The sequence below is a fragment of the Lysobacter sp. Root690 genome (assembly GCF_001427785.1).
Classification (GTDB): domain Bacteria; phylum Pseudomonadota; class Gammaproteobacteria; order Xanthomonadales; family Xanthomonadaceae; genus Lysobacter.
The window spans coordinates 543,144-658,486 of record NZ_LMHM01000012.1 but is presented as its reverse complement, the minus strand read 5'-3'; the positions used below and the strand labels follow the sequence as shown (position 1 = coordinate 658,486).

At 60.2% G+C, this 115,343-nt stretch carries 87 protein-coding genes and 3 pseudogenes (2 of these 90 cut by a window edge); 50 read left to right on the top strand and 40 right to left on the bottom strand.

The genetic code is table 11. The annotated features are described in order from the left end of the window. The 8 genes from ASD86_RS10710 to ASD86_RS10675 all read left to right on the top strand — a co-directional run. Positions 1 to 722 carry the 3' portion of a major capsid protein gene (locus ASD86_RS10710; protein ID WP_235567715.1) on the top strand. The gene continues 286 nt to the left of window position 1, outside the view, so only the last 722 of its 1,008 coding nucleotides appear in the window; the start codon falls outside the window, past its left edge; its stop codon occupies positions 720 to 722. Then, complete coding sequence (locus tag ASD86_RS26645; protein ID WP_157476470.1) at positions 719 to 1,009, top strand: hypothetical protein; 291 nt, start codon at positions 719 to 721, stop codon at positions 1,007 to 1,009. The genes ASD86_RS10710 and ASD86_RS26645 overlap by 4 nt, the downstream gene beginning before the upstream one ends. Further along, positions 1,002 to 1,430, top strand: a complete 429-nt coding sequence (locus tag ASD86_RS10700; RefSeq protein WP_056110188.1) for a hypothetical protein — start codon at positions 1,002 to 1,004, stop codon at positions 1,428 to 1,430. Before ASD86_RS26645 ends, ASD86_RS10700 begins: the two co-directional genes overlap by 8 nt. Next, on the top strand, positions 1,430 to 1,972 hold the full coding sequence (locus tag ASD86_RS10695) for a hypothetical protein (protein ID WP_056110186.1): 543 nt from the start codon (positions 1,430 to 1,432) through the stop codon (positions 1,970 to 1,972). The genes ASD86_RS10700 and ASD86_RS10695 overlap by 1 nt, the downstream gene beginning before the upstream one ends. Positions 1,973 to 2,022: 50 nt before the next feature. Continuing rightward, the gene (locus tag ASD86_RS10690) at positions 2,023 to 2,781 is read left to right on the top strand and encodes a hypothetical protein (protein ID WP_056110184.1); all 759 of its coding nucleotides are present in this window, start codon (positions 2,023 to 2,025) and stop codon (positions 2,779 to 2,781) included. Next, positions 2,781 to 3,215 (top strand): DUF6631 family protein, encoded by a 435-nt coding sequence (locus ASD86_RS10685; protein ID WP_056110183.1) that lies wholly within the window; start codon positions 2,781 to 2,783, stop codon positions 3,213 to 3,215. The genes ASD86_RS10690 and ASD86_RS10685 overlap by 1 nt, the downstream gene beginning before the upstream one ends. Positions 3,216 to 3,396: 181 nt before the next feature. Next, the gene (locus ASD86_RS10680) at positions 3,397 to 3,618 is read left to right on the top strand and encodes a hypothetical protein (RefSeq protein ID WP_056110180.1); all 222 of its coding nucleotides are present in this window, start codon (positions 3,397 to 3,399) and stop codon (positions 3,616 to 3,618) included. Then, entirely contained in the window at positions 3,599 to 4,075 is a 477-nt protein-coding gene (locus tag ASD86_RS10675; RefSeq protein WP_056110178.1) for a glycoside hydrolase family 104 protein, read from the top strand. Before ASD86_RS10680 ends, ASD86_RS10675 begins: the two co-directional genes overlap by 20 nt. 404 nt (positions 4,076 to 4,479) lie before the next feature. On the opposite strand, the gene ASD86_RS10665 is transcribed toward ASD86_RS10675, so the two are convergent. Further along, a complete protein-coding gene (locus ASD86_RS10665) occupies positions 4,480 to 4,956 on the bottom strand; it encodes an Hsp20/alpha crystallin family protein (RefSeq protein WP_056110704.1) in 477 nt (158 codons plus the stop codon). Positions 4,957 to 5,143: 187 nt separating this feature from the next. Between ASD86_RS10665 and ASD86_RS10660 the strand changes: the two genes are divergently transcribed. The 9 genes from ASD86_RS10660 (at position 5,144) to ASD86_RS26640 (ending at position 16,698) form a co-directional block, all read left to right on the top strand. After that, positions 5,144 to 8,413 carry a tape measure protein gene (locus tag ASD86_RS10660; protein ID WP_056110176.1) on the top strand — a complete coding sequence of 1,090 codons (3,270 nt, stop codon included), beginning with the start codon at positions 5,144 to 5,146 and terminating at the stop codon, positions 8,411 to 8,413. A 129-nt stretch (positions 8,414 to 8,542) separates the two neighbouring features. Beyond that, the gene (locus tag ASD86_RS10655; RefSeq protein WP_157476468.1) at positions 8,543 to 10,120 is read left to right on the top strand and encodes a hypothetical protein; all 1,578 of its coding nucleotides are present in this window, start codon (positions 8,543 to 8,545) and stop codon (positions 10,118 to 10,120) included. After that, positions 10,120 to 11,055, top strand: coding sequence for a hypothetical protein (locus tag ASD86_RS10650; RefSeq protein ID WP_056110174.1), 936 nt, complete (start codon positions 10,120 to 10,122; stop codon positions 11,053 to 11,055). Before ASD86_RS10655 ends, ASD86_RS10650 begins: the two co-directional genes overlap by 1 nt. Positions 11,056 to 11,069: 14 nt before the next feature. Beyond that, positions 11,070 to 12,770, top strand: a complete 1,701-nt coding sequence (locus ASD86_RS10645) for a hypothetical protein (protein ID WP_056110173.1) — start codon at positions 11,070 to 11,072, stop codon at positions 12,768 to 12,770. Next, a complete protein-coding gene (locus ASD86_RS10640; RefSeq protein WP_056110172.1) occupies positions 12,767 to 13,582 on the top strand; it encodes a phage BR0599 family protein in 816 nt (271 codons plus the stop codon). Before ASD86_RS10645 ends, ASD86_RS10640 begins: the two co-directional genes overlap by 4 nt. Positions 13,583 to 13,597: 15 nt before the next feature. After that, on the top strand, positions 13,598 to 13,834 hold the full coding sequence (locus tag ASD86_RS10635) for a hypothetical protein (RefSeq protein WP_056110170.1): 237 nt from the start codon (positions 13,598 to 13,600) through the stop codon (positions 13,832 to 13,834). 2 nt (positions 13,835 to 13,836) lie between these two features. Beyond that, a complete protein-coding gene (locus ASD86_RS10630) occupies positions 13,837 to 14,052 on the top strand; it encodes a hypothetical protein (protein WP_343123605.1) in 216 nt (71 codons plus the stop codon). Then, a complete protein-coding gene (locus ASD86_RS10625) occupies positions 14,039 to 16,252 on the top strand; it encodes a phage tail protein (protein WP_157476466.1) in 2,214 nt (737 codons plus the stop codon). The genes ASD86_RS10630 and ASD86_RS10625 overlap by 14 nt, the downstream gene beginning before the upstream one ends. A gap of 2 nt (positions 16,253 to 16,254) precedes the next feature. Further along, positions 16,255 to 16,698 carry a hypothetical protein gene (locus ASD86_RS26640; protein ID WP_157476464.1) on the top strand — a complete coding sequence of 148 codons (444 nt, stop codon included), beginning with the start codon at positions 16,255 to 16,257 and terminating at the stop codon, positions 16,696 to 16,698. A gap of 132 nt (positions 16,699 to 16,830) precedes the next feature. Here ASD86_RS26640 and ASD86_RS26635 read toward each other — a convergent pair whose 3' ends face one another. The 4 genes from ASD86_RS26635 to ASD86_RS10610 form a co-directional block, all read right to left on the bottom strand. Next, the gene (locus ASD86_RS26635; protein ID WP_157476463.1) at positions 16,831 to 17,322 is read right to left on the bottom strand and encodes a hypothetical protein; all 492 of its coding nucleotides are present in this window, start codon (positions 17,320 to 17,322) and stop codon (positions 16,831 to 16,833) included. Beyond that, the gene (locus ASD86_RS10620) at positions 17,319 to 21,890 is read right to left on the bottom strand and encodes an RHS repeat-associated core domain-containing protein (RefSeq protein ID WP_082578251.1); all 4,572 of its coding nucleotides are present in this window, start codon (positions 21,888 to 21,890) and stop codon (positions 17,319 to 17,321) included. The genes ASD86_RS26635 and ASD86_RS10620 overlap by 4 nt, the downstream gene beginning before the upstream one ends. 809 nt (positions 21,891 to 22,699) lie before the next feature. Further along, positions 22,700 to 23,218: a hypothetical protein gene (locus ASD86_RS26630; RefSeq protein ID WP_157476461.1), complete on the bottom strand. Its 519-nt coding sequence runs from the start codon at positions 23,216 to 23,218 to the stop codon at positions 22,700 to 22,702. Beyond that, positions 23,197 to 27,888 (bottom strand): T6SS effector amidase Tae4 family protein, encoded by a 4,692-nt coding sequence (locus ASD86_RS10610; RefSeq protein ID WP_157476460.1) that lies wholly within the window; start codon positions 27,886 to 27,888, stop codon positions 23,197 to 23,199. Before ASD86_RS10610 ends, ASD86_RS26630 begins: the two co-directional genes overlap by 22 nt. 886 nt (positions 27,889 to 28,774) lie before the next feature. Between ASD86_RS10610 and ASD86_RS10600 the strand changes: the two genes are divergently transcribed. Beyond that, positions 28,775 to 29,398 (top strand): response regulator transcription factor, encoded by a 624-nt coding sequence (locus ASD86_RS10600; RefSeq protein WP_162253651.1) that lies wholly within the window; start codon positions 28,775 to 28,777, stop codon positions 29,396 to 29,398. 966 nt (positions 29,399 to 30,364) lie between these two features. Here the strand turns inward: ASD86_RS10600 and ASD86_RS10590 are convergent. Next, positions 30,365 to 30,844, bottom strand: a complete 480-nt coding sequence (locus tag ASD86_RS10590; RefSeq protein ID WP_056110154.1) for an SRPBCC family protein — start codon at positions 30,842 to 30,844, stop codon at positions 30,365 to 30,367. A gap of 442 nt (positions 30,845 to 31,286) precedes the next feature. Here ASD86_RS10590 and ASD86_RS26625 point away from each other — a divergent pair, with 442 nt between their 5' ends. Both ASD86_RS26625 and ASD86_RS10585 read left to right on the top strand, forming a co-directional pair. Next, positions 31,287 to 31,691, top strand: a complete 405-nt coding sequence (locus tag ASD86_RS26625; RefSeq protein WP_157476459.1) for a hypothetical protein — start codon at positions 31,287 to 31,289, stop codon at positions 31,689 to 31,691. A 105-nt stretch (positions 31,692 to 31,796) separates the two neighbouring features. Beyond that, the gene (locus ASD86_RS10585) at positions 31,797 to 32,396 is read left to right on the top strand and encodes a putative glycoside hydrolase (protein WP_056110153.1); all 600 of its coding nucleotides are present in this window, start codon (positions 31,797 to 31,799) and stop codon (positions 32,394 to 32,396) included. Positions 32,397 to 32,806: 410 nt separating this feature from the next. On the opposite strand, the gene ASD86_RS10580 is transcribed toward ASD86_RS10585, so the two are convergent. From ASD86_RS10580 to ASD86_RS10550, 7 genes are all read right to left on the bottom strand, one after another. Beyond that, positions 32,807 to 33,700, bottom strand: coding sequence for an NAD(P)/FAD-dependent oxidoreductase (locus ASD86_RS10580; protein ID WP_056110700.1), 894 nt, complete (start codon positions 33,698 to 33,700; stop codon positions 32,807 to 32,809). 281 nt (positions 33,701 to 33,981) lie between these two features. After that, a complete protein-coding gene (locus ASD86_RS10575; RefSeq protein WP_056110151.1) occupies positions 33,982 to 37,050 on the bottom strand; it encodes an efflux RND transporter permease subunit in 3,069 nt (1,022 codons plus the stop codon). Beyond that, positions 37,047 to 38,156 (bottom strand): efflux RND transporter periplasmic adaptor subunit, encoded by a 1,110-nt coding sequence (locus ASD86_RS10570; protein WP_056110149.1) that lies wholly within the window; start codon positions 38,154 to 38,156, stop codon positions 37,047 to 37,049. The genes ASD86_RS10575 and ASD86_RS10570 overlap by 4 nt, the downstream gene beginning before the upstream one ends. An 80-nt stretch (positions 38,157 to 38,236) precedes the next feature. Further along, positions 38,237 to 38,854 carry a TetR/AcrR family transcriptional regulator gene (locus ASD86_RS10565; RefSeq protein ID WP_056110148.1) on the bottom strand — a complete coding sequence of 206 codons (618 nt, stop codon included), beginning with the start codon at positions 38,852 to 38,854 and terminating at the stop codon, positions 38,237 to 38,239. Positions 38,855 to 39,143: 289 nt separating this feature from the next. Beyond that, positions 39,144 to 39,842 carry a M23 family metallopeptidase gene (locus ASD86_RS10560; RefSeq protein WP_056110145.1) on the bottom strand — a complete coding sequence of 233 codons (699 nt, stop codon included), beginning with the start codon at positions 39,840 to 39,842 and terminating at the stop codon, positions 39,144 to 39,146. 3 nt (positions 39,843 to 39,845) lie between these two features. After that, positions 39,846 to 40,808: a L,D-transpeptidase family protein gene (locus ASD86_RS10555; protein ID WP_056110143.1), complete on the bottom strand. Its 963-nt coding sequence runs from the start codon at positions 40,806 to 40,808 to the stop codon at positions 39,846 to 39,848. Between the two features lie 425 nt (positions 40,809 to 41,233). Then, entirely contained in the window at positions 41,234 to 42,127 is an 894-nt protein-coding gene (locus ASD86_RS10550; protein ID WP_056110141.1) for a LysR family transcriptional regulator, read from the bottom strand. Positions 42,128 to 42,226: 99 nt separating this feature from the next. On the opposite strand from ASD86_RS10550, the gene ASD86_RS10545 reads away from it, so the two are divergent. Beyond that, a complete protein-coding gene (locus ASD86_RS10545) occupies positions 42,227 to 43,096 on the top strand; it encodes an NmrA/HSCARG family protein (RefSeq protein WP_056110140.1) in 870 nt (289 codons plus the stop codon). Between the two features lie 89 nt (positions 43,097 to 43,185). Here ASD86_RS10545 and ASD86_RS10540 read toward each other — a convergent pair whose 3' ends face one another. The 3 genes from ASD86_RS10540 to ASD86_RS10535 are packed head-to-tail and all read right to left on the bottom strand — an operon-like array spanning position 43,186 to position 46,177. Next, positions 43,186 to 43,908 (bottom strand): SOS response-associated peptidase, encoded by a 723-nt coding sequence (locus ASD86_RS10540; RefSeq protein ID WP_082578249.1) that lies wholly within the window; start codon positions 43,906 to 43,908, stop codon positions 43,186 to 43,188. Positions 43,909 to 43,942: 34 nt separating this feature from the next. Next, a complete protein-coding gene (locus tag ASD86_RS25910; RefSeq protein WP_082578248.1) occupies positions 43,943 to 44,368 on the bottom strand; it encodes a GFA family protein in 426 nt (141 codons plus the stop codon). 30 nt (positions 44,369 to 44,398) lie between these two features. Beyond that, positions 44,399 to 46,177 carry a YbhB/YbcL family Raf kinase inhibitor-like protein gene (locus ASD86_RS10535; protein WP_056110135.1) on the bottom strand — a complete coding sequence of 593 codons (1,779 nt, stop codon included), beginning with the start codon at positions 46,175 to 46,177 and terminating at the stop codon, positions 44,399 to 44,401. Positions 46,178 to 46,471: 294 nt separating this feature from the next. Between ASD86_RS10535 and ASD86_RS10530 the strand changes: the two genes are divergently transcribed. Beyond that, positions 46,472 to 48,151, top strand: coding sequence for an AarF/UbiB family protein (locus tag ASD86_RS10530; protein WP_056110133.1), 1,680 nt, complete (start codon positions 46,472 to 46,474; stop codon positions 48,149 to 48,151). Positions 48,152 to 48,217: 66 nt separating this feature from the next. Further along, positions 48,218 to 48,481, top strand: coding sequence for a hypothetical protein (locus ASD86_RS10525; protein ID WP_056110131.1), 264 nt, complete (start codon positions 48,218 to 48,220; stop codon positions 48,479 to 48,481). A 1,689-nt stretch (positions 48,482 to 50,170) separates the two neighbouring features. On the opposite strand, the gene ASD86_RS25905 is transcribed toward ASD86_RS10525, so the two are convergent. The 9 genes from ASD86_RS25905 to ASD86_RS10480 all read right to left on the bottom strand — a co-directional run bounded on the left by ASD86_RS25905 (position 50,171) and on the right by ASD86_RS10480 (position 67,591). Further along, the gene (locus tag ASD86_RS25905) at positions 50,171 to 50,737 is read right to left on the bottom strand and encodes an isochorismatase family cysteine hydrolase (protein WP_082578247.1); all 567 of its coding nucleotides are present in this window, start codon (positions 50,735 to 50,737) and stop codon (positions 50,171 to 50,173) included. Between the two features lie 662 nt (positions 50,738 to 51,399). Continuing rightward, positions 51,400 to 51,747 carry a hypothetical protein gene (locus tag ASD86_RS25900; protein ID WP_082578297.1) on the bottom strand — a complete coding sequence of 116 codons (348 nt, stop codon included), beginning with the start codon at positions 51,745 to 51,747 and terminating at the stop codon, positions 51,400 to 51,402. A 5-nt stretch (positions 51,748 to 51,752) separates the two neighbouring features. Then, entirely contained in the window at positions 51,753 to 53,207 is a 1,455-nt protein-coding gene (locus ASD86_RS10515) for a cation:proton antiporter (protein WP_056110127.1), read from the bottom strand. Between the two features lie 137 nt (positions 53,208 to 53,344). Next, positions 53,345 to 55,543 (bottom strand): aldehyde oxidoreductase molybdenum-binding subunit PaoC, encoded by a 2,199-nt coding sequence (paoC, locus tag ASD86_RS10510; protein ID WP_056110125.1) that lies wholly within the window; start codon positions 55,541 to 55,543, stop codon positions 53,345 to 53,347. A 4-nt stretch (positions 55,544 to 55,547) separates the two neighbouring features. Beyond that, on the bottom strand, positions 55,548 to 56,498 hold the full coding sequence (locus ASD86_RS10505) for a xanthine dehydrogenase family protein subunit M (RefSeq protein WP_056110123.1): 951 nt from the start codon (positions 56,496 to 56,498) through the stop codon (positions 55,548 to 55,550). Next, the gene (gene paoA / locus ASD86_RS10500) at positions 56,495 to 57,127 is read right to left on the bottom strand and encodes an aldehyde dehydrogenase iron-sulfur subunit PaoA (protein ID WP_200957242.1); all 633 of its coding nucleotides are present in this window, start codon (positions 57,125 to 57,127) and stop codon (positions 56,495 to 56,497) included. Before paoA ends, ASD86_RS10505 begins: the two co-directional genes overlap by 4 nt. 519 nt (positions 57,128 to 57,646) lie before the next feature. Continuing rightward, positions 57,647 to 60,565, bottom strand: coding sequence for a winged helix-turn-helix domain-containing protein (locus tag ASD86_RS10490; RefSeq protein WP_056110117.1), 2,919 nt, complete (start codon positions 60,563 to 60,565; stop codon positions 57,647 to 57,649). A 280-nt stretch (positions 60,566 to 60,845) separates the two neighbouring features. After that, complete coding sequence (locus ASD86_RS10485) at positions 60,846 to 61,292, bottom strand: transposase (RefSeq protein ID WP_082578246.1); 447 nt, start codon at positions 61,290 to 61,292, stop codon at positions 60,846 to 60,848. A gap of 92 nt (positions 61,293 to 61,384) precedes the next feature. Continuing rightward, the gene (locus ASD86_RS10480; RefSeq protein WP_082578245.1) at positions 61,385 to 67,591 is read right to left on the bottom strand and encodes an ESPR-type extended signal peptide-containing protein; all 6,207 of its coding nucleotides are present in this window, start codon (positions 67,589 to 67,591) and stop codon (positions 61,385 to 61,387) included. A gap of 649 nt (positions 67,592 to 68,240) precedes the next feature. Here ASD86_RS10480 and ASD86_RS10475 point away from each other — a divergent pair. Further along, a complete protein-coding gene (locus tag ASD86_RS10475) occupies positions 68,241 to 68,627 on the top strand; it encodes a hypothetical protein (protein WP_157476455.1) in 387 nt (128 codons plus the stop codon). Between the two features lie 152 nt (positions 68,628 to 68,779). Here the strand turns inward: ASD86_RS10475 and ASD86_RS10470 are convergent, their stop codons facing one another. Further along, the gene (locus ASD86_RS10470; RefSeq protein ID WP_056110110.1) at positions 68,780 to 69,049 is read right to left on the bottom strand and encodes a hypothetical protein; all 270 of its coding nucleotides are present in this window, start codon (positions 69,047 to 69,049) and stop codon (positions 68,780 to 68,782) included. A 768-nt stretch (positions 69,050 to 69,817) separates the two neighbouring features. Here ASD86_RS10470 and ASD86_RS10465 point away from each other — a divergent pair. From ASD86_RS10465 to ASD86_RS10440, 7 genes are all read left to right on the top strand, one after another. Further along, positions 69,818 to 71,146 carry a HAMP domain-containing sensor histidine kinase gene (locus ASD86_RS10465; protein WP_056110108.1) on the top strand — a complete coding sequence of 443 codons (1,329 nt, stop codon included), beginning with the start codon at positions 69,818 to 69,820 and terminating at the stop codon, positions 71,144 to 71,146. A gap of 778 nt (positions 71,147 to 71,924) precedes the next feature. Then, positions 71,925 to 74,027, top strand: a complete 2,103-nt coding sequence (locus tag ASD86_RS10460; RefSeq protein ID WP_082578244.1) for a S8 family serine peptidase — start codon at positions 71,925 to 71,927, stop codon at positions 74,025 to 74,027. 1,359 nt (positions 74,028 to 75,386) lie between these two features. Further along, entirely contained in the window at positions 75,387 to 76,301 is a 915-nt protein-coding gene (locus ASD86_RS26620) for a hypothetical protein (RefSeq protein WP_157476453.1), read from the top strand. Positions 76,302 to 76,388: 87 nt separating this feature from the next. Beyond that, a complete protein-coding gene (locus tag ASD86_RS10450) occupies positions 76,389 to 76,721 on the top strand; it encodes a hypothetical protein (RefSeq protein WP_056110105.1) in 333 nt (110 codons plus the stop codon). A gap of 90 nt (positions 76,722 to 76,811) precedes the next feature. Further along, positions 76,812 to 77,402, top strand: a complete 591-nt coding sequence (locus ASD86_RS26615) for a hypothetical protein (protein WP_157476452.1) — start codon at positions 76,812 to 76,814, stop codon at positions 77,400 to 77,402. A 344-nt stretch (positions 77,403 to 77,746) separates the two neighbouring features. Next, a complete protein-coding gene (locus ASD86_RS10445; RefSeq protein WP_056110102.1) occupies positions 77,747 to 79,048 on the top strand; it encodes an HNH endonuclease in 1,302 nt (433 codons plus the stop codon). Positions 79,049 to 79,131: 83 nt separating this feature from the next. Beyond that, positions 79,132 to 79,629 carry a hypothetical protein gene (locus ASD86_RS10440; protein WP_056110100.1) on the top strand — a complete coding sequence of 166 codons (498 nt, stop codon included), beginning with the start codon at positions 79,132 to 79,134 and terminating at the stop codon, positions 79,627 to 79,629. 336 nt (positions 79,630 to 79,965) lie between these two features. Here ASD86_RS10440 and ASD86_RS26610 read toward each other — a convergent pair whose 3' ends face one another. The 5 genes from ASD86_RS26610 to ASD86_RS27230 all read right to left on the bottom strand — a co-directional run bounded on the left by ASD86_RS26610 (position 79,966) and on the right by ASD86_RS27230 (position 86,308). Then, on the bottom strand, positions 79,966 to 80,508 hold the full coding sequence (locus ASD86_RS26610) for a hypothetical protein (protein WP_157476451.1): 543 nt from the start codon (positions 80,506 to 80,508) through the stop codon (positions 79,966 to 79,968). A gap of 590 nt (positions 80,509 to 81,098) precedes the next feature. Next, positions 81,099 to 82,508 (bottom strand): UdgX family uracil-DNA binding protein, encoded by a 1,410-nt coding sequence (locus ASD86_RS10435; protein ID WP_056110098.1) that lies wholly within the window; start codon positions 82,506 to 82,508, stop codon positions 81,099 to 81,101. An 11-nt stretch (positions 82,509 to 82,519) separates the two neighbouring features. Next, complete coding sequence (locus ASD86_RS10430; protein WP_056110096.1) at positions 82,520 to 83,764, bottom strand: putative DNA modification/repair radical SAM protein; 1,245 nt, start codon at positions 83,762 to 83,764, stop codon at positions 82,520 to 82,522. A gap of 291 nt (positions 83,765 to 84,055) precedes the next feature. Further along, on the bottom strand, positions 84,056 to 85,117 hold the full coding sequence (locus ASD86_RS10425; protein ID WP_235567714.1) for an HNH endonuclease: 1,062 nt from the start codon (positions 85,115 to 85,117) through the stop codon (positions 84,056 to 84,058). 894 nt (positions 85,118 to 86,011) lie between these two features. Next, on the bottom strand, positions 86,012 to 86,308 hold the full coding sequence (locus ASD86_RS27230; protein WP_162253649.1) for a transcriptional regulator: 297 nt from the start codon (positions 86,306 to 86,308) through the stop codon (positions 86,012 to 86,014). An 84-nt stretch (positions 86,309 to 86,392) separates the two neighbouring features. On the opposite strand from ASD86_RS27230, the gene ASD86_RS10415 reads away from it, so the two are divergent. After that, positions 86,393 to 87,391: an ATP-binding protein gene (locus tag ASD86_RS10415; protein ID WP_056110091.1), complete on the top strand. Its 999-nt coding sequence runs from the start codon at positions 86,393 to 86,395 to the stop codon at positions 87,389 to 87,391. A 33-nt stretch (positions 87,392 to 87,424) separates the two neighbouring features. Then, positions 87,425 to 89,941 (top strand): S8 family peptidase, encoded by a 2,517-nt coding sequence (locus ASD86_RS10410; RefSeq protein ID WP_056110090.1) that lies wholly within the window; start codon positions 87,425 to 87,427, stop codon positions 89,939 to 89,941. A 102-nt stretch (positions 89,942 to 90,043) separates the two neighbouring features. On the opposite strand, the pseudogene ASD86_RS27765 reads toward ASD86_RS10410, so the two are convergent. Next, positions 90,044 to 90,157 (bottom strand): annotated as a pseudogene (locus tag ASD86_RS27765) (IS3 family transposase); the annotation flags it as partial. 86 nt (positions 90,158 to 90,243) lie between these two features. Between ASD86_RS27765 and ASD86_RS26605 the strand changes: the two are divergent. The 12 genes from ASD86_RS26605 (at position 90,244) to ASD86_RS10345 (ending at position 104,433) form a co-directional block, all read left to right on the top strand. Beyond that, the gene (locus ASD86_RS26605) at positions 90,244 to 91,011 is read left to right on the top strand and encodes a hypothetical protein (protein WP_157476450.1); all 768 of its coding nucleotides are present in this window, start codon (positions 90,244 to 90,246) and stop codon (positions 91,009 to 91,011) included. Between the two features lie 1,301 nt (positions 91,012 to 92,312). Further along, a complete protein-coding gene (locus tag ASD86_RS10400; RefSeq protein WP_056110085.1) occupies positions 92,313 to 92,564 on the top strand; it encodes a hypothetical protein in 252 nt (83 codons plus the stop codon). A gap of 793 nt (positions 92,565 to 93,357) precedes the next feature. Continuing rightward, entirely contained in the window at positions 93,358 to 94,386 is a 1,029-nt protein-coding gene (locus ASD86_RS10395) for a hypothetical protein (protein WP_157476446.1), read from the top strand. Between the two features lie 101 nt (positions 94,387 to 94,487). After that, positions 94,488 to 94,706 carry a hypothetical protein gene (locus ASD86_RS10390; RefSeq protein ID WP_056110081.1) on the top strand — a complete coding sequence of 73 codons (219 nt, stop codon included), beginning with the start codon at positions 94,488 to 94,490 and terminating at the stop codon, positions 94,704 to 94,706. A gap of 716 nt (positions 94,707 to 95,422) precedes the next feature. After that, positions 95,423 to 96,634, top strand: coding sequence for an ABC-three component system protein (locus ASD86_RS10385; protein ID WP_200957230.1), 1,212 nt, complete (start codon positions 95,423 to 95,425; stop codon positions 96,632 to 96,634). Continuing rightward, complete coding sequence (locus ASD86_RS25895; protein ID WP_082578242.1) at positions 96,631 to 97,116, top strand: three component ABC system middle component; 486 nt, start codon at positions 96,631 to 96,633, stop codon at positions 97,114 to 97,116. The genes ASD86_RS10385 and ASD86_RS25895 overlap by 4 nt, the downstream gene beginning before the upstream one ends. Continuing rightward, positions 97,113 to 99,068 (top strand): DUF3732 domain-containing protein, encoded by a 1,956-nt coding sequence (locus tag ASD86_RS10380; protein WP_056110079.1) that lies wholly within the window; start codon positions 97,113 to 97,115, stop codon positions 99,066 to 99,068. The genes ASD86_RS25895 and ASD86_RS10380 overlap by 4 nt, the downstream gene beginning before the upstream one ends. A 70-nt stretch (positions 99,069 to 99,138) precedes the next feature. Further along, on the top strand, positions 99,139 to 100,068 hold the full coding sequence (locus ASD86_RS10375) for a hypothetical protein (protein ID WP_056110078.1): 930 nt from the start codon (positions 99,139 to 99,141) through the stop codon (positions 100,066 to 100,068). 65 nt (positions 100,069 to 100,133) lie between these two features. Next, positions 100,134 to 101,009 (top strand): TIR domain-containing protein, encoded by an 876-nt coding sequence (locus ASD86_RS25890; protein WP_157476444.1) that lies wholly within the window; start codon positions 100,134 to 100,136, stop codon positions 101,007 to 101,009. Between the two features lie 807 nt (positions 101,010 to 101,816). Then, positions 101,817 to 102,887: a serine hydrolase domain-containing protein gene (locus ASD86_RS10360; RefSeq protein ID WP_235567713.1), complete on the top strand. Its 1,071-nt coding sequence runs from the start codon at positions 101,817 to 101,819 to the stop codon at positions 102,885 to 102,887. A gap of 96 nt (positions 102,888 to 102,983) precedes the next feature. Further along, positions 102,984 to 103,280, top strand: a complete 297-nt coding sequence (locus tag ASD86_RS10355; RefSeq protein WP_056110072.1) for a hypothetical protein — start codon at positions 102,984 to 102,986, stop codon at positions 103,278 to 103,280. Positions 103,281 to 103,761: 481 nt separating this feature from the next. Beyond that, a complete protein-coding gene (locus ASD86_RS10345) occupies positions 103,762 to 104,433 on the top strand; it encodes a hypothetical protein (RefSeq protein WP_157476442.1) in 672 nt (223 codons plus the stop codon). On the opposite strand, the gene ASD86_RS10340 is transcribed toward ASD86_RS10345, so the two are convergent. Then, complete coding sequence (locus ASD86_RS10340; RefSeq protein WP_056110066.1) at positions 104,430 to 105,962, bottom strand: hypothetical protein; 1,533 nt, start codon at positions 105,960 to 105,962, stop codon at positions 104,430 to 104,432. The two genes, ASD86_RS10345 and ASD86_RS10340, sit on opposite strands and share 4 nt — an antisense overlap. 305 nt (positions 105,963 to 106,267) lie before the next feature. On the opposite strand from ASD86_RS10340, the gene ASD86_RS10335 reads away from it, so the two are divergent. Next, entirely contained in the window at positions 106,268 to 106,582 is a 315-nt protein-coding gene (locus tag ASD86_RS10335; protein WP_056110064.1) for a hypothetical protein, read from the top strand. A gap of 98 nt (positions 106,583 to 106,680) precedes the next feature. Here the strand turns inward: ASD86_RS10335 and ASD86_RS27760 are convergent. From ASD86_RS27760 to ASD86_RS25880, 3 genes and pseudogenes are all read right to left on the bottom strand, one after another. Continuing rightward, positions 106,681 to 106,845: pseudogene (locus ASD86_RS27760) on the bottom strand (H-NS histone family protein); the annotation flags it as partial. Positions 106,846 to 107,137: 292 nt separating this feature from the next. Next, positions 107,138 to 107,842, bottom strand: coding sequence for a hypothetical protein (locus ASD86_RS10330; RefSeq protein ID WP_157476440.1), 705 nt, complete (start codon positions 107,840 to 107,842; stop codon positions 107,138 to 107,140). A gap of 358 nt (positions 107,843 to 108,200) precedes the next feature. After that, positions 108,201 to 108,476: pseudogene (locus ASD86_RS25880) on the bottom strand (arsenical-resistance protein); the annotation flags it as partial. A gap of 468 nt (positions 108,477 to 108,944) precedes the next feature. On the opposite strand from ASD86_RS25880, the gene ASD86_RS10325 reads away from it, so the two are divergent. After that, entirely contained in the window at positions 108,945 to 109,409 is a 465-nt protein-coding gene (locus ASD86_RS10325) for a hypothetical protein (RefSeq protein WP_157476438.1), read from the top strand. Between the two features lie 550 nt (positions 109,410 to 109,959). On the opposite strand, the gene ASD86_RS10315 is transcribed toward ASD86_RS10325, so the two are convergent. Further along, complete coding sequence (locus ASD86_RS10315) at positions 109,960 to 110,643, bottom strand: hypothetical protein (RefSeq protein ID WP_157476436.1); 684 nt, start codon at positions 110,641 to 110,643, stop codon at positions 109,960 to 109,962. Positions 110,644 to 110,679: 36 nt separating this feature from the next. On the opposite strand from ASD86_RS10315, the gene ASD86_RS25875 reads away from it, so the two are divergent. Further along, complete coding sequence (locus ASD86_RS25875; protein ID WP_162253648.1) at positions 110,680 to 111,639, top strand: DUF2306 domain-containing protein; 960 nt, start codon at positions 110,680 to 110,682, stop codon at positions 111,637 to 111,639. On the opposite strand, the gene ASD86_RS10305 is transcribed toward ASD86_RS25875, so the two are convergent. Further along, on the bottom strand, positions 111,625 to 112,845 hold the full coding sequence (locus ASD86_RS10305) for an AraC family transcriptional regulator (protein ID WP_056110053.1): 1,221 nt from the start codon (positions 112,843 to 112,845) through the stop codon (positions 111,625 to 111,627). The two genes, ASD86_RS25875 and ASD86_RS10305, sit on opposite strands and share 15 nt — an antisense overlap. A gap of 197 nt (positions 112,846 to 113,042) precedes the next feature. Here ASD86_RS10305 and ASD86_RS10300 point away from each other — a divergent pair, with 197 nt between their 5' ends. Both ASD86_RS10300 and ASD86_RS10295 read left to right on the top strand, forming a co-directional pair. Continuing rightward, positions 113,043 to 113,342 carry a hypothetical protein gene (locus ASD86_RS10300; RefSeq protein ID WP_056110051.1) on the top strand — a complete coding sequence of 100 codons (300 nt, stop codon included), beginning with the start codon at positions 113,043 to 113,045 and terminating at the stop codon, positions 113,340 to 113,342. Positions 113,343 to 113,420: 78 nt separating this feature from the next. Next, positions 113,421 to 113,828 carry a hypothetical protein gene (locus ASD86_RS10295; protein ID WP_056110049.1) on the top strand — a complete coding sequence of 136 codons (408 nt, stop codon included), beginning with the start codon at positions 113,421 to 113,423 and terminating at the stop codon, positions 113,826 to 113,828. A gap of 194 nt (positions 113,829 to 114,022) precedes the next feature. Here the strand turns inward: ASD86_RS10295 and ASD86_RS10290 are convergent, their stop codons facing one another. Continuing rightward, on the bottom strand, positions 114,023 to 114,799 hold the full coding sequence (locus ASD86_RS10290) for an alpha/beta hydrolase (RefSeq protein ID WP_056110692.1): 777 nt from the start codon (positions 114,797 to 114,799) through the stop codon (positions 114,023 to 114,025). 97 nt (positions 114,800 to 114,896) lie between these two features. After that, on the bottom strand, positions 114,897 to 115,343 hold the 3' portion of the coding sequence (locus ASD86_RS10285; RefSeq protein ID WP_056110690.1) for an SDR family oxidoreductase. The gene runs 357 nt beyond the window's last position; the window shows 447 of its 804 coding nt (coding positions 358–804); its start codon lies beyond the right edge, outside the window — the gene reads right to left on this strand; its stop codon occupies positions 114,897 to 114,899.

The window sequence follows — 115,343 nt, the reverse complement described above, 5'->3', positions numbered from 1 at the left end:
AGGTGATCGGCGTGCGCGCGTTCGGCTCCGAAAGCGAATTGCAGACCGTCGCGGGCGTCATGGCCGATCACCTTCAAACGATGCGCAACAAGCATGCGATCACCCTAGAGCACCTGCGCATTGGTGCTCTGAAGGGCGTCATCCTCGATGCCGATGGTAGCGAGCTTGCGAACCTGTTCGATATTTTCAACATCGCGCCTAAGACGTTCGACTTTCAGCTTTCCAATCCCAATACGGACGTCAAGAAGAAATGTCTGGATTTGAAACGCTATATGAGCAAGGTATTGCTCGGCGAGCGAATGACAGGCATCCACGTTCTGGTCTCTCCGGAGTTCTTCGATGCATTCACAGGGCACGACGCTGTAAAAGACGCCTATCGCTTGTGGCAGGACGGGCTCGTTCTTCGAGAGGACATGCGATCGGACTTCCGATTTGCTGGAATCCGGTTTGAGGAATACATCGGCGAGGTTAGCGACAGCGAAGGAAGGACCAGGCGATTCATCGAGGACGGCGAAGCCCACGCATTTCCCTTGGGCACGATGGATACGTTCGCGACTTATGTGGCACCGGCTGACTTCAATGAGAGCGTTAATACCTTGGGCCAACTGCTTTACAGCAAGCAGGAGCCCCGCAAATTCGATCGCGGTACGGACTTGCACACGCAGTCCAATCCGCTACCGATGTGTCACCGCCCCGCCCTGCTGCCGAAGCTGAAGATGTGATTCCTTTCGAGCAGATGGATGACGTAGTCTTCGCGACGCTCGGCGTCGTCGTGCCTGTAAGGCGCCCGAACGTCTCATCGGTCCGCATCCCTCTTGTAGTGCGCGATGGCGTCGAGCGTCTTGGGGAATTCCAGCAGGTCATTGGCCGCGCGCGGCACGTATCTGCTCGTAACCGTGAGTGGACGTTCCGGCGTGGCGATGAAGTCACGCTCGATGGACGGGTCCAGACGGTGGAAGCGCTGGTCACGGACGATGGCCTCGTCAACGAGGCGGTGTTGCATGGCTGAAACAGCGCCGACGTGGCTGTTGCTCCAACGCATCGCGGATCGACTGACCGAGATTCGCTCAGATCGTGGCTACAGGACCGACATTGGCACGTCGGTCGCGCTGGAGCCGGCGCAACATCCCGACGAAGTGGCCATCGGCCTGACGCTCGCCTCGCTGGGTATTCAACGCGATGCCAACAAACCACACGGCCGGCATCGTCTGCTGCAAGGGCTGGCCGAGGCCACGCTGCCGGCGTCACTGGCCGATGCCCATGCGCAATGCCACGCCATCGCGGCCGACATCGAGGATGCCCTCGATGACTGGATTCCGCTGCCCAACGCGTTGCCGGTGCAAGTCGAGGACATCGTGTTCTTGGATCGTCCGGAAGGGCTGCCCGTGGTCGCCGTCCAGGTCGCACTGACGGTTCGCTATCGCCGCTGATGGACATCTTTATTGACGCCAATGCCGTGCTGGATGCGGCCAAGCGTGTGAGCGAGATCCCGGCGAAGGTTGCAGTCGCCCAGCGGCGTGCGCTTGGCACGTTGCGCCGCCGCTGGCCGGTCATCGCCCGGCGCGACATTCAAACCGAGTACGCCTTGTCGGCCCAGCGCGTCCGGGGCGGCATTAGCGTGCGGACCACCCGCGAGGGCGTCGAGTTGGTCGGTGTCGCGCGCGGCGTCGGCCTGCGCAATTTCGGTACCCGCAAGACGGCCGATGGCCTGAGCTACACCGCGCTGCGCGGTAAGCGCGGCTTTCGACGCAAAGGCTTCGAGAACCGCTACCGCGGTACGCCGATCGCCTTTGAGCGCACCCCGATCTCCGGAGACAAGCGCGTTCCACGCACTCCGATCCGTCGCCTATATGGCCCGTCGCTGGCGCAGATGTTGCGCAAAGACAACCGGCCCGAGCGCATGGCCCAAGCGGGCCTGGACGTGATCACCGCCGAGATCGACCGGCTGCTGCTGCGCTCGCTGCGCCGCTGATTTCGCTGCCCGAGTGCAGCCACACCATTTATATAGGAGCAACGCGACCGATGGCCGCGCAGGACCTGTTTTCCTTTCAGGGCAAGGTGTATCTCGCCCAGCGCCAACCCAATGGCAAGCCCGGTCCGCTGCGATGGGTCGGCAATGCGCCCCAACTCCAGCTGCAACTGGAGGTCCAGAACTCGGACAAGACCGAGTCGTTCAGCGGCAACCGCATGCTCTATGGCCGTCTGGTCCAGAGCAAGACCGCCAACATTAATCTGACGCTCGATGAGGCCACCCCGGAGAACATCGCCGAGGGTCTGTACTCGATCCCGGCCGCGGTGCCGGCCGGCGCGGTCAGCAATGAACTTCTGCCACCGGGTCTGAAGGCCGGTGACTTGGTCCGATTGGATCGGGGTTGGGTCAGCGAACTGGCGCTGGTCGACAGCGCGAATCCACCCGTGACGGTTCCGGCCGCTAATTGGTGGACCGAGTCGGCGTCGGCCGGAGTGATCGGGCTGCGCAAGGTCGAGGGTTCGACTCAACCGTTCAAGGCGACCTACCAGCACGGCGCGACGATCAACATCGCCTTGTTCAACACGCCGCCGCCGGAGCGGATGCTGTTCCTCGACGGCATCAACACGGTCAACGGCCGCCGGGTCAACATCTCCCTCTATCGCGTCGCGTTTAACCCGATTGAGCAGTTGGACCTGATCTCGGAGGAGTGGGGCAGCTTGCAGCTGTCGGGCGCCGCCCTGTTCGATGAGACCCGCGCCTTGGATGCGGCGCTGGGCGGCTTCGGCCGGATTGAGATGGTGGGCGGCTGATGGCGCGCAAGATCAAACCTCCTGCGTCGCCACTGGTCGATGAGTTGGCCGTGTTGCAGTCCAGTCGCGCTCTGCCGCTGGGCGAGCGCACCGTAACCGTACGCGAACTGGGCTTCTTTGAAAGCCTGCGGCTGCACGAACCGGTGGCCGCACTCGTTGGTGGCCTGGTCACGCTGACCGACGATGGCAACGTCGATCTTGGCAAGTTGCATCGGGTCTGTGCGCTGCACCCCGATGCGACGTTGGCGTTACTGGCGCAGGCCAGCGATCAATCCCTGGAGTGGGTCCATTCGTTGAATGCCGCACATGGCGATTTGCTGCTCATGACGTTCTGGGCGGTAAACGCTGATTTTTTTCTGCAGCGCGTCCTCAGCGCGCTGGAACTTCAGTGTCAGAACCGGCAGACGAATGGACCGGAGTCCTCGCCACCCTGATCGCGCACGGCCACGGCTGGCCGTGGATTAAGCGCGCAACAGCGCGGCAGCTATCTCTCTTCTACCGCGCGGCCGTTCGACGCGAGCGCAGTTTGCGCGCTGATCGCGTCGAAGACGTCAACGCCGGCTTCGCCGGGGGCCGTGATGTCACCGCATTCATTCAACAGCTTCGGAACTCCCCATGAAACTGATCGACAACTGGCGCTGTGCCTGGCGCTTCGCGAGCGTGCGCGCCATGAGCGCGGCGCTTGCCATTCAAGCGACGTGGCTGTCGCTGCCCGATGACCTGTGCGAGCGCATTCCCCTGCGGATCACCGCCAGCGTCACCGGCTTTCTTCTTATCGCCGGTCTGCTCGGCCGGCTCATCCAACAAAAGGGTCCCGATGGCGCGCCTCTCAGCTGAAGAAATCGGCGATCAGAACGTATCGGCCTTCCTCGATATGATCGCCCACGCCGAAGGCGTCGAACGATTCAGCAAACAAAGCGGCTACGACGTATTGGTGGGTGGTGGCACGTTTACCGGTTATCGGGACCATCCGCGCAAACTGGTATGGCTGCCGAAGTACCGCATCCATTCCACCGCCGCGGGCCGCTATCAGTTCCTATGGCGGACGTGGAACAGTCTACGCAATCGGCTCAAGCTGCCGGACTTCGGACCAGCGTCCCAAGACCAGGCCGCGATCGAACTGCTACGAGAGAATGGCGCGCTGCCTGACATCCAGAAAGGCTGGATCAGCTCGGCAATTCGCAAATCCCGCAAGACGTGGGCCTCATTGCCCGAGGCGGGCTACGGGCAGCGCGAGCTGCCTCTGGAGACCTTGCTGGCGGTCTACCAGAAAGCCGGCGGCCAGATCTCCTGATCGCGCCGACGTCTGCGAGGTCACCAGAAACGCAGACCTTGGCGGCGGATAGGGCGCAGGCGCTCGTTCGTCGGATTAGATGGGTTTGTTGGTAGAGCTATCCACGGCAGCGTCAACCAATTGCGCAGTCCATTCTTCTGCGAAATTCTCGCACCGCTCTCGCACCAGATCACTGTGGCGGCTGGTACTCGGCAGGGCGGATTTACAGTCGATCGAGTCGGCCAAGACACGTCGCCACTCTTGCAGTAAGACGGCTGGCTCTGGATGTGTCTTGATCATAGTAAGCAGCACCAAGTGCTGAACAGCCACCTGCGCTTGCAGTGACGAAATAACCTCTTCAGTAATGCGGTCCATAGTCAGCCCGCTGTTAAAAGTGCGGCCCGCAAACGCGGGCCGCACATAATTTACGAATTGTGGACCAGGCCCACCGGAATGCGCCGTGGCGTCGTTTCCGGACGCTTGGGAATGACGATCTCCAGCACACCGTTGCTGCCCGATGCCGAAATCCCGTCGGGGTCCGCGCTGTCGGGAAGAGCAAAGCGGCGGTGGAAGGTACCGTGCTGCCGCTCGGTACGCGCGAAGGTCTGGGACTGGCGACTATCAAGACGGCGCTCGCCGCGAATCGTCAGGATGCCCTTCTCCATTTGGACATCGATTTGCTTGGGATCGACGCCGGGAAGGTCGGCAAAGATCACGAACTTGTCGTTCTCTTCCTGGATGTCAACGAGCGGAACCCACTGACTCGTGACGACAGACGACTCGTCTGTCGTGGTGCTACGCAAGAACACGTCGTTGAGGAATTGGTCCATGAAGTGGCGGACCGGATCTTGCTTCGACGTGTTCAGCGTCGGCCATTGGGGATTACGAACCATAGCGTTCATGGCAAGGGTCTCCATTGGTCAAAGAGGGCGGTCTGTCCGCCCGTGACTCCAACTAGGGCTCGACGAGGGGCTTTCAAGACCTATTTTTTCGCCATTAGGCGTCGTTCATTTTTTATTTAGCTTGCCCGCCCCACCGCCGACGGCGTGAGCGGTCGGGCGCGTTCACGACCGGAGCCCGAACGACAGCATGGCCAACCGCGACACCACGATCACGTTGCTGATCAAGGCCAATGCCACACAACTCAATCAGGCTCTGGAACAGGCGGGGGTGCGCGCCCGAGTCTTCGGTAACGAGGCCGAGAACGCGGGCCGGCGCGCGGGTAAGTCCTTTGACAGCTCGCGCAGCAGCGTTGAGGCCATCGGGCGTCAGCTCGGCCACGCCAAGGCGCAAATGCTGGCCTTCATTGGCCTACAAAGCGCCGGTACCGCCATCGGCGGGTTGGTGCGTGCGGCGGACGGCTACGCGAATCTGTCGGCGAAGATCAAGCTCGCCACTACCTCGCAGGCTAGCTTCAATCTCGCCGAGGATGCGGTCTTCGCGATCTCGCAGCGTACCTCGACATCGCTGGATGCCACCGCGACGTTGTTCGGTCGCCTCAGCAGTGCGCTGAAGGACCAAGGCGGATCGCAGCGCGAAGTGCTCGGCCTGACCGAGACGATCAACAAGGCGCTCGCCGTGTCTGGCGCTACCGGCGCGGAAGCGGCGTCGACGATCCTGCAACTGAGTCAGGCGTTTGCTTCTGGCACGTTGCGTGGCGACGAGTTCAACTCGGTCAACGACGCCGCGCCGCGGTTGATGCAGGCGCTGGCGGCGAGCCTGCGCGTGCCGGTCGGTGAGCTGCGCAAGCTGGCCGAGGCCGGCAAGCTGACCAGCGAGCAACTGCGCGTTGCCTTCTCCGGCGAACAAGCCAAGAAGATCGCCGCGGAGTTCTCGCAACTGCCGCTGACGATCGAGCGCAGTTTGACCCAGCTCGACAATGCATTTACGCGATTCGTCGGCCAGCAGGATCGAGCCAGCGGTGTCTCCGTGGCGATCGCGGGTTCGATCCAGGGGCTGTCGCAGAACTTTGATGGACTGGCGAATGTGGTCGGCGTCGTCGTTGTTGCCGGTCTAGGCCGATTGATTGCGACGCTGACCACGGCCGCCGCCGCGAAAGTCGCGGGCATCCAGAAGACTCGGCTCTTGGCGCAGGAGGAGCTGGCGCAAGCTCGGGCCGCCGAGACTGCCGCGCAAGCTGAGCTGTCTCGCGCCCGCGCGCTGACGATGTCCGGTGGCGGCGCCGCCCGCGTTGCATCGGCTGAAGCGAGCTTGGCGGCCGCACAAGCTCGAACCACCGCTGCGACTCAGGCAGCTATGGCCGCGGCGGGCGCGAAGGCTATCGCCATCCGTGGCCTGTCCTCGGTGCTGACGCTGATGGGCGGGCCTCTGGGGCTCGCCATTACTGGCGTGACCTTGCTGGCGGGAGCCTTCGCGGCTGCGAGCGCGAACGCCAGCGCGGCCAAGGCCGAGTTCGAGAGCACGATCAAAGCCGCCCAGCGCTTTCGTGACCAGCAGGATCTCGATACCGGGGTGGACCTGGGTAAGCGGCTGATCGATCAGCGCGAGCAACTTCGCAAGGAACTCGAAAGCCTGCAGGTGCTTAAGCAGCCCTTGGGTCCGTTCTATGGCGGTATCCATGACGGCCCAGGTCAAAGCGGAGCGCGGTTCTTGTTTGGCGAGGATGTCGATACCGAGATCAAGCGTGTCCAGACGCAGTTGGCCGTTACCGATAAGGCGCTCAGCCAAGTCAAAGGCTCTTTAGCGGACCTACGCCAGGCGCAGGCCACCGGTAGGCGGACTGTCGTTCAGGTCAGCAAGGACGCGACCGACTTCACCAAGGCGCTCAATGCGCAGAACGAAACGCTCAAGGTCGAGCGGATTGAGCGCGAGAAAGGCCTGCGCGCCGCGCTGGAGTATCAAGCGGTCAAGGCGGCGGGCGTCAAAGACACCACGCAGCTGACCAAGGCGACGCGTGACGCCATCGATGCGCAGGTCCGCGAGCGCGACGCTGCCAAAGCAGCGACCGACGCGGGTCGCGCGCAGACGAAGGCCGAACGCGATGCCGAGCGCCAGCGCAAGGCCGGGGCGCGCAAGCTCAAGGCCGAACAAGCAGCGCAGGCCAAGGCCGACGAGAAAGAGGCCAAAGATGACGAGACGCTGGATCGCACAGTTCAAGAAGTCGACATCGCCCTCATGCGAAATCGCGGCGATGATGCGGCGGCTCGCAGGAAAGAGTTGGATCTTGAGTACAAGAAAGCGCTCGCTGATCTGCAGGCGAAGGGTAATACCGCCGACGCGCTCAAGATCCAGCTTCGGATTGACACCGACGTGGCGAAGATCGAGCTGGAGGATTTGCAGGCACAGGTCGATCGCGTATTCGGAGAGCAGTCTCGGCAAGAGCAGTCGATTCAAACTCGGCAACAGTCGGGCCTGCTGACTGAGATCGGCGCGCGCCGGGAGCTGATTGATCTACACGCCCGCACTGCCGCCGAAGTCGAGCAACTGCTTCCGAAAATGGATGCGTTGGCCGGCAAGACCGGCGCCCCGGAGTCGATCGAGCGGGTTAAAGACCTGACCGCCCAGGTGGCGGCGCTGAAGGTCCAGTCGAACGAGTTGGTCGTTACGCTCACCAATGGCTTCGAAAGCGGCCTGAGCAATGCGCTGGAAGGCTTGGCGACCGGGACGCTGACCCTGCGTCAAGCGCTCACCGGGCTGGTGCAGGATATGGCCCGATCGCTGGCGCAACTCGCCTCTCGGCAACTCGCGGCGCTGGCCACGGCGAAGCTGATGTCGGTGGTCGGCAAGATTGCCGGTGGGGGCAAGACCCCCGATGTAGCCCAGCCGGACCCCGTCCAGGCCGCGGCGGCGGGTGTCGCTTATGCGACGCCGATTACCGGCGCCTCGGTGGCGCTCGGCGTGGCCGGCGGCGTGGTGCTAAAAGCCGCCGCGGCGATGCAGACGGCTGCGGCGACCATGCTGGCCGCGAACGCATCGAAATCAGCGGCCGGATTCTTCGCCAGTGGCGGTTTCACCGGCATCGGTCCGAAATACGCCCCGGCCGGTGTCGTGCATCGCGGCGAGTTCGTCCATCGTCGCGAAGTCGTGCGGCAGCCTGGCGCACGCTCCTTTCTGGAGCGATTCAACCGCCTGGGCATGTCCGCGCTGGAAGGGTTGCGTGGTTACGCGACGGGCGGTTTTGTCAGCCCGGCGCCAAGCGCCCTCGCAGCGACGCGCGGCCCAATCGCTGACCGCACTGCGCCAGCGGCGGAAGGTGAACGTCGTGGTTCGCAGATCACCAATGTGCTGTATCTCGATCCCCGCGAGATCGTGAACGTCATGAGCACGCAGGCAGGCCGCCAAGTGATCCTGTCCACAATTCGCGCCAATGCCCCCACCGTCCGCCAGGATCTGGGGTGAGTCTGATGCTGCTGGTCTCAACCCGAGCGATCACCACCCGCCACAATTGGCCGAGTCGGGTTGGTCTCTCCCCATTCCCATCTGCCTTGCGTGCCCGGTCCTCATCCGGGCACGCTTTTTTTTGTGCCCATGACTCTTCGTACCGGCGTCGCCAGCGACCACTTCGATTTACTCAACCAACTTGAAGCCGCCTTGTGCCGTGAAGGGCATGCTTGGGGTTTGCTCTATGCCGGCGCTGGCAACGGCGCGCTGACCGGAGCCGATGGCGCGGCCGGCGGCTACCGCGGCGGCACAGGCTTGATCGCCGAGGCATTTACCCTGACCGCGTTGGATGCCCAGCGCTTCCAAGTGGTAGGCGCCCTGGCCGGCGACCTGGGCGTCGCCACGGTCGGCCAACCCTTCGAACACGACCGGCTCCGATTTCGGATCAACGCGGGATCGACGGCGTTCGCGGCCGGCGATCGCTTTACGTTGAACACCTCGCCGCCCTGGACCCTGGTGCGCCGATGGGGTGTGCGGAACTCGAACTTCCGCACGGGCAACTTCACCAACCTATCGGCGCTGTTCGACAATTCAATGGATACGTGGGGCACACGCGCAGTGGCCGATCTCCCCGCGATTGCGGGAATCGAGATGATCGGCCCGGCCGCCATCCGGGCGATCACGATCGGCATTGGCGACTCGGGCGCGCGGGGCGCGGCGGCCTTCGAATTGCAGCGCTCCGATGACGGGGCGGCCTGGTCGCCGGTGCAGGCCTGGTCCGGTGTGCGGTGGCCCTCGGCCCGCGCACGACAGACGTTCCTAGTGGCGGGCAACCCGCCCGCGACCCGATTCTGGCGCGTGGTGTTCTCTGCCGCGAACGGCGCCACGCCACTAGATTGCAACGACCTGTCGTTCCATACCGACGTCAACGCCGACTTCGAACTGGAGGACCGCGGGCAGTGGGTCGTCAAGGCCCCGGGCCTGGACGGCCGCCAATCGATCTTCATCGGTGCGGAGCTATTCGAAGATCCCGCACGCGCGGCCTATAACCTGAACTGGTACGGCTTTCGCAGCTACAACCCATTGCTCAGCCTGCGCACGCAGGTCAACAACAGTGGGCTGCGGCACCTGCCGCTGCGCAATGGTCCGTTTGCTTATTGGCTCGCCATCAACGGTCAACGCGTCGTGATCGTGGCGCGGATCGGCACGGTCTATGTCAGCGCATATCTGGGCTTCGCGACCGCCTACGAGCCGCCGTCGCTCCATGAGTATCCACTGATCATCGGGGCCTGTGGATCTACCGAGAACGGCACGCCCGACGCGACCGATGCCAACTTCCGCAACTTCTTTGACCCGGGTCGCTTCGGCTTGGCGGTCAACTACCCCGACAACGTATGGCGATTGCATTGCAATCGATACGCATCGAGCTCGAACGATTATGGCGACCCCGACTACCCCAAGGTCTACCCAAGCGCCATGTCCACCAATGGAGATCGCGCGTATCTGCGCGACAACCTAGATGGCTCGTCGCCGCTGTTCCCGCTGATCCTGGGGGCTGCTGCACAACCGCGCCATGGTTGGGGTGAATTCGATGGCTGCGCGTGGACCACCGGCTTTTCCACCGCGTCGGAATCGCGCATCGAACGCGAGGGCGCGACCTGGCTGGCGTTCCAGAACACGTTCCGTATCTCCCCCGACAATTACTTCGCCTTGAAGATGGACTGATGGCTTACGCAACCTCGGCGGCGAATGACCCCAACGAGCTGCTTGATAAGCTGCGCCTGTTTGCGCAAAGCGCGGGATGGTCGATCGACGGACTGCGCGATCGCCCATCCAATGCGGGCAAGGCGCTGAGCTTGCATGCCGGTACGCTGTATGCGTCCTTCGTGTCGCAGCTGGCCGGCGGCGACGGCAACAGCCCGCCGCCCTTCCTTGGCGCATTCGGCCACACGGGCTACACCGCCAATCCAAATCCGGACATACAGGCCGACGCGAGCAGCATTGTTTGGGCGAACTATGTGCAAGGTCCCTACAGCGCGGTGCATTTCTTCGGTCGCACCACCCCGCAGCCGTACCTGCACATCGTGCTGGAGACACAAGCCGGCACCTTCAAGCATTTCGGCACCGGACGATTGATTACAGCGGGCGCCGTCAACACTGGCCAGTACGTCTACGGGAGCCAGTGGTACTACTCCGCAAATCACATCAATAATCCGGATGCGGCGTATCACAGCGTCGCGTTCGATGACACGTATTACAACTACACCGCACCGTCTACACGCATCCGCGCCGACTTTGAGGGCATCGCGCCACGTTGGCATGCGACCAATGGCGACAGCAACGACCCGCGGCGGTTATTGACCGGCTGGCGTGCGCGGGCGGCGCCGATCAATCTGCTGAAGGACGTCGGGCATAGCACGCTCACAGGTCGCGCGCCCGGGCAGCCACTTTGGTGTGCAGTGCCGCGCGGTGCCGGCCTGTTCTCGGACATTGGCCATCCGCCGGACATGCGATTCATCCGCTTGGACAGCTATGCCCCCGGCGAGGAATTGCCGTTGAGCACAGACCGCTGGAAGATCTTTCCGATTCACCGCAAGAACGGTCCGCCCGGCACGCCGAATAGCGGTGTCTACGGATATGCATATCGGATCACCGACTAGAAGACGGACATTTCATGTGGCATGGCCTCTGGCCGCTGACCTTCAGCGGTCAGGGTGACTATTTCAAATCGCCACCGTTCTGGAACGGCCAAGCCAGCGGTGCGCTCGGCGCCGAGCCCGGCATCGGGCCACGCGCGGTCGACGTCCCTGCCCACGTTGCCGATCGCCGTGTAGGCGCATCGCAGGCAATGTTCGGCGACGACTTCTTCGACCGCATCCACGTCGAGCTGCAGGTGCTGAACCTGGGTACCGTTAGTAGCGTCCAGCAACGCGCCGTGCGCGTGTGGAATGCGTACCGCGCCCGCGCGCTGACCTTGACGGAGGCCGCGCTGTCGGGCGGCGAAGGTATCGTCCTGACGGCCCCGGGCGCGACGCCGCTGTCGTTCGCTCCAATGTCGGAGCGGACCTGGCAGATCGCGGTCGGCACCGACGGACCGCCCGTGATCGCCGCGACGCTGTCGTTCCGGTTCGATGGATTCGCCGAGATTCCGGTCGTTATCACCGGTCAGCGCATTGTGGCCTGGGCGTTCGCGCCGGATTGGTCGCGCGGCGTGTTGGAGCGGCTGGCGTGGAAGACCGACATCTTGACCAGCCCGACGCAGGTCGAGCAGCGGCGTGGCCTGCGCTCGGCGCCGCGCCGTTCGTTCGAAGCGACCATGATCGTAGATGGGCGCGAGCGTGTGCTGCTCGATCTGGCCGTCTTCGGCTGGGGCGGGCGCACCTTGGCGCTGCCGATCTGGCCGGACGTGCAGTGGCTGTCTAACGAGCACGCGCTCGGCATTCGCGTGATCGCCTGTGATCCCCGCCATCGCGACTTCCGTGTCGGCGGCTTGGTGCAGCTACGCGGTAAGACGGCATTCGATGTGGAGGTAGCCGAGGTCGAATCCATCAGCGGCGCTTCGATTACCTTGCGCCATCCGACGACGAAGGTTTGGCCGCGCGGCACGCGTCTCTATCCGGTACGGACCGCACGATTGGTCGAACCGCCCAGGATCAGCCGCCTGACCGATCAAACGGCCTCGGTGAGCGCTCGATTCGACGTGGTCGAAGCCTGCGACTGGCCGCTGGTATCGGATGCGCCGATGTACCGCGGCTACCCGGTACTGGCGCGACGGCCCGATGAAACCGAGACCCTGTCGAACGGCTGGCAGCGAGCGCTGCTCACCCTGGACAACGAGTTCGGCCGTCCGTTCGTGCTGGACCCGGCGGATTGGGCTGCTCCGACTCAGGCGCATCACTGGCGGATGCACGGCCGTGTCGAGCGGGCGGTCGTCCGATCCTGGCTGTACACCCTGCGTGGCCGCCAAGAGGCCGTCTGGCGGCCCACCCACGCCGACGACCTGACCTTGGCCGCCAATGTGGCCGGCACCGCCACGGCGCTGGACGTCGCGAACGTCGGGCTGGCCCGCTTCGCTGGCTTGCGGCCAGGTCGACGCGACGTGCGAATCGACCTGCGCGGCGGCCAGTCCTTCCATCGCCGGATCACGGCAGCGGTGGCGCTGGATGACGACATCGAGCGCCTGACCATCGATACCGCCCTGGGCGTGGACATGCGCCCGCGCGATGTTCAGCGCATCAGCTTCCTGGTGCTCAGTCGCGGCGACAGCGACGAGGCAGAAATCGAACACCACACCGACAGCGACGGCGCCGCCGACGCCTCCATCGTCCTGCGCGCTGTGCGCGACCCCGATACCGACACTCCCGCACCCGCATGAGCTTCGAGCAACTGGAACGATCGACTGCCGCGGGCAATCCGCGTCGGCTGTACGAGTTCGTGCGCGGCGCAAAGCGCTGGCGCTACACCGGCGGCGACCGCGACTTCGCGCTCGATACGCAGGTCTATAGCGCCATCGCTCTTGCTGACGACGGCATTCGCCAGTCAGGCCATACCGCAAGCGACATGCTCACGATTACCGCGCCCGGAGACTTTGAGGTTGCGCGGCTGTATCGCGGGCTCCCGCCATCGAGCGAGATCGCGGTCGTCATTCGCGATGTCCATGAAGGCGATGGCGATGCGCGCGTGGTCTGGATGGGCCGCATTGCAGGTGTCAATCGGCCGAAGCTGGAAAGCACCGAGGTGCGGTGCCAATCGCTCGACGCCGCGCTCGGGCAGCCGGGTTTGCGACTGGCTTGGACGCGCGGCTGTCCCTACACGCTGTACGACCGGAACTGCAGCGCCAATCCCGAGTCGTTCCGCGTACCGGCATCGCTGACGACGGTCGCCGGCAACCTGGTCGCCGCCGGTGTGTTCGGTCAGTACCCGGACGGGTGGTTCGCCGGTGGATTTCTGGCCTGGGATCTCGGCGAGGCCGGCCTGGAGCGACGCGGCATCCGTAGCCACCGCGGCGAATTGCTGACTCTGCTTGGCGCCGGCGATGGCTTGCGCATTGGCCAGGCCGTCATCGCCTATCCCGGCTGCGGCCGGTCGATGGCGATCTGCCACAACAAGTTCAACAACGCCCCGAACTACGGCGGCGCCCCCGGTATACCCGGCAAATCGCCGTTCGACGGCACTCCTATCTTCTGATCTGCGGACACACGCATGAACATCTGGGTCCAGCTCGCGATCTGGGTCATCAGCTATTTCGTCTCGGTGGCCGCACGGCCGAAGCCTCCGCAACCCAAGCCAGCAGCATTTGGCGATTTCCAGTTTCCGCAAAGCACCGAAGGCACTCCGCAGGCGGTGGTGTTCGGCGATGTGTGGACGCCCGACTGGATGGTATTGGGCGTCGGTCAGTACCGCACCCAGCCGATCAAGCAAAAGGGCGGCAAGAAGTGATCGTGACCCTGGATCATCTGCGCCGCGTGCCGGGATTCGGAGTGCGGGAGGGTTTCTGTGCGCAGGGTGGACGCGAGTGGTTCGCCTATTACGGGCTGGACTGGAGCGCATTCGTTCGCGATGGCATCGAGGCCGAGGCGATCGAAGCCACCGGTGATGCCTTGGGCCTGCACCTGATCGCGTTCGCACGCGCGGAGGCCGCGCGTGGGCAGCAGTAAGAAGCAGACGGTCGGTCATCGCTATCTGTTCGGTCTGCACATGGGGCTGTCGCGTGGACCGCTGGACGAGCTGGTCGAAATCCGCGTCGGCGACCGTGAAGCCTGGAAAGGCTCGGTCACCAAGACCAGTCGCATCCACATCAACAAGCCCGATCTGTTCGGCGGTGACAAGGGCGAGGGCGGGATCAAGGGGTGGCTCGATGTCCTGATGGGCGAAGTAGCTCAGGCCGTGCTGCCCGCGCTGGGCGCATTGCACGGCGTCCCGACGCCCGCATTCCGCAACGTCACCACCCAATACTTCGACGGCCAGATCGCGGCAAACAATCCTTATCCGAAGCCGTGGAAGATGCGCGTCCGCCGCGCATTGATGGGCTGGGATGGCGCGCCTTGGTATCCCGAGAAGGCGGTGATCTGGCTCGCCAACGGCGCCATCCGCGCGATGAACCCGGCGCACATCTTGGTCGAGTGCCTGACCAACCGGGATTGGGGGCGGGGTCTGGACCGCGGCGTGCTGGACGAAGCCAGCTATCGCGCCGCCGCCGACACGCTGCACGCCGAAGGCTTCGGGCTGTGCCTGCGCTGGAACCGGCAGTCGTCCATTGCCGATTTCATGCAGGTCGTGATCGACCACATTGGCGCAGCGCAATACGCCGATCGTTCGACCGGTCGACTGACGCTGAAGCTGCTGCGCGATGACTACCGGGTCGAAGACCTGCCGATGTTCGATTACGAATCCGGCCTGCTCGCGATCGAGGAGGACGAAGGCGGCGCGCAGGACGGTGCGGTCAATCAACTGATCGTGACGTGGTACGACCCGATCAAGGACGAAGAGCGGCAGATCCGGGTCGAGGACTTGGCCGGCATTCAAGCGACCTGCGGCGTCGCGTCCAGCACCACCGATTACACGGGCCTACCTACGGCCGAACTGGCAGGTCGGGTCGGCACACGCGACCTGACGATCGCATGCTCGGGCTTGAAGCGATTGAAGCTGCGGTTCGACCGCCGCGGTGGCGTGCTGGCGCCGGGCGGCGTGTTCCGTATCCGCGATCCGTTTCGTGGTCTGGAGAACCTGGTCCTGCGGGTCGGCACGTTCGATGACGGCAAGTTGGCCGAAGGCGCAATCACGATCGCTGCCGTGCAGGACGTGTTCGGACTGCCGGCGACGGCGTATCTGGAGCCGCAACCTCCCGTCTGGACCCCGCCGGATCGTGTTCCGCAGCCGTCGCCGAACCGGCGCCTGATGGAAGCGAGCTATCGGGATCTCGCCGCCACGCTGAATGCGGCGGACCTGGCCGCGGTCCCGATCGATGCCGGCGCAGTTCTGGCCGTTGCAGAGCAGGCGACTGGCTTGGCGCTGAACTACGTGCTGACGACGCGGGTCGGCAACGGCGAATTCGCCGAGGCCGGCGTCGGCGACTGGTGCCCGACCGCCCTGCTGGCCGATGCGATGGCTGCGGCGACCGTCGCGGTGCAGCTGGCGTCAGGGCGCGGGCTGGATCAGGTCACGGCCGGCACCGCCGCATTGATCGAGGACGAGATCGTGCGCGTTGTCGCCGTCGATCCCCAGGCGCAGACCGCCACCCTGGCGCGCGGCTGCGCCGACACGGTGCCGGCACCGCACGCGGTCGGAGCGCGCATTTGGTTCTACGACGACTTCGCGGCGAATGATCCGACCGACTACAGCCTCGGCGAGACGGTGCAGGCTAAGTTGCTTACGCGCACGTCGAGCGCGCAACTGGACCCGACGCTCGCGCCCGTGGACACAATCAAGCTGGCCCAGCGGCAGGCCCGACCGTATCCACCCGGCGACTTGAAGCTCAATGGGCTGCGCTATCCGGCGTCGATCGACGGCGACCTGGTCCTGGCCTGGGCGCACCGCGATCGTCGGCTGCAAGCGGATCAGTTGGTCGACCACCTACAAGGCTCGGTCGGACCCGAGGCCGGCACGGCGTATGTCGTGCGGCTGCTGGATGCCATCGCGGGCCAAGCGCTCGACAGCCCAGCGGCGCTGACCGGCACCAGCTACGCATCCCCTTTGCGCGGCGTGTATCGCGTGCGTGCGGAGGTCGGCACGACGCGCGATGGCCTGACCAGCTGGCAGAAAGCCGGCCACACCTTCGACTTTAAAAACGGCCTGTTGCGCACCGAGGTCGGCGACGACTTGGTAACCGAGGCCGGCGATTTCATTTTGGCGGATTAACGATGGCGAATCAGAAACTATCGCAACTGCCGGCAGCGACCGCGCTCGTCGGCACCGAAGTGCTACCCGTCGTGCAAGGCGGGCAGACACGAATCACCACAACGGCAGCCGTCGCGGATTTACGAAAGGGGGCGTGGCAGGTGTTTACGCTCAATGCGCCCTGGGTGCCGTTTGGAGACCCATTCGCCACCGCCGGCTATCGCAAGGATGGCGGACGTGTACAGCTACGCGGGCTGATCAAATCGGGTGCGGGAGGCAGCGTCATCTGCGTATTGCCGGCCGGATTTCGACCGCCAGCGCAATTACTCTTTTTGGTTGGCTGCGACTTGGCGGCTCCCGCGCGGATTGACATAAGGATTAATGGTGATTTGCTGGTGGCACTGCCCACATCTGGCGTACTCGGGTGGCTATCGCTCGACAGCATCGCCTTTTACGTTGATGCATGACACCACATTTGCTCGAGAACGTATGGGGAAGGTTGGAGCCGTAGCCAACGCCCAGGTAAAAAAATGGCTTCGGTGCAATCGCATCCGAAGCCACTCTTAGCGAATCGAATCATCCGCAACGTGTGCTGACAGTTACTTAGCCGTCTTCGTTGTTGTTGCGAAATGGAAAGGCTCTGATACCGCCCAGCATTTGTTTCGCGTCCATACTTTCACGCGAAAAGGCTGGCTTGGGTCATTCACGCTGCCCGCAAGAAAGGTGAGTTCTTCACCCGGTGGAATCCGCACCACATCATTTGGTGGTTCGGGGTGATCGAGCACGGCCACGGCGTCCTGCCAGCGCCTTCCTTCCTTAAGCTCAATCCGCACGCTGAATGGATGAAGGATTACGGGCTTTTCATTCCCCTTATAGGCGTTGAGCTCCAATGGCTTAGTAGTTCCATTACGCAGAACATACTTGCCGTAGACAGTCCCCCAGTCCTTGTCCCTATCAGCGTCATTTCCAACGTAGGAAACTTCAACCCTGCCAGAGTGCCCACCGCACTCGCCAGCAAACGAGGCTCCCGGCAAGAGCGAAAGAGCCGAAATAACTGTGACGGCAAAGGCATTGAAAATTGACCGGCTCATAGATCACCTTCGGTGGTCAGAACAGCGTGTGCGGGATAAGCGCCCTGATCATACTTTTCTTTAGATCTTAAGACTGCTGTTTTGACATGTTTCTGAAGCATAGCTTGCATCGTTGACCGGTTTGCTTCTATGCACTCACTTTCTGACGAATAGGTGTTTCCAACAAGCTTGCTTTCAAGGCGCTCCGCACGTCGCTGCGCTCGCCCCATCCAGGCTTGCAAGTCCCGAACGTGGTCATATTCATCTCTGATTGTGGCTTGCTCCACACTGGCCGAACTGTACGAACTTCTCAAGTTGATTGCAGTCCCTAGCTCGATCGAGAATTCATTTAACCGATACTTCCCGTCGACGCAAGAGCATGTCGGAGTAATCGACCAATCTACAATGGTCCGCGCAAGTGAGTTCTTGGCGTACGGAGCCGCCCCATCGCCCGGGAACGTGATTGACGATGCTCCCCTCACAACGGCTCCCCGCACTTCGCGGGCGGGCAGTTCGTTCCATTGAAGCAGTCCGAGTGGATCTGACCACAGCATCGGTGAACCACTGACGTAGTTGTAGGTGTTCATTCCGCCTTGTAGTCCTATCGGGTCGCTTTGCAGGTACCTGCCGGTTGATGGGTCATAGTCACGATAGATGTTGTAGTGCGTGCCGCTGATTGCATCGAACTGCTGGCCCGGAAAGCGTAGATCGAAGACAAACACTTGCCCATCTAGATCAGGGTCTTGGCTGGGCAGCGAACCGCCGAACACGTCTCCAGTCAGATCCCATTTCCATATAGCCTTCTGGCGAACGGGATCGATGATCACCCGTGGGGTGCCCAGATGATCGGCCTGCACATACAGCAGCTTACCGCCGGCTACGAGGCCAATGGGCGCGTCGCCGAGCCAGATCACCTCCTGGCTTGGGGTTCCCGCGGCATCGTAGCGACCCATGAAGCGACCGACCGTGTCGTAGGTTGTGTAGTCGATGGCGACGCTATCCTGGCGCTGTACGCGCTCGCCGTTACCGCTATATCGATACGTCATCACCGAGGTGCCGTTGACCTTGACTTCGCTCATCCGTCCAGCTGCGTTATAAACCCACTCCAGCGCAGTTCCCGCGTTGCTGATCGTGTTGCCCGTGGCATCGTAAGTGCGGGCAACACCGCCCCATTGCATCAGTCGATCCGTATCGGACGCATAGAACGAAGTCGTGCTGGTGGCACCGTTCGTTACCTCGGTCATTCGATTGCGGGTGAAGGCGTTGTATATATAGGTTTTGAGCGGGGCGTTATCGGCGCCGTTCTTGACGGCCGTGAGCTGGTTGAGCGTGTCGTATTCGTACTTGCGTACAGGCGGATTGGATAGATTTCCGGAGCGGAGCGAAATCAAATTCCCGATCTCGTTGAACTCGAAGCCCAGCGACAAACCATCCGCAGCGCTGTCCTGGATGGAGGTCGGCTGGTAATTCAGGTTCAACGTCCGGTTGAGCGCACGGCCATTCCCAAACGTCAGCTTACCCGCTGGGCCAAAGGGGTAGTAGGTGATGCTGCTGAGCAGGTTCTCGCTGGCCTGACCCGGTCGGGTCACTACAACACTACCTACGTCGCCCGTGCTGGTGGCTGCGTAAGCGACGCGCATACCGCTGGGATAGGTCATCGCTAACAGTCGGCCGCCCTTCGAATATTCGTACCGCGATACGAAGGTCTTGCCGTTGATAATCTGTACTTTTCCGCTCATGCGGCCATAGCGGTTGTAACAATACTCGGTGCTACCGCTTCCATCGACGGTACGGACTAACTGCCCGACCGTAAAACGCTCATCCGCAGCGCAGGCTGCCGGTGCGGTGTCGTAGGTATGAGTGACCGTCAAGGCCGCGTCGGCCGGATAGCTAGACGTCAGCTTGCGGTTCAGAGCGTCATAGGTGAAGACGCTGGCGCGGCCGGCCGCGTCCGTGCTCGACTTGAGATTTCCGGCGCTGTCGTATGTGTTGGTCGTGGTTCCAGTTGTCGGGCTGGTCAAGGACAGCAGATCGCCGAACCGATTGCGACTGTAGGCAGTCTCTCTGCTAAGGGCATCACTGACAATGGTCAAGTCCCCGCCAGTGTCATAGTCGTAGCGTGATGCATTCGTTGGGGGGTTATTTACGTTCAATAGAGTCGCTGACGGTCGATTCAACTCGTCGGTCTGCTGGACCGATTGGGTGCCCAAGGCGTCGGTCGTGTAATTGGGCGTTCCATTTTTCCAATAGCTGGTCTTCGTGGTACGACCGTAAGCATCCTTGACGGCATTGATCCAGCCCAGCTGATTACGAAGCGTTGTGAGTGTCCGGGTGATGGTGCCGGCGCTGTCTTTGACATCGGTCTTCTCCGGGCGACCCTCGTTGTCTAGCGTGTATTGAATACGGTCACCTCTGGAGTTGTAGACGTCCGTGACGCGCCCTGCAGGGTCATAGTCAAAGCGGGTATAGACCCCATCGGGATCGGTGGTTTTCTTCAGGCGGCCGGCCAGGTCGTACTCCATCAGCGTGATGGCATCGTCGGTCTCGATGGCGGCATTGCTGCCCCGGACGATCTGCCTCAGAGGGCGGCCACGCAGGTCGTACTCGATCTCGACGATCACGCCATTGGGGTCCTTGACCGAGATGGCGCGACCGGAACGGTCGTACCGCAAATACTCAGTGATCTGACCAAGGGCATTCGTCTCCTTCCAGACATCGCCCTTGCGGTGGGTGCATATTCCCCCAGCCGTCGCGCAACCTGCATCATCTTGCGCGTAATAGCTGACATTACTGATGTCGCTCACGTCCGTGCGCGGACCGTTGACCCGGATGATCTGGCCAACGATTGGGCATGTGCCCGCCTGAACGTCATTGGATTCGCAATAAGCCGCACTGATGGTCCGGGCCTCGCCGGTTGCGGGATCGGTTCGCGTCGTGGTCAGCTCCTGACCCCGCGCGTTGTACGTCCATTGGCGCTTTGACCATAGAGTGCTACTACGGTCATAAACGCGTTCTTCCGTGGGTAAATCAAAAATGGGGTGCCAGTCAGTCTGGGTTTTGCGCTCATAACGGCTGCCGCTTGCGTCAATCCGCTGAACAATCTGTCCTTTTGCGTTGTAGTCGTAGTTAGCCTGGCCATTGAAGTCGTTGACCATGTCCGGATAGCCGTTGGCATCGTAGGTGAAATTCGCTGATCCGCTGCAGGTGTCAGTAGTGCAAATACGTTCCTTGGTTGTCACCAACTTTCGACCATTAATCGTCGTAAACGTATGCTTCACGCGAAGGCCGTTGGCATACACCACGTCGTTACCTTCGATTACATACCGCTCGGCGCCGCCGGTATGCTCCGTCGAAACTGGATCGGCATTGTTGTCGTAGCCAAAGGTGGCCTGTACTGCGCCGGTTTCGTCGACAATCTGAGTAAGAAGGCCGAATTGGAACGGCTCGGTGCCGGCGTAATAGCGGTAGTCGCGCTTATATCCCGAGGGGGATGACACCCCTTCCAGCCTGCGCTCCTTGAAGTCAGGCAGCGTTGGGAATAACGGTGCTCCGTAGGTGTAGTCGTAGCGAACACCGTCGGGATCGGTCACCGACGAGATGAATCCATCGCCATTGTGGGCGATCAACAGGGAGCGGCCCTGAGCGTCCGTTATCTGGCTGAGCCGGCCACCTGTGTACGTCAGCGTCAGGTGGTATCCATCGAGATAGTCGATGGCCATCAGGCGGCCTTGAACGTCATAGGTTTCAGTGGAGCCGTCGCCGGGAATCTCCAGTTCCCACATCAGGGGAACACCAGCTTCAAGAACGGGACGCAGCACCATTTGCACTTCCGAGCTGGCTGTCCACAGTCCCCCGACCTGCTTAAAGACGAGCTGCCTTCCGTCGTCTCGGTGGACAGTCGCAATCTTGGCGTCTGCCGATATGTTGCGAAATTCCAGGCTGCGGCTATAAGTGTGCCGCCAGTTTTCACCCATGTTTACCGTCAGTACCTCGGGCGCGCTGTTGTAGTAGCGATGGAAGCTGAGGCCGCGCCCCCCAGTGCCGGCGTAATCTACTTCATCTTGAAACTTGTTTTTGGCATTAATAACAACAGGATTGCCGACAGGGTTATTGCTGCAATCGCTGCAGCCAAGATTCTTGCCCATATCTTCTTCATCGGCTTTCAGCGGCCAATAGGTGTTGCTGCTGCCGTACCAGTAGGAGTAATTAGTGCGGTACGGCGGCTCGATATCAGGTGGAAGATCAAAACGATTTCCAACTTCGAGATGTACGCTCACCAAAGGTGCGACGGTCTCGATCATAGCCTTCTGACAGTTGGTGTGAACACGGATCGTTTGATTGAATCCATTTGGATCGATAGGCTGCGACGCGGCCTCCTCAAGTGCTCGTACTCTTTCTGACTTGCAATCTTTCATCGCTTGGCGATACGTATAGGTCGGCCCAGCGCCCGCCCAGGAATAGGGTGGTGCAGGAAACATAGCGTGTCCCGTTTCGGGCGGGAAAGCGGCATGAGCCGAGGGCGGGTGCAAACAGGCCAACGCCGCCGCCAAGCCGGCCGCCAGTGGGTGATATCGCTTAACAGCCGTCATGGTCCGTCCTTTTGAAAATGATTGCAGGTGGAGGCATGCAGGGATGCGCGCTCGCACCGCCCCATGCGAAGAACTTTAACTGTCGAGTCTCTGTAGTCGCCATATACGGTTAGCGACTGCTCGATACAGCGCCGCTATCGCTGCATCTATGGTTGGGGCAGTTGCCTGGTGATACCTGGCCGTGCAGCAAAGTGGATATCCGTCTGATGAGTTTATCGTCTGCTTCGATACAGTCGATAGGATCTCCCAAGCTTGAACTGCTCATCCGACTGCGACGCAACAGTGGCACTGAACGCAGCCCGCCGGCCCCCATTGGCCGGCGGGTAGGCCTCCTCCACTGCAGTGACCGCACTACCGACGGGGGGCACGTCGGTTAGCCGAAGCCACTTTTCGGCCTGTTCCAAGGCTCAGTGACCTAGGCATGACCATCAGTGGCGCGGCGCAGGGCCTGGCTGATCCACGCGCCTATGTTCTCGGTCGGCAGTCGTGGGGGTGGAGGTCGCCATCTTTGTCATCGTTGGCGTGATAGTGCAGCAGGCAAAAGAAAGACCCCGTTGCCGGGGCCTTTCTTTTTACTTAGTGCAAATGAAGGTAGGTGGTGCAGCGCTGGTCGAGCGAGCGTGCGGCGCTTGACCGCTCCGAGATTACGCTGAAGTACTGCGGCGTAATCTGAGTAATGGCAATCTACCCAGATACTCTCGCCTCCAAATTGCCATTCTGTTCTTCCAGATTTACGAGCGCCCCCGATCAATACCCTCATGTTCTCCGGTGGGTCGCGGGGTCATCGCCATAGCGCCAGAATTTCTCAGCTAACCGTCCCTCTTCTTAAACACCACGACTTCATCTTCCTTGCGATCTGCTTGATAACCGCGGTAGTAGATCTTCAGATGCAATGCATTGCTCTCGACACCGCAACTTGAGCCATAAGTAAGAACATAATTCACTTTCGGCGCCGAATAGAAACGAATTGCATCCGTAATGCCGTCTCCCTTCACATGAGGCGGAGCAAAGAGAAATCGAGCACCTTCAACAAGCACGCCAGTCTTTACCGGCTTTGTGGTCACGAGAGAGTAGTCAAGATTGTAAGTCGACGCGTAGACCCTTCCCTCATAAATTTTCACCCCCATCAGAGGATAGAAAGAAGCCCCACCCTTCAGCTGGCTCATAGCGCCCTTGCGCGACACCGGAACCCAAGAGCCGTCTTCAGACTTCAGCTGTGTAATTAGCTTTTGCTGATCGCAGGCAGCGTGCGCTCCAATTGCGGGCATCGCAAAGCACACCATAAGCGCTCCAATCCCGCAGATCTTCACTTTATTGGCCAGTACCATACTGAGTCCCCCCTCGTATATGCCGACTGCGGATAAGAAGTTCCCATATATCCACCCTTGAATAGATCAATATGAGATGCTTGGCCGTCACTCCGCGGAACAAAAATTATTCCTTGCGCCTTATACCAAAATTCTCGCTCTTCGAACTGACTTCCGGTAAGTATTTGCGGGCGCCCGAACTCCTGATGCAACCAAGACGCCAGATTATGTGCCGACCTCGGGTAGCCCTCTCTCGTGACGTTAATTTCAGGATAAGTCGTCATGTCCACGCCCGAATCCAGAAGCGATTTACCCAATCTAATAGCGCATTGATTCAGCGCGTAAGGTTCTGCGCTCGGATGGCTAGGCTTCCCGTTGCTGGGCTTTGGATAGTTCTGCCACAGAGTATCAAACGATGGAAACTGCCGAGCCATGCGCTCACTGTACTCACTCTCGGGTTTCCACAATGTGGGCGGGCCGATACGAGGGAGCCGTGTTCCCAGAAGCCCAGAAGGATCAACAGACACAGTTGGAATGCCTCCAACATAGCCGTAAGTCGAAATGCCACCCGCTAACCCGATAAGATCTGACTGCACATACCGCCCACTGCCCGCATCGTAATCCCGGAAGTAGTTGTACACCAAGCCGCTGGCCGCATCATACCGCTGCCCCGGGAACCGCATATTGAACACAAGCGCGGTGCCGTCCAAGTCTGGGTCTTGGTTCGGCGGACTGTTTCCGAACGCCTCGCCCTTCGCATCCCACGTCCAAATCGCGACGCCGGTGGTGCCGCGATTAGGATCAACGACCGCACGCGGCGTGCCCAGGTGGTCCGGCTCAATGTACTTCAATGACTGCGCAGTGCCCGCACCGTCCAACAGACCGACCGGCAGGTTGTCCATCCAGATCGCCTGCTGGATCGTGGCACCCGTGCCATCGTAGTCGCCGATCCACTGGCCGGCTTCGTCGTAGAGCGTGTAGGTGGTCACTGGGCCGGTGTCGCCATTGATCGCCGCGACCCGCTCGCCCTTGGCGTTGTAGCGATAGCCCTTCGTCACCACGCCGCCTTGCTTGACCTGCTTCATGCGGTCGTTGGGGTTGTAAACGTACTCCTTGGCGGTACCGCCGATGGCGATGGTGTTGCCGACGGCGTCGTAGCTGCGGGTGATATTGCTGCCACCAACGGTATTGATACTGGTCAGGCGATGACTGGTGGTGGGATAGACATAATCCTCCTCCACCGTGCCGTGTGTCAGTTTCTTGCGGTTGCCGGTTTTGTCGTATTCGTAGGTTTCCAACGCGTCGTTGCTGGTCCCGTCCCGGGTCACAGTAAGGCGGCCTAGCGCGTCGTAGTCGTACTTCGCCTGGAAGGTGCTGAGCAGGCCGTCCTTAAGTTCGGTCAGGTCGCCAACCGTGTTGTAGCCGTAGCCCAGCGACAGGCCGCCACTGTCTGTGTCGAGGATGGATTTCGGCCGATAATCGAGGTCGTAGCCGCGCTGCATAAGTCGACCGTTGCCATATTGCCAGCCCAGTACGGGGCCAAAGGGCTCGTATACCGCCGACTTCAGCAACACCGTGGTCGGACCGGCGGCCGGGGTGACTTTGATGTCCGCAATGCGACCTTGGCCGGTATACCAGTAGTCCGCGACAGCGCCGTCCGGATACGTGACCGATTTCAGACGGCCCGCTTGGGTGTAGCCATAGCGAAGGGTAAAGCTCTGGCTGCCGATCGTTTGCACTTTGCGAACGACCTGGCCGAAGCGGTCGTAACAGTACTTAAGCTCTGTGCCTTCCGTTCGCATGGCCGTGACACGGCCCAGGGCAAACGTTTCCTCGGCTGCGCAGGCGCTGTTAACGGTGTCGTAGTCGTATTCCACATCCGCAGGGCCCGCGGCGGTGTAGAACACCGCCGTAGGACGGTTCAATGCATCGTAAGTGTAACGATGCGCCGCAGCGTCATTGGCGTCCTGCTTGGTCGCCAACAGGCCTGCGCTGTTGTAGGTGTAGTTCGCAATGCCGGTGTCGGGACTGGTCAGCTGGGTCTGGTCGCCGAACCCGTTATAGGCGTAAAGAGTGTTCAGGCCGTTGGGGTCGGTTACCTTGGTGACTTGATCGAGTGCGTTGTACTCAAGCGTAGTCTTGACCTCTTCCCCGTTGATCATCTGCAAGGTGCTGGTGAGGCGGTTCAACGGATCGTGGTCTTGGTTCACCACCCGACCTAACGCATCGGTGGTCAGGTCCGGATTGCCGTCGATGTCGTAAGTGAAGCTGGTTGCGTTCTGTGAAGCATCCTTCACCGCGGTCAACTGCCCAAGCGCGTTGTAGACCCGCGACAGGGTGCGCCTCAGGGTGCTGCTGCCGTCTTCAGTGTCCTCTTTCTTTCGACTACCCGCTTTGTCGAGGGTATAGATGATCTCGTTGTTGTAACTATCGGAAACGCCAGTCAGGCGCTGCGCCGCATCGTAGTAATAGACCAGCGAGGTTTCTCCGGGCAGCGTCACTGTCTGAATCTGGCCGGTCATCCAATAACTGAGGAGCGTGATCCGATCGTCGCTCTGAGTGCTATCGTCGGCGCCGCGCTCCTTGACGGCCGTCAGCCTGCCCCGCGCGTCGTAGACATAGTCGGTGACTAAGCCATTGGGATCGAGAACCGACAGCGGTCTGCCCATCGGGTCGTAGCCGAGCGTTTCGACGGACCGGCCGAGGGCATCAGTCACCTTCCGCAAGTCGCCCTTGCGATACGTGCATAGCGCCGGTGTGCTGGCACAGGTGCTGTCGTCGCTGCCGTAATAGACAAACGTACTAATGTCGTTGACGTCCGTGCGCGGGCCGTCGACCGATTTGAGCATGCCCAGGATCGGGCAGGTGCTATTGCTGGCCGCAACATCCGCTGCTTCGCAATAGGTGTAGGCCGTGGTGCGCGTCTGGTTGGTGGTCGTGTCGCGTACCGTCACGCTGGCCGGTTGCAGGCGGGCGTTGCGTGTAATGCGGGTCTCACGATTGCCGACTTTGGTCAGCACGACGCGATTGCTCGCACTGTCACGGCGTTCCTCGCGAGTGCGCGCCAAAGCTGTTTCATAGGCCTCGGTGACAGCATGCGTCCAGGCCGGGTGGCCTGTGACGGGATCGTTGGCTTCTGTATAGGTATGCTTCGTTTTGGTTCCATTACGGTCCGTGACGGTATCGATCCGGCGACGGAAGTCGAATTCGTCAGCGTAGTAAGTCCGATCGATAGGACCTTTGCTGTCGATCAACTTACCGGCCTTGCGCGGCTTGGTGGCGGCCCCGGCCGTATCCAGGCTGTAGTTGGTTACATCGCCCAGTGCGTCGGTGACCGCCGCGCCGCCTTGCGCCGAATAGGCTACGGTCACGCCATTGACACCGCCCGCGAGTTGCGCGCTGATCGACCGACCCTGTGTATCGTAGGCAAAGGTGCTATAGCGCTGGCCATCCCCGGCAGTAACGCCGGTCAAGTTCTGCGGGAAGTTCGAGTCTTCATAGTGATAAGTGCGTGTGCTGCTGACAAAATCGGCTGTTTGAACTTGGCCGTTAGCTGTATAGCCGTAAGTGACCAGCGGATCGCCGGCTGACGAAATCGAAGCGATGGAAGCGTTGGCCGAAACGCCGGAATAGGCGATGACCAACGAACGCCCGGTCGAATGGGTGATCGTGATTAGGCGGCCGACGACGTCGTAGCCGTAGGTCAGTGAGGTGCCATCGTCCGCGCGCTGCTCGAGTAACTGACCCGCAGCATTGAAGGTCAGATTTCCATGGGACTGTTGCAGCACCCAGTTGGTCCCGGACGCGGTGATCCGGTCGCCACTGCCGTCGACGGCTTCGTAGTAAGTGCCTTGGTTACGGAACGGCAGGTGCGAGCCATTGGCTTGGACCAGACCGAGGGTTGGATCGGTGATGCCCTGAATCGTTAGCCGGATATCGTGCGAATGGGTCCAACCGTAGCCGAAGCCGGCCGCCGCATTCGAAGTGACCGAGTGGTAATAGCGATCGAAGCGAATCCAGCTCAGGTCGATATCGTTCTCGGTCTCGTATTGGTCACCGGTGGAGAAATCGACCGGGTCGCCGACCAGGGTGCAGCTGTCGCAGTACAGCGGTGGCGCGGTCAGGCGGGCGACATAGAAGTCATCCGAGCAAGTGTTGTTCGAGGAGTTCCAGGTCACGTATTGATTTGAGCAGCGCGTGCGCAGCCGCACGACGGACTCGGCATCGTCATAAAGCGAACAGATGCCACCTGACTTCCGGTTCCATTTGACGTTGTAGGCGGTCTGCTCGCGTGAGCTGATACCATCGGACCATTGGTTCAGCACACCCCACGCGATATTCCGCACGACGGTGGTGTTCGGGGTGCAGCCACGATCGCTGCTCTTCTGGTCGTAATAAGCCTTGAGTGCGGCCACGAATACCGGTTCGTCTCCGCTGGCCCCGACGGAGGCGGTGTAATCCCACGCGTTGACCTGGGAGATCTCGGTCGGAATGCCGTAGGTCAACTCGACCTTGGTTTCCGTGATCGCGCGCTTCTTGATCGCGGTCATGTACTGATAGCCGCCGGATTGCGCCCGGGCGGAAGCCAGCGCTTGCTGCTGCGTGTCGTGGGTGGTTGCCAGCTCGTAATGCGTCCACTTATGCCCACTCTCTTGGGCGGCGACTGAGCCGACCTGTAGGAACGCAATCATGGCGAGCACAGTCCGCCACGAGCTTCTGCTTCTTCCTGCATTTGACAGCCTCGGGGGGAATGCTCCCGCTTCGGCTCGCCTGTTTGGCGTTGCGCTGTCTTTCACGATTCAACTCCTTGTGTCGCAGCAGATAAAGGGCCGTGTTCAGGCGACCCAGTGGCGGTGCGTTGTCCATGGCGAAGCGACACCGCGCCCTGGACTGGGGCGTGGCGTTGAAAAGGTGGGATTGATTGCATGACCTGTCCTTGGTCGCGGCGCCATCAGCGTCGGCGATGTCCGTCTTGCTGGATGAGATTCGGCTCAGCTCAAACCGCGCGCGGTCTCAAAGAGCGGGCTATCGAAGGCAGCATGCCACTTCCCCTGCGATTGGCACAGGTCCATCAGCTGGTCGGGACGCAAATATCGAATCAGGCATTCGACGTTCCCGCTTCGGTTCGGAGCATGCACTTCGGCCGGGACCCCGGTATCGAGGTGCAGGCGCCGCGCTCTGACCCGAGCCGCCGTGGTCGCGGTCTCGTTGGAGGGAAACGGAGCGGCGTCGTCTGCGCCGTTGACTGACACCCGCCAGTTACCCGGTCCACGATGTACGACTTCGAAGATGACAACGCTATCTTGAGAATTCGTGCTCATTGAAAGTCCCGGCCGAAATATTGTCGGCCGGTTGGCCGCTTTCAAATCAAGCTAGCGCGCGTCTTCCGAAATAAATGTAGGGAAATTCTGATTCGTCATAGACATTTGTCTACGTCGGCATAGACAACTGTCCACGTGAGTTAGACGGCGGTCCACAAGCACGTGGACATAAAGCACTTTCAAAATGATCTGGTTGCTAACGCAGAAGCTCTTTTGGCTTAGTCACGTCCAACGGACGCACTGGCCAAGAGGGATAATGATCAGAGTATTTGTTGTTGATGATCATCCGCTGCTACGAATCGGGTTGCGCTGGCTGTTGGAGGCCCAGGGCGATATCCAAGTAATCGGTGAAGCTGGGAGTGCGGCGGATGCCGTGATCATGATTCCGGTGGCAAAGCCGGACTTGGTTCTTTGCGATTTTCATCTGCCTGATGGCGATGGACTGGATGTGGCTCATCGATTGCTTCAGGAAAATCCCAAGCTGAGGATTCTGGTCGTCTCGGTTTTGGAGGGCGGCCCGATTCCCCGCAAGCTGCTGGCGGCCGGCGCACTGGGATACGTGTCAAAGGCTCGGGACGGGGCAACTCTGTTGCGCGCTGTCCGGGAGGTCGCCGCCGGGCGCAGGTTTCTGGATGAGGCGCTGGGCGCAAATATCCTCTTCGAGCCTTCACCATTCGACCGGCTCAGTCCGCGTGAGCTGGAGGTCGCGCGGATGATGGTTCAAGGCGTGAAGACCCCGGTGATCGCCAAAGCACTGGGTATCACCGAGTCGACGATTCGTACCTTCCGGGCGAGAGTGTTGGAGAAGCTTGACGTGCGTGGAGAGGTGGCCTTGGTCAGGCTTGCGATGGACTGCGGGTTCGATAAGCGGGGTCGATAACTCGGCGAGCCGCCGCTAGTGGCGCGGGTAGCATCATAGGAAGCCGAACTCGCGCCGCAGCTCGGCATAATTCAGATGTCAGACGACTATATTGAAACTTCTCGCATTCATTGCAGCTCTGCTTGTTTCCGTGCCGGCGGCGGCCATGTCATGCGGCGGGCAGCAGTCGGTAAAGCAAGCCTACTCCGCAGCGCGAGACGTCTTCTCTGCTCACGTTGAAGAGACCTACATAGCCTCGAGCTTCGGACGAGATGACTTTCACTTTGCAAGGCTACGTATCCTGCAGGTCTGGAAGGGCAGCCTGAACCCTGGAGATGTCGTTTCGACCACCGCAGAAGATACGATCAGCCTTGTCAGTGATGGCTTTGTACCCCGCCAAGGCTCCAATGTGCTTGTCTATTCGGGCGGGGCACAGCCCTTTGCCCTCAGCACGTGCTCCCGGTGCGCGTCACTGGAGAACACACCTGATCTATCGACGCTTCAAATGCTTTCCAGGCGGGTGCATGGCAGGTAGGCGGCTTAAAAATTCGTTCAAGCCGAAGCCGCTTCGCGGCACGGCTTAATTCAGGTATCAGGCGGCAGGAGAGAGAAAACTATGGCGCTCATGGATATCGTTGAGATCGGAGAGGTGCTCCTGTCATGGCGGTTCTATGTCGGTACTGCAGTTACAGCAGCGCTATGCTGGCTCGTTTTCACCTGCATCCCGAATGAGACTGTGGCGTGGGTCATCTCAGCGCCGCTGGGCATCGGCGGATTAGGCTTGAGTTTTTGGTGGCAAGTACGGGCGGACTTCGGTAAGTGAGCAATGACTTCGTATTCGTTGCGGCGAGCAGATTGCTCGGGCCAACCGCCTGACGGTTCATCCAAGCTGAAGCCGCTTCGCTGCTCGGCTCCGAAAGGGACCGAGCGTCGCGTTGGTACGTCTAGCCCCTGAATCGGCGCGCGCGCTGCTGGGGCAGCTGGTGCCTACGTCCCTTCCAGGTAGTGTGCTTTCTGCGCCGGATAGTAGTCGTCGAATGATGGGGACGGCTTGCCTTCGCGAGCAGCAACTAGCTTGTCCAGGTAGTATTCCCAGCCCGGGCCTACATCTCCAACCAATTCCCGATCACTTAGGGGCTGCACGAAGCGCAACTCCGTTGTGCTTCCAACCTGCATCAACGTCAGCTCGATCCGCCAATCACCGTAATCATCTTTCATCGTGACAACCAAGCGATGCGGAGCTTCACAAGCTTCGATCTTTACGTTGGACCACGGCCGGCCTTTTTCATGGATCAGTTGCAGCCGTATGACATTGCCAACGCCAGCTTCGCCTTCCCAACCTCCGAACCAGAGCGCGGTCTTCTCGGGTTTCGTTACGCTTTCCCAAACGTCATCGAAGGTTGCTTGAAACGAGCGCGTGATCATCAAATCGTTGCCATGAAGGTGGCCGCTGGGCTTGGGGCTCACCTTGTCTCCTCGTTGCCATAGAGTTGAAAGACCAATTGGAGTGCTGCTAGATGGTAGTGGGGCTCCTCTCGCGGAGAAATCCCCTTTCGGTAGCTGATCTTGCCGAAGCCGCTTCGCGGCTCAGCTGGTTCAGATGTTCGCTGATGTCCTCTTCTGGCCGGAAGCGGACCTGCACTGGCGATGTTCATTCGACCTGACCGCCACGCCGTTCGCCGCCTAAATCGGCTTCGTATCGCATCCCAACTGGCACCTCGCGCACTTCGCGCGAGCCCAAGGGATCAGCAAGCCATGCTCAACGCAGCACGTATCAACCCAGGTCGCGGCATTAGCCCCGTTGTCAGCACGAAGATTTTTGCCGCATCGCTGCTGTTGGGGAGCTGGACCGTCGCGTGGCACCGATGGCGACCCGACGTCGCAGAACTGTGATCGCGAGCAGGTCATAATGACGAATTACGATTTGCACTTCGATCAATTTGAGGAGCTAATCCTGCAAACTAATTCAGCGGCAGTGAATTTGACCGTCCCTCGCACGGAGATCGTCTTCGGGCTTTTAGCTAAAGGAGCCACTATGAAAGCATCCGCAATCACGTTGTGCCTAATGAGTGGCGTTGCGGCTTCTGCATTTGCACAGCCACAAAAAATGCCGATTAAGTGTGCGGACTTAAAAGCGCACATCGCGGCGGGGCTCTACAGTCAATGCTCACCAACTGTCACAAGTTCGATCGCCAATGGGTCGCGAGCCCAGACACAATGCTCCCATGCCGGCGGACAGAATGTGCTCATCACCATTGACACATTTAGCAGTGGCAATCAGGCCTGTAGCACTCAAGTAGTGGTGCCAGATTAAGAACTCGCAGTACATACCAAGCCATAGTTGCTACGTTGAACAATCCCTTGCTCTCGGAAGTGCAAGTGGGGCCGCCGCTCCGCAGGAATGGCGGCCCCACAATGGATGCTGTGGGCGATCCGCGAGATCAATGCGTCCCATGCCTTCGTCGCGGCCTGGCTGCCGGGCAGCGAGGGCGCCGGCATCGCCGATGTTTTTTTGCGTGATCCTGACGACGGCATCCATTACGACTTCAAGGGCAAACCCAGCTTCTCCTGGCCGCGGCGCGCCGATCAGCACGCCATCAACGTCCTCCAGCAGGACTACCGCCCGCAGTTTCCTTTTGGCAACGGCCTGACCTACACCAGCAGGGGCGATCTCGCACCGCTCTCGGAAACTTCCGGCGTATCGCTAGCGCAAGCACAACCGGCTCATTACTACGGGCTTGGCCTATTGGCGCCGCGACTGTCGTTAACGCTGGAAACCGCCGACCGGCGCGCTGTCAGCATCAAGACGCTACCTGCGGCTATAGAAGACAGTATCCGCATCGTTGCGGTCGATCACCGGCGCCAGGAGGATGCGCGGCGTGTGACTTGGTCAGGGTCGGCGCGCGCACGCTTATCGTTGATCGCCGACGCGGGGAAGGACCTGACGCGGGAGGCCAACGGCGACATGCAACTGTCGCTGGCGCTTCGCGTGAGCGGGAATGAGCGACTGTCCCTATGAGCAATCCCGGTTGATGCGGCCGCCCACCTGGATTAGCTCCGCCGCCGTAAGCCAATTAGCGCAGTTTTTCCTGGGGCAGAAACAGGGGGCAGAGTGCACTTTCAAAGGCGCCCCCCCCTGAAACACCATGCCTTCGAAACACCAAGCCGAAGCCGCTTCGCGGCTCGGCTGCATCGTCTCAGTAACAATAAAAAGTTGAATGCCCAAAGCGTCGAAAACGCATAGGCTGCTATCGGCCAATTGAGGACGTTCACAACGCAGGCACACCACAAACTCGTCGCCCCTATAACGCGAACTTGTCTACGGTCCTTACTTCGGCCTGGACGAGTGATCCGCGACTCGCCCCATGCCGTGATCCGTTCCACGATCGCGTTGGGGCCCGCCGCATCCGGAGGAAGGAATATCTACTCTCAAACCAGCATTGACTGCTGGGCGAAAATGCCTGCCATCGCGCCTTGCCATGTTGCCGTGGTGACCGAGGGCATGCCGGGGTTAGCGAGGTCGCCGGCGGCGTAGATGCCCGACACGCTGGTTTCGCGGCGCTCGTCGACTTTGAGGGCGATGCCGACGGGCGTATCGACCGTGGCGAGGCCCAATGATTCATGCAAGCTTGCGGACGGCTTGTTGCGCGGAAGGGCGAACAGGATATCGACCGCGACATTGGGGCCGGTATCGAGCTTGACGGTAGCGGCATGCCCGCCCTGACGGGCGATCTCAATGATTCGCCCATCAATGACAGGTACGTTGCGGCGCGCCAGATCGGCCTGGATGTCGGGCGAAATGTCGTGGCCATCGGCAAAGACCGTCAACGTGTCGGTCCAATCGCGAAACAGCCTGACAGACTGGTGCGACTGCGGGCCGGACCAGACAACGCCCCAATGCTGGCCGGCGACTTCAAAGCCATCGCAATAGGGACAAGGCACGATGGACGTGCCCCAGCCTTCGACGAAGCCCGGAACATCAGGTAGCTGATCGACAACGCCGTAGCTCAGGATCAGGCGGCGCGCCCCAAGGCTCTCGCCATCGGCTGTGAGGACGGAGAAATCGTCGATGGCACCGGAGACGCTGTCCGCCCGCGCACTGACGAGCCTGATCGTGGGATAACGCGTCAGCTGCTGCCGCGCCTCGGTCAGGATGTCCAGCGGTGGCTTGTGATCGTGGCCGAGCAAGCCATGCGAGTGGCCGGCGAAGCGATTGCGCGGCAGGCCGGTATCGAGAACAACGACCTTGCGGCGGGCACGGCCGAGCTGCAGCGCGGCGGCGAGACCGGCAAAGCTTCCGCCGATGATGATGACGTCATTCATGGTGATGTATTCCGTGCTGTCTACGGTGAGGGGACTGGGCCCGACGCGCAATATTGCTCGGAAAAACAGGGCTATTGCGGGCGGGTGCGTACGGAATTTCATGGCGGCTTATGTGCGCAGGTTCCTCGATGCGTCCAGAGGTCGCGAACATATGCCGGGAAACAAATGTCTCTCTAGTACGGTTATCGGGCCAGCCAGAACTTCTTTGAAATGCCGGTGACAAGGACAACTTTGGAATTCGACATGACGGATTCTTCCCGTGGCTAACCAGTCGCGGTGGATCAGGCCTGCAAAGAAGACGGCCTGATTTTGAACCAGATGGAATACATCGCCGGCAGGAACACCAGGGTCAGCACTGTTCCCGCGAATGTTCCGCCGATCAGCGTGTAAGCGAGGGTTCCCCAGAACACGGAATGGGTCAGCGGGATGAAGGCCAGGATCGCCGCCAGGGCGGTCAGGATTACCGGCCGGGCTCGCTGTACCGTGGCCTCCACGACAGCGTGGAACGGAGCAAGTCCTTCCTGTTCGTTGTGATGGATTTGCCCGATCAGAATCAGCGTGTTGCGCATCAGGATTCCCGACAGCGCAATCAACCCGACCAGCGCGTTGATGCCGAACGGCTGCTGGAACAGGAGCAGTGTCGGCACGACCCCGATCAGTCCCAACGGGCTGGTCAGGAACACCATGACCATGGCGGAGATCGAGCGCACTTGCAGGATTAGGATCAACAAGGTGATCGCCAGCATGATCGGGAACAGCGGCAACATGGCTTTCGTTGCCTTGCCGGACTCTTCGATGGAGCCAGCCTGCTCGATGCTATAGCCCCTCGGCAGCTTCTCCATGAGGGGCTGAAGTTGCTCAGTGATGGCCGATGACACGTCCGGCGGCTGCAGGCCATCGGCAATATCGCCGCGCACCGTGATTGTCGGCATTCGATCACGGCGGCGCATGATCGGCTCTTCCATGCGTACGTCGACCTTGCCCACCTGCGAAAGCGGGATGCGCTGCCCGTTGGCGCCAGCCAACGTAAAGTCGGTGATCTTGGCCGGGTCGAGGCGGGTGTCGCCCGCCGAACGCGCGACGACTTGCACTGTTCGAATGTCCTCGCGCACCGCGGTGACAGGAACACCGTTCAACAAGAACTGCAGCTGCAGCGCCACGGCGTTGGAGGTCAGCCCTACGGCCTGCAGCCGGTCCTGCTGCAAGGTGAAATGCAACGCGGGCGTACGTACGCCCCAGTCTGTATTGACCGTGCGCATCATCGGACTGGTCTCCATGACCTGCTGCACGTCGGCTGCGATATTGCGCAGCGTTTCGGGTTCGGGGCCGGCCACCCGGTAGGCCACCGGATAAGGTGAATACGGACCAAAGATCAGTTGAGTCACGCGCAGGCGCGCCTCCGGGGCAAGGCCGTTGGCGATCGCCTGACGCAACCGATGTTTCAGCGTGTCGCGCTCGTTCTGGTTGTCCGTTCGCACCACGATCTTGGCAAACGACGGGTCTGGCAACTCAGGCCCCACCGAGAAGAAGAAGCGAGGCGCGCCTTGACCCACGTAAGCGGTGACGATCCTGGCTTCCTTTTGTTTACTCAGCCATGCCTCCACCTTCGCTGAGGCCGCACTGGTCTGGTTGATCGACGTGCCATAAGGCATCTGCACCTCGACCAACACTTCGGGCCGGTCCGAGATCGGGAAAAACTGCTTCTTGACCACGCCCATCCCGAGGACAGACAAAACAAACAGAGCCACGACAGAACCGGCGACCAGCCACTTGCGCGCGATCACGCGCGCCAGGATCTGACGGAAGCGGTTGTAACGCGGCGTGTCGTAGATCGCGCCATGGCCGCCCTCCACCTTCTTGAAGTCCGGCAGCAGCTTGACGCCCAGATAAGGCGTGAAAACCACGGCAACCACCCACGAGGCGATGAGCGCGATGCCCACGATCCAGAACATGTTGCTGGTGTACTCACCCGCGGATGATCGGGCGAAGCCGTTGGGCATGAAGCCGACAGCGGTGACCAGCGTTCCCGAAAGCATGGGCGCGGCTGTATGGCTCCAGGCATAGGCGGAGGCGGCGACGCGGCTGTATCCCTCTTCCATTTTCACCACCATCATTTCGATGGCGATGATGGCGTCGTCCACCAGCAGGCCCAGCGCCAGAATCAGCGAACCCAGGGTGATGCGATCGAAGTTCTTGCCGCTCGCAAGCATTACCAGGAAGACCGCCGCAAGCGTCAGCGGCACCGCGGCGGCGACCACCAGGCCAACGCGCCATCCCATGCTCACGAAGCAAACCAGCATCACCACCAGTAGTGCGGCGAAGAACTTGAGCATGAACTCGTCGACCGACGAATCGATATTGACGGCTTGGTCCGTGACTTTGGACAGGCTCATGCCGAGCGGCAGCTCGGATCCGATAGCGCTGACTTCAGTGTCCAGCGCCTTGCCCAGGTCGAGCCCGTTCCAACCCTCGCGCATGACCACGCCTAATAGCAGCGCGGGTTCGCCACCGTTGCGGATCATGAACGTCTTTGGATCTTCATAGCCACGCTTGACCGTGGCGATGTCGGATAGCTTCAACGCGCGGCCTCGCGCCACCACCGGCGTATCGCTGATCTTCTGCAGTTCGTCGAATGCGCCGTCCAGACGGATGAATACCTCCGGTCCTTTGGTCTCCACGGAACCGGCCGGCGTCAGCGCATTTTGCGTATTGAGCGCAGCGAACACTTCCTGCGGATTGACTCCTAGCGTGGCCAGACGCTCATGGGAGAATTCGACGTAGATGCGTTCTGACTGTTCGCCGACGATGTTGACTTTCTTGACGCCTGGCACGTGCAGCAGCCGTTGGCGTAACGTCTCAGCGTCGCGCACCAGTAGGCGTTGCGGCTCGCCCTGCGCCTTGAGCGCATACAAAGCAAAGGTGACGTCCGCATATTCATCGTTGACCATTGGCCCGATCACGCCGGACGGCAGGTTGCCTGCCTCATCGGCTACTTTCTTGCGGGCTTGGTAGAACTGCTCCTGCACCTGCGAAGGGGGCGTGGAGTCGAGCAGTGTCAGCATCGTGAATGCCAAGCCCGGTCGCGTGTAGGTTTCAGAACGGTCGTACCAACGCAGCTCCTGCAGGCGCTTCTCGATCTTCTCGGCGACTTGGTCCTGCATCTCCTGCGCTGTCGCCCCGGGCCAGGCGGTAACGACGGTCATCACCTTGACCGTGAATGCCGGGTCTTCGGCGCGTCCCAGGTTGAAAAATGAGACGAGTCCTGCCAACGACACCAGAAAAATCAAGAACAAGGTGATCGAGCGTTCGCGAACGGCAAGTGCCGACAGGTTGAAACGGCCTTCGCTCACGGGCGGGCTCTCCCGGTCGCCGCGGCGGCCGATTGACCGGCCACTCGCACCTGCTTGCCTTCGCGCAGCAAGTGCGCGCCAAGCGAGACGATCGTGTCGCCTTGCTTCAGCCGGCCGCTGACACGTGCACCGTCGTCGTCCAAGTGTTGGACCACGACCGGACGCCAAATCACTTTCGACGACTGGCCATCGATCACCCACACACCCGAGCCCTTGCCGGCATCGAACAGCGCGCCCACGGGTATCTGCACGCCGGCCTGCGTGGCGAGAGAGCCGTCCGGAATCTCGACGGTGACCGTGGTGCCCAGCGGGGCGTTGGCCAAGGAACCTTCAAGGACGTAGCGCGCTTCGAAAGTGCGGGTGAGTGGATCCGCGGCATCCGACAGCTGCCGGAGCAAGGCGGGAACGCCACCACCCTCTTTACCGAACAGACTGGCCCGCCCGGCTGAGCCAACCGCTGGACGCAGCGTTTCCGGCAACTGAATTACCGCCTCGCGGCTGCCGGCGCGGGCAACCCGAACCACGACCTGCCCGGCCGCGACAACCTGGCCAGGCTCGGCCAGCGCCTCGATGACAACGCCATCGGCGTCGGCGATGAGCGTCGAATAGCTGTTCGCGTTACGGGCGACTTCCGCCTGGGCCGCGGCCGCGCGCAGCTGCGCCTTCGCGGAGTCCGCGGCGGCTTTGCTCTGATCGTACGCGGAAACGGAGATTGCACCGGTTCCGACCAAGGAGCGGTAGCGAGCTTCGTCCCCCATCGCCTGCTGCGCCAATGCTCGCGCGGCGACAACGGCTTCTTGCTGCGCATGCGCGGCGAGCTTCAAGTCGACCGGGTCGATGCGCATCAGCGGCTGACCGCGTTCAACGTTCTGCCCTGTATCCACAAGCCGTTCCAGCACCTTGCCGGAGACCCGAAAGCCCAAATCGCTTTGTACCCGCGCAGCTACGGTCCCGGTGAAGGAACGTGACGCCGAGGATGCTGGCTGGACGACCGCGGTACGCACCAAGGGCGCTTCGTTGCGCGGGTCGGACTGTGGTTTTTCACCGCATGCGGCCAGTGCAAACGGCAGCGCGCAAATGAGGGTGGCGGCAGCGAGGCGACGCATGAGAGTCCCAACAGCAAATGGCTAGGACTCCAAATCTAATTCCAGTGACTAAATTAGTCAATAGTCACTACATCCACGCGTCAGGGGGACAGGCTGCGCAGGACCAGGCTGGACAGCTGTGCGGGCGCATCGTCGGTGTAGTCGAAGCTGTGCTGCAGCAGGACGGGATTGATATAAGGGCGCATGACCAGGTAGATCGCCATTGCGGTCTCGTCGATCGGTGTCTTGCGTTCGAAATCGCCCGTCTGCCGGCCCTCTTGAAGGATGTCCTGGAGTAATTTGCGAGTGCGCTCCTCAAAGTCGAGCGCTACCTGCCAGCGTTCGGTGGCCGCGGAAATGGCGATTTCGTAAAGCTTGCGATCCCGGGAAAACAGGCGAAGGCTTGCTTCTACGATAGTTTTGAACATCCGTCGCAGCTTTTCCGGGGGCCGTTCAGCTTCGTCCACGGCCGCCCTGACCTCGCTTTCGATCTCGCACAAGCAGTTCGTGCAGATCATCTCGCCTATGGCTTGCTTGGAATCGAAGAACTTATAGATGTAGGCCTTGGAGAAGCCGATGGCTTTGGCCAGGTCGGAGACGGTCGTCTTTTCGTACCCATACCGGCTGAAGTGCTCAGTGGCTGCGACTCTTATCTGATCGCGCACTTCGTGGTCGGCCGGGCCGCGGGCCGGGGCGGAGCGAGTGGTTGCCTTGGTCATGCTTGAAGCTTACCTCTGGCGTGGGAAATGAACAACGAGTGACCATTTCGTATTATAGTCACATCAACCCCTGCCCTACTCCGGAAAAAGACCATGCCGTGAAAGCACCTGCTCGCTGCATTCACTGTTGCCAGCTCCCGGGTGCCCCGGCTTGGCATTGGCGCTGCGGCGCATGCGGCGCTCACAGGTCGTCTACTGAGGGCCTTGGCTCCGATTTCGGCTTGGTCAAGCACCAGACGCTCAGCCCCTCCAGCCAACGTCCAAACCGAAGCCGTTTGCCCGCTGCGGCCTATTTGCCCTTAAGTACCGGGTACGGATTGACCGCGGCACCTTCCCACCAACGACGCTCGGGTCCCAGCACAAAGATCGCGAAGTGCAAGTGCGGCGCATCTGCGCTGGCGTTGCCCGTGCTTCCGACGTAACCAATCACCTGGCCGCGGCGGACCGCCTGTTTTTCCGCCAGTCCGTCGGCATAGCGCTGCAGGTGAGCGTAGTAGTACGCGAATTTTCCGCTGGGTTCGAACTGATAGATCGTCAACCCGCCTAGCTTGCTGTCGAACAGCTTCTCGACGTGTCCGTCAGCCACCGCGAGAACCGGGGTGCCCGCACGCGCCATGATGTCGATCGCGTCGTGCGAGCGACCCTGGCTGCGTGCGTCTGTAAACGTATCGGTCAAGTCGTTGGCGGTCTTTCCTTCGACTGGGACAAGCAGTTGTTCCGGCGCAACGGCGGCGGCCTGCGATGCGACCGGCGTGGTGTCGCCGATCGGAGCGGTGGCGGCCGCCGATTCCGAATCAAGCGGCGGCGCCGCGGCTGCAGACACGGGTCGCGATGAGGACAGGTCGTGCGACGTCGACGATTCGGCCGACGCGCAGGCGCTCGCGCACTCCTGACCGGTTGCGAGCGCCGGCGCTCGCCGCTCGCCGAATTCGCGATAGACCAATGCGCCCAGCAGCATTCCGAGCAACAGCACGCCGAGAAATTTCATCGACTACTCCTGCATCACCACCGGCACGGACGGACCTACCGCCGCCGCCAGGCGTTCCACGTCCCAGTTGGTCAAGCGCACGCAGCCATGCGACTGCTGTTTGCCGACGCTCGATGGCGTCGGCGTGCCGTGCAGCCCGTAGTGGGGTTTGGACAAATCGATCCAGCGAGTGCCAACGGGGTTGTTGGGACCGGCCGCCAGTTTCGCCTTGGCGTGTTTAGGATCGGAATCCCAGAACAGCGCCGGGTTGTAGTGAAAGGTGGGGTCGACCGCGGTGGCGCCGATCTTCCATTCGCCGATCGGCAACGGATCGTGCGCGCTGCCGGACGATACCGGGAACAACGCGATGGTCTTGCCGTCGGCGTCGAGCAGGGTCAAGGTCGAATCGGATTTGTCGACCACGACTTTCGCCGCCTTCGGCAGCGGGCCGAGGTCTACGACATTGGGAACCTGGATCTGGGTGCCGGCCTTGGAAAAATCCGTGCCCGGATTAAGCTTGCGCAGCAGCGCGGGACTGGCATGAAACCGCTCGCCGAGGGCTTCTTCGATGGACTCGAAGCCCAACCGCCCAAGCTTGCCCTGCTCCATCATGTCCTTGGGCAGCTTGGCGAAGGCCTGGCCGACATCCTGTTCGGTCAACGTATAGGCCGTCACCACGGCGGGTGCGTCCTTGTTGAGCGCAGCCCAGGTATCGGCATCGAGTTCGCCGCTCGTCGGCAGATCGTGCGCGGCCTGGTAGCCGCTGAGGGCGCGGCGCTGATTGGAACCGGCGAGCCCGTCGATCTCGCCGGGAGAAAAGTTCGCGCGGGCCAGCAGGATCTGCGCGCGCAGACGGCCGGCGACGCCGGTGGTGCTGGCCGGCTGATTCGCGGCATCCGCGAGCGCGACACTCTCGGCGTGGGCCGGCACGGTCCAGGCGCAGGCGATGGCGGCGAACATAGCGAGCTTGGTGCGGATGGCGGGCATGATGGCTCGAATGTTGAAAGACGGGCCTAAGCATCGTCATCGCGCATGTGGATCAGGTGAAGGTTGGTCCACGCTCCTCGAACGCGTGCGCATTCGTTCAGCCATCGAATTGCTCGTCGACGTTTCCGTCTTGCGAATAAATCGCCGCCGTTTCTTCCGCATCACAGACTGGTTCGAGCAAGGTGCAGTCATCGCGGCTCGGATCCCGGATCGCTGCACTCACTCGGCAGGCCTCACGCCGCGGAGCGAGCACGCGTTTGAATCAGTACTCCGACGCTATCGGCCCGAGATGCTCGGGGCTTGCGGCGTATGCACTTCGTGCTTGTATAGCCTCGACCGTTCTTGGCGAGGTCGGAGCGTGGCTGATGTTTCATCGTGCGCCCGCTGTATGCACCGTATGAATCCAAGGCGTCACCCCGGGCGATTCACCCCTTGATATACGCCGCCAATTCTTCGGGCGCTCCCGTAGGGAAAGACGCTTTCAGGAACTCAAGAAAGGCGGACACGCGAGCGCTGAGCAGGCGCCTCGATGGGTACAACGCCCACAGCTCGATGCCCGGAGCCTGGACCTCGCCCCACTGCACCAGCGTGCCGGCTTGCAGGTCACCCATCACCAGCGACAACGGCAATTGCGCGGCGCCAATGCCGGTGCGCACGGCGCTGCGGATCATGATCAGCGATGACAGGCTCAGTACGGGGTTGGCATTGATGCGCGCGAGGCCGGTTGGCGTGATCAGATCCCACGCGGTGTTCGGCGGCCGCTTGCTGCGCATCACGGCCGGCGCGATGGAATCGCCTCGCGGCATGGGGAGACCGGGGCTTGCAACCGCGACCAACCGATCGTGCAGGAAGATGCGGCCGATGAGGCTTTCATGGTGATCCGGATTGACCCGGATCACCAGGTCGTAGCCCTCCTCCACCATGTCGACCATGCGATCGTCGGTCGACACTTCAAGACTTACCTCCGGATACATCAGCGCGAACTTGGCGGCCAGCTCACCCATCGCGGTCTGAGAAAACAGCAAGGGCGCACTGATCCGAAGATGGCCGCGCGGCGTGTCGCCGCCCGAGCTGATCGACGTCGCCGTCTCGGCCAGCTCTGTCAACAACGCCTCCGTGCGCTCGTACAGCGCTCGGCCCTCCTGGGTGAGTTTGAGCAGACGCCCACCGCGCTCAAACAGACGCAGGTTGAGGCTGCTCTCCAACTCGGCCACGCGACGGGACAAGGTCGCCTTGGGTCGATCGGCGGCGCGGGACGCCCGGCCGAAGCCGCCGTGCCGCGCCACCAGGTTGAAGTCGGCCAGAGCCAGCAGGTCCATGTGTTCCACCAGCGAGACAGGAAGTCCAAATATACGGGCTATCGGGCCATGGGTGAATCACCAACCATAGGGCCACCTAACCCAACCCGGAGCAGTCCCATGACCATCCTCATCACCGGCGCCACTGGCAACATCGGCCGCCACGTCGTCCAGCAGCTCACCCAGCGCGGCGCCGATGTGCGCGCCCTGGTTCGCGATCCGGCCACCGCGGCTCTGCCGGCCGGGGTCGCCACCGTGCAGGGCGACTTGCTGGATGTCGACTCGCTGCGCGCCGCCTTCTCGGGCGTCTCCACCTTGTTCCTGTTGAACGCGGTGGTGCCCGAGGAGTTCACCCAGGCCTTGATCGCGCTAAACGTCGCCCGCGAGGCGGGGATCGAGCGAATTGTCTATCTCTCGGTCATCCACAGCGATCGCTACCTCAACGTGCCGCACTTCGCGGGCAAATTCGGCGTCGAACGCATGATCGAGGACATGGGCTTCAACGCCACCATCCTGCGACCGGCCTACTTCATGGACAACGACCGCACCATCAAGGACGTTGTGCTCGGCCATGGCATCTATCCGATGCCCATCGGCCACAAGGGGCTGGCCATGATCGACGCGCGCGACATTGGCGAGATCGCCGCCATCGAACTTCTGCGCCGCGAGCGGTCAAGCGAGCCGCTTCCCCTCGCCCGCTTCAATCTCGTCGGCCCCGACACGCTAACGGGCGCGGACGTGGCGGCCATCTGGTCGGACGTGCTGGGTCGCCCAATCGCCTACGGCGGCGACGACACCGCAGGCTTCGAGCAGAACTTGCGCCAGTTCATGCCGAACTGGATGGCGTTCGACATGCGCTTGATGAGCGAGCGGTTCCTGACCGACGGCATGACGCCGGACGCGGGCAACGTCGCGCGGCTCACCGCGCTGCTAGGTCGTCCACTGCGTTCCTATCGCGACTTCGCCGCCGAAATCGTGGCTTCCGCTTGAGCGCGTCGACCAACCACGCATCCCTACACGAGGGAAGCTACGCAATTGGCAAGCTCGCCAACGCCGTCGAGGCTGAGATGGATGCATATTCAGTCATCGAATTCCTCGTTAACGTCCCCGCCTTTCGAATAAGACGCCGCCTCGTCCGCATCGGACACGGGTTCGAGCAAGGTGTAGTCATCGCGGTTCGGATCCCTGATCGCCGTGCTCACTCGATAGGCTTCCAACTGCGGAGCTTTCAGCCCCGACAAGAAGCGCTTTGGAAGCCAGCGTGCGCCTTCGATCCAGCGCCGCCATTGAGCTGGGGGCACGAAGACCGGCCCGTCCGCTACCAACGGGGGAGGAATGGCGGGATTGAGATGAGTCAAAATGCTGAAGCTATAGAGCGGCGGCCCATCTCTATCCCAACATTCCCATAATCCGGCCAGAAGCAGCGGAGTGCCCGCTACGGATTGAATGAAGTATGGTCGCGGCGGCGATACGGTGCGATCCCATTTGTAGTATCCGGTGATCGGTACGATGCAGCGCTGCTTCTCCCAGGCTCGCCGGTACATTCTGCTGCGCGCCGCGCGATCCATGCGCGCGGTAACGGTGGAGTAGCGCGTCGTAGCCTCCTTCGACCACGGCGGCACGATGCCCCACACGCAGTCGCGGACTTGTAGGCCCTCCCCAATGTCAAGAATCACCGAGGCCAAGCCGCGGCCCACGACGTTGTAACGATCCGGCGCGTCGACGAGGGCCAAAGATAGTGTGGGAAAATGGCGTGACAGCCACGCCTCCTCCGCCGACAGCGCTTGTGCGAATCTACGCATCGTACGACCTAGGCCAGCCGCATAGATAGGTCCCTCATTTGGTGCCAGATCGATCTAACGGATGATGCACTCCGTCAGTCGTTGGAACCTTCGCTATAGCGAGAGGATTCACTCCTTCCAGACAGCCAACGTTGACCCCGTATTGATCCGGGTCGGACCGGCGCTGGTGGTGGGTGTAGATGCCGCAGATCGAGCAGAAGTAATGCTTAGCGACATGCGTATTGAATTGATAGAGCGTCAGCCGCTCGGCGCCTTTCACGATATGCAAGTTCTCCACCGCCACCGTTGCCACCACTGCGCCCTTGCGTCGGCAGATCGAGCAGTCGCAGCGATGCGGATCGACCAATCCGTCAGGCAAAGTCAACTCCAGCTCCACCGTCCCGCAATGGCAGGTCGCTCGGTGTGTTGTGTGTATCGGCGCGCCGCCTACCTCCCTGAGCGTCACCTTTACTTTGTTCATGTTTTCGTCCCGAACTTCATCGTGCTGCCGCTATTTCAACGGCGCCACGGTCTGTTGATAGGTGCCTACCACCGAACCCTTGGCGATGACATGGCCTTTGGCCGCCTTCAATACCTGATCGCGATTGCTACCGGGCGCGATATCGAGCACCTCATCCAGTGCGAACACCTGGATGTGATAGTGATGCGGCGGATCGCCCGCCGGGGGACGCGGCCCGTAGTAACCGACCGAACCTCGACTTGTCGCCCCTTGCAGCACTCCGGTTGGTTCGGTCAGTCTGGGTTGTTCTGGCAACCCTTCAGCGAGTTGAGTTACATCGGCAGGAATGTTCCACATGACCCAATGGACGAAGGGCGTGATGGGTTTGGCGTCGGGATCTTCCATAATTACCATGTAGGACTTTGCACCCGGAGCAACCGACCAACGCAAGGGCATGGACACACCGTCCTTGTACTCGCTGTAACGCATGTCGATCGCGCCATCGAGTCCGATCGCTGAAGAAGCCACTTCCAACGTACCGCGCGTCTTGGCCTCATCTCGGGCCAGGGCCAGCGGTACGCCTATACCGGCCTGACTTTGCTGCTGCATGCTGCGCGCCGGTACTTTCATGACCGTGCTGGTTTTCGGCACCTTGCCGTTGTAGGCCACGCGGTAAATGACTCCGTTGGCATCGTCCGACAGCAACAGCGCGCCGTCGCCCGCCTGCGCCAGACCGACCGGCCGCGCTATGTGGGTTTTGCCGGCATCGGTCAGGAATCCGGAGACGAACGGCTCGAACGACTTCGGCCGGCCCTTGTCGAAGACGATTCGGACGATCTCGTAGCCCGACGCCGGTCGCCGATTCCAGGAGCCACGAAATGCGACGAAGGCGTCACCGCGATACTCGGACGGGAATGCCTTGCCGGTGTAGAAAAGCATCTGCATCGGCGCAGCGTGCGCGGTGTAGCCCAGCACCATCGGGTCGCTCATCGCTCTCCACTGCGCTTTACTGATCTCGCCCGGCGGCGTGCTTTGCGGATTGATCCCGCCGTCGCCGTAGACATGCGGCCAACCGTATCGATGCCCCTTCCTGATCTGGTTGAGCTCCTCGGGCTGCACGTCGTTGCCAAGGAAGTCGATGCCGTGGTCCATGCCCCATAGTTCGCCGGTTGCTGGGTCCCAATCGAAGCCGATGGTATTGCGCAGTCCGCTTGCGAAAATGGTACGGCTCTTCCCGTCCGGCGACACCCTCAGCATCGTGGCATGCTCCGGATTGGTTTCGTTGCACGCATTGCATGAAGAACCGACACTGACGTAAAGCTGGCCATCCGGGCCAACCGCCAGCGTGCGATTGGGATGCTGACCGCCATCAGGCAGATCGCCGGTGATCATCTCCAACGGTCCCAGGCGCCCGTCCGGCATCAAATCGGCGCGAGAGATTTCCTTCACCGTGGCCAGATACAACTGATTACCGTGAATGGCAATGCCGTGCGCGCCAGCACGATTGGCGACCGTGACAGGAGCGCCGTCGGCCTGGCCATCGCCATCGGCGTCACGAAGCATCAATACGTCGCCCTGCTCCCTGCGCGTTACGTAGACCGTGCCATCGGCGGAGACAGCCAGCATCCGCGGATTCTTCAATCCGGTAGCGAAGGGAAGAACGGTGAATCCGGCCGGGACGCGCAGTTGCGAGATGCGTTCGGGCGTGGCATCAACTTTTGCCGGCTTGAACACCTCGGCTTGGACACTGGCCTGGGTTCCGTCACCCTGTTGCGCACCGGCAACGCACGCGATCAGGCACAGGCTCACGCCGGTAACGACTGTTTTCATACGCTTACACCTGGACTGGGCCGGCCCTCAGGCTTATCGCCCCTGCGTTCAGACCGCGCGAAGAATGCCGTAGCGGCCTTGGAAGGTGTGATCGACTACGCTTTCCGTCTTCCGTCTGCACGCATCCTGCCTTAACGATTCAGTGGCTGAGCGGCTTGGCGCGGCTACGAATAGATCGGATTGCGGCCATGAGCGAAGAATTCACGCAGGCAAAAAGTCGCCGCCACTAAATTTCTGAAAATACCGGGTTGGCCCCGTGTCGCGTCGCATCACATCCTTCGAGGAGCCGCCGCTATGAGTGAAGCCAAAAACCCGCTGACCCGTACCGCGCAATTGCTCGGATTCCTGATGAAATACCGCAACTCGGGCGTGTTCACAGGGCTGGACTGGAACAGCGCGACTGACATGGATCCAACGACCGTCGAGGAAGGCAAGCCTGCGGATTTCGTTCGCGACTTGGAGGCGCTAGGACCGACCTTCATCAAGGTCGGCCAAGCCTTGTCCACACGCCCGGATATGGTGCCACCGGCCTATCTAGCCGCGCTGGAACGCATGCAGGACGACGTCACCGCGGTGGATCCGGCCACGATAGAAGCGGTGGTCGAAGCCGAACTCGGCGTGCGCCTGCACAGTGTGTTTCCCGAATTCGATCCTACGCCCTTGGGCTGCGCATCGCTGGCCCAGGTCCACCGCGCGGTGTTACGTGACGGACGTGAGGTGGCGGTTAAGGTGCAGCGGCCCGACGTGGCCCAGAACATCCGCAGCGATCTGGACACCCTGCAGATGCTTGCGTCAAAAGCCGACAACGCCACCCAAGCCGGCAAGCGGCTGCATTTCGCCGATTGGGTGCAGGAATTCCGCAAGACGCTGCTGGACGAACTGGACTATCGCCTCGAAGCCGATCATCTCGAGCGATTCGGCGATCACTTGGCCCGCTATCCGACCTTGATCGTTCCGCAGCCGCTGCGCGACCTTTCCGGCGCCAAGGTTCTGACCATGGAGCTAGTCAAGGGCAGCAAAGTGACCGACCCTCTTGGGCTGCGGCGCACCGAGAATTCACTGACGCCCGTAGTCACCGACCTACTGCGCGGCTATCTGGATCAGATGTTCGTGCATGGCGAGTTGCATGCCGACCCGCATCCCGGCAACCTGTTGTTGACGCATGATCACCGACTGGCGATCTTCGACCTGGGCATGGTCGCGCACATACCGCCCAAGTTACGTGGCCGGCTGCTGAAGCTCGTGTTCTCGGCTGTCGACGGACGCGGCGAAGCGGTCGCCGACGAACTAATCGCGTTGGGCGTACGCCTGGAGGATTTCGACGAGGATCGGTTTGTCCGTGAAGTCGGCCAGCATGTCGCTCGTTACGCCGCGCACAGTCACGCCGCAGCCTGGTCCGAAGGACGCCTGCTGCTGCATCTAAGTCGCCTGAGTGCGCTGTGCGGCCTACGTACACCGCCTGAGTTCAACCTGCTCGCGAAAACCCTGTTGAACCTGGAAGCCGTGTGCGTCGCGCTCGACCCGGACCTCAGCGTGAAGGATACAGTCGAAGCGCACCTGCAGCATTTGCTGCGCGATCGATTGCGCCAGTCGTTCTCGCCGGCGAATCTGGCCAGCGAAGCGATCGAACTTCAATCGCTGCTGCAGGACGCGCCCCGAAAGGTCGGAACGGTATTGTCATTGCTGGCGGAAAACCGGATGCAGGTGCGCATCACCGGCTGGCAGGACTCCGCGCTGATGGAAAACCTGCAGAAGATCGCCAATCGCATCGCCGCCGGCATCATCGTCGCCGCGCTGCTGATCTCCAGCACCATGCTACTGCGATCGGGGGTTGGCCCCTTCCTGTTCGGCTACCCGGCCTTCGCACTGGTTCTATTCGTGATCGCCGCGGTGCTGGGACTGATGATCGTCGCCAGCACGTTGCGCAATGACAAGAGGCCGGACCCGCGCGAGGAACGTGGTACGCGCTCGTAACCGTTCACTTCGAATCATACCCTTGGCTGCGTCCGCCAAGTCGGCCGCAACCGCAAAGGATGGGCGATGAAACCTGACTGGATCGGGTGGCTGGCGTCGGCAATTCTGGTCGCGACGCTACTGAGGCAGATAGTCAAGCAAGCGCGATCGCGCGCCCCCCAGGACGAGGCGATATCCAAGTGGTTGTTTGTAGGCCAATGCGCCGCGTCAACCGGTTTTGTGATCTACAGCATTTTGGTTCACAACTGGGTGTTCATCGTGACCAACAGCTGCGTCCTGATCACTGCGATAGGCGGCCAGATCATCGTGGCTAGGAAGAACCGAAAATAAGGCGCTACCCCACATCCGTCGCACCATTCACAAAATTTGAACACCCTCCGGATAAGCCTCGTACTAATGGACATGCCTTGGCTACCGCCCCTACCTCCGGGTTACGGCTGGGCTGCGATGCAGCTCGCCGACGGCCGTACCGTCATAGAGGTGAGATTTCAGGACCGCCACCTCGTGGCTTACGCTTTCCAGCCCAAGCGCCGCCGCGGCTGGTACTTAGGAGGAGAGCGCCTCGGGGGCGCCTCGTTCGTAGAAGACCGACGCTCGCAATGCGCGACCATGTCGGAAGCCTGCAGCCAACTCGCCAACTGGGCTAGACAGCATATGTCTCAGAATTGGCGGGGGGCGTAAGGTGTTAAATGATTCAGCCAACCAGTTTTGGTGACTTTCCGCCAGGAACTCAAGTGACCGCAGCGGCGATTATGGGGCTGCACATCCTTGGATCTATACGTCACCCCGCTCAAGTCATCGACATAAGCTCATGCGATTGCCTACCCACTGCTCCCCGCCACCAGTTTGAGTGGTTGCATGGCACTGCCGTATGTACGTCAGCCAACAAAGCTTCCATGATCAACGGCAGCAAAAATTATCCCGGCGCTACTTATGATCACGATTATTATGTTATTGAGCTGAGCTTCGACTGTCGTGCGTACGCTAACGTGATAATTTTACGCGACTACTCCGACAGTCCTAACGTGTGAGACGCCATGACCTAATATGCCGCTCATGGACCCCACGCTGCACACCTCCCTTCCGCTTGGTTTCGAGTGGGCAAACTCATCGCACACCGACTTCAAAAGCGCGCACATCATTGTGCTGGAGCGTGAAGTGTGGGTGGCCGTCGCATTGCCGCGCAGAGTTGCGGATGGCTGGGAAGTCTGTACTAGAGTCTATCGTCGGCAATTCAGCTCGAGCCGCTGGGTCAACATGCGCAGTGAAGCCGAGGCAGTGCGGTGGATTGCCAGCTGGGTGAACATGTACTCAGGCCGGATCGCTGCCGAGGCGCCGCGGCGCAGGCATCGGCCAGTCGCGTCAAACTCTATGCTGGATCGTATGAAGCATGGATGGTAACCAGCAAAGCCATTTTGGTAAGCTAATTTTAAATTTGCGCCGATAAGTCGTATTCACAAAGCGGAGCGCACTGTGGCAGTTGTAAAGCAAACAGCCAAGCTAGCCGAAGTTCTTACAGCCCTCCGAGAGAAGCATGGGTCAGACGTCGTGGATCTGGCCCTGTGGATGAGCCCCAAAGTGCCGGATGCAATCATGCTGGGCCGACATGAGGTGATTCTTTCAAAAGTTCATCCCGGCCAGGTCAGTCGCCTAATTTCCTGTCTTCGCGACCTCAACTTCACTGCGGAAGAAGTGCCTGCAACTTCTGGCGACGTTGCTAATAAGAGCCCGGATGGGCTCACTCGCGTCGTAGTCCGCTGGTGCCCCGCCGGGAGGCATCAATGATGGGGTGGAGCGGCCTATATAACTAATCACACAGGCTCGATGGATAGACAAGAACAACCCGACCATCGCCGCTTAGCCCCTTAGCGATTCCTGTACGAGACGGTGCGCACAATGGGGACTCCGCTTCCACGTCCGATCACAGTTGGCCGCGGCTAGAATCGCAAGCGCTAAAAGCATTACTAATCGCAGCTGTATTAGTGGCGACGAAGTTGGCATTTCAAATTTTTTAACCCGCTAAGGTCTTATGGTGCGAGAGGCGGCGCACGAGGCACCGATTGATTCGCGCAACATGGCCAGCGCGCGTACGCTCCGGGCTCGCGTCGGTGCCGCCACACAATCTGACGGAACGTGAACGTGCAGATCGCGCATGTGAGCGTCGATAGCGGTGGCAGCCACACATACGTCAGTTGAGATCCCCGTCACGACCACCCGCTGTGTTCCACAATGTTCCAGCAGGACTGCAAGCGGCGTCGAGTGAAAGGCCGATTGTTTGGGCTTTAGAATATAGAAGTCGTCAGACTCGGGAGCCAGGCGACTTGCAAGCGGTGATCCTCTACAAGACTCCTGATTGCAAACGGCCACAAGTTCCCGGAAGTCTGCATGCCACTGACCGAAGTTGTCATTAGCGTAGATTACCGGTGCGCCTGCCTTCTTAAACCTTTTCTTCAAGCTTGAAATTTTGTCAGCAACGGGAATAGCTTGCTTCAATAGAGCGCAACCCGCATCGAAGTCGAGCATATTCAACATATCGACGATCAAAAGCGCGGGACGAATTAATCTTCTCGGCATATGGAGATTCATTTCCCGCAGAGACGGTGATCAGTCAACAACATTTTGATGGATCGAATCATCCCCTCTCGGACTTCAACTTGAGCGAATCAGCACCTGTTAGGACTCAAGGATGTCAGGATGATGAGGCATAGCGGCTGCTCGTCGGGGATACTGAGGGCCAGGATGTGCGACGAGCGGAAGGCGCTTTTGGCTCCATACGCGCACCCATGCAGCAGCGACCACATCTCGTGCTTGAACCCAGTCTAGTCGCGAGCCTGATTGCGTGCGGCGATAGCGAACTTCGAGCTCATCGAGCATTTCCAAAAGATCTCGGCCGGCCGCTTTCAAGCATGCATCGATGCCCAGCTTAAGTGCAGGCTCTATGTCCTCCCAGCGCGCTTCGGCACAACGTGGAAGCTCCCTATATCGAACTCTCCAGTATGCGATTTCGGCATCTGAATCGACCGCCAAAGCGATAGATGGGGATGAAGTTTCGAATGCTCGGCTTCCCATAGATTTGGCCCTAGAGTGATTCCCCCCTGAACACCGTGAACCTATCGCCGGTAGCGTCACGAATTCGTGAACAAGTGACGACCTTGTTCGCGAGATTTTCGATAGAGCTGACGCAGTCCAACCGGCCGCGTCCTCCCGCCGTAAGAGCGGTCTTCGCCTGCTACCTGCCCTCTCACTTATCATTCGTGCTCCGCAGGTACAGGAGCCACTGCCGTTGCGAACCAAGTCGCGTACGGAGTACCGGTCACCAGCTTACGATTTAGATCGGGCGCGCCATCGCTCCACCATACAGGTCCACGCTCACCGAGGGCGACCTTTGCGAGATGGACACGCCGTCGCGCTTTCGCCAGTGCCGCGGAATCGTTGCGATATTGCTTGATCGCGCGACGGGCATCCATCAGTTCAGCCACAAAATTCTTCCGATCGCTCTCGGCGAGATCCGGGTTTGCCGCGCGCCATAGTCGGCCACGCACTATGAGGTAGCGCCCATCTGGGGTGAACAACGCAGCGGACGGGCGGTCGCTCATATCCGTCATGCTTCCCTGATCTCGCGGTCGGAGTGCGAGGTGATGCTCAGTTCGCGCCAGTCCAACTCTTCCTGCAGATGGCCGAATACGTCCTGCGCAATACGGTGATCGCTCAGAAGCTTCTGCAACGCTTCGCGTTGCGCATCGACTACCTTGCGGGAATGGCCGCGATCGTCGACGTCCTCAGCAGCCATATCCTCGACTACCTGATCCAATATCGCGCGTGCATGCTTGATATCGCGTTCCAGCGACACGTCCGGAGGAATACCCAGCCAGCGGATCATCGGCGCAATTGTGGCGCCCTGTATGACCAGGGTGCCGAGCACGACGGCAAATGCGCTCAGCATGATCACGTCGCGGCCGGGGAATTGGGTGGGCAAGGACATCGCGGTCGCCATGGTCAGCACTCCGCGCATGCCCGACCAGCCGATCAGCACGCGCAGCCTCAAATCTCCGCCGGTCTTGCTGAGGCCCGGCAGTAGGCGGCCAAGGATTGCGCGATACGATAAGACCCAGCCCAATCGGGTCACCACGACCACCAGTAGCACTAACGCTGCGAAGCCTATCGAATCCCAAAGCGCGTTTCCATCCAATCGCCTTAGGATGTCACGAGCTTGCAGCCCCATCAGCAGAAACGCGAGCACATTTAGAATGAACACGGCGGAGTCCCATACCGAGGACGAATGGACTCTGTCGCGCGGACTTTGCCGCTTTGGCGCACCACGGGCCAGCCACATCGCGTAAGCCACTACAGCCAGCACCGGTGAGACATGCATGCGCTCGGCCAGCATCCAGATTCCAAATGTAGATGCGAATTCGAGGATGGTAATACTGTGCGTGCCGGCCCAGAAGCGCCACAGCGAGACGAATAGCGCGCCGGCCACACAGCCCCACAGCAGTCCGCCCGGAATTCCTAACAACAATGTCGGCAGCAACGACGCGACGTCACCCGTATGACTAGCCACTCCGACCGCGGCGGAGAATAGGAGCAATGCCGTTGCGTCATTGAGTAGACTTTCGCCTTGCAACACGGTCATTGTGCGACGAGGCAAGCCTTGGCTGGCGAGAACGGCTTGGGCAGCCGCAGCGTCGGGAGGAGCAACAATTGCGCCCAACGCAACAGCCGCGGCGAGCGGCAAACCGCCCACACCCCAGCCCAGCCAAGCCACTGCGGCGGTAGTGAGCAGTACCGCGATGACCGCCAGCGCGAGCAGTTGCGGCCAATGCTGTCGCAGCTCATACGGCGATGTGTTGTACGCGGCGGATAGAAGCGCTGGCGCAATGAATAGCACTAAAGCCAGATGGGGATCGATTGCGATCTTCGGTGCCCACGGCGACATTGCGACGAGCACCCCGGCCAAGGCTAACAACGCCGGGTACGGCCAGCGCAATCGACGCGCAAGCTGCAGCAGCAAGGCCGACACCAGCAGCAGAATCACCAGGGTTTCAAATAACGACATCGCGGTCCCCGTAAAGGCGATGCTCGCCTGGAGAAACTTGGACGGACGCGTGCTCGCAGCGACATCACGCCGTGTCCGCATGCACTAGCCCCCCTCCAAACACGCGGACGCACGGGTAAGCGCTATCGCATTCGCGACTACGCCATCACAGGAAGTTGAGGCAACAGCTTGTCCAAGGTTATCGGATACTCACGCACGCGGATGCCAGTGGCGTTATGGATGGCATTGGCGATAGCGGCACTTACACCGCAAAGACCGAGCTCGCCCACACCTTTAGCCTTCATCGGCGATGACTTGTCGTCGGCCTCGTCGAGGAAAATAACCTCCTGATGCGGCACATCGGCATGCACCGCCACTTCGTAACCTGCGAGGTCATGGTTGACGAAGAAGCCAAGACGCTTGTCCACCGCCAGTTCTTCCGATAGCGCGCCACCGATGCCCATGGTCATGGCGCCGATCACCTGGCTGCGGGCCTGCTTGGGGTTGAGGATACGGCCGGCCGCGCACACCGCCAGCATGCGGCGGATGCGTGACTCACCGGTGGCGATGTCCACGCCGACCTCGACGAAATGAGCGGCGAAGGTCGATTGCTGGAACTTCTTGGCCAGGTCGCCGAACTCGATGCTGTCTTCGGCCACCACGTCACCGGACTCGGCGGCTTTTGCGAGCGCGATGCTGCGCCCGTCCACGCTGACCTTGCCGTCGGCGAAGGTCGCCTTGTCCGCATCGAGTCCGAGCTTCGCCGCGACGATCCCGCGCAGCTTCATGCAGGCGGCATAGACGCCCGCGGTTGAGCTGTTGGCGCCCCATTGGCCGCCTGAGCCGGCCGAGACCGGGAAATCCGAATCGCCCAGCCGCACGACCACCTTGTCCAGCGGTACGCCCATTACCTCGGCGGCGGTCTGGCCGATGATGGTGTAGCTGCCCGTGCCGATGTCGGTCATGTCGGTTTCCACCGTGACCTTGCCATCGGCGGTCAAGCGCACGCGAGCGCCCGACTTCATCACCAGGTTGTTGCGGAACCCCGCCGCCATGCCCATGCCCACCAACCAACGCCCGTCGCGCACGGCGCCGTGCTTGGGATTGCGTTTGCTCCAGCCGAAACGTTCGGCGCCGGTGCGCAGGCATTGCACCAGCTCGCGCTGCGAAAACGGACGCTCCGGCTTCTCCGGATCGACCTGGGTGTCGTTGAGGATGCGGAACTCGACCGGATCCATGCCGAGCTTTTCCGCCATCTCATCCATGGCGATTTCCAGCGCCATCAATCCGGGCGCTTCACCGGGCGCACGCATCGCATTGGCTTCGGGCAGGTCCAGTGTGGCCAGGCGCGCCTTGATCATGCGATTGGCGCCGGCGTACAGCAGCCGGGTCTGCTGAACCGCGTTCTCGATCCCGCCGCCGGGCAGATCGCCAGACCAGCTTTCGTGGCCGATGGCGCTGATCTTACCGTCCTTGGTCGCACCGATGCGGATGCGCTGAATCGTCGCGGGACGATGGGTGGTGTTGTTCGCGATCAAGGGCCGGGGCAGCGCGACCTTGACAGGCCGTCCCGCCGCGCGCGCGCCCAGCGCCGCGAGCACCGCGTCGGCGCGGACGAACAATTTTCCGCCGAAGCCGCCACCGATAAAGGGCGAGACCAGGCGAACGTTTTCCTTCGCTATGCCCAAGGTCTTGGCGACATCGCCGCGGCCCCACGCGATCATCTGGTTGGACGTCCACAGTGTGAGCTTGTCGCCGTCCCAGGCGGCGATCGACGCGTGCGGCTCCATCATCGCGTGCGACTGGTCGGGCGTGTGATAGGTGGCATCGAGTTGCACCGGCGCCGCGGCGAACGCGCCGGCGAAATCGCCGACGGCGATGTCGGGCTGATCGCGTTCGGACACCACCGCCGATGGCTTGGCCGCGGCCAGATCGAATGCGCCGGCGCCGCGGTCGTAGCGGATGCGCACCAGGCCGGCCGCGGCGCGCGCCTGTTCGAAGGTCTCGGCGACCACCAGCGCGACCGCCTGATGGTAGTGCTGAATCACCGGACCGCCGAGCAGCTTGGCGGTGTTGAAGTCGCCCTTCGCCAGCTTGCCCGCGTTGGCGGCGGTCACGATGGCCAACACGCCGGGAGCCCGGCGCGCGGCGTCGAGTTCCATCGACATGATCCGGCCCTTGGCGATGCCGGCGCCGATGACATGGCCATACACCGCATTGCGGACAGCCTCGTGCTGCTCGTAGGCATAGGGCGCGGTGCCGGTGACCTTCAAGGGGCCATCGATGCGATCCAGCGGTTTGCCGACCACCTTGAGCTGGTCGATGGGATTGGTCGTGGCGGGGGTATCGAATTTCATGGCATCACTCCTTCGCCTCGGCCAGCACCGCGGCGAGCGTGCGCTCTGCCAGCAGCAGCTTGAAGCGGTTTTGCTCGGTGGGCTTGGCGCCGTCGAACAGCACGCCGGTCACGGCCTTGGCGCCGTTGACGAGTTGCGCGTCGGCCACGTCGCTGCGCCATGGCGCATACGCGACGCCACCGACCGCGACACGCCCGCTGCCGTCGTTCTGGACCACCGCGGCGATCGACACCAGCGCGAACGCATACGACGCGCGGTCGCGCACCTTGCGGTAGATGTGGGTTCCGCCGATCGGCTTGGGCAGGGTCACCGAGGTGATCAGCTCGCCTTGGCCCAACACGGTGTCCAGATGTGGCGTACTCGCCGGGGCGCGATAGAACTGCGCCAGCGGGATGCTGCGCTCGCTGCCGTCGGCCTGCACGGTCTGCACGGTCGCGTCCAGGGCGCGCATGGCGACGGCCATGTCACCGGGATAGGTTGCGATGCAGTCCTTGCTACCGCCGATCACCGCCAGTTGGCGGCTGACGCCTTCCAACGCAGCGCAGCCGCTGCCGGGATTGCGCTTGTTGCAACGCTGATTCGTGTCGTAAAAATACGGGCAACGCGTGCGCTGCAGCAGATTGCCGCCGGTCGTGGCCTTGTTGCGCAACTGCCCGGACGCGCCGGCCACCACCGCGCGCGACACCAGCGCATAGTCGCGGCGAATGCGCGGATGAGCGGCCAGATCGGTATTGCGCACCAGCGCGCCGATCTTGAGCCCGCCTTCGGAGGTCGACTCGATCGCATCGAGCTTGAGCGCATTGACGTCGATCAGATGGCCGGGCGTCTCGACTTCCAGCTTCATCAGGTCCAGCAGGTTGGTCCCGCCGGCGATGAACCGCGCGCCCGGCGTGCGCGCCGCCGCCGCGGCCGCTTCGGCGGGCGATGACACGCGCTCATAGGTGAAGGCCTTCATGCGGACCTCCCGGCGACTTCGGTAATCGCGTCGACGATGTTGGAGTACGCGCCACAGCGACAGATGTTGCCGCTCATGCGCTCGCGGATCTCGTCGGCGCTCGGCTTCGGACGCGCGGTCAGTTTTTCGCTGACCAGGCTCGGCACCCCGCTCTTGATTTCGCCCAGCATCGCCACCGCTGAGCAGATCTGGCCGGGCGTGCAGTAGCCGCACTGGTAGCCGTCGTGCTTGATGAAGGCCGCTTGCATCGGATGCAGTTTGTCCGGGGTGCCGAGGCCTTCGATGGTGGTGATGCGATCACCTTCGTGCATCACCGCGAGAGTCAGACACGCGTTGATGCGCCGGCCATCGACCATCACCGTGCATGCGCCGCACTGGCCGTGATCGCACCCCTTCTTGGTGCCGGTCAGATGCAAGTGCTCGCGAAGCGCATCCAGCAGGCTGGTGCGCGTGTCGAGTTCGAGCGCCTCGGGTTTGCCGTTGACCTCGAATGAGACCTTCGTCATCACCGGTGGCCGAGCCGGCTCGTCCGGCGCCTTCGCAAACGCCACCGAGGGCGCCGCGGCGGCGGCGGCCGATGCCGCGCCGGCCTTGAGCAGTTGCCGTCGGGTGAGGTTGAGTTTAAGCAGGCTGTCCACGTGCAGGGCTCCTTCTCGGCTGGCGATAGCTGGCACGACGAGCACAAGGGTAAATCAGTAGATGCAAGCCGCGCGTGATCCAGTTGGCGCTGATAACAGCAGCCTTATAAATCCACGGCGCCAGCACGAGGTGAATTGAGGCGTGGTGCAATGCAGCAAAGAGCCCTAGCTCTTTCCATTTGTCCATCGAATGATCGCTTATCGGTAGCTCATGCGATGGCCGATTAGCTCCCGAAAACCCGCAGTACGCAAGGCGCTATGGCTAATGCCGGGTGACGATAAGCATGTGTGTTAAGTCTTGGCCGGCCGTAACGCCCAACTGTACGACCTTGTAGTGCCACAGCCACGCTTCTACGAGGGCGGGCGAAGCAAATATCAGCACCTCAGATGTTCGGTAGAAGGGCGTCGTCAGTGGGTGTTCTTCCGACGCACAGCGGTCACGCTGAAACTTGATCTCCATGGCCGAAAGATCGTCCGGACGAAAGACACAGCGGCGAACGGAGCTGCGCGTTATGGCCCCAGCCAGCCCGCATCTGGGCGCCGCATGCCTGTATGCGCAATTGCTGCTTCCCGCTCGACGGCGCTGCAATCGTCTTGCATCACGCCCGCGGGCAGCAGGCTGTGGACTTGCAGTTCCATCGCCACGTCGCCGAGGCGGCGGGCCTCGCGATGCAGCTTGGACGCTATCGTTGCGGCCGCGGCCATGTCACCGCGTTCGCGCGCGCCCCATGCCTCGATCAGATCCAGTCGGCTGAGCAAGGACCAGGCGTCGCTCGGAATAAGTTTCCTGGCTTCGGCAGAATGCGACTGGCTCAGCACCCAATCGCCCCGGGTCGCCGCGCTTTCAACTTGGCCGACGCGCACCGCCGCGACCTGCATCGCATACCCAGTCGACTGCAATTCGGGAAGCAGCTTTGCGTATATGCGGTCGGCACGATCGGTATCACCCAGACGCACCGCGATCAAGGCAATGCTGATTAGGTGCGTCCATTTGCTGGCCGCACCCATTACCGGTGATTTCTCCGCCTGCTCCAATAAGGCGGCGGCTCGCCGTCGATCGCCAGAGATCAGTTCGATGCGGCTTTCCCCGACGATCGCTGATGCCCCAGTAGAACGATAGTTAGATTTCGCGCATCGCACTAGGCTTTGTCTGGCCTCCGGCAGACGTCCCAGTTCAATCAGAATGTCGGCGCGATTGCAGTCCAAACCCGCCCTCACACTGGTATCTGCCGGTTGTTGCACTACGGTGGGCTGCAACTTCTCCGCATTGTCCAATGCAGTCAACGCATAGTGATAGCGTCCGCGAATGAAGGCCAGCTTCGCCACCTGCTGTCCGTAGAGGAAGATTGCGCCCGTTTGCAGATTCGCATCGCGCAGCCGAGCGATGCTCGCATCGGCTTCGGCGAATCGTCCAGACTGGATGAGGTCACCAAGCAGTACGACACTTATCTGGCGCATTGAATGCACGTCCCCAGCGGCTTCCGCCACCGCATAAGCTTGGTTCTGCCTAGCGCGATAGACGGCGATATCGCCCATGCCGGCCGCACGGCTGGCGCTCGCCATGAGAGCCATGAGTTCCAGCCGTCGATAACCGCCCGCGCGGGCACGCGCCAGCAGCTCATCCATGCCTGCATCGCCGTCAGGCCCAGGACGGCCGGTCATCCGTGCGAGAAAGCGCGCATGCAGGGCCCGAGTCGAATTACCCGAACGTTCGTAGAGATCGGCGGCACGTTCGTACCAGGGCGAGGCGCCTCGCTCGGGGTGCTGGTAGGTGTCGGCAATGGCAAGGTTCAGCATCGCGTCCGCGTGCTCAATGCTCCATCCCGGTCCCAGCTCCCGCAATATCTTTTCCGCGTGAGCGGCTACTGACCGTGAGCGATCTAGGTCGCCCATCATGCGGTAGGCATCGGCGCGATATTGATCTTTGGCGACGCGCACGCTGACCGGCTCATGGGCGTTCGGCATCGCCGCCAGTCGCATCTGCGCATCCTTCGGACGTCCGACCGAGAGTAGCAAGCGCACCTGTTCCAGACGGTAGGCAGCCTTATCCGGATAACGTTCGATCAGTGACGAATAGGCTTCGAGTGCATTTCTTTCGCTCAGCGGATCGACCGCCAGCCGCTGTGCCTGCAACTGTGCGCCGACGCCGGCGGGCGCCGGCGCGAGCAGCCGCACCGCCATCTGCATCTGTTCGTTGGCCGCGACCGAGTTGTACAACTCGGCCTGAGCTTCGGCGAGTTGCAAGCGCACCAGGCCGAAGCGCGGCGCCATCTCGACCACCTCCGCGCCGATCCTGGCCACTGCCATCCAGTCACGATGACGGCGCGCGTCCGCGACCTCGGCGTAGCGTTCGGCTGCGCGCACACTCAGTTCCAGCGTAGGCCAAGGCCGCTCGTGTTTCGGCACCAGTTCGGCGACGACCTTACGCGAAACCGAATCGATTAGCGCGGGCGCTTCGGAGCGATCGCCCTGCGCTTCGAAACGCGCTTCTTTGCCATCGCGCAAAACACGCGCATAGACCGCGATCCGTTCGGAGTCGTCCGGCAAACGCTCCGATGAGAGGAATACCACATCGACCGATGTGGGACCGCCACCAGCCGCAAGATCACTTTGCGTCATCAAGTTAACTTCGGGCAGGCTGTCTAGCTTCCATGACAGCCATTGCTCTAACAGCGTCGTCGCCCATGCTGACGAGTTGTGCTGTTCCTGTGGCGCCACGATTGCCACCGCCCGCCCGGTGCGGTCGACCCGCCAAGGCTGTCCCATAAATAACGCGACGAGGACACAAATCAACGCCAGTGCGGCCGCACCCGCACCCCACCGATGTAGACGCCCGGCGGGACCAGACGGGATCGGTGAACTCGTCGCTAGCGGTGCGGAATCGCGCACCATCATCGGATCCACCGAGGGCTGCGCGTGCGCCAGAATCGCCGGATCCGCGACGGTGTCGACGCTCTCAAGCGCAGTTGCCGCAACTGCGGCCGCCTCTACCGGAGCGGACTGGATGCTATCCGTAGCGGCGATTCCGCCGACGGTGCTCGCGTTGGACGGCAGTTGCTCGAACCAGCACAACGGACCCGGCGGCTCGAACACGTAGCCGCTCTTGGCGACCGTGCGGATCCAGTTCTTGCGCGTTTCGCCCAGCGCTTTGCGCAGCAGCCAAATATTCTGCGACAGGTTAGTGTCTTCGACGATGGTTCCAGACCACAGCCGCTCGAACAAGCTCGATCGGCTGTGTAGTTTGTGAGGTTCGCTAACGAACAGCAGAAATAAATCGAAAACGCGCTGCGGTATCTCTCCGCTCTGCTCAGGACAGATCAGCCGGCGGAACCGCAAATCAACGATCAGATCGTCCAGTTGCAGGTAGCAGGCATTGGTGGGCCACGGAGTCGTCATCGCATCACTTGGCTGGCGCGGCAGCAGGAACAACGGTGCAGCCGGGAATTCCACGCTGCGGCGCAATGCGACTTGCCTCACGTTTTCTCACGGACCGCCCGCAGGACGGGTTGGCGGCGCCATGATGCGTCCGCTCCGAGTCCCAGGCAAGCGCCAACAAGGGAAAAAAAGCGCTGGATCGGCGACCGATCCAGCGCGCAACGAACGACCCGGTCCACGGGGGGAGGAGAGAACCAAGCGCGATCGCGAGACGACGTACTTGGGGACACGGCGCCGAACGGAAAGACGGCGGACGCTCAGCCGCGTGGATGTCTCAATCGAGCCGCGCACTACCCCAACGCTTGGCAATCTCGATCGTCATGTCCCCTTGCTCATCGAACCCGCACGCGGCATGGGATGGATGGGCGCGTTTGCGCCGCCAGATATTGTTCGCGCGATAACGATCAGCGCGCTCGCGCAGGCCTCTGGCGAGCGCGCTTTCCAGGCCCAGGGCGCGCTCCACGGCGGTCCAGTGCTCCTCCTGTACCCAACGCAGGAAGCGCACATAAATCGCCCGCCACGAGCCGAACCGATTGGGCAAGCTGGTCCATGGCGCGTTGTTGTACACCACCCATAACACCGCTTCGATGAAACGGCGGTAGTTACCGGTGTTATTAACGATGCGTGCTTGGTACTGGCGCGGAAGATGCGAGGCGATGACCTTCCATTGCTCGTCGTCCAACTGGTAGGACCGCAACTCTAACGGGTGTGGCGTGATCATTTGAGGCTGCTCCGCTGAAATTCCCGATCCCCATCGGGTCGGAAACGGCCGGCCGTGCGTGCGCGCACGACCGGCCGGACCGACGTGGCGGCTCAGTCGCCAAGTACGCCGCTGATGCCCACATACGCGCCGACGCCGTCGCTGTTGGTCGACGCGCCGCCTTCCAGACTCCAACGTCCGTTGTCGGCGGTATGCCGCAAGCTGACACCAAACGCGGCCTCGCTCTTGTAGGCACCGAAGCCCGCGTAGTAGGTCGTGCGACCGGCCACGTACGGCGCCGGCTTGATCGCGATCGCCGTGGCGATACCCGAGTGCATGTCGCGCTCCAAGCGACGGATGTCACCCTTGAGGTTCCACACATCGTTGCGAATCGTGCCGACCTGGCTGTCGGTGTAGCTATTGGCCTGGACCACCGCATCGCTCATGCCGGATTTCAACTGGCCGACGTTGACCGCATCGGTCGTGGCGGTACCAGCCGCGACGTTGCGCACGGTGGTCTGCCCCGTACCGTTCGGGTTGAGGGTCAGGCTGTTGGTGTTGCTGCTGCCGTCGACGTTCTTGTCGTACTGCAGACCACCGGTGGTGAAGCCCTTCAACTGCGCGACGTTAACCGCGTCGGTGTCGGCCGTGCCGACCGCGACGTTGGTCACCCGGCGTTCGTTGCCGGCCGAACCGACCGAGACGGTACCTTCCTGGTTCGCCACAGAACCCGCGCCCAGAGCGACGGCATTGTTCGCCGAGGCGATGGCGCCGTTGCCGAGCGCCGTGCTGCCGGCGCCGGAAGCCACCGCGCCCGCGCCGCCCGCCGCCGCATTGGCGCCGCTAGCCGTCGGAGCCGCGTTGTTGTCCTGGCTCACCTGGAACAGACCCGCCGAGCCGTTCTTGACGTTGTTGACGTCGCCTTCGACGGCGCTGATGCGGTTGTCGTATTGAGCGACGCTGCCGGCGATCTGGTCGACGCGCGTGTCGGTGTAGCTGTTGGCTTGGGTCACGGCATCGTTAACGCCGGCCTGCAACTGGGCGACGTTGACCGCGTCGTCCGCCGCCGATCCCGCGGCCACGCCGCCGATGGTGCGGCCGCCGACTTGCACTTGGCCGGTCGAGTTGCTGTTGCCGACGTAGGCCGCGTTGTAGCCGCTCTGCGCACCGGCCGTGGTCGACGAACCGGCACCGAGCGCGACCGAGTTGGCATGGCTTGCGACCGAATCGCGACCCACCGCCACGGCGTTCTCGGCCGAACCGGTAGCGTTGTAACCCACCGCAGTCGAACCCACACCCTGTGCATGCGCATCAGCTTCGACCAAGCCGCTGTCGTTGCTGCGCGCATAGCGCAGGCCACGTCCGTTCTGGGCGACATAAGCCGCATCGCTCGGACCGGCGACCTTGTAGAGCTGGGCGCCGTTGACCGCGTCGGTCGAAGTGGCCGAGACCTCGCCCTGGGCCAGATTGGTGAGCTTGCTGCCGCCGGTCACACCGCCATCGGTGCTGATGGGGCCAGCCAAGGTCGCCTTGCTGAAGTCGACCTCACCCGGGTCGATCTCGCCGTCCGCATCGAGGTCGTTCCAGTCGTACTTCACCGAACGCTGCTCGGCTTGGGTGGCGCTAGTCGCCACTGCCTTGAGCTGGCTGACGTTGACCGCATCGGTATCTTCCGCGCCCGCGGCGATGCCGGTGACACGGCGGTTGCCGACATTAACCTCACCGGTCGCGGTACCGCCGACCAAGTAGGCCGCATTGCCCAGCGTGCCGCCGTTGGCGACCGAACCCGCACCGAGCGCGACGCTGCCGGCATGGCTGGCTTGGCTGCCGCGACCGATTGCGACCGCATCGGCAGCGGAACTGGTGGCGTTGTAACCCACTGCGGTCGAACCGACGCCCTGGGCGTGCGCATCGTCTTCGGCCAGACCGGTGTCGTTGGTACGTGCATAGCGCGTACCCCGGCCGTTCTGCTGGAGATACGCCGGATCGGTCGGCCCCATTTGGTTCTTGATGTTATTGATATCGCCTTCGTTGGTGGTGACTCGGTTGTCGAGGTTGGTAATGTCGCCCTCGGCTGTGGTCACTCGGGTATCGAGCGCCGCGACGTCCTGATTGGTCTGGAACAACTGCGAGCCGTTGACTGCATCGGTGCTGGCCGCGCTCAGATCGGCCGGGGCCACGTTGACGATCTTGTTCGGGCCGGTGCCGCCGTGATTGGCGTTGTAGGCACCTGCTCCGCCGTTCGCGGTTGGATCCCACAGCAGCGAGTCTTGGCCCAGCGCGGTGATCTTGCTGTCCACCGCCTTGAGCTGGCTGATGTTGGCGGCATCGGTATCGCCCGCACCCGCAGCAACATTAGTCAGACGGCGTTCGCTCCCAGCCGCACCTATCGACACTTCTCCGACCGGCGTCGTACCGGCCACCGCATAGGTCGAAGCCGGCGGCACGTAAGCCGCAGTGCCGAGGGTGGCCCCATTGGCCACGGCATTGGCGCCCAGCGCAACGCTGCCGGCATGACTGGCCTGGCTGTCCGCGCCGATCGCGATGGCGAGTTCCGCGCTCGAGTTGGAGAAATGGCCCAAGGCCATCGATCGCCTGCCCGAAGCTTTGGCCTCAATACCCATAGCCGACGAGTAGTCACCGGAAGCGTTCGATAGAACGCCTATGGACGTCGCGAACAGGCCACTGGCCGCAGCTTCGTCTCCTACGGCCAGCGAATGGTTGCCACTCGCCCGCGCGTTATCGCCTATTGCGATTGCGTACTCGGCCGTAGCCTGCGAGCCGGAGCCGATCGCTAAGCCGCTGAGCGCGCTCGCCGCTGAATTTTCGCCGATCGCAAGCGTTTCTTCAGCCGAAGCCCGTGCGTTATAGCCGATCGCGGTGGAGTTGGCGCCGGTCGCGAACGCATCCGATTCGGGCAGGCCGGTGTCGTTGGTACGCACATACCGCACGCCATGACCATTCGCGTCCTGATAGGCTTGGTCGGTCGGGCCGACCACATTATTAAGAGCGGCAATGTCGCCCTCATTCGTGGTTACGCGAGTGCCGAGCGCCGCAACGTCCTGGTTAGTCTGGAACAGCTGCGAACCGTTGACAGCATCGGTGCTGGCCGCGCTCAGATCCGCCGCGGCCACGCCGCTGATCTTGCCGGTGCCGCCGTCGTTGACGACGACGTTGCCAAACTTCGGCGAGTCGGCCAATTGCACGTTGATCGCGCCGGTGGCCGGGTCCGTCAACGTCTTGAGATTGCCGCCGCTGTAGCTGCCGGCGACGGTCGCACCGCCGCGGATTGACAGGGTCTGACCCAGGTCGCGGTGTACATCGCCAGCGGTAGCATCGTTGCCGGTGAAGTTCATACCCAGGGTCGTGGAGCCGCCGGCTGCTGCATCCAACTGGCTCTTGTTGACGCCGTCGGTCGCGGCGACACCCGCTGCGACATTGCTGATGACCTGGTTGCCGGCATTGATGCCGGCCGCGGTCACGCTGGGGCCGCCGGCGATGGTCAGGCCGGTGTTGTTGAGCGTAGTGGCACCGGCGGTGACGCTGTTGACGGTGATGTCGTCGGCCAGGTCGAAGCTGACGTTGTCGTTGGCACCGGTCTTGCTGACGACGATGTTGCCGTCGGTGTTGTTGAGGTCGACGGTCTGGCCCGGAGCGACGTTGCTGGCGTTGGCGCCCTGCGCGGAGACGTTGAAGCCCGCAGTGGCAGTCGCGCCGACGGCATCGAGCTGGCTCTTGTTGACGCCGTCGGTCGCGGCAACGCCCGCGGCGACGTTGCTGATGACTTGGTTGCCTGCATTGATGCCGGCCGCAGTCACGCTGGGGCCACCGGTGATGGTCAGGCCGGTGTTGTCTAGTCTGCTGTTGCCAGCGGTGACGCTGTTGATCGTAATGTCGTCGGCCAGGTCGAAGCTGACGTTGTCATCGGCGCCGGTCTTGCTCACGACGATGTTGCCATCGGTATTGTTGAGGTCAACGGTCTGACCCGGGGCGACGTTGCTGGAGTTGGCGCCTTGCGCGGAAACATTAAAGCCCGCGTTCGCGGTGGCACCGACTGCATCGAGCTGGCTCTTGTTGACGCCGTCGGTCGCGGCGACGCCCGCGGCGACATTGGCGATGACCTGACTGCCGGCATTGATGCCGGCCGCGGTCACGCTCGGTCCGCCGGTGATGGTCAGGCCAGCATTGTCGAGCCTGCTGTTGCCGGCCGTGACACTGTTGACGGTGATGTCATCGGCCAAGTCGAAGCTGACGTTGTCGTCGGCGCCGGTCTTGTTGACGATGATATTGCCGTCGGTGTTGTTGAGATCGACGGTCTGACCAGGAGCCACGTTGCTGGCGTTGGCGCCCTGCGCAGAGACGTTGAAACCCGCATTGGCGGTGGCAACGACTGCATCGAGCTGGCTCTTGTTGACGCCGTCGGTCGCGGCAACACCCGGGGCAACGTTGGTGATGACTCGGTTGCCGGCATTGATACCGGTGGCGGTCACGCTCGGGCCACCGGTGATGACTAGGCCGGCGTTGTCGAGCCTGCTGTTGCCTGCGGTGACGCTGTTGACGGTGATGTCGTCGGCCAGGTCGAAATTGACGTTGTTGTCGCCCGCAACCTTGCTGACAGTGATGTTGCCGTCGGTGTTCTTCAGATCGACTGTTTCGCTCGGGTCAACGTTGGAGCCGTTCACGCCCTGCGCAGTCAGACCGAAGCCGGCGCCCGCTGCCTGGACCGCCTGATTGGTGGCGAACAACTGGCTGCCGTTGACGGCGTCGGTACTGGCGGCGCTCAAACGGCCGGCGGCGACGTTGGAGACGGTACGCTCGTTACCTGCGGTGCCCACGCTGACGGTGCTGGTTGGCGCAGCACCGGCAAAGTTATAAGTAGTGCCCCGGATGACGGTGCTCGCTGTGCCGACTGCGGCAACCGTCGTGGAGCCGCTGCCCAATGCAACGCTGCGCGCGATGCTGGCTGACGCGCCGTCGCCCATGGCTACCGCACCTGCTGCCCCGGCCGAACTGGCGTTGCCCAGCGCCACTGCGCCTTGCCCGGATGTGGAGCTGGCATTGCCTAACGCAACCGCGCCCTGACCCGAAGCACTATTGGCGTTACCCAGCGCGAGCGCGCCTTGGCCGGTCGCATTGTTGTCGGCGCCCACAGCAACCGCACCGGTGCCGCTGGCGGAGTTCGGGTCGCCAATGGCGACCGCGCCATTACCTATGGCGCTCTGACCCCTGCCAATGGCCACAGCGCCGCCCGCGGCGGTGCCGCCGTTGGCACTGGAAGCCGAGCCTATAGCAACATTGCGCCCGATCGCACCGGTGCTGACGCCGTCGCCTTGGGCGATGCCAAAGGCTCCGTTAACGATGGCACCACGGCCAATGGCAATACCTGATGTCGCGTTCGCGGCGACCAAGGATTGGGCGCCCAGCGCGATACCTGATGTCGCGCCCGTGGCCGCTGAGGATTGGCTACCAATAGCAATCGCATTGGCAGCGGCAACACTGGCTCCGGTGGTCGCGCCGTCGCTGCCGATGGCAATACCACCAGCGGCACTGACCTGGGTATCACGACCAATTGCTACAGCACCGATGGCTCCAATTGTCGTCGTCGACTGACCGCCGATCGCGACGCTGTTGGCCGCGCGGGATTGTGCTCCACGCGTGCTATTGGCACCTATAGCTACAGAGCCTGAGCCTTCGGACCTCGTCGAATTCGCGGCCGATAAAGCTGTCGTACCGTCACCGCCTGCGCTGCCTAAAGCCACGCTATTGCTGCCTGAAGCGATGGTGCCGAAGCCGATGGCCGTCGATGCGACGCCCAGGGATTCGGTCTCCAAGCCGAGTGCCGTGCTCCACTTGCTGTTTGCCTTAGCTAGAAAGCCGAACGAGGAGGCACCCAACGCAATGGCTTCGGAGAATGACCCGTAAGCAGTCGACGCATAAATGCCCTGGGCGACCGTTCCGCCCGCCCGAGCGTTGCAACCTGCGACCAGCGTGTAGGAGCCCCACGCCGTGCCGCCTCTGAGATCCTCCGGTTGAGCACTCGACGCACCAGGATTCGTGCGACCGACAAGAGTGCCGCCCCCAGTGCATGGCTGGTTATAGACAGTAGCGGGATCGTCCGGGTCGGTTCTTAGTTCGTTCGCGCTTACCGCCAACGGAAGCAACGAAATGCCTACAGCCATTACCAACGTCAATTTCGAGAATAGCGGAGCCAAGGCTACTGCCGGCTTTTTCGATGATTTCTTGCCGCCCTTAGCCAATTCGGAAGTGACAACCCAAATTCCCAAACTCGCGCTCCACACTCTGCAGTAAATGATGTTCATCGGTCGTTCCCTTTCGCCGTGTGGCGAATCGACAGCAAGTAAATGAATACCGATCGCCGACCGATATCCGCCCGCGGTTAAAGCGCCCGATTAAGGACGAACCGTGTCGTGTCAGGAGATTGGTGGCGTTGCGGTCGACAGGGTCGGCGGAAATGGTCCGCACGGATATCCCACCAAGCTCGCTTGCGCGTTGCGACCGATTTCCGGTCGGCGTCCGCCGTGCGGATCGCTCTCCTTGCTGTAGCCAGATTAGGGAGCGCGACCGCAGCCGGCATGTAAGGAGATATCAATTTTTTATGATTTCTTTGCCGGGTTCAGGCGGTCGCGAGGCGGTGCCGGCTGGGCGGCCATCATTGCGTGACGGCGGATGGCGCCGGCTTACGATTCAATGATTTATGGCACAACTAACTGTGATTAATCACACATAAAAAGGTGACGAAAATCGCTTTTCGGCACGAGCTAAGAAAAAAAAGATACCCAAGACCAAGCATTTGATCTGGCGAGGGCGCTCAATCGGCTGCCGCAGCCTCCCTGCAGGGCGCTCGCGTCCATTCAGGCCCGCGCCTGCGCAGCGGCCGCCTCTTCGATTATCGGCCGCCGCTTTCGCCCACCCGACGCGGACGATCCCTATCCGCCTGAAGGCACCGCCGTGACCGAATCCGAATTCGAAAATTTTATGGCTTCCTTGCGCGCCCCAGGAACGCCGAACATTTCCCCGAAACGGGTCATCAACGTATTGGGCATCCGCGCCAAGGACCTGACCGCCATTTCCAACCCCAATGGAAACGTCATCATTCGCGACGGCCAGGGCACGGCCAAAATGCAGCGCAGCCTGCGCAACTTGGCGCGGATACTATCGGCGGCGCGGGCCTATCACGACACCCCCGAGCAGATGATTTACTGGTTCATGAATTACCCGCTGCCGCAGTTCTATTACCGCACCGCGTTCGAAATGTATGCCGCGGCGCGCACCGAGGAACTGCTCTCGCTGCTGGCGGCGAATCTGCAGGAAATCCGGGGCGCGCATCCGGCATGACCCGGCGTCGGGCCGGGACCCTCTGCTGCTGCCAGTCCAGGCCGGCACCGCGCATCCCGGTGCGGGCGATTAAGGCTTCGCGCTCGGCCGGATCGCAGTTCCCCTCCGACGACCGCGGACCGAGCAACGAGTGCAACTGCATCTCGACGACGTCATCGCTCAGTTCGCGCGCGCCGGTGCAAGCGTGCCGCGAGCGCATTCGCCTCCGCGAGGTCGCCGCGCTGCTGGGCATCGAAAACGGCCAGCAGGTCCAATCGGCTGGAAACGACCCAGGTCTCGGCTGGGACCTCCCGCCGCGCCTCGGCGGCGAGATTCCGGCCGCTCTCCCGGTCGCCGCGAGCAGCCGCGTTTTCCGCCATCCCGGTGAGCGCCAGCGCGGTCAGGAACGCGTATCGCGCCTCGGCCGGCCATGGTGTGGTCATTGAGCGTCCCTTCTTGCGTTCGCAGCGGCGATGGCTGGCTTCGGAAACGTGTGCGGGAAGGAAGCGGCCGCAGCACCGCGTGGCGAACGCGCGACGGACGAAGAGCGCACATCATGTGGCGCGCAGTCCAGCCCCACAAGCACGGCCGACCGTACGCGTGCCCGTGAATGTGCGGACGACCGCACGCGTTGCACCATCGCCGGCATCAACGGGCGATGGTGCAACGCAAAGCACAGCGGGGAACGCCTTCACGCATTCGTCCCTTACGCTTGTCCGCACTCGCTTACACGTCGTTGATCCGGAGCATAGCCAAGTTCGCATTGGTCGAAACCGACATGACTTCGCAGCACCGGCGTATTCCTCTTCGGCCGCGTCCCGCTGCGCGGCAGGCGCCGATCTCGGCGCGAGATCGTCCTTGGACAAGTGTGACTTCGTTGTTTTGAGTTAATTGCACGGCCCATAAGCTGAGGCCGTTCTGCCTAATCCGCTCAAGACTGCGATCGTCCAGCGCCTGAGCGATGACGCTTGTTCTTACACCGGAAACTTAGCCGTCGCCACCGCAGCAGCGTCAGCAATCAGCTTCGCATTTTTTGGGGAATGGTTCAGAGCTCCGCACTAAGCCTGCGGATTCCAGTCTGTTCGCCTACGCGAGCTGGATACCACGGTCGTAGCCTGATCGCGCCCGCTCCCCCATGGACAGCCCGCCACATCGCCTCCGTCGTCGACGTGGCTGTTCCAGCGACATGACGGGCACACGAGTCAAATCGAATGGACGAAGTTCTGCCCGGACGACACCGCTATCGCCACCGCCTTCGCAGCAGAATCGTGCTGTCCTTCTTCGCCTTGGGGTTGTCGCTAACCGCGCTGCTCGGACTCGTCGCGGTCTACGCGAGCGCTCGCGTGGAAGACCAACTGGTCGGGCGGGCATTGACCCGCAACCTGGACAGCTATGCAGCGAGATTCTATCGGGATCGTTCGGACGTGGTCGAACCTCTGGACGACATCCGCGGGCTGGTCGTCGGGCCGGAAAAGCGCGCAAATCTACAGCCGGACTGGGCCGAATTGGACAATGGCGTATACCAGATGCATGGCGAGGAAAACGGCCAACCCTTTGTCTATCGCCTCGCGGTTCGTAAGGACGACCAACACTGGTTCTTCCTGGCCTACGACCTGACCCGCACTGCCGCCAGCCGCAGCAGCCAGCAGTGGGTCATTGCCGCCCTGGTCGGCACCTTCAGCTTGCTATCGCTGATCGTCGGCCTGTGGGCCGCTTCGAAGGTCATGCGCCCCGTTTCCGACTTGGTCGGACGCGTCAACAAGATGGACGGCGCACATCGCGCGTCGACACTGGCGCAGCATTTCTCAGACGATGAGGTCGGGCACCTTGCGCAGGCACTCGACGACTACTCGGCGCGGCTGACCGAAGTGGTCAAACGGGACAGGGAGTTCAACGCCGATGTCAGCCACGAATTGCGCACGCCGCTGATGGTCATCAAGGGCGCGATCGAACTGGCACTCGCCCGCACCGATCTGGACGCGCCGCTGCGAAGTCGCCTACAGCGAATCCATCGGGCCGAGCAGCAGTGCTCGGACCTGATCGCCGCGCTGCTCTTGCTTTCGCGTAATGAACGCGGCAGCGGCCGGACAAACTTGGCCAAGGTCGCCGAGCAGCTGATCGACGCCCACCAGAGCCAGTTGACGCGCAAACAGTTGACGCTTCGGCTCGAAGGCGATCGTAACGCGGTGATTCCCGTACCGGAGGCGACCGTTGCGGTCGCGCTGGGAAACCTGGTGTCGAATGCGGTCAAGTACACCTCCGAAGGCGAGGTCGTCATCCGTGTCGCCGCAGACCGCGTCGAAGTCGCCGACTCAGGCCCCGGACTCAGCCAGAGCGATGCGGACAATCTATTCAGTCGTGGCTACCGCGGTACCCATGCAGGCGGATCACAGGGCGGTGGTATTGGCTTGTCCATCGTACGCCGGCTATGCGAACTCTACGATTGGCACATCGATATCAGGCCAGGCGTGCAGTGCGGGGTTGTGGCGCGACTGAGGTTCTCGCCCGAACCCGCGCTCGACGACGCGTCCCCCAGCTGACTCGCCACAAAGCCCATCACCCCGATGTCCGCGCAGATCCGCGGGAGAAGGTCGCGTTCGACGGCGCCACCTGCAAGCCATACGACAACGTGAGCAGCGACGTCCTTTATGCGCCAATACCAGCAATAGCAATCGATAGCCACACTCGGGCCGCGTGTGTCGCATCGTCCACCGAATGCGGCGCAATGGCGCCATCGATGCCGACCGCACCGTTAGCAGCTTGCCACACAGGCTGCGTCGGGGAGGACGCGACCTGCCGGCTGCGTTTATCTCAGCGGAACGCCGACTGCGCCTCGGTCCACCGTCACCTTCTGGTTCTCGACAGAGTTCAGCCCGTACAGGTCCGACACAGACTGGATTGCATCCTTAGAAGAAACATATCAAGCCGTATCCGAAGATGTATTCGATGAGATGCGCCGACACGAATCCGAGGGCTCTATCGACGCGTCGTCGGCATGCGCTTATGGAAATTGTTTAACGCTCGTAAGAATTAAGATGAAAATTCATGTGTGACAGTTGGCATAGCCTTTTGAAATAGGCAGTGCGTCGCATTAATTCGGGCACATCGATCCTGTGGCGCCAGCGAATGCGCTTGCGCATCGATAAAACTCATTGCCGGTGTCGCAGTTCGCGACATCGGTGCACTCACATGAAGCGCGCACCACAAAAACCACCCATCGCGCCCGCTTTCAGCACACGCGAGAGACCTTCGCTTACACAATAGAAGGCTCCGCTGCGGGCGTTGCTCATCACTTCAGTACACGAGGGGATTCAACAGATGTCCAGCCACCGCCCGAACGCCTTGCGCGTTCACCTTCTGGCAGCCGCTACCGTGGCCGTACTTAGTGCGGCCTCACCCGCGTTTGCAGGCACCGCTCACCTAGCCGCCCTCAAGGCCGGTCAGAACTACGATCGTTTCATCGTCAAGTACCGCAACGGCAACGCCGTGGCTGCGTCCACCGCGACTCTGACATCATCGTTGAACGCCGCCGCGGGCCGAGCACTGTCAGTTTCGCGCGCTGGCGGCAAGCCGCTGGCACTCAAGCACCTGCGCCGCCTCGCGCTCGGCGCCAACGTAGTGCTCAGCGACCGTCGCCTGAATCGCGACGAGAGCGAAAGCCTGATGCGCCAGATCGCGGCTGACCCAAGCGTCGAATACGTCGAACCCGACCTGATCATGCATAGCACGATGAGCCCGAACGATCCGCGCTATGCCGACCAGTGGCATTACGCCAACAGCGCCGCCGGCGCGAACGTCGCCGCCGCCTGGGACAAGGCCAGCGGCGAGGGCGTGGTAGTCGCGGTAGTCGACAGCGGCATCCTCGCGCACACCGATCTCAACGCCAACATACTGCCCGGCTACGACACGATCACCTCGACCACCGGCTTCAGCGCGGCCGAATGCTCGCCTTATCCGGCCGGTTGCGGACGCTCCGACGACGGCAACGGCCGCGATAACGATCCCAACGACAGCTCCAACGTCCAGCATGGCACTCACGTCGCGGGCACCATCGCCGCGGTTACCAACAATGCCGTCGGCGTGTCCGGCGTCGCGTATCGCTCGAAGATCGTGCCGGTGCGCGCGCTCGGCAAGGACGGCTCCGGCGCCACCTCCGATATCGCCGATGCAATCCTGTGGGCCGCCGGCGTCAGCGTGCCCGGCGCGCCGAACAATCCCAGCCCGGCAGAAGTCATCAACCTGTCGATCGGCGGCGGTGCCAACTGCGCGCAGACCCAGACCTATCAGGACGCGATCAACGCCGCGACCGCCAGGGGCGTGACCGTGGTCGTAGCCGCTGGCAATTCCAACAGCGACACGGTTAACTTCACTCCGGCCAGCTGCGACAACACCATCACCGTCGCCGCCAGCGACCCCGGCGGCAATCGCGCTTTCTATTCCAACTACGGCAACACCATCGACATCACCGCACCCGGTGGTGAAACCTGCACCCCAGCCAATGAGTTCCTGCCGCTGGGCCAAGTGCCCAAGGCCGGCGTGTGCGTACGTCTGCACGACGAACAGGGCGTTCTGTCGACAGTGGCTGGCAACGGATACGGCTACATGCAGGGCACCTCGATGGCGGCGCCGCACGTGGCCGGCATCGTCGCGCTGATGCAGTCGGTGGCAACCACGCCGAAGACCAGCGCCGAAGTACTGCAGATCTTGAAGGCTACCGCGCGTCAGATCACCCCAGCCAAGTGCCCCGGCGGCTGCGGCGCTGGCTTGGTCGACGCGTCGGCGGCGGTGGTCGCGGCCGCGGGCGGCGGCGGTACTCCGTCGCAGCCCGTTGCGAACTTCACCTCGTCGGTCAACGGCCTGAGCGTGTCGCTCAGCGACACCTCGACCGACAGCGACGGCAGCATCGTCGCGCGCAGTTGGAACTTCGGCGACGGCACCACCTCGACACAGGCCAATCCGACCAAGACCTACACCGCAGCTGGTACCTACACCATCACGCTGACTGTCACCGACGACGACGGTGCGACCAATACGAAGACCGCGCAGGTTATCGTCGGCGGCACGAGCGGTGGCGTGCAGACCTATAGCAACAACACAGATGTCACGATTCCGGACAACAACCTGCTCGGTGCCAGTAGCAGCGTCTTGGTCGCCGGCCGCGTTGGCAAGGCACCTGCCGATGCCTCGGTCGCGGTTAACATCGTGCATCCGTACAAGAGCGACCTCAAGGTCGACCTGATCGCGCCGGACGGCTCGATCTACGTGTTGCATAACCGCACTGGTGGCGACGGTGACAACGTCGCAGGCACCTTCAAGCTCAACCTCTCGAGTGAAAACCTAAACGGCACCTGGAAGCTGCGCGCGGTTGATCGCGGCCCGTTGGATGTCGGCAAGATCGACAGCTGGAGCATCACGTTCTGAGCTACGCGTAAAGCTTTAGCACGTTACCGCAGCCCGGTCCCGTCCGCATGGACGGGGCCGGCACGCTGCCCGATGACGCGCATCTGATCCCATTGCGGGTGTGCAAACGTTGACGCCGCCTGAGCGACTCCGGTGTGAAGCAAGTGACGCACGGCTCATTTGCGGCCGGTGCATTGCCGTGGTCTGCCATCCGGTGCAACCGCAGGTGCTGTCCGCTACTGCGATGTTGGTCGCGAAGACACTGTTGGTGCTCATCCTGGTTGCCGCATCGACCTCCACCATCGGCAGCGCATAGGCCCGTCCGCCGCCCGGCGACGGCACACTGCCGTCACAGCCGCCCATCGGCACGCAGTGCGAGGTATGGACGTGCTTCTACTCAGACGAGATCGTCGAGTTTGAAACGTTCTGCCCCCCGTCTACAACGGGAAGCTGCTCTTGAATGCGGTTTACGGATCTCCGATCATCTGAGGAATGCTGAAAGCCGCGCCAGGGAAGGCAAACGTGCGGAGCGGCGCGCGATCACGCGGCATTCCGCACGTGAGGCACCGGCACCGCCCTGGTAAAGTGGCAATACCCGGCGTTTTCGCCCGGACGACTGCCTCGAACTCGTCCGGTTTCTCTTCCATGACATTCGGTGCGTCGCGCTATTCCCTGGAATTTGCTTCACATGGAATGGCGGGCGGCTGCGGCGCCTGGCGCGACGGCCGCCGAATCACGGCGAGCAAGGTCAGGCACGGGCCAACAAGGCCTGCGGGCGACACGCGACTCCCAAGGCCAACCGGCAGGAGCCGGCTTAAACCGGTTTGAGCCGGTTTAAGCCCGTCAAGAGAGTTGGCCCCCGCGTGCTTTGGGCGCACCAAACTTCCCCTTCCAACTTTTTCTACGCCTCGTCGCAACGACGAAAACGGCCTTATTTCCGGGGCTTTTGGCGTTTTCCATTGGTCGGCGAGTTATCCACAGAGGGGCTGTTTGGCGTTTTTTTCGCCTCTCTCCAGCTTGTTTTCTCTGCACCTGTGGTCGGCCGACCAATGGGCACCCATATGAATCAGTGACTTAGCAATGGTCTGAGTCAACAGTTGTTTTGACGATTTGACCCAAGCGCCATATCAAACCGCTTGATACGACCAATGGCGATGGCTGTGGAAGAGTAGAAGTATTCGAAGCGCTCCGACATCAGTCCTGCCGCAGCTCCAGTTGCCGTTATGGACATAGCCACTAGTAGTGTCTGTGATAGTCAAGTCCACACGGCGAAGCAGGTTTTAGCCATGTGATCAAAAGTAGAGCGGGCCGGCCACTGGCTTTGCGTGTCAGGTTTGAACCCTCTCGCCTTGTCCGTGATTGCAACTAGAGGAGATTACCTTGGAGGACGAAAGCTTGTCAGTGAATGAGGGCGCCTCGAATGATATGTACGCAGGTCTTACAGATTTGCCTCTTAACGAAGAAGAGATCCAACTCTCTAAGGGCGTAGCACTTCGCAAGGCGCATGCGGTGTTTACAACTCCGTTAGCATTGAAGAACACGGGCCCAAATTACGGGCCGGATGGGTTTGCGCATCCTGCACTTTGGCAGTTCTCTAAAGGCGAGATTGAAATAACCGCCGAAGTACATGTTTCTGCGTTGCACACTTCTAAATTTGAAGATCAGATTGAAGCTGTTAAGTTCTCTGTGGCGCTTCTGCGGCTGTGGTGCAATCCAGAAATATCAATGCCGGTTATATCAACTTTATCGATGAGTAGGCAGGTACTGCATGCGATAGCCGATTCTAAACCCGAAGCCTATGTCAGGCCCATGGAGGTTTGGCGCAAGAGGCACGCACTCAAGCTAGTTGATAAGTCAACGATAGCGGACAGCGTCGAATGGGTGCGCGTTCATTGGGACTCCGCATACAAGCTCTACAGAGATAGCGCCGAGTTCCGCATCGCAATAGATGCGCTTGACACTGGGCAATTTATTCCAAATACGGGGCTATCCATCGTGTCGATGTGGGGCGCTTTAGAAGCACTATTTTCACCTTCAACATCAGAATTGCGCTTCCGCGTATCTGCTCTAATTGCCGCGTACATGGAAATACCGGGTGCTTCCAGACACGAGAGGCAGCGCACCATTCTTAAGATGTATGACAAGAGATCGGCAGCCGCTCACGGAAAGCCCACTCATAATAGCGATGACCTTGTACAGGTGCTCACCCTACTCCGGGAGGTAGTCATTAAGATGATCCATGAAGGACGTGTCCCAAGTAAGGGCGAGCTTGAAGTGAAGCTGTTCGGAACGTAAAGATTGGCACTACGATTCTTGTGGAGTCATAGCTTAAAACGCATTGCGAAATCGCCTAATCGAACTTCATAATTGTAGGTAGGCCCCATGAATAAAATGATCAGGCTCTACCCAGTTATTCTCGCCGTAGCTCTTACCTTCGCAACCCCAGCACTATGTGTTCTGGCCACTTTTGCATTCGGCCAGCACTGCTGGCCACAAAGAATCGGTGCGGTCTATGTTGGCATCGCCGTATTCACTCAAGGATTCCTTGGGACCGACCCCGACCGCTTTAGTCGCACGCTCGGCGACGGAAACACGCTCAGCAAACATTTAAACCAGTCTAGCTACACGGTCGCAATTTTTGGCACGTTATTCGCCGCCTTAGGGGACCTGCTTTCTAATGACTTCTACTACGGGGTGACAATGTGTCAGGCATGAAATCATTTTCATGCCGAAGCCGCTTCGCGGCTCGGCTCGGCTTAATTCAGGCGTTAGGCCCGCATAGAGACATTATCAAAGGAGTGAGAAATGGAATTTGAATTCGATTTATCGAGCTTTCTGATAGGTTGCCTTGTTGGTATCGTGACCCTTAGCATACTTAGGCTAAAAGCACTGAAGGAGCTTCGGCTTAAGTTGGAAGCGATTGGCGTTGACCTTGGAATTGAAGGATTTGGGGAAACACCATCCAATCCGTCTGCCCAGTCAATCGGCCCAGTCTCCGGGAACAGCAATGAAATAAATCAAGCTGGCCGAGACATAAACAAAACATCCAATCTCTATAAAACAATGAAAGCTGCCGCTGCCGCTGCCGCTGCGGCGGAAGACAACAAGCACCCCTCGTCACGAATTTTTCAATTGGTCACCAGATTCCACCACCACACTCAAAATAGTTCATTGAAACATTCGCTATCTCAGATCAAAGGTAGCGGCGACAATTGGCCCGAGAGGTATTACGCTGCGTACATAGCAGACAATCAATTCAAATCAGATCTCTCTGCCGAGTTAGACAGACTTGCCGCATACGGCTGGCGATTTACAACTGTTAGGCCAATAGACAATCTCGATATGGGCGTACTCTTTGAGATCACATCAGTGAAGCCTATTGGCCTGCAGGGCTAACAGTGCATTCAAGCCGAAGCCGCTTCGCGGCTCGGCTTGGATGATGGATTTTGCGTCAGCTCTGCTTGACGAGCGTTCGTCGGCCTATTGACCTGCTCTTGCGCGCGGTCGGCCTTCCTAGATCGGGTATCGGGAAGTCAGTAACGCTCTAGCTGTGCATAACTTTCTGGGCGAGCGAGACGAACGAATGACCGCAACCGGGAATACTTCAACATCTCGCCCGACCGCTCTGCTCGTGTCGCCGCTACTCTTCATCGCACTTATTGTCGCCATCGTCGGTAGTCTGGGAGCACCGTTGATTAGTCCGATGCCGCATAGCGCCGCGATCGAAGCAGGAGGTAAAGATGAACAGCCGAGAGAATGAGGAGTTCACGAGACTCTTGCGAAGCGCCGTCGCGGAGGCCGAAAAGCTCAAGTACCGCCCGACGCAGTTCAAGAAGATGCTAGACGCCTACGGCGGCTTTGAGACAGTCAAACGGGTACTGGAAAGCGGCAAGCCTTCAGATGGATTCACGAGGCTCTGGGAACTGGGACGTCTTGAACTGACATGCGAAGCCATTATCGTCGAGACAAAATGGCGCTGGCACTTCGACGATGACGTCGTAGCACGGGCGGAAAAGCTTCTGAGAGATATGCGCTATCCGTTCAAGCGTTTCGAGCGTGACGCTGCCGACGGGAACTCAGGTGACCTCCAGCTCGCCGCTACCGCTTCGCAAGCAGATCATCCACACTCCGATGAATCACCATTGGTGCCGCCGTCTGCGTCGGATATGCGCATTAACGTCTACTTCCGCACCGTGCTCCATGCCCCTGTCGCCAACGCACGCTGGTCATGGGGCTCGGCGGATGAACGGACCCGCCGGGTCTTCCTTCGACTCTGGCGTATGGATATCGCTAGCCTCGACGGACATCAGATAATCCGTGTGTTGGGCCCCAAGCGTACCGATCGACCAGGTTGGAAGGAGCGCGTGCGTCACCTAGAGCTGATCAAAAGCGGTTACGTTGCGCTAGGCGTGATTTGCGACAAAGACTCGCCTGATTCTAGCGTCATCCGCCAGTTCGACCACGATAGTCTCCTGCGCCTTGGGCATCTGATTGATCGCGATGACATGGTCTATATGGAGGTAGACGGGACGGTTCCGGTCGGGTGCATCGCGACTCCCGGCGAGCTGCCTGAAACGATTGAATCGGACCTTCGTGAGGTTGGGGCCATGGAACTCAGCGCCACTACACGCTCTGCCCTAATAGATGCGCGGCTCGGTCAAGGACGATTTCGTCGCGAGCTGCTGCGACGATGGGGCGCGGCTTGCGCCGTTACCGGTTGCCGAGTGGGTGCAGTATTGCGGGCGTCACACTGCAAACCGTGGCGACACTCCAATAACCGCGAACGCTTGGATTCGAATAACGGCCTAGTCCTGTCGGCCACATTAGATGCTCTATTCGACGCCGGCCTGATCGGTTTTGAAGATAGCGGCGACATGCTGATTGCTAGCGTGCTCTCGGATGAAGAGCGAAACGCACTTGGCCTGCCAGAAAGGCTGCGTCGGCGCCCTGGCCCCGCCCTCTGTGGCTATCTCCAGTACCACCGAAATCACGTTTTTCAAAGGAGCAGCCGGCCTAGTACTGAATCGTCCGGGGTTTCATAAGACACCTCTATCTGCTCCTTCTGGTTCATGCCGAAGCCGCTTCGCGGCCCGGACTAAGTCGAATATCCACTCATGGACGAGGTATGGCCGAGAACTTCACTGAAGACCGTCGAATCCAAGAGATCGCAGAGGCGTACTCAATGGATGCCATCGACTTCGCCCGCGATCACTTCAAGCTTGAACTTGACTGGCGTGACGGGAGCGTCGCCCATATCGAGACGATGCTTAGCGTGTTTCATGATCAGCTCGCCAAAGCCGAGCCGAGCGACGAACAAATCTTTGGCTTTGCAAAGATGTTTGGCAGCTACGTCGGAGAAGTCTTTCGGCGCAACCATGGTGCGACATGGGGGCTCGTGAAACTCGGCGGGGAGTCGTTTCCGGGCCTCCAAGCAAGCGACTCCTCCGGGCTCTTCTGCCCATGGGAACGAACTCGCCGTCGCATCCTTAATGGTTCACAAGACAATGTGTGGGATTACTATCAAGCTCTCGTCACCAGGGATGGCGGCAATGGCGCTGCTCCGACATCCATAACTCCCATGATGCAGAAAAAGTCATGGTGGGATCGTCTGCGGGGAGTCTAGTATTCATTCAAGCCGGAGCCGCTTCGCGGCTCGGCCTGACATCTGACCAAATGTCTAGTGCAATCTCAGCAGCAGCCGGCGTGATGAGCGTTGATGGAACCGCACGGTGATCTTGGACAAGCACTGATTGCGCGTGTCTCGCCATCGCGCCGCCGACCCCTGGAGACCGATGGCGCGACGATCTTCGATGCACAAGCAGACGTCTGAGGCGCTGGCGACTCTTCAGTGATTGTCTTTACCAAGCGCCTTGCTAGGGTATCAGCGGCGAACTTGCCCGGCACAAAATTGATACCAGAATCCCCCGGTATAGCGGGGGGATTTCTCTGGACATTAATGTCAGGGAAATCGATACGGGCCAATGTGAAAATTAATGAAAGCAATTTTTACATGCCCTTCGATGCTAATATGAAATCCATCGGAGAAGTCGATTGTGAACGTCAAGCTGACCTTTTGTTTAACTAATTCAATCTCCTCTGTTCTCGATAGCACACCATCCTTGAATCTAATCTTGGTTGTATCGACTGTCTGGTTAGCTATTTTAAAGGTGGCTGTCAGGAGGTACTCGCCATCGCCAGGGTTGGTTACCTGCCCATGCAGTGATCCGACTTTTACGTCTACGTCGAAGTCTAGAGGGAATACGGGTTCATTGCTCAATGACGTGAGCATCACACTAGACTCTCCAGTCTCAGGCTGAGCCGGAGTTGAAAGCGCGCTTTCTTTGTCTCGATATGTATCTACAAGCGCTTTTGCAAGAAGATCCACGACCTCTGCACTCCATGTGAAACCAGAGTGTTCTTTGCGATAATTTTCTACTATTTCAGCTGAAACGAACCTCGCAAAATCCGATATTGAATCATTCGAACCGGAGCGATCATCCATTTTGATCTCCATGCTTTGGAATTGAGGTTGCGCGCCATCTTGGCAAGTCTTGGTTCGCGCGGCGTTGATCCTACCTCTATGCGCCGACTCAAAAATGAGCCTACGATCCACTCGAAAGGTGATGGACGCTTGCCTTCAGAACTATGGCGCCACCCGGAGTCGGCCTGAGCGAGAAATTTAGCCGCGCAGAGGTAATAACCTTCCCGGAAGGTTATTCTTTTACACGTATACGTAAGCACTTTCTCGATGCGCCATACTTTTGGGCCGTCGCTATATTTCGAGGCCAACCTCATAATGCAGCGGATGCCATTTTCATAGTTGGCAATCGCCATAAAGCAAGAACAGGGGTCAGAGTGGAATTTCAACGGCTCGCCCCTGTACCGCATCATAGTGGTCCAGGCATTCGAGCCGAATCCGCTTCACGGTTCGGCCAGGAAATAGATTCTGCGCCAGCCTTGCTTGACGACTGTCTTCTACCTATTGAACCGCTCTTGCGAGCGGTGAGCCTAGTCAGGCCGGGTATCAAGAAATCAGTGACACTGCGGCCGCACTTCGTTTTCTGTGCAAGCCATCGCGGCATCCGTCCACGGTTACGACGGTATGTCGTTCAACAGCGCCAGGTCGCGTTCGAACCCGCGCAGCAAGGCCTCGCGCGTCGCCACCGGCTCGCGCAGGACGGCGGCGGGATGCACCGTGGCAAACGCGCGTTGTCCACCGGACAGGGTTCGCCACTGACCGCGCTCGTCGGTCAATCGGAATCGCGTTCCCAATACCGCGCGCGCGGCGGTCGCGCCCAGGCACACCACGACGTCGGGACGCACGATGGCCAATTCGTGTTTCAGCCACGGACGGCACGCATTGACGTGCCGAGCCAGAGGATTGACGTGCATTCGCAGCTTGCCGCGCTGCTGGAAATTAAAGTGCTTGACCACGTTGGTGATGTAGAGGGTTTCGCGATCAATCCCCAACGCGTCGAGCACGCGATTGAACAGCTTGCCGGCAGGGCCGACGAAGGGACGGCCGGTCAGGTCTTCTTCGTCGCCCGGCTGCTCGCCTACCACCATGATCCTGGCGCGATCGGGTCCTTCGCCCATCACCGCCTGCGTAGCGGGCTCCCACAACGGGCAACGCCGGCATTGGCCGACGGCGAGCTTCAATCCCGGCATGCCCTGGTGATCAGCGGCCGGTTGCTGGGCCGGCTGAGCTGGAATTTTTCGCCGCGGCGCCTGCGGCATGCGTTCGGCCATCGCCTGCACGCGCGGCCCGGCAGTGCGAATCAGGTCCGGCAGCAAATGCGCTTCGGGCAGATGCTTCCAATACTTCTGCGCCATCTCCTGGCGCATCATGCGCGGGTTGAGCCTGGCCGGATTGAAGATGTTGGCGTAGTAGACGCGCCACAGCCCCTCGTTGGCGTCGTCGGTCGGAGCGTCGTCGCGATTGGCGCCCGCGCCGAGCCCCAAGCGGGTTCCGTCCCACCAGGCACTGCGGTAAGGCGTGAGGATCGCCCAGCGCATGCCGGCGAAACGGCGGGCGAAGAACGGAGCCACCCGATCGACGATGTAATGCTGGGGTTCGAACCACGCGACGAAGGCATCCGTATCGCCGGGCACTTCGCGAAAGCGCACGAACGCCTTCATCTTGTGATTGTCGCGGCGCACCGATTTTTCCAGTTCGCGGGCGCGGTGCACATCGGGATCGGTCGCGCGCTCGAGCAAGCCGCCTTCGCCTTCGGCCATGCGCCACAGCAGCCGGTACAGCAGGCCGTGACGGTGCGGATCGCGGTGGCACAGCACGGCCTCGATCAGCGACAGGAACTCGCGCGAGACGCGCGGCGCGGTACGGACCGGCGTCAGCGGGTTCGGCCCGCCCGAAAACAGGCCGCTTTGAGCCTCGCCGGCCCACGAGATCGCCTCCGGCACCACGCCCGCGCACAAGGCCTCGCGCGCGTGCTTGCGCCACTCGTCCGCGTCCCAGGGCAGTTCCAGTCGTACCGTATGCATCCCGGCGTAGCTCAGTCGAACAGACCGATCTGGCGAGGGCGCGGCGCGAGGTGCGCGCGCAACCGCGCCGGATCGTCGAGCCGCGAACGCGGATGATGATCGAGCAGACTGACGAACGGCAGCACCTTCTTCATCGGCACCCGCAACCGCTGCAGATCGGCGACGCGCAAGCGGGCGTGCCGGCGCGATTGCACGATGCGCGCCACGTTGCGCGTACCCATGCCCGGCACGCGCAGCAACATCTCCATCGGCGCGGTGTTCACGTCGATCGGAAACTGCCCCGGATTGCGTAAGGCCCAGGCGAGCTTGGGATCGATATCCAGGTCGAGCATGCCGCCGTTGTCCGCCGGTGCGATCTCGTCCACGCCGAACCCATAAAAGCGCAGCAGCCAATCGGCCTGATACAGCCGATTCTCGCGTTGCAGCGGCGGCGACTGCAGCGGCAGTTTCGACGAGGCATCGGGAATCGGGCTGAAAGCGGAGTAGTAGACGCGACGCAGACGGAAATTGCCGTACAGGTTGTCGGTGGTGGTCAGGATCGCGCGGTCGTCGGCATCGTCCGCGCCGACGATCATCTGGGTGCTCTGCCCGGCCGGCGCGAACCGGGGCGGCTTGGCCCGCTTGGTCGGCGCTGCCTTGCGCGCTTCCTTGCCTTCCTCGATGCGCCAACGCAGATCGCCCATCGCGGCGCGAATGCGCGGCTGGCTTTTTTCCGGCGCCAGCTGGGCCAGGCCGCCTTCGGTGGGCAGCTCGACGTTGATGCTGAGCCGATCGGCGTAGCGGCCCGCGGCCGCCATCAACTCCGGGGTCGCATCCGGAATGGTCTTGAGGTGGATGTAGCCCGCGAATTTATGGTCTTCACGCAACGAACGCGCGACCTCGACCAATTGCTCCATCGTGTAATCGCTGTCGCGGATGATGCCGCTGGACAGGAACAGGCCCTCGATGTAGTTGCGCTTGTAGAAGTCCAGGGTCAAGCGAACCACTTCTTCCGGCAGGAAGCGCGCGCGGCGCACGTTGCTGGAAACGCGGTTGACGCAGTACGAGCAGTCGAACGTGCAGAAATTGGTCAGCAGGATCTTGAGCAGCGAAACGCAGCGTCCGTCCGGCGTATACGAATGGCAGATGCCCATGCCCTCGGTGCTGCCGACACCGCCCGTGCCAACGGAATTGCGCTTGTCGGCGCCACTGGAAGCGCAGGACGCATCGTATTTGGCTGCGTCGGCGAGAATGGCGAGCTTGTCTAGGATGTTCACGCGCTCAGACTAAGATCGATCAGTCTCAAATGCTGAGACCAAGCTTTGCTAGGCGTCATGAATCCTGGCCGCTGAACCAGCACGTTCGAGCATCTATTTCTTCGGCCCTCGCCGCACATACAGTCAAAGACAGGACGAGTAATAAGAGGCGCACGCCCTTAACAATTCAGGTACAGATATCGGTGTCCCGCGCCTGCGCGCAGGCTATGGCCATGTGCCGTTAAATCTCGACCGTAGCCGGCGGTCTGGAACATAACGCGGGACTCTGCGAAGCAGAAGCCACAAGAACTACTACATCTTTGCATATCGGACTTCGCCACTTACAACGTTATTCGTGTAGATGGCACTACGCCCCATATAGGCACGCAGGTCGCCAAAAATATATACATACCCAAATAAAGACACGATGACGTGCGGGCCGCTTAATATTCCCACATGATGTTCATAAGCTTTGCCACCGGTCAAATACTGAATTCCCAGGAAGACTTGTGATCCCGCAGGCAGCGGCGCTGCCTGAAACGCCTTCAGAATTTCCTCAAAGCTCATACTCGATTCCATCCGCCCCTTATCGACTCGGCCAAGAAGAGTACGAAAGTGCTTGGCCTTGGTTGAGTTAATGAAGACATCGCCGTCTTCAATAGCGGCGAGCTCGAACGCGACTTTTGCCGCCTCCAGAAAGACGGTATCTAGCTTCATCTCCATCGTGCCGGAAAGCACACCAATTGGAGTTTCTACGTCGGGGGCACTCATGTACTTATTGATAGTAGATAGAATTCCACGCTCTTGCTCTTCCTGAGTCCAGCCAAGTCCCAGCCCACGTTCCGACTTGAAAAATCGTTCAAATTTTGATCGAACTATAGTTGGAATATTTTTGCGATCAGTGGCGTCAATAACCATAGTGACGCTGATAGCCCCACACTCCATGATCTCAATATCTTCTACCTGCGGGATTATCCTCGGCCTGAAGTCAGTGTCTAACTTGATCACGGACCGGCCGACTGGCCCAGCGATTTTATAGGGCCCGCCGAGTGGTTGCGGGATAACACCGCGCCGACCGCCTATCCGATACGCATTACGCGCGAGCTCCACAACGGACTGCTTCAGGTAGGGTCCGTCGATATTTTTCCCAAAGTGCTCATTACATACTTTACATAATATATGGGCAGTCAAGCACCCCCCGGCACCGTCTGGAAATACATGCTCCACCGTAAGCCGCGCCGGCTTTTCGCATTGGATGCATTTGGCAGACGTATAACGACTTCCTTGAATTAAGGTCAGCATAGCCCCTTCTTCATTAAAGGGATTCGGTGGCCAGGGGCGACCCGGCCAAAAATAAAAAATAGCCTGCTTCACCATGTAATCTAGTTGCGCAGAGCTCGGTACCTTTATATCCAATCCCTCGCCCTAGAAAGCTAAACTTGCTTACAAATACAATATTCCCGCCAATCACACCGAAAGCGGGATCAGAGTGGACTGGACCAGTCAGTCGATGCACGTGTGCCACGCACTAATGAGGAAGCGTCGTATTGTCGGCATTGCCTCATCTGCGCGACGCTACCTGTGGTCCTTGGAGCGCGTTGCCGCTTGGCAAGGTTTCCGCCAAGGCTCGTTGACCCGCTGCAATCGTGCGTTCGCTCTGGCGAATGCCCCCATCGTTCCTGTTGGATACGACGGAGCCGGCGCCGCGCTCGTCCGAACCAGTGTTATAGCCGACTTCGTCGATAGAACCCCACAGGCTGATGACGCCCTGGTTCTCATGAGTTAGACAGCTTGATTCGTTGAGTGGATTGTACCGCGTCGCCGTTTTAGAGCCCGTCTATTGCCTACTCTCTTGACGGCTTCAGGACTAGTTGCAAGGAGCGCCCTGGCGGCGCGGTGACCATGCCGCCATCCGGCCGAAAAGGACTTGTTTGAATCCTGATTGGCTCGGCCTGGAAGCCGGTCGGACCAAAGTCCGGAGGGGTCGCTACGACTGGAACTATCCGGAGATAGGCGACGTGTCTAGGCCGATCATGAGATGTTGCTGTGCTGCATGCCGCGGATGTGCAGCGCGAAAGCCTCGACAAGCGCTGTTACACGATTGCTGCTTGCTCGATTTTTAACCTAAACCGGCCCCTGAGCAAATCAGACCTCTCCGACTCTCGGAGTTCCGGAAAACGGAATGTGATTCGATTGATACGCGTAAGTTGACGTTGTGCCTACCAGCTCATCGACGGGTCGCACCCCAAGCGACAGAGCAGGGGCAGACTAGCTGCGCTGGTTGAGATCCTCCTGCCCCGCCACGCGTTCAAGTGTGTCTGCAGCACGCCGCATCAGCGCAAGTGCTTCCTGGATCGGGGAGCTTTCTCCGGTCTGCAATTGATTAGAAATCCGACGCAGGCAAAAGTTGACCACGGCCACGGGGGCGCCAAGCCGCTCGCTCTCATAGCGGGATAGGCACGTTCGGTCCACGCCCAGACGCTTTGCAAAGGCCGCCTGGGATTCTTTGCCGCGAGCTGCGACGAGAAGCTCTCGCTGGGAGGTGGGAAAGGCAATTTGCGTCATATTGCAATAATTACACATAAGTGTAATTATTGCACATGAGTTTGCAACATGATCTGTCGAGTACCATTTCTGGGCGGAGGACGTATGGCGCGTGCTGATCAACTTAAAGCTTTACTACGCGCGTACGCGGGAAACGAGGACGCGCAGTTCTCCGCGATCGCCTTGCAGATGGCTGCGGACGCGGCGCAGAAGGGGCACATCCGTCTTGCAGCAGAGTTGAAGAGCTTGATTGAGGCTGGTCAGGCGCGTCATCAAACACAGCCTGTGCAGGCCCTGCGTCCGACTCCCTTGGCTCAGCCAAAGGGCGAACTGGCGGAATTGCTGACCGTTCAATATCCGCGACATCATCTTTCTGAAATGGTCGTTTCGCCGGAAGTCAGCGTGAAACTGGGGCGCGTGTTACGTGAACAGCGTCATCACGAGCGTTTGAGTGGGCACGGCCTCGCCCCTCGGCGTAAGTTGCTACTTATTGGGCCGCCGGGTACCGGTAAGACCTTGACGGCAAGCGTCCTTGCCGCTGAGTTGCGCCTGCCGCTGTTCGTGGCGAGGTTCGATAGCCTGATCACGAAGTTCATGGGTGAAAGCGCGTCCAAATTGCGCTTGGTATTTGAATCGCTGAAAAACACCCGAGGCGTCTATCTATTCGACGAATTCGATTCGCTGGGTCTGCAGCGAGGGAGTCAGCATGACGTTGCCGAGATGCGCCGCACGCTGAACATGTTTCTGCAGCTGATCGAGCAAGATTCGTCGGACAGTCTGATCGTAGCCGCGACCAATCACGGGGATTCTCTCGACACGGCCCTGTTTCGACGCTTCGACGACGTCATCAGATACGACACGCCCGATGAACGCCAAATTGAACAGCTTCTTCGCAACAGCCTAGCGTTGCTGGGGCATCCCGGCTTGGTTTATTCGGAACTGATCGCAGCCGGCAGGACGCTGTCGCACTCCGACATCGTACGTGCCTGCCAGGACGCCATGAAGGATGCCGTGCTCGAACAGCGGCCGCACGTAAGCCAAGACAGCGTCTTGCAGCATCTCGCAGAACGTTCTGCTAGCCTCAAGCACATGAAGTTCAGCTAAGGACGGGCTGATGGCCTGTCGGGGGGCAGGGTCATGGCGGAACCGCTTAACCACTTGAATGCATCTGCCTATGTTCTTGAACGTCCATTCAAGTCCGTTCTCAAAGTCATTAGAGCGCCGGCGCCGACGCGCGAGCGCTACACGCATGGCCAGCGCCTTCTGCGCCAACTTGAAGATCTCCGGCGCGTTGAAGCAGATTTCGTACGTAGGCGAAACGATTTTCTATTGCCGCCCGCGGGACTGACCATCGCAGTCGAGTTGCGCCCCAGCGGCATGCTCGACTACAAGATCTTCGATTGGAAGCGCGATGGTATTGAACTCCTCAACGCGACACCAGGGGAGGAATTCGACTTGGTCGTGCTGCATGTTCCCGACGGTAAATTGACCGCATTCGAGAAGCGGATCACTGACTATCTTGAGAAAGACACGAGGGCCGGAAGTCCGAAGAGCGCAGCCCTAGTCAACGTAATCGAAGGTTTTCGCCGCGCCGCATTCAGCGAACTATGGACTGATCCAAAGGAGCCGCCGGCTGCCGATGACCAGCAGTGGTTCCAGTTGTGGCTCCGCGTGGGGGCAGCAGGTCCGGAAGCAGCAAAAAATAACTTCGTCAAAGTCGCTGCACGACTTGAAATCGAAGTTGAGAGCGGATACGTGCCCTTTCCAGGCCGCGTCGTCGTTGCCGTATATACGACTCGCGCCGCTCTAGAGCAGGCAGTCGAGCTGCTCGATGTCATGGCTGAAATACGATGTGTCCAGCCCACGGCTGACTTCTTCCTGAGCGATTTGACGCCCGCCGATCAAGTGCAGTGGGTCAGAAACCTGGAGGCTCGCCTAGAGACCGCCGGGGAAGAGGATGCTGCTTATGTCACGCTTCTAGATACGGGCGTGGCGCACGCCCATCCCTTGATCCAGGCGAGCCTGGATCCGGCCGATCTGCACGCGATCGACGCGGCATGGACCGTTGCGGATACGGAAGGCCATGGTACCGAGATGGCCGGAATCGCTTTGCATGGAAACCTGAGTCAGCCCCTGGCCTCCGCAGAAACTCACAAAGTTCCGCACCGGATGGAGTCCGTTAAGATCCATCCGCCTCATGGTCAGAATCCCTATCACCTCTATGGATGGGTGATGCAGCAGGCGACCAGCATTGTCGAAGCCGTCGCCGCTGATCGTCGGCGCACGTTCGCAATGATGACCACATGCATCGAGGCCTCCACTGGCTTGCCTTCCGAATGGTCCGCGAGCATCGACCAACTGGCTGCCGATGCCTCCGGGAGATTGGAGCCAGACGGTGAGCGCCAGCGACAGCGACGCCTGTTTGTCCTTGCCGGCGGCAACGTGCAGTGGCCTCAGTGGACTGGTTACCCGGACATCAACGCGGTGAGCGGCATTGAAAGTCCTGCACAGGCCTGGAACGCCCTGACTGTTGGCGCGCACACCGATTTGACCCAAATCGACGTCACTAAATGGCCAGGTCTCGGCTGCATCGCGCCTGCGGGTGCCTTGTCCCCCTGTTCGACGACCTCACTGTTGTGGCGCCGGTCCTGGCCTTTCAAGCCGGACGTGGTCGCCGAGGGCGGAAATGGCTCCTTTGACCAAGGACAGCCGCTCGTAGGGCCGGAAAGCTTGCGGCTGTTGACTACCAACTTCGACATGACCAAGGCGCTGCTGACCGAGACCGGTGATACCAGCGCGGCAGCGGCTGAGGTCTCCAGGCTGTGTGCATACCTCAGCACTCGCTATCCGGACTACTGGCCTGAGACTATTCGAGCACTAGTGGTCCACGGCGCTCGCTATACACCGGCTATGCGTTCTTTGTTGCCCATTAATCCGGTGCGCTCCGACAAGGAGGGCCTCTTGCGCCGGTTCGGACATGGCGCGGTAAACGCCGATAGCGCGTTGAACTCTAGGACTTGGCGGCCGACACTCGTGCTTCAGGAAACGTTGAATCCGTATCGGCACGACGCAGGGAGTATCAAGCTTAACGCTTTGAACTTGCATAAGCTGCCGTGGCCGATTCAGCAGTTGCTGAGCTTGGGGGCAACTACGGTGGAGATGCGCATCTCACTGTCTTACTTTATTGATCCCAATCCGAGCCAGCGTGGTTGGCAGAGCAAGTTCCGTTACCAATCGCATGGCCTCCGATTTGCCGTAAAGGGCGCGACCGAAACCCCAGAGATTTTCGGTCAACGCATCAATAAGGTCGAACGTGAAGACGCTGAAGCGGCTGGCGATGGTGGCGGCGAAGCCATGATCGATCCTGATACAGAGGGATGGCTGTTCGGTCCGCAACTACGTGCCCGCGGGTCCATGCATTCCGATGTGTGGCGGGGTACCGCAGCCCAACTAGCAGAGAAGTCGCATCTAGCAGTCTTCCCAGTTGGCGGTTGGTGGAAGGACTGGAAAGACGCAGGTCAGGCTAGTACGGCTATCCGGTATGCGTTGGTCGTTTCTCTGGAGATTGACGAGACTCTGCAGGTGGACCTATATACCCCGATCCAGGCGATGATTCAGACTCCGATCGTCACGGAGATTCCGTCAACGCTCTAACGACAGCAGAATCTGATCACCACTTGGATCGAAGCTGCTTGGGCAGACTAGCGAGCCGGGCGTCCGAGTAGCACCGGACGTTTAGTGCGTGCCGCTTTCGCGCCTGCGACGCCACATCGCCTCCAAAAGGGCTTGCAGCACTTGGTCAGTGCGCTTCGTCAGAAGAGTGACCCGGGCCGCCACATGCGAGAACAGGCTAAGCACCACGGCCAAGTACCGGATATGACGCGCCTGCTCAATGGCACCACACAATTTGAGCAAAGTAACGCAAGCTGAGCTCACTACGAAGTAGTGAGCGATCCTTGCCCACAAATATCTGCGACTTCTGGACACTTCACCAAATGTCGATAAACCATAAGTACGTTAATGCACTACTTGAAATAGCTAATTCTTCATCTGCGGCGAACTCTGCGAAGAAAATTTGGCGCAAGGAACTCGAAAAATACCGGAGCTCGACAATTTTTGGGCCGAAGTCAGATACCGCTTCAGGCAACCGTCTTCTCCGAGTCAATTTGGAAGTAATGCTCGAGGCCGCAGAATCTATATTCGGACCTGCCGAAATGGGTAGCGAACTGTATACGACTCCGGGCTATCACAATGAAGTACCTAACTCCGGCATAAAAACAACACTTGAAAGTCCGCCAAGATTAATGCTGATTATTAATCAAGACGCAGTAACGTGGGAGGATGCATTCTATGAAATTGCTCATGAAGTAATTCATCTTCTCTCGCCCGTGATAGCTGAGGGGGGCAAACCACCGGTAGCCACTCTCGATGAAGGGGTCGCCGTATACTTCGCCGAGTACGTATATGAGAAGTACATAAGCTCTTATACGGGCTCCCATCCTTCTCTGTCACCCCGCGGCTTGGGTCCCAATCATAGGGCGTACGCTAACGCGTACGCCTTAGCGCGAAAACTCAATTTTGAAGAATTGCGCAGAATTCGAGATGAATTCTCAGGATTCCCATATGCAACCGATCCCTATCGGCTGCTTTCGCTTAGCGCGGGGAAGCTGAACATTGAGGAAGCTCGATCACTTTCGGCGATTTTCGAGTACAAACGCGCTTAAGGGCTTACTGCACGAGCGGGTGTAACTTGATCCGTCGTCGTTGCACAGGCAGAGGCCATCGGCAAATCTCTGAGATACGGCCAAGTATCTAAAACCCGCGTTTTCCTGAGGTTTCAATGTCCCTTCCAAAGTTTGACGATCTGCCCTTTAATTCGCGGCCGGACCTATCACCGTATCTGATTCACCTCACCAAAAACTCTGCAAAGGACGACGGAATTTCCGCTTACGAAAATCTCGTAAGTATCCTGATCGAAGGCGAGATTTTGGGCAGTACGACGGGGAAAGGGATGATTAAGGGCAACAGGCCAGCGGCGTGTTTCATGGATGTCCCTCTGTCCTCTCTGAAATATGTGCTTACCCCGGAGAACTCTGATCCTCAAAAACCGCGGTATGAGCCATATGGGATTGCCGTGACAAAAAGATTCGGATACAAAAAAGGCTGTCGTCCGGTGCTGTACCTATCTAATGACGAGACGAAAAAGCTTGCAATTCCATCTGACGAACTATGGCGAGTGGTGAGATTCGAAGTAAGCACGAAGGGATGGGTAAGTTGGTTGCACGAAAGAGAGTGGAGGTGCCCAGGTCCGTTCCCGCTTCCGAAATCGATACAGGCCGCATTTGTCCGAAACACTGACGAGGCAAGCAGGTTGACCAAACTCTTAGCCAAAAGGCGCGCTGAGTTCAGATGCATACCTAAATCGGTTATCCCCATGACCGTCCTCTGTCAGGGGCTGCTCAAGTAATTTTCGGGCGATCGCGTCAGCCGTAAACGGGGGGAACCGTGTGGTGTAGATCGCCGTACATCGCACCTCGGACCGAGCCCAGGCGCCAAGACATGGATTGTCCGCAGTAGGAGCGAGAGTGGCGGAATGCATTCGGGTCTACAAACTGATAGGCCGGAGCAGTACCGTCCGACTCCCTTGACGGGCTTAAACCGGTGTAAACCACCTTCTACCAATTAACTCTACGTAGCCGTGGACGGATGCGTATTAGCCGCGCCCGGCAGGAATGCTCCGCTACCGTCGTCGGTCGCAGACAACGGGAGCTGCCCTTTTCTGCAGGTTCGTGTCGCGGCGGCGATGCCTGCGGATGCTCTCAGCTATGTCGATGAGGAATGCGTGCCACGGGCGAGGCTGCGCGCGCCGGACGGGCATGCGTCATGCCCTGTTCCGAAATGTAAATTTTTTGTAAATACCGGCCAGGCAGGCCGTTGACTGCCGCCCGTGGCGCACCCCTAATCGCTGCAGTTGCGGCCGCAACCGTGTCGAGTCACTCATCCAATCCAACAAAAGGAATTTGTCATGAAACAAGTCACGAAGACGCTGTTGACGCTCGTTCTGGTTGCCGCATCCGCCTTCACCATCGGCAGCGCGTTGGCCCGTCCGCCCGGTGGCGGCCCACTGCCGCCACAACCGCCACAGCCGCCCATCGGCGCGCAGCACTACGTGTATACGTGCATCTACGAATACGAGACTCTCCAGTTTGAAACGTCCTGCCTCACCTTCTACAACGGTCAAAGGCTCCTGATGGAGATTTACGGACCGGTGATGTAAGGAACGCCGAAAGCCGCGCCAGGGAAGGCGCACGTGCTGAGCGGCGTACGATCGCGCCGGATTCCGCACGCGAGGAACGGGCACCGCTCGGGAAGAGCGGGCGCTGCCCGGCGTCTTGCGCCCGGACGACTCCCTCGGAGTCGTCCGGGTTTTCTTCGATGGCATTCGATGCGACACGTTAGTCCCCCCAGCGATTGGCGTCAGGTGGAATGGCGGGCGGCTACCGCGCCTGGCGCGACGGCGGCCGAATCCCGGCGAGCAAGGTCAGGCACGGGCCGACAGGCCTGCGGCCGACACGCGACTACCGGGGCCAACCGGCATGAGCCGGTTTAGACCGGTTTAAACCCGTCAAGAGAGTTGGACCCCGCGTGCTTTGGCCGCGCCAAACTTCCGCTTCCAACTTTTTCTACGCCTCGTCGCAACGACGAAAATGGCCTTATTTCCCAGGCTTTTGGCGTTTTCCATTGGTCGGCGAGTTATCCACACAGGGGCCATTTGGCGATTTTTTCGCCTCTCTCCGGGCCTTTTTCTCCAAGCCTTTGGTCGGCCGACCATTGGGCGCCCTTATAAAACAGGCACTTACAAGGGGCGGTTTTATGGACGTTTTGACCCTAGCGGTACGTCAAGCCGATTGATCCGACCAATGACGTGCCTCGAGGATCCTCGCGCGCTATGAGTCCAGATCGCGCATCTGTTGATGCGGGCAGCATCAGGTTGGGCCGGACGCAATCTAGACCACCGTCAGGCGCTCCCCGTATTCTTTGCTGGACGCACGACTCGCTTTGGCCAAAACATGGATCTCACCGGCAGGACGCTTTGGCAAGTTGGCAGCGGCGATGCATTTCGATCTTACGGAGATCTATGCATCAAACATGATGTGATGATCCTCGGACCTGGCAACCCGGGTCGGTTCGAATCCGCGCGTTATAAAGATCATGGACACGTCCGTCGCTTCTGCAAAGACGTGAGGCGCGGAGACTTAGTACTGTTACGGCACAAGACCGGCGATATCTTGGCCGCGGGCGTAGTAGCAGATGACGAAGCGTTCTGGTCAGAATCGTTTGCCGACATCGACGGCTGGGATCTGCAACACGTTCGCAGAGTGCATTGGCTTCCGAATTCCAACAAGAGATTCGGCGCGCGCACTTTCGGCGGCCAGGGCAATCGCTTTGCCATGATGAACATTGAAAAAGTTAGGCAGTGGGTTTCCGACCTGCCGCTATCTGCCAATTTCGTGGCTCGCCCGTTAGCTCCACTACCTGAGGTGGGCCGAGATCTCAACTTAGATGAACTTGGCCGCTTGCTTTTCATAGAAGGTCTGGCGAGCGAGTACATCGACAAGCTAACTTCTACGTTCGCTTCTCTTCAGCGCGTCGCCGCATGGTACGCCAATGAGGAAAAACGGCCGGAGAAGCGTCCTTCCGAGATGGAGACGATCTGCTATCTCATAGTTCCTTTTCTTTTGTCTCTCGGCTGGTCTCAACAAACCGCTGCGATCCAGTGGAACTACGTCGATATCGCACTCTTCCGTTCGATGCCGCCCACAGACGCATCTCTCGATTGCGTGATTGAAGCCAAGCTCCTCGGTCGCTCCGTTTTTTCGGCGGAGGGTCAAGCTAGACTCTATGCGCTGAAGAAAGGACGCGGAGACTGTAAGCGACTGATCGTAACCGACGGCATCCGTTACGCACTGTATGCACGGAACACTGACGATTTCGTATTGACGGCGTATTTGAACATCTTGAGTATGCGTGACGCCTATCCTGTGTTGAACTGCGGGGGAGCAGTCGAGGTCGTAATGGGGATAGCTCGCCAGGGCTAAGTGCCTAGTCAGAACAAACTTTTCGAACGCATCAGTAGCTCAATCACAGAAAATTTCTTCGCGACTAGAGGATTGCGCGAGGCCATACTAAGGAGATTCCGATGACCAAATCGCTTATTCGTGACCTACGGCATACCGACGCAACCACCTTAGAAGATTTAGTTCTTGTCATGGCCAAGAACATTGAGCACTCGCTTATCGAGGCAGGTGCAACACCCGGAGAAGATTACACAATGCGCGACCTCTTCAATTGGTCCACTCCGTTCGCGTTGGAAGTCTTCAAAAAGAGTGGGGTCATTACCTACCGAACAGAATTCTGAAGGCGGGCCAAGCTCTTCAGTTCGACATTTTTCTACAACATGCTGGCGACTCCTGCTGGCCGCAACCGCGTTGCGGCTCGGCTTAATTCAGTCGTTACGTCTAAAGCCCCGACGAGTACGGGCCCGAGGATGGCCTGCCCGATGCTGAGGAGTTGGGGCTAATCCCAGCTTTGAGCCCCAATCAGATTCAGGCCATAGACGCGGCATTGCTGGCTGCTGCTGACATTAGATGGCGCAAAGTCGCCCTCCTTGTCACCACCACCGTGACCGGCCCAGCTGGCGTTCCAGGTAATCCAGATGCCTATTACGCGCAGCGTGTCCGAGAGCTGTTCGCTATGGCGCACTCGCGGCTCAAGGCGTTCTATCGCGCATGCGATACAGCGAAGTCCGAATTGTCGGCGGGACTGGCGGTAGTAAGGCCTAGCGATTTGATCAAGCCGAAGCCACTTCGCGCCGCGGCTGGCGGTGGATACAACCTATCGAAGTGGCTGCGCCGATCCAAACGTTGATGACGACATTTTGACGCGCCCACGGCTACTAAGTTCTAACCAGTCTCTTCACGCCCGGGAACACCAAGGAACAACAGGCGACACCAGTTGTGCTTTCTGACCATACGCCAAGGTATGTCGCCGCAACCACTCAGTACCCTCGGGGCTGAGATTTCCTCATACTGACGGGGAATGGAGTGTCTGGGGGCGGACGGCATGGAAGGGAACGTGAGCCAGAGTTCGGCGCATTCCGCCGAGGCTGCAGCACTTGGGTTTTACTACCAAGCTTTATTTGGGCTCGCGACCTTGGTCGAGCAGACCTCGGACGAGGCGGCCGTCGCAATTGAGCGCCTAGACGACGTTGAGATTGTAGTTGACGGCAACACTCTTCTCTATCAGCTAAAGCACTCACTCAGCGCAGCGCCTCCACCAGTTACCATCGCGTCGCGCGCGCTGTGGAAAACCGTCAAAGTCTGGATCGACTTGCTGCCGAACTTATCGCTTTCTGAAACGACTCTACATCTAGTAGTCGTCGGCAGCATACCTAGTGGTAGTCCTTTAACCAGCCTGTTGGTGTCGGGCTCAGACCGCGGAGCGCTTCTTGAGGCGATGCAGAAGGAAGCCGGCCGTGTCATTGATGAGCGGATCGCTGCAGAGCAAGCGGGCGTGAAAAAGTTACCCCACGATGATCGCGCAAATGGGTGCGAGGCCTTCTTTGAACTGGGCGCTACGGAGAAGCTGAACCTTCTTCGACGAATGCGCGTGCAACAGGGTAGTGACACGATAGATAAGATAGAGACTCGCGTAGCGGGCAGCCTGTCGTTGCTACCCATGGCGCATCGGCCAATGATCGCCAGGCGGCTAGTCGAATGGTGGGATAGGCAGGTCCTGTATTCATTGTGTGGGAAGCGGGAGCGATTTATCACCCGCATCGAACTACAGCACCAAATCACAGAGATACTCGGCGACATCGAGGAGGAGCGGCTGATTCCCGACTTCATGACGGCGATCCCGCCGAAGGACTATCAGCCGAATGGCATGATAGCGCGCCAAATCGAACTGGTTGAGGGGCGCGACCACGACCTGACTGTCGCCATCCGCGAGGAGTGGCGCGCGCGTGCGCAGCGATCAAAGTGGATAAACGAAAATCCGGCCATGGCGTCCGTAATCAACGAGTACGATCTTCTACTTAGGGAGCGGTGGTCGGACCGGCATATTCCTATTGTTGACGAATGCTCAGATGCGCTTGAGCCCTACAAGCGAGAAGCCGGTCTCAAGTTGTTGCGCTGGGCTCATCATGAGGCGGCTGCAGCGGTTCCGGCCATCTCGGCAGGTTGGAGCGGACAATACTATGTAAGCGGAAGCTTCCAGGTTCTGGCTATTGGTTTGGAGGTTGGTTGGCACCCCGATTACCGCAATCTACTTAAGGAAGAGAAGTGACGCCAGCGCATGACGTCTTTGCTGAGCTTAATCCCGCTTATTGTGGCACTGCGCTGGCGGCGTTCGTTGGTGCGTACAAGTCCCTTAACGACGCAGGTCCGGAGTTGGCCATCTGCTATATCGCACTTCCCGTTGGGCTGTCGGGGGATCTTGCAGAGACGTTCGCCGGCACGAATAGAAATACAGGTTTGCTCGAATGGCTTACCCGAAGTCCGCAGGTTCATATTGGGCTTGGCTCCAGAGTGAACTCGACCATGGATGTGGTGACAAGCTCTCTCCGATTTGGCTGTTTTGCCAATCTGCTGATTCTCGGACGCGACGGCCGCCTTCAAGTAGGAAACAGACAAGTTCCCAAAAGTTCGCTTGATAAGCTTGGTGCGGAATCAGTTAAGGCCATAAAGCGTGTCGAACGACTGGGCTACTGGTTCGCAATGGCCGGCACAACGCGGAACGTGTTTGGAGTAATGGGGCTAACCGTATGAAGCGCTGGAACATATCAGACATCTTCTTTCTTGGCGTGTCCGGACAACGTCGAGTCGTAACGCTCCTGCCGGGGCAGGTCAACATCATCACAGGTGCTTCCGGCACTGGAAAGTCCACCCTTATCAAAGCCATTGATTACTGCCTGGGTTCAAGCGATTGCGAACTACCAGCGCTTGTTCGGAGGCGTTGTATAGCGGTAGGCGTTAAATGGGTCATTGACGGCGGGGAATTTATTGTCGGGCGTATCATTCCGCCTGTGGGCCAAGATACGAGTACCCGCATGTTTGTCTCTAGTGGAACGAGTCTTGATCTGCCCACAAGTACAGACGATTTTGATGGCGCGACGACATTAGAGGCGGCTAAGGCATTCTTGGAAAGGGCGTTCGGAGTCGTCGACGTGAAGGATGTCGCGGCGGGCGATATTACTGTCCGCGGACGCGCCACGGTTCGTCACCTAACTCCCTATCTGTTTGTTACTAAAGAAGTCATCTATAGTGAGTCAGTGTTGCTGCATGGATTGGAACAAGTAGACAAAGCCCGGGACATCGTTTCAGCAATGCCATATTTCCTTGGCGTTACCGATCAGGCGACTGTTTTGGCCGAACGCAAGCTACGGCAGCTGCAGCGCGTTCTAGACCGGGAAGAGGCGAAAGAAAAGTCTCGATTGACGGCAGAGAGTTCACTTCGACAGCGCGCAATTGGACTTCTGACAGACGCTGAGCGACTCGGTATTGCACAGAGTTCGTCAGCGGATGCGTCGGACTCTCAGCTCATCTCTTTGCTTCGCGAAGTCACTGGAACACAACTTGAAGTCAACACCTATCCGTCTGAGGATGAGCTAGCCGCTCTGCACTTGGCTCGTCGGGACATTCTCTCTCGCCTTGAAGCAACGAAGCGAAAAGCAAGGGCAACCAAGTCCGCAATGCATGAAGTATCGAGCTTTCGAGGGGCGGTTAACCGTCAATATCAAAAGCTCGCGCTCGTTGAGCATATGGATAATATCAGGCATCTGTGTCCAGTCTGCGAGAATCCATCGGAATGGGGTCTTGAAACGCGCAAAGCACTTCAGGCCTCTTTGGCCAAGGTTCGCGATGAAAACAGCGCTGTTGAGCGAGCCGCACCGCGTTTAGCGGAGCACAATCATGACCTGGATCAGGACATTCTTTCGCTCAATGCTCAGTTGCGTGAAGTCGATCTCCGTATCGAGGCTTGGCTACGCCAAAGCGACGAGACACGCAAATTAGCTGATTTGTCGCAGGTGAAAGCACATCTGCTGGGAAAAATCGCCTTCTTTATTGAATCAATCACTCAGGATACTCACAGAACCCAACGAGATCTGAGTGTGCTGCGTGATGAGATTAATGATCTTGAAGGGCATGTCGATCGTGCGGCAAAGCGAGTTAGGTTGCAGCGTGCAGAGCGGAGAATATCGCAATTTGCATCCGAAGCTTTTGCTCAATTACCAACTGTCACACCCTGTGTCGGAGCGGAACTGGAGTTCTCCTCGCGAGAGCCGGCAGTGGTGGTGATCGAAGCGGGGAATGGCGCCGTCCTGACCATGCCTGCGGTGGGCTCCGATCAGAATTATCTTGCTATTCACGTGGCACTGTCGTTCGCGTTGCAGCGTTACTTCGAGATTGCGAACGCACCCGTACCGGGGCTGCTTATTTTCGACCAGATCAGCCGCCCGTACTTTCCAAGTAGTGGTGAAAACGAGGACGAAGCGGAAATAGCGGGTCCGATCGAAGATGAAGATGTCTCCGCTCTGAAGCGTCACATTGATTTTCTATTTTTTGAAACCGCTCGTCGCGACGGTTTGCAGGTACTCCTCATTGAGCATGCGTACTTTGCAGACGATCCAAGATATGTTCTAGCTACGCGCGAGCGATGGACAAAGGCATCGGGACAAGCTTTGATTCCGCTGCAGTGGCCGGTACGAAGCGACCAATAGTGCGGGTTCGGGCGCCCTGTGTGAGTCGCCGGCGTGCTAGGAATAGGAAAGGTGCAAAAGGAGCTGCGAGGTGGGCGAGAGCATTTTTAACATCTATCTGTACTTCGACCCCAGTGGACGCTGTGACTACGCGGGTTACGTCGCTCATCTGTATGAGGGCAACGACGAGCAAGGCATTGAATTCCTACGGAAGAAGGTTAAAGCAGATCTACAGCGGGCAACGAAACTAAGGTTGTCCAACTCTTTCACCCAGCATGAATACAGCACTCGCTGCAGGCTTGGCAGCGAGCGGGACCTATACGCTGAAGTATTAGCCCTCGCTGGCGCCGACTATGCGGCGCTGGCCGTCGTCACCCCTGTGCAGAATGGGCAAGTCAGATACAGCTATAGCTCCCAGACCAATAGCTTCGACGTAGAAGATGCAGTAGAGGCTGCGGGTGAGCACGGCCAAATGGTCGATTGGCTACGCAAGTACACCCGTGACGGATGCATTCACTTCTCCGAACTTATCCACGACGACTACTTCGTAGCGATCAAGCTGACCTATAACAACAAGCTCTACGTCTCATCAATGAAGCTTATGTTGAGCTGCATTGATAGTCTCGCCTATGTTGAGTACGGAGATGTGCGTGAGCCACCGTCATTCGTCCGCTGGCTAAACGACTATGCAGATTTGACGCCGCTTGGTATCACTGCTGAGGAGCTCTGGGAGCTGCGCAATGGACTGCTTCATATGACCAACATCAACTCTTCCAACGTAAGGAAGAAAAATGTTCGGCGAATTTCCTTCCGGGTTGGACATTCAGAGATGGCGTTGCCTGACACGGGTGGCGTCTTCTTCTTTGAGTTCCGCGGACTGATAAACGTGTTTGCCCACGCCCAAGCCCGGTGGATCGAGAGCTACGGAGTCAATCGGGAGAAGTTCGAGAAGTTCGTGGAACGCTACGACGAAACCGTGTCGGACGGTCGTTTAGCGTACGTGCAGATCCCGCAGGCGTGAGCGGGTCAACAGGCCGGTTAGCGGCGGATTGTTTCAGGCATTAGACCTGGCATGGGGATATCTTCGTGTACAACCTATTGATGACGTCAAATCCGACAGCGTGGGATCTGCCGTCTACCGAGTACTCAAAAGGACGGTTTCTTGAGTACACCGACGATTCAATTACTGAAGAGCATCAAGCGCTAACACTTGAAATTGTTGAAAAAATTAAATCTTATCCCTGCCTCTTTCTGCAAGAGCGGTTTGATGGCGTCGCTAAGATCGGGTACATAAGAAATCTTCGCGAAAGAGCGAATGCAATCCTCATCGAATACGAGTTCGATGATCAGATTGGCGACATCCCTGCTGAAAAAATACAACAACTTGCCCAAGAACTTGATATAAATCTCCAGAATGGAGAGCAGTATCGAACACACTGGGCAATTAAGGGCTCTAATCTATTTGCGACTTTACATGCAGCGGGGATTGTTGCTGATAACTATGTCAACCCAAAAGGTCCGGATGGCCGCGTTGAAGAGATCAGATTCAAGGTGGCCTTCTCGTTTCCAGGGGAACTTCGCGAGTTCGTCCTGCAAGTAGTGACTCAGGTTAAATCGCAACTGCCTGCCGGTGCGGTCTTCTATGATTTCGATTTCGTCGCCCAGCTGGCCAGACCAAATCTCGACAACTTGCTACAGAATGTATACCTAAACAATTCAGATCTCCTCGTCGTCTTCCTGTCTGCCGACTACGAGAGAAAAATGTGGTGTGGAATTGAGTGGCGAGCAATTCGCGCTGTGATAAATAACAAAGCGGATGAAAGCGTCATGCTCATCCGGTCAGATGACGCGGCAATTCCGGGAATCTTTCCGCAGGATGGGTACATCGACATGAATCAGTTCACTGCCGATCAGGTCGCTGGCTTCGTTCTCCAAAGAGTCCGCCTGCAGAATCGGCGTTAGATCTACAATCAATTCAAACCGAAGCCGCTTCGCGGCTCGGCTCATTAGCATCGTATGTTTGAGATCGTAGTTTCCTGCGGCGGCGTCTCCGAACGAGTTGCGCTAGCGGGAGTTAGCGATATTTTAGCGGAGTTCGCTGAGCGGCCTTGGCAGTGAGCTGTCGCTGGAATGGCGGCCGCATCTTCTTGCAGGCATGCAACGACTACGACTCAACCGGGCTCGCGCTCCTTGATGAGTTCTCTGATGCCATTTGCGCTTGTTTGCCCATTGAGGATTCAACGATCAGCTTCACGGTGGAGTCCGTGCTGGTAGTGCCGGACGCGATATCTATCCCTTAGTTCAAGCCGAAGCCGATTCGCAGCTCAACGTATCTAACGCATTGGTCGGCACACTCACGCTTTCAAGATACCTGGAGCCTATCGGACCCAGCACGTGAGGAAGAGGAACCGGGAGGAATATCGCCAAGCGGGGAGATGGCGCTAGGTCCCGTGCCTGGTATGACGAAGATGCTAAGGGGTCGAGCGGATGTCGCGCAGTGACGCTTGACGCTCGCCGAGCGGCGCGACATTACCGACGGTCACCAGAGTACCAATAGGTCGCCATGGACGCAGAGCTGTGCCGGGAAGACCTCGCCCGGTCCGGCCATCTTTCCGGCACTCGGCTATATTGAGCGCCCTTTCCATGCCTCCCTCACGGCGCCAACGCATGCAAGCGAGTTCGATGGTGGTTCGAAACAGATTGTGGCTAGGCTGCTTGATATTGTCCGCAGCGTTCTCGATCGCAGGCTGCAGGCGCGCGGACACCCCGGTGAAAGACCCGGGAACCGAGATTGATGAAGTCGCCGCTGGCCTGATCAAGCAGCCTCTGCTTCACTCAACCTCGATCGGCGTCGTGTACCGAGGAAAGGAAATCATCCGCCATCGCGGCGATATGCATGCCGGGAAGCCGAATCCCCCGACCGACGCGACCCTTTACGAAATCGGCTCGTTGAGCAAGACCCTTGCCGGAACCCTCATGGCCAAGGCCGTCCTGGAACGCAAACTGAGTCTCGACGACGACGTCCGGAAGTATCTGAGCGAGCCCTATCCGAATCTGCAGTACAAGGGTGAGCCCATCCGCATCCGCCACGTGCTGTCGCATACCAGCGGCCTGCCGAACATGTTGCCCGAGCGCGCGAATACGGTACTCGCCAACTTCACCGACCGGCGCACGCCCGGCGAGCTCAATGTCGTTTACGCGCACTACGGCAAGGCGGATTTCTTCAAGGATCTGCACGCTGTCGAGATTCCGCGGATGCCCGGAAAGAAGTACGCCTACTCCAGCTCCGGCACAGAACTGACGGCGCATATCCTCGAAACGGTCTACAAGCGCGACTACGAGTCGCTTCTGCGCGAATTTTTCCGCGATTCGGTGGCGATGACGGACATCCGTATCAGACTCGGCGATGCCGAAGCGAACCGGCTTGCGATCGGCTACCACAGCGACAACCCGATTCCGACCACGCCGATGCCGCAGCTGCCCTGGGGCGCATCCGGGAATGTGAAGGCGACCGTCCCGGACATGATGAAGTACCTGAAGTTCCAGTTGGCCAATGGCCCTGTGGTGAAGGAATCGCATCGAACCTTGGTCAAATTCGATTCCGACTTCAGCATCGGCTATTTCTGGAACATCGTCGCCGGCGACCGCTTGAAGGGTGTTTATTACGCGCATCACGGCGGCGTGCCGCGGTCGCAGTGCTACATCTACATCGTGCCTAAATACGATCTTGGCATATTCATCATCACCAACCAGAGCGGCGACCAGACGGCCAACGCCATGGAAGCGGCTATCGATACGCTCGTCGAGAAAATCGCGGCGCGGGAAAATATCGCGAGTTGAGCTACCTCGGCGCGAACCGCGAGCGTCCGAAACGCCGGCCAGTAATTCATTCAAGCCGAAGCCGCTTCGCGACTCAGTTCAACCTTTAGGAATGAAATGCAAATAGCCGATGACGAAGCAACAAATCAACTGCTCGACAAGATAGTTGCCGCCCTCGGCGAATGCTATTCCAAAACAGAGGCCGAGTCGTTCGTACGGGGCTATTACTTGAAGTTCACAACCCCAGCCTATTGCAAGTCCATTGGCGTACCCGTGCAAGATGATGATTTCTTCTTCCATGAAGACATCCCTGGCATGGCTCTGCGGATCCATTACTATCTCGGCCTGGGAGGCGATCCCGCCCCGGAAAAATTCATCGAATGGCGAAGCGCGCGTCGCGGACGGGGCGAATAATTGAGACTGGCCGAAGCCGCTTCGCGGCTCGGCTTAATTCAGGCATTAGGCGGCAGGATAGAGAAAACTATGGCGCTCATGGATATCGTTGAGATCGGAGAGGCGCTCCTGTCATGGCGGTTCTATGTCGGTACTGCAGTTACAGCGGCGCTATGCTGGCTCGTTTTCACCTGCATCCCGAATGAGACTGTGGCGTGGGTCATCGCAGCGCCGCTGGGCACGGCGGATTAGGCTTGAGCTTTTGGTGGCAAGTACGGGCGGACTTCGGTAAGTGAGCAATGGCTTCGTTTTCGTTGCGGCGAGCAGATTGCTCGGGCCAATCGCATGACACTTCATCGAAGCCGAAGCCGAAGCCGCTTCGCGGCTCACTTGGCACAGGAGTCGACTGACATTCAAGACGAATGCTCAAGCATTGATTGCACTATCTCTGTCCGCAATGTTGCCGATGGCTCATGCCGCAGCGCCGATGGAACTATGCAAAGTGCTGCGTAGCTTCGCCGAGTCCACCGCGCGATCGCGCCGGATTAAAGACCGGCTGCGCAGGCGCTACAGGAAATTCTTTACGAAGAAGGGACGCGACCCGCTGTACTGGATCGCGATTCCGCTGCTCATCGTGCTGGTGCTGACCGCCATCGGCAGCGCGGTACTCGGGCGCGGTCTGACCGGGGTACGAGGCGGCGTGTGGGGTTTTTCCGCGCTGGGCACCCGCGTCGAAATTGTGCTCCTGCAGATTCCCTTGCTGGTCTGGATCATGTCGCTCGGCCTGGTCCCGCTGCTGTCGCGGTCCATGATCGCGACGCTTGCGATCTGGTTCGGGCTTCCGCTCGTGCTGTGGTTGGGTCACACCGGGCTTAATCTCATCCAGATCATCGATGTCCGCTTCGATCGCGAAACCGCGCGGACGGTTTGTGCCGAAGTAGTACGCACCCGTCATCTGGGCTGTGCGACGCTGGTGTCGAAGAAGAGCAAGAGTCATCGCTGCGCCAATGTGGCGACGCTGCGCGGCTGGCCGTCGCCCGAGACGACGATAGATATCAGCGGAGATTACGCCGGCGCCGGGGGCGTGTGTTTTTCGGGACATCGGGGATTTCTGGCACTGCCGTGGATCGATGGGGTTCGCGCTGCATCACCGACTATTCGCGACGCAAGTTAGCCCCCTATTCCATCTTCATCCGCCGGACGCTGGTCCAAAACCGCTTCATCGGCCGATACACGTATAGCAGGGAGCACGTGCATATCGGTCTGAGCCCGCGATTGAACGAATTCTTCCATCTCCCCGCGCGTGCATGGACACTGGCGGCATGGTTGCGGCGAGGCCTGGGTGGGACCGTATCTACCGTCTGGGGTAAACCAAGAACAATTACCGCCAGGAGAGTAGTTCACGTCAGCTCCGCCGATATTCGCAGCGATGACTGCGATCGCCCCCGGCAGCGCCAGTACCATCAACAACATCAGCACAGGCACGAAGCTGGCCAAACGCGGCATATGCGTGGGCAGACTGGCCTGTGGCGATGCGGCCGGCGGCGTGCCAAAGGACGGGGGCATTTGAGCGGGCTTGGGCGGGTAAGCCTGCCTGCCCGTGCGCGAGGCCGCGATCCAATCGGCCGGTGGCTGCGGTTTCGGTCGCGACTTGGCGTTACGCGCAGCGCGCGTCAGCAGCTCCTCGCGCGCGCACGAAGCGCAGCTGTGTCCAACGTAATGCTGATGTTCGCGATTTCTGTCGCACACCACGATCAGCCCGCGCGAAGGCCGCGCATACAGGCTCAACGCATTGCCCCATTCGCCCGCACTCGGCCGCGTCGCCGGCGCGTCGCCGAACGCGCGGTCGAACAGATCGCGCAACCGTACCGGCATCATCGCGTGCGCGCTGACCGGGTTCGGTAGCATCGACGAATTGCCGCTGCGCCCGTAGGCATAGCAGCGCCCGCGGATGCGGCTGGCCACGTCGGTCGGCACGCCGTCGTGCGCGGGCCGGCCGCTGTACGGATGGATACCGAAATTCAGCAGCTGAAAGATCACCACCGCCAGGGCGAAGCGGTCCTGGGCTTCCTCGCCGGTTTCGTCCAGGGAGCGGGTCTGGTATTCCGGCGCCAGATAATCGGGCGTGTACTGCGGTGCGTGGAAGCGTCGGCCGCGGCCCTGGATGCTGAAACCGTCGCAGTCGAGCAAGGCGATGTAGAGCGTGGCGCGATCGAAACGCAGGTTCACCGGCTTGAGATCGACCACGTAATGATGCTGCGTATGCAAGGCTGCGAGCACCGACGCCAGATTCGCCGCCAAGGTAACCTTGCGACCCAACCCGACCGGCAAACCGGCCGCACGCGCTTGGCGCTCCTGCAGGACTTGTTCCAGTTCCGAGGTCGCATTTACGTCCAATACGGGCATCGTGAAGCCGGTGAAGCGGCCGCGATCGTCGCGTACCGTCGCGTCGGGCCAGGCGATCTGCACGTAGCGTTTGTCGCCTTCGATCTGGTCCGGCAATTGCGGGCGCAACTGCAGCATGGCTTCGATGCGATCGGCGTAGCTCGGCGGATCGACACGGGCGTGGTAGATCTTGGCGACGCTATTGGGATCGTCCGGCAGCAGATACACGCTGCCGGCGCCGCCGCTCTTGATCAAGGGGCCGAGCTGGGTGCGGCGCGTCCCGATCACAATGCGACTACCGGTGCTCGGGCTGTTCATCGCCGAACTCAGCCCCGCACTGAGATCAACAAGATCTTGTCGTCGGACGTAGCGCCTTGCGTGCGCCGGTCTTGCAACGTAACCGGATCGCTCATGACAATCCTTTAGCGGTTCTTGCGGTGAACCACCGTGCTGACGCGCCGGATTCGTGCCTGCGGTCGCTGCGGGCCATGTCTGCTGGGGACGAAATTACGCCGCTCGCGATGGCTTTGAAATAGTAGGATGGAGCTAGGTCATCGGGGCCGCTGGCGAGGCAGCAACCTCCCCCTTACTCACTAGATCGTCAGCGAAGAGGAGAGCCGGGAATGCTCGACTTCATCAACGCAGTCCTGTTCGGATTCATTATCGGCGGGGCGATCGTGATCCGGGATCGCATCGCCGACGGAGCCGGAACCTTCGAACTGCGCAGCATCGTAGGCATGGCGCTGGGCCTGACGGCCTGCCTCGTTGGTTACATGGCGTTCGACGCAGTGTGGCGCCAGGTCGGCCTACCGCCTCAACCCCGGCAGTCGGACGGGCACCCGCATACGCTGACCAATATGTTCGGAGCCATCCTTGGCACGGTCGGCATGTGGTTCGCGATATCCCGAATCAAGACGGGGAAACCCGAGCATTCCTGACAAGAACACGGCGAAGAATGGACTTTCAAAGTCCGCTGTCGAGGTACCAAGCCGAAGCCGCTTCGCGGCTCGGCTTAGTTGGATAAAAGGGTTCTGCGTCAGCCCTGCTTGAGGACCGTTTTCTTTCCGATTGAACTAATTCTTGCGTGGAGTTGGTTTGCTAGCCCGGGGATCAGGAAGTCCGTGACGCTCCGACCATATTTCGTCTTCTGGGCCAGCCACCGCGGCATCCGCCCACGGCTCGGCCAAGTGTCGCGCTTGTTCTCTGGGTCGCGATATTTGGCGGCAACCTTGCGCGACTTCCGGTGCGGGGTCCACTTCTTGGCTGCGCTGCAACTACGGCCACTGAGTGATCACCGTAGAGCTCTTCGATTGTGTATCCGGCGCGCCCAGTCGCGGCGAAGACTTGCGTTCGCGCTGAATCGATACAAGTGGAACACTTTGGTATTGGCTCGTCCGCATCCAGGCTGGTAGGCCGATTGAGCCCAGGCGGTCGAATGTCCCGCAGCCGCGCGATGCACGGCTGCGGGATCTGTTCCTTAAAGATCGCTGCGATCAGAACGAAGCGATAAGCGCGTCGAGCGATTTGATGATGCCGTTTACGATACCTGCTTCCAGCTTGTGGTCCTTGGCCGACAAGAACCCTTGCATGAAGCCCGACGCATCGGCCAACGCGATACGCCAGCCGCGGCCAATCATCGTCTGCGAGTTGGAGTTACCCAAGGTGCCGTCGGCGATGTCGCGCGCCCACAGGTCCAGCGAGTGTCGCGCGGTGCTGACGCCGCCCAAGACGACAATATCGGTTTCGCTACGGCCCAGCGCGTTCAGCGCGTCTTGTTCCAACTGAGCCAGTCGGGCGCTGGCCTCGGCCGCCGTGTTGGAATTTGCGAAGATATCGTCCATCGCTTCGATGAAAGCGAACTGGGTCGCGCTAAACGATGCCCGGTACTGTTTGAGGTTTTCAGCCGCCGATAGATCCGGGTTTGACTGCAGTTGGCCGACGAATGCAGTGTAATTCTGGATGAATTGCACGGGCGCACCATCGGTCGGGTAGCCGCAGTCGTAGACCATAACCTCGAGCATTGGACGCTGTAACTGCGGATCTCGAGTGACGATGCAACTGGCATATGCGTTGTGGCTCACTCCAGCGCCGTCCATGGGATTGGCGGACGGCGATTGCGGTGATTGCAGGCCGGTGGCGGCGCAGGAGAAGGAGGCCAGAATCAGGCTGATTGCGAGCAGAGAGGTCGTGCGATTCATTGTGTATCTCCTTGAAAATCGAGCATTTTGGCCGGCCTCGCGGATGGAGCCGGTTGCGACGCCGGCTGGCCCGGCATCCCTTCTAGTTCGTAGCGCGGGCCCGGAACCCGTCATTTTTTTCGCTCGTTTCAAATTTGAGAAGCCGCGCACAGTTCCGTCGCGAGCGCCGCGGCGGATGGAGCTTGCAGCCGTGATGGCGACTGCTCTCCTGCGGCGTACCCCAGGGCCCCAAGGGCATATTGCTTCTGCGCTAATTCACTCTAGACGGCGTCGAGGCTGTACACCCGGCATGTAGCGGGGTCGGACAACGCTGGGAAAACTATCCGGTAATAGTCCCGACAAGTTCCAATCCAGGCGGGAAGTTGCTGGCGCCGATCAGCGCTGACGGACCCGCCACGTAATGGGCGACTCCAAGCTTTCGGTTGAGCCAAGACGAAACACCGGAGTTGAAGTACACCTGGACCAAGATCGGTACCGCGAGCATCGCGATGACCGCCGGCTGCGCCACGATCTACTTGCCCTGGAAACCGAACAGCAGCACCAGCCTCAGCAGTAACGAACTGGGCGAAATCGAACCGAGCCAACGAAGGAAGACTCGCACCGCAGCTTCACCACCTCGCGCAAGCACCGCCTTGTCGTCAATGAAGTACGTGAATTTATCAAGCACGGAAACGTTCCGGCGAGAATCTGTGACTTACATGTTTGGCGTATCCGGCGTTGCAAATATGCTTGCATTTCATAAGGAATTGGTCGATGTGACTGTCGAGACCAAGCTTCTCCGTAGCTAGTGGCTAGCGACAGCGAGCGCCATTGAAGTGTTGCCGGACGATGCAGCGGAGTAAGCCGAAGCCGCGTCGCGGCTCGGTTGGCGCCTAGTCGAGGGTGTCAGCGCAATCTGAGGTCGTCGTAACAGTCACGTTCGAGTCGGCACCGGCTAATGGAACGTCGGCCACGCCTTGTCGGTATGCGAGACTAGTTGGGCGATGAATCCCGCAACGACGGGCTCGGGCGTCTCGGCGTCCGCTGCGGACTACAACCTCTGGAACCTGCTGTGATGCGAGCTTCGAAAGTGGGTTTGCTTCTTGTCTGCAGTGGCCTGGGCATGATCGTCCTGTCCTTCTTTACGCTGCTCAAGGGAGTGGCGCAGTCCACCGGCGGCAGTTACGGACGGCAACCGATGGACGATTTCATCGGCCAACACTTTTCCGGGCTAGGCGTTCTCGTCGCGGTAATCGGCTTGATCGTCTGGCTGACGAATCGTTTCCCTTCCCGAGCGCCTGCAGCGCAGGTTGCTGAAACTGCGCAGGCACCCGTTAAGTGTATCGATGACCCAATGGGCTCACGCGCGGGTCGGCGTGAGTTCCAGGGCGTCGACCAGTTTGGCTGGCCGCATACGGTTGTTGCAGTCCAGGCAGAGGATGAGAACGCGGATAACGGAGGCGCAGTCGCGGGTCCGCCCAGCCTGTATACGCTCGGCGGTGGTGGTCTGATCCGAATTCAGCAGGGGCTTTACGAAGATCCTGCCAGCAAGGCCCGAATTCGATGCGATGATCCAGATGCGCCCTAGCCGAAGCCGCTCCGCGGCTCGGCCCACTTCAGGCCTTAGGCCCTTTATGAAACTTCCGCGAGAACTCGCTGCCAGAAAATCCGCGACGTATAGGCTTCAGCCTCGCTACTACCTTCTCACCACCTGCGTGGGCTTCGCCGGGGTGGCGGTCGGCTTCGGGCTTCTCTTCGTATCCTTCAGCTACTTGTATACCGCCGTTCTTGGCGTTCCAGTCACCAGGTCTGTCCCTTTCAACGCGACTGCTGGCTGGCTACTGCTCGCCTTCATGATCGGCATTCCTATTTTCATTTATATCGGCTGTGTCCTAGTTGCAAGTATGCTCGGCTTGTTTTTGGTTGGGCGCGGCAAGTGCTCATGGTCTGAGGCCGTGTATTACGCTTTGTTCTCCAGGTACCCAGCTGACTGGTACAAATCCAGGGATGAGGCCTAACAATTCATTCAAGCTGAAGCCGCTTCGCGGCTCGGCCAGGAAATAGATTCTGCGTCAGCCCTGCTTGACGACTGTTTTTTGGCCTATTGAACTGACTCGAAAGGCTGACAATAAAGCGTTCTATTGGCCGACAGCCTTGTCTTCTCGCATTCTGCTCATGTCAGAGCCAAGCCGAGGATCAGCTTCGATCTTGTCTTGCATGCGAACGTTTCGAACCAATTCCGCTTGAAACCATCGCGCGATGTCGATGGACGAAATCGACGTCTTGTAGACCGTGACTTCAGCCAACACGTTGCGGAATATCCAGTACACCAGATAGGGCGGCGTCTCCGGCGATCGTAACGACACTGTTCCCAGGTCGGCGGGACCGGGCACATCGTTGATCGTCATCGTGTTCACGGCGTTGGCCTTATTTAAAAGATCCTCTCCCGCCAAATTTCTACGTGGGTCGTATACGTACAGGACGATGCGAACCCGCTGTTCGCCCAGCTCAAACGCCATGCCGATGTAACGCACGCCACTTGCTGTCATCGAGTCGCGAACGGTCTTGGGCCATGATCGCAGTTGTGGAGGAGTGTCCATAGCCGCCGGGTCGAGGACCATGTGCTCCGAGGCGTTTTCGTAACCGATCTTTCTATCGAAATCTATTCGTTCCTTGAAAGAGGCGATCCTGGGGGCGGCCGGCGCTTGCCGCACTGGTTCGCCGGCACGGGAGGCCGGCGAGATGCTCATTGCCGCGAATGCAAGGGCCAAAAAGAAGCGCGCTGCATGTGCGTATCCCGATGCGGCCGAAGAACTGATCATGACCAACAGATCCATGTGGCGACGATGAGGCTAATCATGCCGGAACAGGGGTCAGAGTGGGCTTTCAAAGTATTCCCCCTGAACCGGGGCGATAGTGGACGAGAAGTTCAAGCCGATGCCGCTTCGCGGCTCGGCTTCCTTCAGCCATTCGCTGATGTCCGATTCTTGCCGGAAGCAGATATTGACCGGATGGCGGTTGGCGACCCCGTGCAGACGCCCAAGGCCGTCGGATTTTCGGCGCTGGCTGCGTTTCCAGGTACGACTCCGCCGAATCGGACGATATTTTCCTTCTTCGCACCCACCATGGCGCCTCTATCCGCGAGAGGCTCCAAAATGTCGTATTGGTTTCCCAAGGCGGTGCGCTGGTCGACCGGCCTGGTCTTCACCCTGCTGTGTGCGGCGGTGGCGACCTACGCCTTCACTTTCCTGTTTGATGCACTCAAGCCGCAGTCGGGCAACCCCTTGCATGCCCAGTTCGCGATCTCGGGCCTGGACGTGCCGGCGCATTTCTTCGGCGGCGGGCTCGCCCTGCTGCTGGCGCCGTTGCAGATGAGCGACTGGGTTCGGCGCCGGATCCCGCGCCTGCACCGCCTGAGCGGCGGGTTGTACGTGGGCGGGGTGCTGATTGCCGGGCTTGCGGGGTTGTCCTTGGCCCGGCATGCGCAGGGCGGAGCGGCGACGGGCGTGGGCTTCGGCTTGCTTGCGCTGGCATGGCTGGCGACTACCGGTATCGGCATCGGCCATGCGCTTGCCGGCGACCTGATCAGGCACCGGCGCTGGATGTGGCGCAGCATCGCCCTCACCGCATCGGCGGTGACATTGCGGCTGATCCTGGGCGTGGGCCTCGGCGTGCTGCATCTGCCTTTCGCGCAGGTCTACCTGTTGGCGGCATGGGGCTGCTGGATGTTCAACCTGACGGTCTGCGAACTGCTGCTGCGATGGCCGCGGCAACCCGCGCCGATGCCCGCGGCGAAGGCCCTGTCAGGCGTCCGATGAATCGGATGCCTCGTCGCGCGCATGGCGCTTGCGGTAAGCGCTGGGGGTTTCACCCAACTGGCGCTTGAACGCGGCGTTGAAGGTCGACTTGGAGGTGAAGCCGCAGGCGTAGGCGATATCGAGGATGGCGCGCGCATCGCCGGCATCGGCCAGACACGCGCGCGCCGCCTCGACCCGCTGGCGGTTGATGTATTCCCAGAAATTCCCTTCGAGGCGCCGGTTGATGACCGTCGATACCAGGTACTCCGGGTAACCGCTGCGCTTGGCCAGTTGGCCGATGGTGAGCGCGGGTTCGCGATACAACTGCTGCTGCGCCATCAGCTGCGACAGGCGTGCCTCCACGGCGGCAATGCGTGGTGCGTCGCCGCCCGGCGCTTGGTCGATGTCGATGCGCGTCGGTTCGGGCGTCGCCTCGATGATCGTCGCCGCCTCGATGTCGTCAAAGCGTGGCTCGTCGTCGCCAGACGTGTCATCGGGATCGACAGACTTCGATTCGGGCGCCGCTTCAGTGACCACCGCCACCTGGTTGAGGCTGAGGTAGCCCACCACGAATACCCATGCGCTGACCGCGCCATAGATCAGCGGGTAGTCGATCCACGGGATCCTGACCAGCCATTGCGTGGTCGCGATGCACCAGATGACGATCTGCGACACCGCCATTGCATCGATCCAGTGCAGCGACATACGATCCGCATCCGAACGCCGCTGCAGTAGTGCGCGCCGGTAGCGACGTACCCGCACCAGCCCGGCGATCACGTACGTCAGGCTGTACGCGAACAAAGGGATGTCCAGGCGTGGCGATTGTGGCTCCGCGGTTCCCGCCAGCAATTGCGCGAACAATGCTTGCGTCTGCGCCCGGTCCTGGATGAAGAAACCGGCGTGCATGACCACCACGATGGCGAAGCCGACCAGATGCAAGCCATCGCGCCAGCCGAGTGCACGCGCCTGGGTGAGCGCGCGAACATAGAGGTAGAAAAGGCTGCCGTAGAGGAACGGGAACAGGCCAACGAAACGGAACGCCTTCAGCAATCCGGCCGCCGGCGCGTTGAAGTACATCGCCTTCACCGCCAGGTCGATGCCGATCAGCGCGATCCACACCGCCAGCACGCGGTTTGCCTCGGCATTGATGGGCCGTCGCCATAGCGCCGCCGCCAGCAGCGCGGCCTGCGCAGCGCCGATGGCGAAAACGATACTCCAGGAGCCCATGGATGCCAGCCGATCAGCGACGGGACGCGCGCTGGAATTCTAGCAGCGGGCGCCCTCCCGGTGAAATGGCGCAAGGGGCATGAATCCACAGGCTCGCGGCCCGGTGCGTGTCCGCGATTGAGGCTGCCCCTACAAAAACGCCAAAGCTGCGTGGATAGGGAATTTGCACCGTCAGCATCCAGTGCGAAAGTAGCGGCATGTTCGATACCGCCCGACTCAAGATCGAATGGGAAGCCTACATGCAGGCGCCAATGGCGCCTGGGTTACTGGAACTTACCCAGTTCTTCCATGTAGATTTCGAATCCCCGGAATCCGAGCAACTGATCGGCATCGTGCATGGCGCACGCGAAGATTTTTCCGACGTCCTTCGCTTTTGGGTCAGAGCGTCTACTGCTGGGGAAGCATTCGTCGGTAAGCCGAGGCCGGCGCCGAATCCTTATGTCCAGAAACAGGCAGAAACAGGGGTCAGAGTGCACTTCCAAAGGCGTGCCCTCTGAAACGCCATGCCTTCGAAATACCAAGCCGAAGCCGCTTCGAGGCTCAACCCAACCGCGCATGGCTCAAGGCCACACCGTATGAAATTCCTCCAGGTTCTACTCGCTTCCTTGATCTTCATTGCTGGCTGCAGCCCACGGCCAGCTGTGGATCAAGTCACTATTAAGCTGCATGGTCAGAAACCCAATGAGGTCGTAGCGCTCATCGAAGGGAAGCTGTTTGCACACGGCTTCAACAGGACAGGCGCCAGCCAGCCCGGTCGCCCAGGTTTGCTGGAAGTCTATTCTTATGAGAGTGGACAAGAGACGTATGCGAACGTGTATGTCAATTCCCCAGACTGCGTAGGGTTCGTAACATTGGTCGATCTGGATACGAAGGATCGCGCACTCGCAAAGGCTGTTTTCTTGGACGTGATAACGGCCCTAAAGAAGGACAAGGCCTTCTCTTTCACTATTGGCGATTGCTCGAATCTACCTCAACCAATGTGATTCGCCGACGTCTGACAGTCGTGAAAAGCGGGCAGAGCGGACCACTAAAGCCCTGCTCCTAGCTTGCTCCCCACAGCGGACGAGTAATCAAGCCGAAGCCAATTCGCGGCTCGGCCTAGCGTCGTGGTTAGAGCGCACACAGGACAGCGGTCAGCCAGCACGACCGCCATTTGCGGATATACACCGAGAATCGACTAGTTTGATCGCGCAGCTGCCAGGACCAGCTCCGCGACGGCATCGGGATGGGACACCATCACCACATGCGAAGCGCCGGGCACGACGACGGTCTTCCTTGATTTCGCTCGATCCGCCATGAAACCGAGCGCGGCTGACGGGATGTTCTTGTCCTTGTCGCCATAGACGAACCACGAAGGGATCTGCTTCCAGGCCGATGCGCGAGCCGGCTCGTTGAGCGCCGCCTCGGTCACGGGGCGCTGCGATACGGCCATCAGCATGGCGTCGGCTTCGGCCACGTCCGCGGCGAACTGATCGTGAAACTTGTCCTGGCGGATATAGAGGTCTTTGTCGCCGGTCGCCAACGCGACGGGCGGAGCCAGCGCCGCTCCAAGGCTGCTGCCGGGAAACTTTCCTGAAAGCCCCGCCGCGGTTTCTCCAGTTTCCGCCGCGAATGCGGCAACGAAGACCAGACCCTTGATGTTCCGGCCGGGACCGGCGGTCTCGCCTATGACCAAGCCGCCATAGGAATGCCCCACCAGAACGACGGGAGTGTCGATCGAGTCGACGATGTCGCCCAGGTAGCCCGCATCGCTACCGACGCCCCGCAGTGGATTGGCGACGGCGACTACCCGATAGCCGTGCTTGCGCACAATCGCGGCCACGCCATTCCACGATGACGCATCGGCGAACGCTCCATGCACCAGAACGATGGTGGGTTTGCCGGTCTGTGCAACGGCAACCGGGCAGCACACGATTGCCGCGAGAAAAACAATGCCGGCGATGAACCTGTTCATTTCGAAGTTCCTCATCTTGGTTGATGTCGTTTGCGAACGAACGCGTGTAGCCGCGCGCACTCGGCGAGGTAGGGTCAAATTTTCGTGCGGGCGATGACTAACGCGTACGAGCCATGGGATTGGGGTGATTGACATGAGGTATCTGCCGCGATCCGGACAGATACCCATCCAGCCAGTCCCTGAAATGGGTTTTGGCCATCAGCGCGCCAGGCCCTGGGGTGAGCGTGTGATCATCCAGAATCGCGCCGTAATAGCTCGCCGCCGTATCCGCCATGACCGGCCTGTCGTCCTGATAGCTGTACATGACCCATTGAACGAGATCGCATAGCCGGTAGGAATCCGGTCCGGCAATCTCGCTGGTCGCGTTCGATGGCGGCATCAGCGCCAGATCGACCAGCAACTCGGCTACGTCGTCGGCGGCCACCGGCTGGACCAAGGCAGGTGATAGATGGACGCTCTCCCCACCACTGCCTGCCGGGATGATGTTGGCCATGAATTCGAAGAACTGTGTCGATTGCACCAAGGTATGCGGCAGGTTCGAGCG

Bases quoted from the DNA above. Each gene is read 5' to 3' on its own strand.
- ASD86_RS10700 (WP_056110188.1), top strand. From the start codon at position 1,002: ATGGCTGAAACAGCGCCGACGTGGCTGTTGCTCCAACGCATCGCGGAT.
- ASD86_RS10695 (WP_056110186.1), top strand. From the start codon at position 1,430: ATGGACATCTTTATTGACGCCAATGCCGTGCTGGATGCGGCCAAGCGT.
- ASD86_RS10690 (WP_056110184.1), top strand. From the start codon at position 2,023: ATGGCCGCGCAGGACCTGTTTTCCTTTCAGGGCAAGGTGTATCTCGCC.
- ASD86_RS10685 (WP_056110183.1), top strand. From the start codon at position 2,781: ATGGCGCGCAAGATCAAACCTCCTGCGTCGCCACTGGTCGATGAGTTG.
- ASD86_RS10680 (WP_056110180.1), top strand. From the start codon at position 3,397: ATGAAACTGATCGACAACTGGCGCTGTGCCTGGCGCTTCGCGAGCGTG.
- ASD86_RS10675 (WP_056110178.1), top strand. From the start codon at position 3,599: ATGGCGCGCCTCTCAGCTGAAGAAATCGGCGATCAGAACGTATCGGCC.
- ASD86_RS10665 (WP_056110704.1), bottom strand. From the start codon at position 4,956: ATGAACGCTATGGTTCGTAATCCCCAATGGCCGACGCTGAACACGTCG.
- ASD86_RS10660 (WP_056110176.1), top strand. From the start codon at position 5,144: ATGGCCAACCGCGACACCACGATCACGTTGCTGATCAAGGCCAATGCC.
- ASD86_RS10655 (WP_157476468.1), top strand. From the start codon at position 8,543: ATGACTCTTCGTACCGGCGTCGCCAGCGACCACTTCGATTTACTCAAC.
- ASD86_RS10650 (WP_056110174.1), top strand. From the start codon at position 10,120: ATGGCTTACGCAACCTCGGCGGCGAATGACCCCAACGAGCTGCTTGAT.
- ASD86_RS10645 (WP_056110173.1), top strand. From the start codon at position 11,070: ATGTGGCATGGCCTCTGGCCGCTGACCTTCAGCGGTCAGGGTGACTAT.
- ASD86_RS10640 (WP_056110172.1), top strand. From the start codon at position 12,767: ATGAGCTTCGAGCAACTGGAACGATCGACTGCCGCGGGCAATCCGCGT.
- ASD86_RS10635 (WP_056110170.1), top strand. From the start codon at position 13,598: ATGAACATCTGGGTCCAGCTCGCGATCTGGGTCATCAGCTATTTCGTC.
- ASD86_RS26640 (WP_157476464.1), top strand. From the start codon at position 16,255: ATGGCGAATCAGAAACTATCGCAACTGCCGGCAGCGACCGCGCTCGTC.
- ASD86_RS26635 (WP_157476463.1), bottom strand. From the start codon at position 17,322: ATGAGCCGGTCAATTTTCAATGCCTTTGCCGTCACAGTTATTTCGGCT.
- ASD86_RS10620 (WP_082578251.1), bottom strand. From the start codon at position 21,890: ATGACGGCTGTTAAGCGATATCACCCACTGGCGGCCGGCTTGGCGGCG.
- ASD86_RS26630 (WP_157476461.1), bottom strand. From the start codon at position 23,218: ATGGTACTGGCCAATAAAGTGAAGATCTGCGGGATTGGAGCGCTTATG.
- ASD86_RS10610 (WP_157476460.1), bottom strand. From the start codon at position 27,888: ATGATTGCGTTCCTACAGGTCGGCTCAGTCGCCGCCCAAGAGAGTGGG.
- ASD86_RS10600 (WP_162253651.1), top strand. From the start codon at position 28,775: ATGATCAGAGTATTTGTTGTTGATGATCATCCGCTGCTACGAATCGGG.
- ASD86_RS26625 (WP_157476459.1), top strand. From the start codon at position 31,287: ATGACGAATTACGATTTGCACTTCGATCAATTTGAGGAGCTAATCCTG.
- ASD86_RS10585 (WP_056110153.1), top strand. From the start codon at position 31,797: ATGCTGTGGGCGATCCGCGAGATCAATGCGTCCCATGCCTTCGTCGCG.
- ASD86_RS10580 (WP_056110700.1), bottom strand. From the start codon at position 33,700: ATGAATGACGTCATCATCATCGGCGGAAGCTTTGCCGGTCTCGCCGCC.
- ASD86_RS10570 (WP_056110149.1), bottom strand. From the start codon at position 38,156: ATGCGTCGCCTCGCTGCCGCCACCCTCATTTGCGCGCTGCCGTTTGCA.
- ASD86_RS10565 (WP_056110148.1), bottom strand. From the start codon at position 38,854: ATGACCAAGGCAACCACTCGCTCCGCCCCGGCCCGCGGCCCGGCCGAC.
- ASD86_RS10560 (WP_056110145.1), bottom strand. From the start codon at position 39,842: ATGAAATTTCTCGGCGTGCTGTTGCTCGGAATGCTGCTGGGCGCATTG.
- ASD86_RS10555 (WP_056110143.1), bottom strand. From the start codon at position 40,808: ATGCCCGCCATCCGCACCAAGCTCGCTATGTTCGCCGCCATCGCCTGC.
- ASD86_RS10550 (WP_056110141.1), bottom strand. From the start codon at position 42,127: ATGGACCTGCTGGCTCTGGCCGACTTCAACCTGGTGGCGCGGCACGGC.
- ASD86_RS10545 (WP_056110140.1), top strand. From the start codon at position 42,227: ATGACCATCCTCATCACCGGCGCCACTGGCAACATCGGCCGCCACGTC.
- ASD86_RS10540 (WP_082578249.1), bottom strand. From the start codon at position 43,908: ATGCGTAGATTCGCACAAGCGCTGTCGGCGGAGGAGGCGTGGCTGTCA.
- ASD86_RS25910 (WP_082578248.1), bottom strand. From the start codon at position 44,368: ATGAACAAAGTAAAGGTGACGCTCAGGGAGGTAGGCGGCGCGCCGATA.
- ASD86_RS10535 (WP_056110135.1), bottom strand. From the start codon at position 46,177: ATGAAAACAGTCGTTACCGGCGTGAGCCTGTGCCTGATCGCGTGCGTT.
- ASD86_RS10530 (WP_056110133.1), top strand. From the start codon at position 46,472: ATGAGTGAAGCCAAAAACCCGCTGACCCGTACCGCGCAATTGCTCGGA.
- ASD86_RS10525 (WP_056110131.1), top strand. From the start codon at position 48,218: ATGAAACCTGACTGGATCGGGTGGCTGGCGTCGGCAATTCTGGTCGCG.
- ASD86_RS25905 (WP_082578247.1), bottom strand. From the start codon at position 50,737: ATGAATCTCCATATGCCGAGAAGATTAATTCGTCCCGCGCTTTTGATC.
- ASD86_RS25900 (WP_082578297.1), bottom strand. From the start codon at position 51,747: ATGAGCGACCGCCCGTCCGCTGCGTTGTTCACCCCAGATGGGCGCTAC.
- ASD86_RS10515 (WP_056110127.1), bottom strand. From the start codon at position 53,207: ATGTCGTTATTTGAAACCCTGGTGATTCTGCTGCTGGTGTCGGCCTTG.
- paoC (WP_056110125.1), bottom strand. From the start codon at position 55,543: ATGAAATTCGATACCCCCGCCACGACCAATCCCATCGACCAGCTCAAG.
- ASD86_RS10505 (WP_056110123.1), bottom strand. From the start codon at position 56,498: ATGAAGGCCTTCACCTATGAGCGCGTGTCATCGCCCGCCGAAGCGGCC.
- ASD86_RS10485 (WP_082578246.1), bottom strand. From the start codon at position 61,292: ATGATCACGCCACACCCGTTAGAGTTGCGGTCCTACCAGTTGGACGAC.
- ASD86_RS10480 (WP_082578245.1), bottom strand. From the start codon at position 67,591: ATGAACATCATTTACTGCAGAGTGTGGAGCGCGAGTTTGGGAATTTGG.
- ASD86_RS10470 (WP_056110110.1), bottom strand. From the start codon at position 69,049: ATGACCACACCATGGCCGGCCGAGGCGCGATACGCGTTCCTGACCGCG.
- ASD86_RS10465 (WP_056110108.1), top strand. From the start codon at position 69,818: ATGGACGAAGTTCTGCCCGGACGACACCGCTATCGCCACCGCCTTCGC.
- ASD86_RS10460 (WP_082578244.1), top strand. From the start codon at position 71,925: ATGTCCAGCCACCGCCCGAACGCCTTGCGCGTTCACCTTCTGGCAGCC.
- ASD86_RS10450 (WP_056110105.1), top strand. From the start codon at position 76,389: ATGAATAAAATGATCAGGCTCTACCCAGTTATTCTCGCCGTAGCTCTT.
- ASD86_RS26615 (WP_157476452.1), top strand. From the start codon at position 76,812: ATGGAATTTGAATTCGATTTATCGAGCTTTCTGATAGGTTGCCTTGTT.
- ASD86_RS10445 (WP_056110102.1), top strand. From the start codon at position 77,747: ATGAACAGCCGAGAGAATGAGGAGTTCACGAGACTCTTGCGAAGCGCC.
- ASD86_RS10440 (WP_056110100.1), top strand. From the start codon at position 79,132: ATGGCCGAGAACTTCACTGAAGACCGTCGAATCCAAGAGATCGCAGAG.
- ASD86_RS26610 (WP_157476451.1), bottom strand. From the start codon at position 80,508: ATGGATGATCGCTCCGGTTCGAATGATTCAATATCGGATTTTGCGAGG.
- ASD86_RS10435 (WP_056110098.1), bottom strand. From the start codon at position 82,508: ATGCATACGGTACGACTGGAACTGCCCTGGGACGCGGACGAGTGGCGC.
- ASD86_RS27230 (WP_162253649.1), bottom strand. From the start codon at position 86,308: ATGACGCAAATTGCCTTTCCCACCTCCCAGCGAGAGCTTCTCGTCGCA.
- ASD86_RS10415 (WP_056110091.1), top strand. From the start codon at position 86,393: ATGGCGCGTGCTGATCAACTTAAAGCTTTACTACGCGCGTACGCGGGA.
- ASD86_RS10410 (WP_056110090.1), top strand. From the start codon at position 87,425: ATGGCGGAACCGCTTAACCACTTGAATGCATCTGCCTATGTTCTTGAA.
- ASD86_RS10400 (WP_056110085.1), top strand. From the start codon at position 92,313: ATGAAACAAGTCACGAAGACGCTGTTGACGCTCGTTCTGGTTGCCGCA.
- ASD86_RS10395 (WP_157476446.1), top strand. From the start codon at position 93,358: ATGGATCTCACCGGCAGGACGCTTTGGCAAGTTGGCAGCGGCGATGCA.
- ASD86_RS10390 (WP_056110081.1), top strand. From the start codon at position 94,488: ATGACCAAATCGCTTATTCGTGACCTACGGCATACCGACGCAACCACC.
- ASD86_RS10380 (WP_056110079.1), top strand. From the start codon at position 97,113: ATGAAGCGCTGGAACATATCAGACATCTTCTTTCTTGGCGTGTCCGGA.
- ASD86_RS10355 (WP_056110072.1), top strand. From the start codon at position 102,984: ATGCAAATAGCCGATGACGAAGCAACAAATCAACTGCTCGACAAGATA.
- ASD86_RS10340 (WP_056110066.1), bottom strand. From the start codon at position 105,962: ATGAACAGCCCGAGCACCGGTAGTCGCATTGTGATCGGGACGCGCCGC.
- ASD86_RS10335 (WP_056110064.1), top strand. From the start codon at position 106,268: ATGCTCGACTTCATCAACGCAGTCCTGTTCGGATTCATTATCGGCGGG.
- ASD86_RS10330 (WP_157476440.1), bottom strand. From the start codon at position 107,842: ATGAATCGCACGACCTCTCTGCTCGCAATCAGCCTGATTCTGGCCTCC.
- ASD86_RS10325 (WP_157476438.1), top strand. From the start codon at position 108,945: ATGATCGTCCTGTCCTTCTTTACGCTGCTCAAGGGAGTGGCGCAGTCC.
- ASD86_RS10315 (WP_157476436.1), bottom strand. From the start codon at position 110,643: ATGATCAGTTCTTCGGCCGCATCGGGATACGCACATGCAGCGCGCTTC.
- ASD86_RS25875 (WP_162253648.1), top strand. From the start codon at position 110,680: ATGCCGGAACAGGGGTCAGAGTGGGCTTTCAAAGTATTCCCCCTGAAC.
- ASD86_RS10305 (WP_056110053.1), bottom strand. From the start codon at position 112,845: ATGGGCTCCTGGAGTATCGTTTTCGCCATCGGCGCTGCGCAGGCCGCG.
- ASD86_RS10300 (WP_056110051.1), top strand. From the start codon at position 113,043: ATGTTCGATACCGCCCGACTCAAGATCGAATGGGAAGCCTACATGCAG.
- ASD86_RS10295 (WP_056110049.1), top strand. From the start codon at position 113,421: ATGAAATTCCTCCAGGTTCTACTCGCTTCCTTGATCTTCATTGCTGGC.
- ASD86_RS10290 (WP_056110692.1), bottom strand. From the start codon at position 114,799: ATGAACAGGTTCATCGCCGGCATTGTTTTTCTCGCGGCAATCGTGTGC.